The organism is Aeromonas veronii (assembly GCF_040215105.1).
GTDB lineage: Bacteria > Pseudomonadota > Gammaproteobacteria > Enterobacterales > Aeromonadaceae > Aeromonas > Aeromonas veronii_G.
In genome coordinates this window covers 155,001-268,031 of record NZ_CP157875.1, presented here as the reverse complement: position 1 = coordinate 268,031, position 113,031 = coordinate 155,001, and the positions used below count along the sequence as shown (strand labels likewise).

Below are 113,031 nucleotides of genomic sequence, written 5' to 3'. Positions count from 1 at the left end.
TCGGTAACGAAAACCGGAACGTGCTGACGACCATTATGGACAGCGATGGTCAAACCGATCATGTTCGGGATGATCATTGAACGACGGGACCAGGTCTTAACCGGCTTTTTATCCCCGCTTTCCACCGCTTTCTCTACCTTCTTCAGCAAGTGCAGGTCAATAAATGGACCCTTCTTGAGAGAACGTGGCATGGTGATTCCTCTATGTTAACAATTACTTGTTACGACGACGTACGATGTACTTGTCGGTACGCTTGTTCTTACGGGTCTTGAAGCCCTTAGCCTTCTGGCCCCATGGGGACACAGGCTGCATGCCCTTGTTACGACCCTCACCACCACCGTGCGGGTGATCAACCGGGTTCATCGCCATACCGCGAACGGTCGGACGAATACCACGCCAGCGGTTTGCACCGGCTTTACCCAGTTGACGCAGCATGTGCTCGGAGTTACCGACTTCACCGATGGTAGCGCGGCACTCGGCCAGAACTTTACGTACTTCGCCGGAACGCAGACGCAGAGTTACATAGTTACCTTCACGAGCCAGGATCTGGATGAAAGTACCAGCGGAACGAGCCAGCTGGGCACCTTTACCAGGCTTCATCTCTACGGCGTGAACGGTAGAACCGACCGGGATGTTACGCATCGGCAGGGTGTTACCTACCTTGATCGCAGCATCAGCACCAGAAGCGATAGCATCACCTGCTTTCAGGCCTTTCGGAGCCAGGATGTAACGACGCTCACCATCTGCATACAGCACCAGGGCGATGTTTGCGGTACGGTTAGGATCGTATTCCAGACGCTCTACTTTGGCCGGAATGCCGTCTTTGTCGCGCTTGAAGTCGACCAGACGGTAGTGTTGCTTGTGACCACCACCGATGTGACGAGTGGTGATGCGGCCGTTGTTGTTACGACCACCGGACTTGCTTTTGCTGTCCAGCAGAGCGGCGAAGGGCTTGCCCTTGTACAGCTCTTGGTTGACGATCTTGACGACGTGGCGGCGGCCCGGAGAAGTAGGCTTGCACTTAACGATTGCCATTTTTGAGAACTCCTCTTACTCGGCTGCGCCCATGAAGTCGATGTCCTGACCCGCTTTCAGGGTGACATAAGCCTTCTTCCAATCGGAACGACGGCCTACGCGTGCACCTGCGCGCTTGGTCTTACCCTTCATGTTCAGGGTACGGACGGTCTCAACTTCGACCTCGAACAGTTTCGCAACTGCAGCTTTGACTTCCGCCTTGGTGGCATCAACAGCAACTTTGAACACGATAGTGTTCTGCTTTTCTGCAACCATGGTGCTCTTTTCAGAGATGTGCGGAGCCTTCAGAACTTTCAACAGACGTTCTTCGCGGATCATGCCAGCATCTCCTCGATTTGCTTCACTGCATCAGCAGTCATCAGAACCTTGTCGAAGGCGATCAGGCTGACCGGGTCGATACCGGCAACGTCACGCACGTCAACTTTGTACAGGTTGCGAGCAGCCAGGAACAGGTTCTCATCGACTTCAGCGGTCACGATCAGAACGTCAGTCAGTTCCATCTCTTTCAGCTTGGCGATCAGTTCTTTGGTCTTCGGAGCTTCGATGCCGAATTTCTCAACAACGATCAGACGCTCTTGACGTACCAGCTCGGACAGGATGCTACGGATAGCGCCGCGGTACATCTTCTTGTTTACTTTTTGGCTGTGATCTTGCGGCTTAGCAGCAAAGGTCACACCACCGGAACGCCAGATGGGCGAACGGATGGAGCCAGCACGGGCACGACCAGTACCCTTCTGACGCCACGGCTTTTTGCCGCCACCAGACACTTCAGAGCGAGTCAGCTGCGCACGAGTACCCTGACGGGCACCAGCGGCATAAGCAACGACAACCTGGTGAACCAGGGCTTCGTTGAATTCGCGCCCGAAGGTAGTCTCGGAAACTTCAAGAGCGCTCTTGGCGTCTTTCATTACCAATTCCATTACTATCTCCTCAGACGTTACGCTTTGACGGCAGGTTTAACGATCACGTTGCCGTTGGTTGCACCCGGTACTGCGCCTTTGATGAGCAGCAGGTTGCGTTCAGCGTCAACACGAACCAGTTCCAGGTTCTGAGTCGTTACACGCTCAGCACCCATGTGACCAGCCATCTTTTTGCCCTTGAATACACGGCCCGGGGTCTGGTTTTGACCGATGGAGCCAGGTACACGGTGGGACAGAGAGTTACCGTGGGTCATATCCTGGGTACGGAAGTTCCAGCGCTTAACAGTACCGGCAAAACCTTTACCCTTGGATGTGCCGGTAACGTCTACCAGCTTAACGTCAGCGAGAAGATCTACTTTCAGCTCGCTACCAACAGTGAAAGTTTCACCGTTGTTCAGGCGGAATTCCCACAGACCGCGACCGGCTTCTACACCAGCTTTGGCAAAGTGGCCAGCTTCCGGCTTGGTTACACGGCTGGCTTTCTTGGCGCCAGTGGTAACCTGAATAGCGTTGTAGCCGTCGGTTTCTACAGATTTGACCTGAGTTACACGGTTAGCTTCAACTTCGATAACAGTCACCGGGATAGAAACGCCATCTTCGGTGAAGATGCGAGTCATACCCACTTTGCGACCTACAAGACCGATTGTCATTGTTATCAACCTCTTTCCGTAATTAACCCAGGCTGATCTGGACGTCTACACCAGCTGCCAGATCCAGACGCATCAGCGCGTCTACGGTCTTGTCAGTCGGTTCAACGATGTCTACCAGACGCTTGTGAGTGCGGATCTCGTACTGATCACGCGCGTCTTTGTTGACGTGCGGGGAGATCAGAACGGTGAAGCGCTCTTTGCGAGTCGGCAGCGGAATAGGACCGCGAACCTGCGCGCCGGTGCGCTTTGCAGTTTCAACGATTTCCGCAGTGGATTGATCGATCAGGCGATGATCAAAAGCCTTCAGGCGGATACGGATTCTTTGGTTCTGCATTGACAGAGCTCCAATAGATAAAAGAACATAAATCAACACCGCCCGACCGGGATTACTCCCGCCAGAGGTGTGATTTTTCACGTTTCCCCCCATATCGGGAGGACTGTATGGCTGGCCCGCGTAAACGAGAAGCTCAGCATGCAGACATATCGTCTGGCTTACCTCATGGGTAAGCGGAGGGGATTATACGGATTTTTTCAATTCATGCAAGAGAAGGCGAACAGATTGTGCACAATCATCCGTCGCGGACGGATCTCGCCCAGGCGGCCTCGCCTGACCTCGATACCATGATGACGACAAGGTGCCGAGCGGACTGCTAGACTGCGCCCCTGCCTCTGTCAACGGAACGACCGCGATGCTCAAAGATCAGAAGAAAGCCTACCAGTATGGACTTTGCGCCGTGGCGCTCTGGTCGACAGTCGCCACCGCCTTCAAGATATCCCTCACCTATTTCGAGCCCGTGCAGTTGCTGCTCGTCGCCGCCTTCACCTCGACCCTGACCCTCACCGCCATCGTCGCCAAGCAGGGCAAGCTGCCCCTGTTGCTGAACTACATCCGGGCTCGCCCTCTCTATTATCTGGCCCTGGGGGTACTGAACCCCTTTCTCTATTACCTGCTGCTGTTCAAGGCCTATGATCTGCTACCCGCCCAGCAGGCTCAAACCCTCAACTACACCTGGGCCATCACCCTCAGCCTGCTGGCGGTTCCCTTCCTCGGCCAGAAGCTGCGCCGCCGGGACGGGGTCGCCATCGTGCTGGGCTACTTCGGCGCCCTGGTCATCGCCACCAAGGGAGACGTGTTCGGCCTGCAGTTCGACAGCCCCCTCGGCGTGACCCTGGCGCTGGTATCGACCCTCATCTGGGCCGGCTACTGGATCCTCAACACCCGCAATCAAGGGGATCCCATCGTCAACCTGCTGCTCGGCTTCCTCATCAGCCTGCCTTTCATCGTCGTGGCGACCTGGCTGATAGCGGGCTTCGCCATGACCGCCTGGCAAGGCTGGGCCGGCGCCATCTATGTGGGGCTGTTCGAGATGGGCTTCGGCTTCGTGCTCTGGCTGATGGCCCTGCGTCACGCCACCAACACGGCCCCCATCAGCAACCTCATCTTCATCTCCCCCTTCGCCTCGCTGGTACTGCTGAATCTGCTCATCGGCGAGACCATACACCCGGCCACCCCCATCGGATTGGCGCTGATCGTGGCGGCCCTGCTCACCCAGCAACTCAAATACGGCAAGCGCTACCGCAACAAGGTCGGCTCCGAAGGCTGAAAACACAGAGGGCGCATCCTCCGATGCGCCCTCTGTCTCAATCTACCCACTCCAGCGGCTGCTGCTTGGGCAGCCGTATCTCCACCAGCAGGCCCCCGAGTGCCGAGCCACCGAGCCGTATGGTGCCGTGATGCAGAGAGACTATCTTGGCGACGATGGCCAGCCCCAGGCCACTGCCGCCGACGGTACGTGCCACATTGCCCTGGGTGAAGGGCTTGAGCACCCGCTGATAATCCTGCTCCGCGATACCGGGGCCATTGTCAGAGAGCCGTAGTCGTACCCAGTGGCCATCATCCTTGAGCTCGGCCTGCAAGCGGCTCGCCCCGTAGCGCAGTGAGTTGCCCGACAGATTGTTGAGGATGCGCCTCAGGCTAACGGGGTTGCAGGCCACCCGCACCGCCTGCTCCGGCAACAGCAGCTCCACCTCCAGGCCCTGATCGGTCTGCATCAGCAGGGCATCGTGGATCAGCTGGGTCAGGTCGATCTGCTGGATGTCCAGCCCCTCGTCCGGCCGGATGTAGTCGATGAACTGATCGATGATGGCATTGGACTCGTCGATGTCCGCGTTGATGCTCTCCTTGAGGTACTCATCCCCGGAAGACATCATCTCGGTCGCCAGCCGGATGCGGGTCAGGGGGGTTCGTAAGTCATGGGAGACCCCCGCCATCATCAGGTTGCGCTCTTCTATCAGACTCTTGATGGAGCTCGACATGTGGTTGAAGGTGCGGGTCAGACGGCGTACCTCCCGGGAGCCCTGCTCACTCAGCGCATCGGGGAAGTTGCCGCGGGCCACCGCCACGGCCCCCGCCTCCAGATCCTCCAGCGGGCGCACCAGCTGGCGGGCGAATCGCCAGGCCGCGAACAGGGTCACCACCAGCAGCACGCTCATATAGAGCAGCAGCGGCTCAATATCGTCATCCTCAATCTCGGTCAGCGGGATCCGCACCCACATCTGGCTGGCCTGGGGCGGCTGGATCCAGATGATGTAGTGATCCTGGATCTCGACCCTGACCTTGGTCTTGCCCTTCAGCTCGTTGCTGATGTTCTCTTCCAGGTAGGGATAGGGCTTGGAGTCGTTGAGTCCGTGCTGCTCCGCCTCGCTCTGGGTATAGATGTCGCTGCCGGTCGCCACATAGACCAGAGCCTCGGCGTCTTCGCTCAGGGCTAGCTGATTGCTATCGACGGGGAAGATGAGTTTGACCTGGTTGGCCAACAGATGGCTGATCTGATTGACCGCCGGCGACAGCAGATAGTTGTAGAAGGTGACATAGGAGACAAACTGATAGACCACCAGCACGGCGGCTAGAAACCAGAGCATGCGGGAAAACATGCTGCTCACTCGTTTCATGCGCCATCACCGTCCGGTACGAACACATAGCCCAGACCCCAGACGGTCTGCAGATAGCGCGGCTGGGCAGGATCCTGCTCCAGCAACCGACGCAGGCGGGAAACCTGCACGTCGATGCTGCGCTCGGTGGCGGTGTACTCCCTCCCCCGGGCCAGATTCATCAGCTTGTCGCGGGAGAGCGGCTCGCGCGGGTGGCTCACCAGCACCTTGAGCACGGCGAACTCGCCGCTGGTCAGGGCGACCGGTTCTCCATCCCGGCTCAGCTCCCGGGTCGCCAGGTTGAGTTGATAGGCACCGAAGGTCACCATCTTCTCGGCGGCGGAGGGGGCACCGGGCAGCTCGACGGTATGGCGGCGCAACACGGCGCGGATCCGGGCCAGCAGCTCGCGGGGATTGAACGGCTTGGGCAGATAGTCATCGGCCCCCATCTCGAGACCGACGATGCGATCCACCTCGTCCCCCTTGGCGGTGAGCATGAGCACCGGGATCTGGTTGCCCGCTTCCCGCAGGCGGCGGCAGATGGATAGGCCATCTTCCCCCGGCAGCATCAGATCCAGCACCATCAGGCTGAAGTTCTCACGCGTCAACAGCCGGTCAGCCTGCTCGCCGTTGGCGACCCCCCGTACCATGAACCCCTGCTCGGTAAGATAACGCTCCAGCAGGAAACGCAGTTTCAGGTCATCGTCGACCACCAGGACCTTGTATTGCTGACTCATGCTTGCCACTCCTCTCTCGCTGCCCCCAATACTAGGGCTCCCCCTCCCAACGGCAAAGCATAAATATGTTACCGGTTATTACCCCGGACGCGGCTAAAACTCCGGGCTATGGTCAGAGCCCGGGCCTCTCTGATACCTTTGCCCCCACAGCCGGGGCGCCATCACCAAGACTCCGGACAGAACAACCTCCCTTATCAGGTCGTAACAGGGGCTGATTACGCCATGAAAACCAAACTCATCACGCGAGAAGGCTACAACAGGCTGCGACAAGAGCACGACATGCTGTGGCGAGAGGAACGGCCCGAGGTCACCAAAAAGGTGGCCTGGGCGGCCAGCCTCGGCGATCGCAGCGAGAATGCCGACTACCAGTACAACAAGAAGCGGCTGCGGGAGATCGACCGCCGGGTGCGCTACCTGCGCAAGTGTCTGGAGGAGCTCACCATCGTCGACTACGCCCCCTCCCAGGAGGGCAAGGTGTTCTTCGGCGCCTGGGTCGAGGTGGAGAGCGAGGAAGGGGAGACCAAGCGCTTTCGCATCGTCGGCTATGACGAAATCTTCGGTCGCAAGGATTACATCTCCATCGACTCCCCCATGGCCCGCGCCCTGCTGAAGAAAGAGGTGGGTGACGAGGCCATCGTGCGTACGCCAGTGGGTGACGCCTGCTGGTATGTGAACGAGATAAGCTACCCCCGTTGAACCGCCGAGGGAGCCCCACTCCCTGCCCCCATGCAGGTTGACCAGTCCGCCATGCCCCCGGCCAGGCTGGCATCCACCGTCCCTAGCCCCTATAGTGCTTCCACCCGGCGCCCAGGGCGCAAACCGGCCGGGTGGTGCCCTTGCTGAGCCAGGGCGTCACCTCAGGCCAGTTGGATAGAACCGACCATTAGAGACCCCCGATGCAGAGCCAACTCATAGAGAGACAGATCGCCACCGAGCTGAATGCTCGTCCCGATCAGGTGCAGGCCGCCGTGCGCCTGCTGGACGAGGGGGCGACCGTCCCCTTCATCGCCCGTTACCGCAAGGAGGTGACCGGCGGGCTGGACGACAGCCAGCTGCGTACCCTGGAGAGCCGCCTCGGCTACCTGCGGGAACTCGAAGATCGCCGCCAGGTGATCATCCGCTCCATCGAGGAGCAGGGCAAACTCACCCCAGAACTCGCCCGCGACCTGCGCGAGGCGGACAGCAAGACCCGGCTGGAAGATCTCTATCTGCCCTACAAACCCAAGCGCCGCACCAAGGGGCAGATGGCCATCGAGGCCGGACTCGAGCCCCTGGCGGATCGGCTGCTCGCCGATCCCATGCGTGACCCCGAGCAGGAGGCCAGCGCCTTCCTCAACGCTGAACAGGGCATCACCGATACCAAGGCCGCCCTCGACGGCGCCCGCTACATATTGATGGAACGCTTCGCCGAGCAGGCCGACCTGCTGGAGAAGCTGCGGGACTACCTGTGGCACAACGCCACCCTGCGCGCCCGGGTAGTGGCGGGCAAGGAGCAGGAAGGGGCCAAGTTCAAGGATTACTTCGAACACGACGAACCCCTGCACAAGGCCCCCTCCCACCGGGTGCTGGCCATGCTGCGCGGCCGTAACGAGGGGGTGCTCAACCTGGCGCTGGTGACCGGCGAGGATGAGAGCGCCAGCCCCTGCGAGGGGATCATCGCCCATCACCTCAAACTGAACCTGCAGAACCGTCCGGCGGACAAGTGGCTGCAGGGGGTGGTGAGCTGGACCTGGAAGATCAAGCTTTCGCTCCAGATGGAAACCGAGCTGGTCGGCCGCATCCGCGAGAGTGCCGAAGAGGAGGCGATCCAGGTGTTTGCCATGAACCTCAAGGATCTGCTGATGGCGGCACCGGCCGGCATGCGCTGCACCATGGGGCTGGATCCCGGCATCCGTACCGGCGTCAAGGTCGCCGTGGTGGATGCCACCGGCAAGCTGGTCGATCACGCTACCATCTATCCGTTCGAGCCGAAAAAACAGGTGGATCAGAGCCTGCGCACCCTGAGCGAGCTGTGCCAGAAGCACAAGGTCGAGCTCATCAGCATCGGCAACGGCACCGCTTCCCGGGAAACCGACCGCCTGGTGAGCGATCTGTTCGAACGCTACCCGACGGCCAAAGCCCAGAAGATTGTCGTGAGTGAAGCCGGTGCCTCCGTCTACTCCGCCTCCGAGCTCGCCTCCCAGGAGTTCCCGGATCTCGACGTCTCCATCCGCGGCGCCGTCTCCATCGCCCGCCGGTTGCAGGATCCCCTGGCCGAGCTGGTCAAGATCGATCCCAAGAGCATCGGGGTCGGTCAGTACCAGCACGATGTGGGCCAGAGCCAGCTGGCCCGCAGGCTCGATGCCGTGGTCGAGGATTGCGTGAACGCGGTCGGGGTGGATGTGAACACCGCCTCGGTCGCCCTGCTCAACCGGGTCTCCGGCCTCTCCCAGACCCTGGCCCAGAACATCGTCGCCTACCGGGACGACAACGGCGCCTTCCACAATCGCCAGCAACTGCTCAAGGTGAGCCGGCTCGGCCCCAAGGCATTCGAGCAGTGCGCCGGCTTCCTGCGCATTCGCGGCGGCAGCAACCCGCTGGATGGCTCGGCGGTTCACCCGGAGTCCTACCCCGTGGTGGAGCGGATCCTGGCACGGCTCCAGCAGCAGGTGGAGAGCCTGCTCGGCAACGCCACCCTGCTCAAGAGCCTGAAACCCGCCGACTACACGGATGAGCGCTTCGGCGTGCCCACCGTCACCGACATCATCGGCGAGCTGGACAAGCCGGGCCGCGACCCGCGCCCCGAGTTCAAGACCGCCACCTTCAAGGAAGGGGTCGAGAAAATCAGCGACCTGGTGCCCGAAATGGTGCTGGAGGGGGTGGTCACCAACGTCACCAACTTCGGTGCCTTCGTCGACATCGGGGTCCATCAGGACGGCCTGGTGCACATCAGCTCCCTGACCGATCGCTTCGTGAAAGATCCCCGCGAGGTGGTCAAGGCGGGTGACATAGTGCGGGTCAAGGTGCTGGAGGTGGACGCCCCCCGCAAGCGCATCAGCCTGACCATGCGTTTGCAAGAGAAGGCCGGCGAGAAGAGTGGGCCAGGGCGCAAGCCGGCGGAGCCACGCCAGGGCAACGCCGGTCGGGACAAGCCTCGAAGCGAATCCCGCCAGAGCGCGCCCCAGACCGGCATGGGGGGCGCCATGGGCAACGCCTTCGCCGCCGCCCTCTCCAAGGCCAAGAAGTAAGAGAGCAAAATGCAAAAAGCCCCGCGAGGGGCTTTTTGCTGGGTATGCAGATTAAATTCCTTGCCAGCGGCGCGGCGGATGTGGGCTCCACTGACCCGGCCGTTCAGATATCCTGGCTGAAATAGTGGCGGGGGGCGGGACGGCTTGCCTGCTGATAATGCTGCGCAATCACCTGGTTGCGTCTGTCCATATAGGCCCCGAGCGGGCTGGGCGACGTCTCGGCATCGGCGGCCATCAGCGCCTTGCGGGCCTGCGCCTCCTTGACCGCGGCGCTGCGGGCCACACTCAGATCCTGAGAAGAGGGTTCGACCGGCGCCAGGGCGGCCGCCCGCACCTGCTGCATCTTAACCAGGGTAGCGGCCGGATCTCCGTGGATGACGCCGACATCGATGGCGACCTCCCCCCCACTGGCATAGCGTCTGCCATCCGGCCCCTGGGCATACTCATAGGTCGGGCTGCCCGCGCGCTCGCCACCGGCCGTCTGGTGAGCCTGCTCATGCTTGCGTACCTCGAGATCCCGCTCCGCTAGCGCCTCTATCTGCCGCCGCTGCCTCTGTTGTTCCTGCTGGCCGGACTCCTGCTGCCTGCGCTTGCCCTCCTCATCCGTGGCCTCCACGAAACGATGGGGCAGGGTTGCCGGATGGCCGGTCTGGGCACTCTCTCTGCTGGACTGGGACTGTGGATTGGCATTGCCGGGGGCCGATCGGGATCGATCTTTTTGGGAGGCGACACCGGATTCGGCATTGGCGGCCTCCCCTTGCCGCAACAGGGGCACCAGCTCGGCACGGCGATTGTCAGTCTGCGCTGCTTCCGTCTGCGGATGCAGCTGGTTCGGCACCATGGTTGGCAGACTGATGTTGATGTTCATCTCAGACCCGAATATCGATCAGGGTACCCATCATGTTGCTGGCGGTCTGGATCACCTTGGCGGAGGCACCGGCCTGCAACTCGGCGACCTTGAGGTTGACCAGCTCATCCGGCAACTGGACCTGATCACCCGCCGGGGTGTTGAGGCGGGCTATCTGGCTGGAGGCCTGGGCGGCCTGCTGCTCCGCTCGCTGGAAACCCTGCACCCCCGTGGTCATGGCTGAATCGATACGCATGGCTTCTCTCCTCTGTCGTTGGCCAATTATCAACCAGAACGGGGCGTTATTGAAGCCTTGAGCGCATTATTCGACCAATGGGCTCAGCCGACAAACTCCCGCACCAGGGCGATGAACTGATCAGGATGAGAGATGAAGGGGGCATGGGAGGCCTTGTCCAGCACCCGGCTCTGGCTATGGGGATAACGCTCGTCCAGCAGTCCAATGCTGGCCTTGGGCACCAGGGAGTCAAGCCGACCATAGATGCGCAGCCAGGGCAGGCTCAGCGTCGTCAGCTCGTCGCGCAGATCGATCTCCGCCAGCAAGCCGAGACCGGCTTCCAGCGCAGCGAGCTGGGGGGCCGGGCGTTCTGCCAGCCAGTGGCGCAGCTGACGGATATCGTCGCGGGCGTGTTCACTGCCCATGGCCTGGATCGCGAGGAAGCGCTCTATGGTCTGCTTGAAATCCCCCGCCAGCATCTGGTTGAAACCGGCCAGCACCTTGGGTGCTATGCCCGGCCAGTCATCCCGCGCCATGAAGCAGGGGGAGCTCGCCACCGTGATCAGGGATTGCACCCGTTCAGGCTGCATCAGGGCCAGCTGGCTCGCCACCAGGCCACCGAGGGACCAGCCGAGCAGATGACAACGTGCGGGCATGACGGCGGCAACCTGCTCGGCCAGCCAGGGCAAGGAGTAATCACTGCCTGCAGGCAGGGGACTATTGCCAAACCCCGGCAGATCGACCAGGTGCAGACGATAATGCTGCGCCAGAGTCGGCATCACGCCGTGCCAGACGGCCCCGTTCATCCCCCAGCCATGCAACAACACCAGATCCGGCCCCTGGCCAAACCGTTCAACCGATATGCTCATCTAGACTCAAGATCCTGTTTCTCTGCGTGGATGAGCGCATGTTAAAGCGGCTGCTCGCCAAAGCAAGTCCGATCCTCGGCGACCCCGGTGACTGGTTGGGGTTGTGCCAGCTCTGCCGCCAACCCTGCGATGAGCATCCCCTGCTGTGTCACTGGTGCCAGGCGGCACTGTACCAGCCCCAATGCCGTTGCCGACTCTGCGCCGCCCCGCTGTCAGAACATATAAAGGAAGAGGAGCAGATCTGTGGCCGCTGCCAGCGCCGGCCGCCCCCCTGGCAGCGGTTGCAGGTGATCGGGGACTATCTGCCTCCCTACCCTCTGCTGATCCCAGGCTTGAAATACGCGGGCCAGATCCTGCTGGCGCCACCGCTTGCCCGGGTGCTGGCGGATCACCTGGATCTGACCCAGCCCCCCGAGGTCATACTGCCGGTGCCGCTGCACTGGTGGCGCCAGTGGTGGCGCGGCTTCAATCAGGCGGAGGAGATAGGGCGGGCGCTTGGCGAGATCACCGGCATCCCCTGCGATGGCAGACTGCTGCGCAGAGCCAAAGCCACGGCGCAGCAGACCCACCTCAGCGCGGGTCAGCGACGGCGCAACCTGCGTGGCGCCTTCCAGATTGCCCCTCACGCATATCGTCATGTGGCCCTGCTCGATGATGTGGTCACCACGGGCGCCACCGCGGGACAACTCAGCCGGCTGCTCCATCAGAGCGGCGTCGAGCGGGTGGAGGTATGGGCACTCTGTCGAACCCTGAGACACATCAAATAGGAAGGGACAGGCGATGTCGGCGAGATCCAGCGTCACGGCCGGGAACCCCGGCGTCGATCAGCCACTGCGCATCACAAGTGGCCGCCGTCATGCTACCCAAGCCCTGCCAAGAGAGTTATCATGAATACCTTAGTCGTACACTCAGGTTTATGAGGATAGTGATGATCAGCATTTCCGACACCGCCCAGGCCCACTTCCGCAAGTTGCTGGAAAAGCAGCCTGATGGCACCAACATCCGGGTGTTTGTGGTCAATCCGGGAACCCAGAATGCCGAGTGCGGCGTATCATATTGCCCACCCGACGCGGTCGATCCGGAAGATCAACACCTGCCCTTCAGCGGCTTCGACTGCCTGGTCGACCCCCTGAGCGCCCCCTTCCTGGTGGACGCCACCATCGACTTCGTCACCGATCAGATGGGCTCCCAGCTCACCCTGAAGGCGCCGAACGCCAAGATGCGCAAGGTCGCCGACGATGCTCCCCTGGCCGATCGCATCGAATACGTGCTGATGTCCGAGGTGAACCCCATGCTGGCCAGTCACGGTGGCAAGGTGACCCTGATTGACATCACCGACGACAAGCTGGCGATTTTGCAGTTTGGCGGCGGTTGCAACGGCTGCTCACAGGTGGATTACACCCTGAAAGAGGGGATCGAGAAGCAGCTGCTGGAGAAATTCCCGGGCGAGCTCAACGGCGTGAAAGACGCCACCGAGCACCAGCGTGGCGATCACTCCTACTATTGATTGCCTGCCGCCCATGAAAAAGGCCCTGCCAGAATCTGGCAGGGCCTTTTGCTATCCGGCGCACCGCGCACCATGACGACTATTCGTCTTTCTTGTCTCGCGACAGCAGGGCGATGGCAGCCTCTTTCGGGTTCTTGCCCTCGTAGAGCACCTTGAAGATCTGCTCGCAGATAGGCATCTCGACGCCACAACGGGCGGCCAGCAGATGCACTTCCTTGGTGTTGCGATAGCCTTCCACCACCTGGCCTATCTCGGTCATGGCGGTGTCCACGTCCTTGCCGGCACCGAGCGCCAGACCGAAACGGCGGTTGCGTGACTGGTTGTCGGTACAGGTCAGCACCAGATCCCCGAGCCCCGCCATCCCCATGAAGGTCTTGGCATCGGCACCCAAGGCGGCGCCGAGACGCTGCATCTCTACCAGACCCCGGGTGATGAGCGCGGTTCTGGCGTTGGCGCCAAAACCCAGCCCGTCGGAGAGCCCGGCACCGATGGCGATGACGTTCTTGACCGCGCCACCGAGTTGCAGGCCGGTGAAGTCCGGATTGGTGTAAACCCGGAACGAGCGGCCGCAATGGAGCAGCAGGGAGAGATCGTCGGCAAAGTCGTCGTGGGTCGAGGCGACCGAGATGGCGGTCGGCAAGCCGGCAGCCAATTCGCGGGCGAAGGTCGGGCCTGAGATCACCGCCAGCGGTATCTCGTCACCCAGCACCTCGCGCGCCACATCCTGCAACAGCCGACCGCTGTCCGGTTCCAGCCCCTTGGTGGCCCAGGCGATACGGGTATCCGGGCGCAGGAAGGGCTTGACCCGGGCCAGCACCTGGCCGAACACATGGCTCGGCACGACCAGCAGCAGTACGGGGGCGGCTTGCACCGCCGCCTGCAGATCCGAGGTCAGTTGCAAGTCGGCCGGGAAGGGCACGTCCGGCAGGAAGGCCTTGTTGCAGCGATCCTGTTCCAGCTCGGCGACATGGGCGGGGTCGTGACCCCACAGCAGGGTCGGATGACCGTTGCGCGCCAGAGAAATGGCAAGGGCGGAGCCGTAAGACCCCGCCCCCAGGACCGAGATAGCGATCTGGTCGGCCATTATCAGGCTTCCGCAGCCGCCTGCTGGGCCTGTGCTTGCGCCATGTGCTGGGCAAACAGGGCATCGAAGTTGACCGGTGCCAGGTTCAGCTGCGGGAAGGAACCCTTGCTCACCAGATTAGCCACTGCTTCACGGGCATACGGGAACAGAATGTTCGGGCAGAAGGCCGCCAGGCAGTGAGCCAGCTGGGGTTCCGGCAGGTTGCCGATGGTGAAGATACCGGCCTGCTGCACTTCGCACAGGAAGGCGGTCTCGGTTTCCAGCTTGCAGGTCACGGTCAGGGTCAACACCACTTCGTACACGCCGTCGGCCAGGACGTTGGTCTTGGTGTCCATGTCCAGCTTGACGTCCGGTTGCCACTCTTTCTGGAAGATGTGCGGGGTGTTCGGTGCTTCGAAAGAGACATCCTTGGTGTAGACACGCTGGATGTGGAATTCCGGTTGTACTTCCTGGTTGTTGATTTCGTCAGCCATTTCGTTTGATTCCTTTTATGAAAATGAGTGGGCGCGGGCCCTTAAATCAGCGCTTTTTGGTCACCGGCAGATTCTCTGCCCGCCATTGGGCCATGCCGCCGCTGAGGGTATAAACCTGCTTGAAGCCGGCCTTGCTCAGTTGACGACCCGCACCACCAGCGGTCATCCCCGACTCGCACACCACTATGATGGGGGCGTCTTTGTGCTTTTCAACCGGGCCCAGATTGTTGGCCTGGATCTGGGTGAGGGGCAGGTGGTGAGCACCGGCCAGATGACCCTTGGCGAACTCATCCTGACTGCGAATATCCACGACGGTGGCATTCTCACGGTTGATCAGCAGGGTGGCCGCGTGGTTGTTCACCGACTTCACCGGAGACAAACGAGCACGCACCGTGGTGTAAACCAGAGTGCCTGCCAGACCCAACCAGGCTGCGGTCAGCAGCGGGTTGCGGGTCGCAAAATCCAAATACTCTTGCATCTTCTACTATCCAGGGACCAAGACAAGTGCCCGAGTATACATGGGGCCCTTGATAAGATCAGCCACCTTGGCGGTAAAGCGGGAGCAAGCTCCCATCAGGGATTGGCCGTCGTTTGCAGGGCGGAAAGGGTGGCCGTCAGGCCATGAAAATAACGAAGAAAATCCCGCGACGGGACGAAAAAACCGAGGGACGGACAAGCCGGCAACATGCCCAATACAGCGGGGCAACAGTTAAAAAACCAGGTGGCAGAGGGACTTGGCTATCAGGTGACTATTTCGGCAGATGTAGTAATATTACGCTAGTTTCAGTTCCCGCAATTCATTCCTATCCGAGAGGACATAGCCTTATGTCAACAGCTAAGAAACCGTTGGTTCTGGTCATCATGGACGGTTGGGGCTACAGCACCAAGCAAGAGTACAACGCCGTCGCTGCCGCCAAGACCCCCAACCTCGACCGCCTCGCCCGTGACTACACCAGCACCCTGATCTCCGGCTCCGGCCTGGACGTGGGTCTGCCCGATGGCCAGATGGGCAACTCCGAAGTGGGTCACGTCAACATCGGCGCCGGTCGCATCGTCTACCAGGAACTGACCCGCATCTCCAAGGAGATCCAGGACGGCGACTTCTTCCAGAATGTCGAGCTGGCCAAGGCTGTTGACGGCGCCGTGACCAAGGGCAAGGCCGTGCACATCATGGGCCTGATGTCCCCGGGTGGCGTCCACAGCCACGAAGAGCACATCATGGGCATGATCGAGATGGCCGCCAAGCGTGGCGCCGAGCAGATCTACTTCCACGCCTTCCTGGATGGCCGTGACGTGCCGCCGCGCTCCGCCCAGTCCTCCATCGAGCTGTTCGACGCCCTGTTCGCCAAGCTCGGCAAGGGTCGCTTCGCCTCCATGATCGGTCGTTACTACTCCATGGACCGTGACAACCGCTGGGATCGCGTGCAGCAAGCCTATGACCTGATGACCCAGGGCAAGGCCGAGTTCACCGCCGACAGCGCCACCGAAGCCCTGGCCAACGCCTATGCCCGCGACGAGAACGACGAGTTCGTCAAGGCCACCCGCATCGGTGCCGCCGCGCCCATGCAGGATGGCGATGCACTGATCTTCATGAACTTCCGTGCCGACCGCGCCCGCGAGATCACCCGCGCCTTCGTCGACAGCGACTTCACCGGCTTCGCCCGCGCCGCAACGCCTGCCCTGAACTTCGTGATGCTGACCGAGTACGCGGCCGACATCAAGACCGCCTGCGCCTACCCGCCCACCGCCCTGGTCAACACCCTGGGTGAATGGCTGGCCAAGCAGGGCAAGACCCAGCTGCGTATCTCCGAAACCGAGAAGTACGCCCACGTCACCTTCTTCTTCAACGGTGGCGAAGAGGATTGCTTCACCGGTGAAGATCGCGAGATCGTCGCCAGTCCGAAAGTGGCCACCTACGATCTGCAGCCGGAGATGAGCTCGGGCGAGCTGACCGACAAGCTGGTCGGCGCCATCAAGAGCGGCAAGTACGACGTCATCATCTGCAACTACCCGAACGGCGACATGGTCGGCCATACCGGTGTGTTCGATGCGGCCGTCAAGGCCTGTGAAGCGGTCGACCACTGCATCGGTCGCGTCACCGAGGCCCTGGCCGAAGTGGGTGGCGAATGCCTCATCACCGCCGACCACGGCAACGCCGAGAAGATGATGGACGAAGAGACTGGTCAGGCCCACACAGCCCACACCAATCTGCCGGTTCCCCTCATCTACTTCGGTCGCAAAGCCGAGGTGGTCGAAGGCGGCAAACTGTCCGATCTGGCCCCCACCATGCTGACCCTCATGGGTCTGCCGGTGCCGCCGGAAATGACTGGCAAGCCCCTGATGATTCTGAAATAATCCTTCCCCATGCGGGGATGCGAAGTTATTTCAACCAAAACCAGTCGCGTCGGCCTGTTGGCCGGCGCGCTGTTTTTTTGCCTGCTCGGCGGCGCCGGCAAGGCGCAGGCTGCCAACCAGCAGCTCGGCGCCATGCAGACCGAAATCAAGGCGCAGCAGAAGACCATCCGGCTGAGCAAGCAGGAGCTGGCCAAACTCAATACCCAGCTCAAGGCGGATGAACAGGCCATCTCGACGGCCGCCGCCAAACTCGATCAGACCAAGCTGCAGCTGAAACAGAACCAGCAGAAGCTGGTGAAGCTGCAACAGGACAAACTGGAACTGGAGCGCCAGGCCAGCCACCAGAAGCAATTGCTGGCCAGACAGGCGGAGAGCGCCTTTCAGGCGGGCAACCACGACTACCTCAAGCTGCTGCTCAATCAGCAGGATCCGGCCAAACTGAGCCGCGCCCTCGACTATTTCGACTACCTCAACAAGGCCCGTATCGAGGCCATCGAAGCCCTGCGTGCGACCCGCACCAAGCTGGCCCACAACCAGCAGGCCACCCAGGAGACCGAGAGCAAGCTGCAGAGCCTGCTCACCGAGCAGCAAGCCACCCACCAGAGCCTGCTGGCCAGCCAGCAGAGCCGCGCCACCGTACGTAACCAGTTGCAGCAATCAGTGCAGGATGACGAGCAGAAGCTGAGCAAGCTGGTGAAGGCGGAGAAGGCCCTCAAGGCGCGACTGGAAGAGCTGCGCCGCCAACAGGAAGAGAAAGAGCGACGCGAGCGGGCGGAGCGGGAACGCCTCGCCAAGTTGAAGGCGGAGCAGGAGCGCCAGCGCAAGCTGGAGGCACAACGCCTGGCCGCCGAGCAGAAGCGGATCGCCGAGCAACAGCGTCTCGCGGCCCAGCAGCAGAAGGTGGGGGAGCAGCAGCGACTCGCCGCCGAGCAGCGCCGGGTCAGCGCACAGCAGGATCGGGTGGCGCAGCAGCAAGCCGCCGCCCGCAACAGCGCCAAGGCAAGCAATGGCTACAGCGGCCTCAAGACCAACGGCAGCCTGCGCTGGCCGGTGCAGGGCCCCATCCTCATCTCCTACGGCTCGCCGCGCACCGCCGAACTGAAATGGAAGGGCACCCTGATCGGCGCCAGTGAAGGTACCCAGGTCAAGGCGGTCGCCCCGGGTCAGGTGGTCTACGCAGACTGGCTGGACGGCTTCGGCATGCTGCTGGTGATCGATCACGGCCGCGGCTACATGAGCCTCTACGGTCACAATCAGTCGCTGCTGCGCCAGGTCGGCCAGAATGTGGAACAGGGGGAGCCCGTGGCCCTAGTGGGTGACAGCGGTGGTCAGGACAGGCCCGGCCTCTACTTCGAGATCCGCTATCAGGGTGAGGCCATCAACCCCACCAAGTGGCTCGCCAGACGCTAACCTGACCTTCACGAAAGCCTGCATGATGCAGGCTTTCTGGTGTTGGCGGGTGGCCAGGATGATGAAAACTTACCGACTATTCTGCCCATCCGGCCGGCTCATCAAGCCGTTCGCCCTCCCCATCTCTCACATCATCCAGTCATTTAGGGGAAGACGATCAGGCCTATCTGCTCCAGCAAGCCCTGCTGCTGCTCCTCGCTGATCTTTACCCCCTCCAGATTGACCCGCCGCAGATCCAGACCCGGCAGATCGCACTGGCGCAGATCGCAGCCCTGCAGGTTGAAGCTGGTCCAGTCTATCTGTCCGAAGGCTGAGCCGCCGAGATCGGATCCCGCGAGGGAGGCCCCCAGCAGATTGGCCCCCTGCCAGCGGTTGCCACCGAGTTCGCACTGCTCCAGCAGGCAGCCCTCGAAGTTGCCGTAGCTGAAGTTGTTGCCGGTCAGGTGCGCCTCGCAGAAGTAGCTCTTCCGGGTGATCTGGTTGGCAAAGCTGGCGTTGGCGAAGTTGATGCCCATGGCCTGGCAATCTCGCATCTCCAGCCCCAGACACTGGCTGCGGCTCAGGTCGGCCAGGGTGAGGTCACAGCGCAGGAAGCTGGCTTCCCGCAGATCGCAGCCCTGCAGCTGACAACCCTGTTCGTGCTCCCTGTCGTAGAAACTGCAGTCGACGAAGCGGCTCTCGCTCAGATCCAGCCAGGAGAAGTTGCAGTCGATGAAGCGGCAATCGCTGAAATCTTCATCGTCCACCTCCTGCTGTTCGAACCGTTTCCCGTTGAAGCTCTTGCCCTTTATCAATTGAAACCTCCCAGCGGCAGCACCATCGGCTGACTTTGCTACCCAAAACCGTTAATGTTACCTGTAACATTCTCGCCGGACCCCCAGATGAACGATACCCGCAAGCGCCGCCCTACCCTGCAAGACATCGCCGATCTGACCGGGGTGACCAAGATGACCGTCAGCCGCTATCTGAGGGATCCCCAGGCCGTGGCCGAGGGCACTCGCGAGCGGGTCGCCGCCGCGGTGGAGACCCTGGGCTACATCCCGAACCGGGCACCAGAGATCCTCTCCAACGCCACCAGCAAGGCCATCGGCATCCTGATCCCCTCCCTCTCCAACCAGGTCTTCTCCGCCGTGGTGCACGGCATCGAATCGGTGACCCGTCCCGCCGGCTACCAGACCCTGCTGGCCCACTACGGCTACAGCCCGCTGCGAGAAGAAGAGCAGGTCGCCTCCCTGCTCTCCTACAACGTGGATGGCCTGATCCTCTCGGACAGCCAGCACACCGAGCGCACCCGCAAGATGATCGCCACCGCCGGCATCCCGGTGGTGGAGACCATGGACCTGCCCCAGGATCCCATCGACATGGTGGTCGGCATGGATCACCGGGCGGCCGCCCGGGCCATGGTAACAGAGATGCTGCGCCGGGGGCGGCGCAAGGTGGTCTATCTGGGGGCGCGGCTCGATGTGCGTACCCAGTTGCGGATGGAAGGCTATTACCAGGCGATGAATGAGGCTGGCCTCGAGGGGCGCCACCTGCTGACCGAGCAATCCTCCACCTTCACCCTGGGAGGCCAGTTGCTGGACCAGGCGTTGGTGCGCTATCCGGATCTGGACGGCCTGTTCTGCACCAACGATGACCTGGCGGTGGGGGCCCTGCTGCAGTGCCAGGCCAAGTGGATCCCCGTGCCTCAGCAGGTCGCCATCGCCGGCAGCAACGCCCTCGACATCGGCCATGCCATGACCCCCAAGCTCGCCAGCATCGTCACCCCGCGCCAGGAGATAGGCCGCGAGGCGGCCGCCATGCTGCTGGCCCGGCTGAGCGGCCAGCCCCACCCCGAGAACCGCCGGGACATGGGTTTCTCCCTCTATGAAGGGGAGAGCCTGGGTTAAACGGCGCCCGGCCTGACCCTCGGGAGGCGGCGGGCGGGACAAAAACATCCCGCTTCCCCTGCTTTGCACGAAAAACGACAGGCCACCCTGGGGTGGCCTGTTTAGTTTTGCTAAACGATAAAGACTTAGCGTTTAACCAATTCAACCGCTTCACGGGACAGGCGGGTCACCTCATCCCAGTTGCCGGCCTTGACGGCCTCTGCCGGCAGCATCCAGGAGCCGCCAACGGTGGCGACACATTTCAGAGCCAGATAGTCGGCCACGTTTTTCGGGCCGATGCCGCCGGTCGGGCAGAACTTGACCTGGGGCAGGGGGGCGGCGATGGCGGACAGCGCCTTGGTGCCGCCGTTGGCCTCGGCCGGGAAGAACTTCAGGTGATCGTACCCGGCTTCCAGCGCCTGCATCACCTCGGACGGGGTGGCTACCCCGGGGATCAGCGGCGCCGTGCTCTTGGCCGCATGGGCCAGCAGGGCCGGGGTCATGCCCGGGGAGATGACGAAGCGGGCACCGGCGGCCACGGCGGCATCGAACTGGGCGCTGTTGAGCACAGTCCCCGCCCCCACCATGGCTTCCGGCATCTCACGGGCGATGAGGGCGATGGCATCCAGCGCCACCGGGGTACGCAGGGTGATCTCGAAGACCGAGATGCCACCGGCCAGCAGGGCCTTGGCCATGGGCAGGGCCTGATCCAGCTCATTGATGACCATCACGGGCACCAGCGGGGAGGCGGCAAACACCTCGGCGGGAGTCACTTTCCAGTTTTGCATTGCTCTTCCTCAGTCAAAGATGGTGGCGCCACACTCGGCGCTCGATACCGCGCGACGCATCACGCTGAACAGTTCACGACCCCAGCCCTCTTGCTCCAGGGTCAGGTCAATCTCGGCCTGGCTGCGACCACTCAGGTCGGTCAGGCAATCCAGAGTACCGGTTTCGGCATCCACCCGCAGCAGGTCGCCATCACGCAGCAGGCCGATGGCCCCGCCATGCAGCGCCTCCGGAGTGACGTGGATGGCGGCCGGGATCTTGCCGGAAGCCCCGGACAGGCGGCCATCGGTGACCAGCGCCACCTTGTGACCCGCCTTTTGCAGGTTGCCGAGCACCGGCATCAGCTTGTGCAGCTCCGGCATGCCGTTGGCGGCCGGGCCGTTGTGGCGCACCACGATGACCGCATCCTGATTGAGCCCGCCAGCCTTGTAGGCCGCTTCCACCGCGTGCTGGGAGGAGAAGACCCGGGCCGGGGCCTCGATGACGCGATATTCCGGCGCCACCGCAGAGACCTTGACCACGGCGCGGCCCAGGTTACCCGCCAGCAGCTTGGTGCCACCGGTGACCTGGAACACTGAGCCGGAAGGAGAGAGGACACTCGGATCCGTACTCTCGCCCACCGGTTGCCACACCAGCTTGCCATCCACCAGCTGCGGGCGACTGAGATAGTCCTGCATCTCGCCGAAGGTCGGGGTGGCATCCAGGTGGATCAGGTTGTCTTGCGCCAACCGGCGCATCAGTCCCGGCACGGCGCCGGCCTGCTCGAAGGCGTTCACGTCCGCCGGGCCGTTCGGGTACATGCGTACCAGCAGCGGCACCACGTCGGAGAGATCGCTGAGATCGTCCCAGGTCAGTTCCAGCCCCGCGGCGCGGGCCAGCGCCACCATGTGGATACTGTGGTTGGTGCTGCCACCGGAGGCGAGCAGGGCCACCAGGCCGTTCACCAGGGCGCGCTCGTCAATCACCTCGATCAGGGGGCGATAGGCCGGGGAGCCCGGGATCATGGCGCTGATGCGGCGGGCCGCCTCGGCGGTCAGGGCACGGCGCAGCGCGCTGTGGGGATGCACGAAGGCGGAGCCCGGCAGCATCAGGCCCATGGCCTCGAACACCAGCTGGTTGGTGTTGGCGGTGCCGTAGAAGGTACAAGTACCGGCCGAGTGGTAGGCGCCGCACTCCATCTGCAGCAGGGCATCACGGCCCACTTCGCCGGCGGCGTACTGCTGGCGCACCTTGACCTTCTCGTCGTTGCTGATGCCGCTGGCCATGGGGCCGGCGGGGACGAAGGCGGTGGGCAGGTGGGCGTGGGAGAGCGCCCCCATGATCTGGCCCGGGGCTATCTTGTCGCAGATGCCGAGCAGCAGGGTCGCATCGAAGGTGTTGTGAGAGAGGGACAGTGCCGTCGCCTGGGCGATGAGATCCCGGGAGAACAGGGACATGTCCATTCCCGGCTGGCCCTGGGTGACGCCATCGCACATGGCAGGCACGCCGCCGGCCACCTGGGCGCTGTGGCCGAGCTCGGCCAGCACCGCCTTGATCTGATCCGGATAGCCCTGATAGGGCTGATGGGCGCTCAGCATGTCGTTGTAGGCGGTGACGATGCCGACATTGGCCCGGGTCATGTCGAGGATGCGGCCCTTCTCGTCGCAGCTGGACGCCGCCACGGCATGGGCAAGGTTGCCGCAGGCCAGGGCGGCACGGGTCTTGCCCTGCTCGGCCTGGCGTTGGATGCGGGCCTGGAAGGCGGCGCGGCGGGTACGGCTGCGCTCGCGGATACGGTCGGTGACCGCCTGGATCACGGGATGGATCATGACGCTTGCTCCGGTGAAATCATGGGTCGGCGGTCGGCAACCGCCGGGATCAGGGGGCGGCTCACAGGGCCTGCTCCAGTGCCGTGACGGCCCGATCGACCACCAGATCGAAGGTCCCGTCTATATCGATGTGGAATACCCCGGCCTCGCCATCTGGGCGCTCCAGAGTATCAAACTGGCTTTGTACCATGCTCTCTCGCATGAAGTGGCCCTTGCGGGCACGCATCCGTTCCAGGATCAGGGGCTGGTCGCCGTCGAGGAACAGGAAGTGCACAGATTCGTTGCCGTCGCGGATCTGATCCCGGTACTGGCGCTTGAGGGCGGAGCAGACGATCACGCCCACCTCGTTCTTCTGCTCCAGGCTGTAGGCCGCATCACGGATCCGCTCAAGCCAGGGGGCGCGGTCCTCGTCGTTGAGGGGATTGCCCCCCGCCATCTTCTGGATATTGGCGCGGGGGTGCAGGTCATCACCGTCGATGAACTTGGCACCGAGGATTTCAGCCACCCGAAGGCCGACGCTGGATTTGCCGCTACCACACACACCCATCACGATAATGCTCTTGCCCGCCATTGTTTGACCTCTATCTCATTTTTCAAAAAACGTGTCGTTGATGGGTTTTAACTTACCACGTTACCGGTAACATGTTACCGGTAACAACGAAAAATGTGAAGTCTGCCACAGACTGAACAGTCTCGGCGCCCGGCCAGTGGCATGGGGCAGAGATAAAACAATAAATATAAACAAATCATGTAGATATGCTTGGATAACGCGCGCCAGGCTATCGCAATCGAACTTGGAATAAGGAACGCATAACAATGTCAGACCTCTCCCTGATCATGACGGCCGCCGGCTCCATCGTGCTGCTGCTCTTTCTGGTGATGAAGGCCCGCCTGCACGCCGTCGTCTCCCTCATCTTGGTCTCCATGGTCGCCGGCCTCGCCGCCGGCATGAACCCGGCCGAGATCGCCACCACCATCCAGAAAGGGATGGGGGGCACTCTCGGCTTCGTTGCCGTGGTCGTGGCCCTTGGCGCCATGTTCGGCAAGGTGATGGAAGTGACCGGTGCCCTCGACCGGGTTGCCCACACCCTGCTCGGCACCTTCGGCGTCAAGCGCGCCAGCTGGGCCATGACCCTCACCGGCTTTGTCTGCGCCCTGCCCCTGTTCTTCGACGTGGCCGTGGTGCTGCTGATCGGCGTCGCCTTCGCCATCGTCCGCCGTGGCGGCGGCAGCGTGGTGAAGATCGGCATCGCCCTGCTGGCGGGCATCGCCACCTGCCAGGCCTTCCTGATCCCGGCGCCCGGCCCCATCCTGGTGGCCTCCCAGCTGGGTGCCGACTTCGGTTACATGATCCTGTTCGGCCTCATCGCCGCCATTCCGGCCATGATCCTGGCGGGCCCGCTGTTTGGCCAGCTGATCAGCAAGGTGGTGGATGTCCCCCTCCCCGCCGATGCCCAGAACAGCGTGCACGACGACAGCAAGACCCTGCCCTCCTTCGGGCTGGCCATGGGCCTCATCGGCCTGCCGCTGCTGTTGATCGGCCTCAAGACCATCGTCAGCCGCTTCGTGGAGGCAGGTTCCACCTTGCACGACTGGCTGGAGTTCATCGGCCACCCCTTCACCGCCATCATGGTCGCCTGTCTGGCCGCCTTCTATCTGCTGGGGGTGCGTCGCGGCATGTCCCGTGACGAGGTGATGAACATCTGCAACAGCGCCATCCAGCCTGCCGGCGTCATCATCCTGGTGACCGGTGCCGGTGGCGTCTTCAAGCAGGTACTGGTGGACTCCGGTGTCGGCGCCGCCCTCGGCAATACCCTGGCGGACTCCGGCCTGCCCATAGTCGCGCTGGCCTTCATCCTGGCCGCCGCGGTGCGGGTCATCCAGGGCTCGGCCACCGTCGCCATGCTGACCGCCTGCGGCCTGGTGCTGCCGATGCTGGAACCCCTCGGCCTGAGCGGTGCCCAGCTGGCCACCATCACCATCGCCATCGGTGGCGGCGCCATCGTGCTGTCCCACGTCAACGACTCCGGCTTCTGGCTGGCCAACCGCTACCTCGGCCTCAGCGAGAAGCAGACCCTGCAAACCTGGACCGTGATGGAAACCATCATTGGGACCACGGGCGGGATCGTGGCGATGATCATCTACAGTTTCCTGTAAGGCGATCTCCCCTCGAAAAGGCCTCCGTTGTGAGGCCTTTTTCAGCTTCTTGATGATTCTTTTACTTTGGCTGAGGGAGTGAGGTTGTTAGAATCGCCTATTCATTGCCCCGAGTGGAACGCTTAACCCCGTGATATCAGGTTTCTCTATGCATTCATCGGCACATTATCGACAGTCGCTGACACGTTTGCCCCAGATCGCGGTCTCCGCCGATCAGTTTCAGGTACTCAGCAGCGCCAAGGAATTCAAGAGCCGGATCCTCTCCCTCATCGCCGGTGCGACCCAGCGTATCTATCTGATCGCCCTCTACCTGCAAGACGATGAGGCAGGACGGGAGATCCTCTCCGCCCTCTACGCCGCCAAGCAACGCAACCCGGCCCTCGATGTCAAAGTCTTCGTCGACTTCCACCGCGCCCAGCGCGGGCTCATCGGTAAGGGCAAGCAGGGTGGCAACCATCTGCTGTATCAGGAGATGGCCGCGCGCCACGAGCACCCCATCGAAATTTACGGAGTGCCGGTAAAGGGGCGCGAGCTGCTCGGGGTGCTGCACCTCAAGGGCTTCATCTTCGACGATGTGCTGCTCTACTCGGGCGCCAGCCTGAACGACATCTACCTGCACCAGCAGGATCGCTACCGTTTCGATCGCTATCACCAGATCCGCAGCCAGGCGCTGACCCGCAGCATGGTCAACTATGTGGATGACGTCTTCCTGCGCAGCGACGCCGTCCAGCGGCTGGATCGCACCGGCATTCCCGGCGCCAAGCAGCTGAAAGGGCAGATCCGTCGCTTCAAACAGGCACTGCGTACCAGCCAGTACCGCTTCGAAACCATACTGCCCAACAGCCAGGAGATCGCCATCACCCCCATGGCGGGCCTGGGCAAGCGCGGCAACCAGCTCAACCGGATGATCCGCAACCTGGTACGGGCCACGGAGCGGGAGATCTTCATCTGCACCCCCTACTTCAACCCACCCAAGGAGTTGAACAAGGATGTGGAGGCACTGCTCCAGCGCGGTTGCAAGGTGACCATAGTCGTGGGTGACAAGACGGCCAACGACTTCTTCATCCCGCCGGAGGAGAAGTTCTCCACCATCGGTGGGTTGCCCTACCTGTACGAGACCAACCTGCGCAAGTTTGCCGAGCGCAACCAGCGTCACATTGACAGCGGCCGCCTCAACCTGATGCTCTGGTGCTGCGAGAAGAACTCCTATCACCTCAAGGGGATCTTCGTGGACGAGGAGTGGGCGTTGCTCACCGGCAACAACCTCAATCCCCGCGCCTGGGCACTGGATCTGGAGAACGGCCTGCTGGTGCATGATCAGCACCACCATCTGCGTGCGCGCTTCGCCGAGGAGCGGGACAACATCCTGACCCATGCCCGTCGCATCAGCCGCTTCGACCAGATTGAGCAGATCCAGGATTACCCGGATCAGGTGCGCAAACTGCTGGCCCGGATCCACAGGGTCAAGGCACACCTGTTGCTCAAGCGCATCATCTAACGTCTGTGAAGCCTGCATCCCAGGCGCACAGCCATGCACCCAAAGGCCTGCCGATTTCGGCGGGCCTTTGTCATTCATGGCCTGCCGCCATCGCCCCCTGCCGGCATCTCTGCGACAGCAACGCGGCTTGCATCGCAACATCAATAACCCCTATCATCTGGACATATTTACAGTGTTTTCGGGCATCTAATTGATGAAATTGGATAAAATCTCCCTCGATAGCCTCAAGGGCGTCGGCAGCAAGATGCTGGAGAAACTCGAACGGCTGGGACTCGCCACCGTGCAGGACCTGCTGTTCCACCTCCCCTTGCGTTACGAGGATCGCACCCAGGTGTGGCCCATCGGCGATCTGCCGCCGGGTCTGCACGGCGCGGTCGAGGGTGAAATCCAGGATACCCAGCTGGTCATGGGTCGTCGCCGCATGCTGGTATGCCGCATCAGCGATGGCACCGGCACCCTGACCCTGCGCTTCTTCAACTTCACCGCCGCCCAGAAGAACAGCCTGGGCCAGGGCAGGTTGATCCGCTGCTTTGGCGAAGTGAGACCCGGCAAATACGGGCTGGAGATGGCCCACCCCGAGTACAAGCTGCTCGGCGAGGAGCAGGCCGGCCAGACCGAGGATGCCCTCACCCCCGTCTATCCCACCACGGAAGGCTTGCGCCAGCTGACCCTGCGCAGCCTCACCGATCAGGCCCTGGCCCAGCTCGACCTCTACGGGGTAGACGAACTGCTGCCTGCCGGCCTCTATCCCCATCAGATCGAACTCGCCGCCGCCCTGCGTCTGCTGCATCGCCCACCTCCCTCGGTGGTGCTGGCGTTGCTGGAGAGCGGCCAGCATCCGGCCCAGCAGCGGCTGGTGCTGGAAGAGCTGCTGGCCCACAACCTCTCGGTATTGAAGGTACGTGCCCAATCCCAGACCCAGCTCGCCCGCGCCCTCAAGCCCGCTCCCACCCTGATCAGGCAACTGCTCGGCGCCCTGCCGTTCAAACCGACCGGGGCCCAGAACCGGGTGGTGGCGGAGATAAGCCAGGACTTGCAGCGCCCCTACCCCATGATGCGGTTGGTGCAGGGAGACGTGGGCTCCGGCAAGACGCTGGTCGCGGCGCTCGCCGCCCTGCAGGCCATCGGCAACGGCTGCCAGGTGGGGCTGATGGCCCCGACCGAGCTGCTGGCGGAGCAGCATGCCATCAACTTCGCCAACTGGCTGGCACCGCTCGGCATCAAGGTCGGCTGGCTGGCTGGCAAGCAGAAGGGCAAGGCGCGGGAAGAGGCGCTCGCCGCCATTGCCGACGGCAGCGTCAAGATGGTGGTGGGCACCCACGCCATCTTCCAGGAGCAGGTGGTGTTCCAGCGACTGGCTCTGGTCATCATCGACGAACAGCACAGATTCGGGGTGCACCAGCGCCTCGCCCTGCGGGAGAAAGGGGAACGGGAGGGGGTACACCCCCATCAGCTGATCATGACCGCCACCCCCATCCCCCGCACTCTGGCGATGACCGCCTATGCGGATCTCGATACCTCCATCATCGATGAGCTGCCGCCGGGCCGCACCCCCATCACCACGGTCGCCCTGCCGGACAGCCGCCGGGACGATGTGATAGAACGGGTCAGGCTGGCCTGCGAGGAGGGCAAGCAGGCTTACTGGGTCTGCACCCTGATCGAGGAGTCCGAGGCGCTGGAATGCCAGGCCGCCGAGGATACCGCCACCGAACTGCAAACCCGATTGCCCGGTCTGCATATCGGCCTGGTACATGGCCGCATGCGTCCCGTCGAGAAGCAGCGGGTGATGGAGGAGTTCAAGGCAGGCATCCTGCAACTGCTGGTCGCCACCACCGTCATCGAGGTGGGGGTGGATGTGCCGAACGCCAGCCTGATGATCATCGAGAACCCGGAGCGACTCGGGCTGGCCCAGTTGCACCAGCTGCGCGGCCGTGTCGGGCGGGGATCGGTGGCCTCCCACTGCGTGCTGCTCTATCACGCCCCGCTCTCCAAGACGGCCCAGAGCCGGCTCGGGGTGCTGCGCGAGACCAACGACGGTTTCCTCATCGCCCAGCGGGATCTGGAGCTGCGCGGGCCGGGAGAACTGCTCGGCACTCGCCAGACCGGGCTGGCGGATCTCAAGATTGCCGACCTGGTGCGGGACCAGCCGCTGATCCCCCAGGTGCAGAAGATGGCTCGCTTCCTGATGGACAAGCACCCGAGCCATGTCGAACCCTTGATCCGGCGCTGGCTCGGCTTGCGGGATCACTATTCCAATGCCTGATCCGTCACCGGTTTGACCTGCAGGCTCACTATGCCAACGCCTGACCGGCCCATAGAAACAGGAGAAAAGCACCGATGAATTCCTGGCTACGCGCCCTGCTCTATCTCTTTGCCTTCCTGTTGCTCTTCGTCTGGATGGGGCTTGGCCTGTTCGATGCCGATCGTGCCAAGGGCCCCATCGCCGACTGGCTGAGCCAGCAGACCGGGGTGCCGGTCAGCATAGGCCGGCTGGTGTTCAATCCGCTCCATCCCTACACCCTGCTGGCGGAGCAGGTGCACTACGGAGATGCGGTGCAGCTCGACAAGATCTATCTGGAGATAGACAACATCGACTGGCTGAACCGGGACGTGCGCATCGCCCACCTGGATCTCATCCGCCCCGTCATCAAGCTGCCGCTCCCCAACCAGCTGCCCACCCTGCCGGTGCGCACCCTCACCATCAGCGACAGCACCGTCGACAATCTCAGCTTGCTGAGTCCGGAGCTGACCCTGCGTGGCCTGAGCGCCACTCTGAGCGACTGGGAACTGATCGATCCTAAACGCCAGCCCCAGGCCAATCTGACCCTAGCCATCAATCAGCTGGAAGTGCCCCAGTTCACCCTGGCTCGCCTCAACCTGACGGGGCGACTGGAAGCCCAGGTGCTCAGCACCGACAAGCTCACCGCCAGCCTGTTCGACGGCGGGCTTGCAACCGGCATGGTGCTCGACTGGCCTGCTCGCAGCCTGCAACTGCACGCTCTCAAGGCGCGCGCCATGCGAGTCGAGCTCGGCGATATCCCGCAAGGCAGCTTCCCCTTGCGCAAGATAAGCCTGGACAAGGGCCAGTTCGAGCAGCTCAGCGTCAATGCCATCAACCAGGAGCTCGCCTTCAACAACTTCAACGGCCAGCTGACCGCCTTCGACTGGCAGGCCGGCCATCGTCCCAGCGGCTACCTCACCGGCACCCTGGCGGACTTCGGCCGCGGCCTGTTCCAGCTGGAGGCGATCAAGGGACGGCTCGCCTTCTCGCCCCAGCAATACGATGCCGAATTGCAGGGCAAGGCTTATGAAGGGGAGTTCAATCTGGAGCTGGCGCTGGACCCGGATCTGCAGCGGCTCACCCTCAAGGAGATGAGCCTGAACGCCATGGACATCAGCCTGCCAGACGGTTGGTGGCAGGACTGGCAAGGCTGGCGCCCCCAGCAGATCGACGTGCGCAAGCTCACCTTCGACAAGCTGAAGGTGCTCTCCTTCGACGATGCGCTGCCACTCTCCCTGACCGGCTGGCAGTTTTACCTGACCGATCTCAGCCTGCGGGGCAATCAGCCGGGCCCCCTGCTTGGCCGCACCCGGGTGGAGAGCAAATGGTTCGAACTGGTGTGGGACGGCCTCAGTGCCCGCAACGGCGAGCTGGATGGGGAGCTGACCCCCAGCTCCTGGCAACTCAACCGCCTCTCGACCACCCTGCCTGACGAGGGCTCCCTCACCCTGAGCGGCCAATGGGGCAAGGAGCCGGGCCAGAGCAGCCGACTGCAACTGCAGGGCAAGCAGCTGGATATGGAGCAGTGGAACAGCTTGCTACATCCGGACAAGCCCTCCCCCCTCTCGGTGGCGGGCAAGCTGGACATCAGCGCCGATCTGCAGGCCGTGACAGGGGAGACTCCGGACAGCTGGCGCAACACCCTGCAGGGCAGCCTCAGCCTGGATGCCAAGGATCCCTTCTGGGACAAGGTAGGGATAGATCCCCTGCTGGATGAGTGGTTCAAGGAACCCCAGGCACCCACCATGACGCCAGAGGCGCTGTGGCAGGCGCTGCAAAGAGGGGATACCCCCTTCTACCACATCACACTGCAGGCCAGGGCCGAGCAGGGCAAGGTGACAGTCGAACAGGCCGGCGCCTCCACCATCACCCACCTGCTCGCCCTGCAGGGCGGGCTGGATCTTGCCAAGAGCGAGTGGCAGCTGGATCTCGGGGTGCTGAACAAGCAACGCTGCGCCGAGCTGCTGGCCCAGTGGCGCGGCCCCCTCGATGCCCCGACTCTGGAGTGGCGCTTCCCCACCGGGCAGAACGCCTGCGGCTGGGAGCCCGGGGTTCGCTACCCTGCACAGGGCAACAGCAGCCCGCTCTGGCGCCCGGCCCAGCCCAAACCAGCGCCCCAACCAACGCCATAAACGAACAAGGCCTCATCATGAGGCCTTGTCGTCAGCAGGTCGGCAAGATCAATCTACTGGCCAGCCCGCTTGATGGGTTGCACCACATACTGACCGGAAAACTCCACCGCCAGCTTGCGGCCGCTGAACAGCTGCACCCTCAGGCTGAACTTGGCGGACTCCTTGTTCTTGAGGGGATCCAGCACCGCGGGCATCCCCTCTCGGGCCACCCTGGCTTCCGGCTCCTCGCTCACCGGACGGTAATATTTGATGTTCCCCTCCGCCAGCACTATGTCACCGCCCAGTCCGGCCTCCTTGAGCTGCAACCAGATGAGGCCCCACCCCGCCAGCACGCACTGGCTATAAATGCTGCCGGCGAACATGGTGTCGTGCACATTGAGGTTGGCCGCCAGGTTGGCCTTGAGGTGGAAGGTCTGCCCGTCGTAATGGGTGATGTGGACTCCCATCTTCTCACTGATGGGGATGCCCCGCGACCAGCGGGTGGTGAGATCCTGACACCACTCCGATCGGTACTGGATGGTCTGCAAAGGACTCAGGGACTTGATCATCTGCCGATGGGGGATGCGGCCGAAGGAGACGGGGCCTTCCCCCACCTCCAGAAAACCGCAGCGACGGTAGAACTCCACCGCCTCCTGGCGGGCGTTCATCACCAGCCGCTTCACCTTCTCGTCCCGGGCGAGCTGTTCGAGGTCTTCCACCATGCGGGCCCCGAGTCCCTGGCCCCGGTACTCGGGGCGCAATGCCATGAAGCGGATCTGGGCCTCGTCCCCCCCGACGAACAGGCGACCGACGGCGATGGGGGTATCGTCTTCCGCCAGCATCAGACGGTGGATGGCGACGGTGTCATATTCGTCCCGCTCGGAGCCGATGGGCAAATTGAAGGGCTTGCGCAGTAGCTCCCAGCGCAGTTGGTAGTAAGCATCCAGCTCGGCTGCCGTTTGGGGGGTGACTACCCGGTACATAAAGCGATCCTTGAGTTAGCGCCGCAGGGCAGAATGAAAGGCTTACGCACCAATGCCTCCCAACGCCACTGGTAGTAAGCATCCAGCTCGGCTGCCGTTTGGGGGGTGACCACCCGGTACATAGATACATCCTTGAGTTACACTGGTCGAAAACCATCTTGCCGTGCAAATTCATGGACTTCAATCTGCAAGCGTACCAAGCCGATCACTTATTGCACCTCAGTGTCAAACCCGAGCGCCGCCTCAGCATCCTGGAAAATGGTCAGCATCGCTGGCTGGAAATGGACGGCGTGGTGCAGTCAGCCATGAGCCTCGCCCAGCCTGACCGCCTCTGCCTGCCCCATCAACGCAGCATTGCCGTACACCTGCCCGAACGGGCGAACCGGATCCTGGAACTGGGCCTCGGCGGCGGCGATCTCACCCGCCATCTGGCGGCCCGCTGGCCCGAGGCCGCGCACGATTGCGTGGATCTGGACGCCGAGATCCTCACCCTGTTCCAGCAGTTCTTTCAACCCTCGGCCCTGCGAACCCCCCGGCTGCACCAGGCCGATGCACTCCACTTCCTGCTCCAGCATCAGGAGCGCTACGATCTGGTGCTGTTGGATCTGTTCAGCCAGGACGGCAATCCCCTGCTGCTGTTCCAGGCGCCTCTCTACCAGGCCCTGGCCCAGCGCCTCGCGGGCACCCTCATCATCAACCTGCTGCCACGCACCCAGCTCGAACAAGCGCAGGCCCTGCGACTGGCGAGGGAGTGGGTCGGTCCCACCGAACTGCATGCCGTGCCCGGCTACCGCAATGTCATCCTGCACACTACCCGCGAGCCCCATCACGGCTCATAGTGGCTGAAAACGTACCGACACACCGGGATCGCACTCTGGCAGGCAGTGGTTATGTATTGCACAGCGAATTTCTGCCATACAAAACGCCATAAAAACAGCCTTTGGCAGCATGAAAGGTAGCAGTTAGACCTGCAGCCAGAAGGTCACGGGACCGTCATTGAGCAGCCGCACCTTCATGTCGGCGGCGAAACGGCCGCTCTCGGTTGGCAGACCGCTCTCCCGCGCCTTGTCCACGAAATAGTCATAGAGGCGCTCCGCCTCCACCGGGTGCGCGCCGCCGGAGAAGCTCGGCCGCATCCCCTTGCCGGTATCCGCCGCCAGGGTGAACTGGGAGACCACCAGCAGGCTGCCGCCGGCCTGACCGACGTTGAGGTTCATCTTGCCGTTCTCGTCGGAGAAGATGCGATAGCCGCTCACCTTGTGCAGCAGCTTGTCGGCCTTGGCCTCATCATCCCCCTGCTCGACCCCGAGCAGTACCAGCAGCCCCCCCTCGATGGTGCCCACCACCTCGCCGTCCACCGTCACGCTGGCCTCGGCAACCCGTTGGATCAATGCAATCACCCGCAACTCCTTCATCTGTGGGAAAGAAACGACCGCCAGCTGGCGGTCGTTGATGGTAACAATAAGCGATGGGCGCAGGCCAATGTCACATCAGCCTTGCGCATCTCCTCCCGCGGGATGGCCCCTGACGCAGCTCAACCCAGCTCCTCGGCCCCCGGCTTCTCATATTCGCCGAGGCAGGCGGTGGTCTCGGCGCCAAGCAGTATCACCAGCCAGCTCAGATAGACCCAGACGAACAGGATAGGAATGGTCGCCAGCGCCCCGTAGATGGCCTGATAGGAGGGGAAGTTGGTGATATAGATGGCGAAACCACGCTTGGCCAGCTCGAACAGGGTGGCCGCCACCAGGGCGCCGATGAAGGCATGGGTCAACCGCACCTTGCAGTTCGGCACCACCGTATAGATCAGCAGGAAGGTGAGCACGGAGAACAGGAACGGCAGGCTGCGCAGCAGCAGGAAACCGATGCCGAACAGGCTGTCACCGGAGAACAGCTTGAGGGACAGGATATAAGAGGAGATGGCGAGGCTGGCACCGATGAGCACCGGGCCCAGGGTCAGGATCATCCAGTACATGGCGAAGGCCTGGGCCAGGGGCCGGTTCTGGGTCGAGCGCCAGATGTAGTTGAGGTTCTTGTCGATGGCCGAGATCAGCATCAGGGCCACCACGATCAGGGCGCCAATCCCCACTGCCGTAGTATTGGTGGCATTGGCCACGAAGCCGTCGATGTACTCCTTGAGCATTTCGCCGGCGGTGGGCACGAAGTTGTGATAGACGAACTGCTCTATCCCCTGCTTCAGGCTCTGGAATACCGGAAAGGCGGACATCATGCCAAACACCACGGCGATCATGGGCACCAGGGAGAGCAGAGTGACATAGGCCAGGTAGCCCGCGGTGACGGTCAACCTGTCCTGCTGGAAACGGCCCCAGACAAACTGGGCGAAGTGGCCACCATCGTGGCGCAAGAAGGAAACGGCATGGCCCAGACGGCCACGGATTTTCTGCAACATCGCAATTCTCGAACAATTCATCATGCCGATATTGTGTCAGATAGGGTGGCCATTTGGCCACCTGCGTGCAGCCCAGACCCGTCAGCGTGGCTCGCACCCGGGCAAGCGCCCATAAAAAAAGAGGCCATAAGGCCTCTCTTTGGTCTGTCGATGAACAGCTATCAAGCACGACCGGCGCGCTTGCGATCCATCTCGGTCAGCAGCTTCTTGCGGATACGGATCGCCTTGGGGGTGATCTCGACCAGCTCGTCGTTGTCGATGAACTCGAGGGCCTGTTCCAGGGTCATGCGGATCGGCGGAGTCAGCACCTGGGCTTCGTCGGTACCGGAGGCACGCATGTTGGTCAGCTGTTTGCCCTTCAGGCAGTTGACGGTCAGGTCGTTGGAGCGGGAGTGGATCCCGATCACCTGGCCTTCGTACACCTCGGTCGCGTGACCGATGAACAGACGACCACGATCTTGCAGGCCGAACAGGGCGAAGGTCAGAGCCTTGCCGGTGGCGTTGGAGATCAGCACGCCGTTCTGACGCTCACCGATGCTGCCACCCTTGTGCGGACCGTAGTGGTCGAAGGTGTGGTACAGCAGGCCGGTACCTGAGGTCATGGTCAGGAACTCGGTCTGGAAGCCGATCAGGCCACGGCTCGGGATCATGAAGTCCAGACGGACACGGCCCTTGCCATCCGGGGTCATGTTGGTCATCTCGCCCTTACGCAGACCGAGTTGCTCCATCACGGAACCCTGGTGGATCTCTTCCACGTCGACAGTCACGGTTTCGAACGGCTCTTGCAGAACGCCGTCAACGGTGCGCAGGATAACTTCCGGACGGGATACGGCCAGCTCGTAACCTTCGCGACGCATGTTTTCGATCAGGATGGACAGGTGCAGTTCACCACGGCCGGAGACGCGGAACTTGTCCGGATCTTCGGTCTCTTCCACGCGCAGGGCCACGTTGTGGACCAGCTCCTGGTTCAGACGCTCCAGGATGTTGCGGGAAGTCACGAACTTGCCTTCTTTACCGGCGAACGGGGAGGTGTTCACCTGGAAGGTCATGTTCACGGTCGGCTCGTCAACGGAGAGCGGCGGCAGGGCTTCGACGGCGTTGTTGTCACAGACGGTGTCGGAGATCTTCAGCTCGCCCAGACCGGTGATGGCGATGATGTCGCCCGCTTGCGCGTCGGCCACTTCGGTACGGGACAGACCCAGGTAACCCAGCACCTGACCGACCTTGCCGGTACGGCTCTTGCCGTTGGCACCGACGATGGTGACCTGTTGGTTGGTCTTGACGCGACCACGGGTGATACGGCCGATACCGATGACACCGACGTAGGAGTTGTAGTCCAGCTGGGAGATCTGCATCTGGAAACCACCGTCTGCGTCAGCCTTGGGGGCTTCCACGTTGTCGACGATGGCCTGGAACAGGGGTTCCATGTTCTCGGACGGCACGTCCTGATCCATGGTGGCCCAGCCGTTCAGTGCAGAGGCGTAAACAACCTTGAAGTCCAGCTGCTCATCGGTGGCACCCAGGTTGTCAAACAGGTCGAATACCTGATCCATTACCCAGTCAGGACGAGCACCCGGACGGTCGATCTTGTTGATGACCACGATCGGCTTCAGGCCCTGGGCGAACGCCTTCTGGGTCACGAAACGGGTTTGCGGCATCGGGCCGTCGACGGCGTCGACCAGCAGCAGCACGGAGTCAACCATGGACAGTACGCGCTCAACTTCACCACCGAAGTCGGCGTGACCCGGGGTATCAACGATGTTGATGCGGTAGTCGTTCCAGCGGATCGCAGTGTTCTTGGCGAGAATGGTGATGCCACGTTCCCGTTCCAGATCATTGGAGTCCATGATCCGTTCCTGACCTTCGCTGGTGCGATCCAGAGTGCCGGATTGCTGCAGCAGCTTATCAACCAGAGTCGTTTTGCCGTGGTCAACGTGCGCAATAATCGCAATATTGCGTAAATTCTCTAACATTCTCGCCTCAAATCACCGGGTAAAATTGGGCGCTAATTGTACTCTCGCCTTTGTGATCTGCCTAGCAGAATTGCAGACCATTCGTGCACGACAGGGGATCAGGATCATAGACCCCGTTTGAAAAGCCTGCTTAGATGGGGGTTGGAACGCTGGCGCACCATATTGGTGCACCAAAAGGATCCAAGGTTGCACCACTATGAGGCGCAACACTGCACGAGAGCGGGTGACCCGACAGCCTGAAACGGTGCAAATGCCCTGAAATCAAGCTGTCACAAACTTGGCACGATACTGGCTTATGTGAATATGACGACGCATTCACCCAAAGAGTTTTAACACCGGAGGTTACTTAGCATGTCAGCCCAGAACGTTTTGGCCCTGATCCAGGAACACGAAGTCAAGTTTGTTGATCTGCGCTTTACCGACACCAAGGGTAAAGAACAGCACGTATCCATTCCTTCCCATCAGGTCGATGAAGACTTCTTCGAAGATGGCAAGATGTTCGATGGTTCCTCCATCGGCGGCTGGAAGGGCATCAATGAGTCTGACATGGTGCTGATGCCGGACCCGGCCTCCGCCAAGCTGGATCCCTTCACTGAAGAGACCACCCTGAACATCGTCTGTGACGTGCTCGAGCCCGCCACCATGCAAGGCTACGACCGCGATCCGCGCTCCATCGCCAAGCGCGCCGAAGATTTCCTGAAGTCCAGCGGCATCGCTGACACCGTGCTGTTCGGGCCGGAGCCGGAATTCTTCATGTTCGACAACATCACCTTCTCCAACACCATGGGCCACAGCTTCGTGAAGATCGAATCCGAAGAAGCTGCCTGGAACTCCGGTACCGACTACGAGCACGGCAACAAGGGTCACCGTCCCTTCGTCAAGGGTGGTTACTTCCCGGTTGCACCGGTTGACTCCTCCCAGGATATCCGTGCCGCCATGTGTCTGGTGCTGGAAGAGATGGGCCAGGTGGTCGAAGCGCACCACCATGAAGTGGCGACCGCCGGTCAGAACGAGATCGCGACCCGCTTCAACACTCTGACTCTGAAAGCGGACGAAGTGCAGGTGCTGAAGTACGTGATCCACAACGTGGCCCACGCCTACAACAAGACCGTTACCTTCATGCCCAAACCCATGTTCGGTGACAACGGCTCCGGCATGCACTGCCACCAGTCCCTGGCCAAGAACGGCGTCAACCTGTTCGCCGGCGACCTGTACGGCGGTCTGTCCGAGATGGCGCTGCACTACATCGGCGGCATCATCAAGCACGCCAAGGCCATCAACGCCTTCGCCAACCCGACCACCAACTCCTACAAGCGTCTGGTACCAGGCTACGAAGCCCCGGTCATGCTGGCCTACTCCGCCCGCAACCGCTCTGCCTCCATCCGTATTCCGGTGGTGCCGAGCCCGAAAGCCCGTCGCATCGAGGTTCGCTTCCCGGATCCGGCAGCCAACCCCTACCTGGCCTTCGCCGCCCAGCTGATGGCCGGCCTGGACGGTATCATCAACAAGATCCATCCGGGCGATGCCATGGACAAGAACTTGTATGACCTGCCGCCGGAAGAAGCCGCCGAAGTGCCGACCGTTGCCGGCTCTCTGGACGAAGCCCTGTCTGCCCTGGACGCAGACCGCGAGTTCCTGACCCGTGGTGGCGTGTTCAGCGATGACTTCATCAACTCCTACCTGGAGCTGAAGCAGCAGGACGTGGATCGCGTACGCATGACCCCGCACCCGCTGGAGTTTGAGCTGTACTACTCCGTCTAATCGGTGTCCTTGCGTCATCAACATGAAAACCCGCCAGCTGGCGGGTTTTTTTATGGTGGGCCGGCAGCCCGCACACGCGCCATTCACGGAAGAAACCGCCAGCCCATCGATCGATATCCGCCCCATATTTCCGACAATCGGTCTGGCCGTTTTTTCTCTGATAGGATTAAGCTGAACCCCGTCAAGGAGAGATGGATGAACACAGTGCCATGGATGCTGAGCCTCTTGCTGATGCTGCCTTTCGCCGCCCAGGCTGCCAGGGTCTACTCCTGGGTCGATGCCAACGGCGTGACCCACTACACCGATGCTCCCCCTCCCGGCAAGAGTGCCAAGGAGCTGGATCTTCGGGTCTCCCCCCTCATCGGCACCGCCCCCCACTCGGTGCAGGTAGACAACTTCAATCATCTGACCGGGGTTGATGACAAGAAGGCACAGGCGGCCGCCACGCTGTCTGTCGAGCTGCTCTCCCCCGAGCCAGGCAGTACCCTGCGTGACAACACGGGCAACATCGTCTTCCAGGCCGAGGTCAATCCCCAGGCACCGGTACAGTTCGATCTGCGCCTGCTGCTCAACGGCAAGGCCGTCCCCCTGGTCCATAACAGCCTGGCAATCCGGGTGGAGAACCTCGATCGCGGCGCCCATCAGGCGCAGCTCGAGCTGCTCGCCAAAGACGGTACGATCCTTGCTAAATCCAAGCCAACCACCTTTTACCTGCACAGAACCACGGTGGATCCGGCTCCCAAGGCCACCCCCAAAGCGGATTAGGGGTGATGTGATGCACCGATGCGGGTAAACTCAATGCACCATATCGGTGCATAATCGGTGAGCAGCACCGTTTTAGGGAGAAACCAGTGCCAACCCGCTCGGACAACGCCAAGACACTCTTGGACAACCTGCTGACCGCCGTCATCCTGATGGACGAGCGGCTCTGCATTCAATTCGTCAACCCGGCGGCAGAGCAGCTGCTCTCCCTCAGCGAGCGGCGCCTGATCGGCATAGAGCTGCCCTATCTGCTCGAACACATCTCCCTCGATCTGCAGCGATTCAAACAGTGCCTCATTTCGGGGCAAGGCTTCACCGACAGCGAAGTGACCCTGGTGGTGGAAGGGGAACCCAGGCTGGTGGAGATCAGCGTCAGCCCCATGGCCGACACCCAGGGCAGCGGTGAACAGCGGCTGATGGTGGTGGAGCTGCGCAAGATCGATCAGCAGAAGAAGATAAGCCAGGAGCTGCAGCAACATGCCCAGCAGCAGGCGGCCAAGGAGCTGGTGCGCGGTCTGGCCCACGAGATCAAGAATCCCCTCGGTGGCTTGCGCGGCGCCGCCCAGTTGCTGCAAAAGGAGCTGCCGGATCCCGCCTTGCGGGAATATACCGGCATCATCATCGAGCAGGCCGACCGGCTGCGGGCCTTGGTCGATCGCCTGCTCGGCCCCCAGCGGCCCGGCCGCCACCAGATGCACAATGTGCACTCGGTGCTGGAACAGGTGCGCCGCCTGGTGGATCTGGAGCTGCCTCCCCAGATCCGGATCGAGCGGGACTACGATCCCAGCATTCCGGAATTCGAGATGGAGGCGGATCAGCTGCAGCAGGCCTTCCTCAACATAGTGCGCAACGCCGCCGAGGCGCTGGGGGAGCAGACCGGGCTCATCCGCATCAAGACTCGCACCGCCTTCCAGATCACCATCCACGGCCAGCGCTACCGGCTGGCGGCGGAGATCAAGATCATCGACAACGGCCCCGGCATTCCCGATGCCATCCGCGACACCCTCTTCTACCCCATGATCACCGGCAAGGAGGGAGGGACGGGGCTTGGCCTCTCCATCGCCCAGAACCTGATCGATCAGCACAAGGGGCGCATCGACTGCATCAGCTGGCCCGGCCATACCGAATTCACCATCTATCTACCGCTTCGCAAATAAGGGAACCTCATGACAGCAAAAGTGTGGATCGTCGATGACGACAGCTCCATCCGGTGGGTCCTGGAGCGCACCCTGGGCAGCGAAGGCTTCGATTGCGAGAGTTTTGCCGATGGTGAAGCCCTGCTGAGCTCCCTGGAGATGCGCTCGCCCGACGTCATCCTCTCCGACATTCGCATGCCCGGCATCGATGGTCTCAGCCTGCTGGAGCAGATCCATCGCCGTCAGGCGGATCTGCCCATCATCATCATGACCGCCCACTCGGACTTGGACAGTGCGGTCAACGCCTACCAGCGCGGCGCCTTCGAGTACCTGCCCAAGCCCTTCGACATCGACGAGGCCGTCAGCCTGGTACGCCGCGCCGAGAATCACCTCAAGGAGCAGCGTACCAAACGCAAGGGTCGTCAGCAGGAGCCCGGCAACAGCCCGGAGATCATCGGCGAGGCCCCCGCCATGCAGGAGGTGTTTCGCGCCATCGGCCGACTGTCACGCTCCAGCATCTCGGTGCTCATCAACGGTCAAAGTGGTACCGGCAAGGAGCTGGTCGCCCATGCCCTGCACAAGCACAGCCCCCGCTCCCACAAGAACTTCATCGCACTCAACATGGCGGCCATCCCCAAAGATCTCATCGAATCCGAGCTGTTCGGCCATGAGAAGGGGGCCTTCACCGGTGCCAACAACATCCGTCACGGCCGCTTCGAGCAGGCCGATGGCGGCACCCTGTTTCTCGACGAGATAGGGGACATGCCCCTCGAGGTACAGACCCGGCTGCTGCGGGTACTGGCGGATGGGCAGTTCTACCGGGTCGGCGGTCACCAGCCGGTGCAGGTGGACGTGCGGATCATCGCCGCCACCCACCAAAATCTGGAGAAGCGGGTGGCCGACGGCGAGTTTCGGGAGGATTTGTTCCATCGCCTCAACGTCATTCGCATTCACATCCCGGCCCTCAAGGAGCGGCGCGAAGACATTCCCCAACTCGCCCAGCACTTCCTGTTGCGAGCGGCCAAGGAGCTGAACGTGGAGGCCAAGAGCCTGCATCCGGACACCCAGGCCTATGTCAGCCGCCTGCCCTGGCCGGGCAACGTGCGCCAGCTGGAGAACGTCTGCCGCTGGCTGACCGTGATGGCCTCGGGTCAGGAGGTGCTGGTGAGCGATCTCCCTCCCGAACTGCTGACCCCGGTCACCAGCACGGCAGAGCCGGGGCAACCCGCCCTCGCCGGTGGCTGGCAGCAACAGTTGCAGGATTGGGTGGCTGGCAAGTTGGCGCTGGGGGAGACCGACATCCTGGCCGACGCCCTGCCCCAGTTCGAGCGGATCATGCTGGAGACGGCACTGGAACACACTCGCGGTCACAAGCAGGAGGCAGCCCGCCTGCTCGGCTGGGGTCGCAACACCCTGACCCGCAAGCTCAAGGAGCTCGATATTCCCTGAGCCTCAGGGGAAAACGATTCCCATCACGCCTTGATGAATATATGCCCGCCCAGTACCCCGTTTGCCTGCAAACGGGGTATCTTTTTCAGGAGTCCTGCCTAGAATGGCAGGCTTTCCAACCCGACTCGCAGAAGGCGCCACCATGATTGACAGATCCCTCCCCCTGACCGACCTGCACCGCCATCTGGACGGCAACATTCGCCCACAGACCATTCTCGAGCTGGGTAGACAGCACAACATTCAGCTGCCCGCCACCGAGCTGGAGGCGCTGCGCCCCCACGTGCAGATCGTCGAGAACGAACCGAGCCTGGTCGCCTTCCTGAAAAAGCTGGACTGGGGCGTGGCCGTGCTGGCCGACTACGATGCCTGCCGTCGGGTGGCCTACGAGAACGTGGAAGATCTGCTGCGCGCCGGCATCGACTATGCCGAGCTGCGTTTCAGCCCGGCCTACATGGCCATGGCCCACAAGCTGCACCCCCAGGGCGTGGTGGAGGCCGTCATCGATGGCGTGGCCGCCGGCAGCCGCGATTTTGGCATCAAGACCAACCTCATCGGCATCATGAGTCGCACCTTCGGCACCGAGCAGTGCCGAGTCGAACTGGAAGCCTGCCTGGCCCACCGGGATCAGCTGGTCGCCGTCGATCTGGCGGGGGATGAGCTGGGCTTCCCTGGCAACCTGTTCACCGACCACTTCCGCAAGGTGCGGGATGCGGGCATGCGGGTTACCGTGCACGCCGGTGAAGCCGCAGGCCCCGAGAGCATGTGGCAGGCCATCCGGGAGCTCGGCGCCGAGCGCATCGGCCACGGCGTCAAGGCGATCCAGGATCCGGCCCTGATGGCCTACCTGGCGGAGCACCGCATCGGCATCGAATCCTGCCTCACCTCCAACCTGCAGACCACCACGGTGGCGAGCCTCGGCGATCACCCGATCCGCCAGTTCCTGGCCGCCGGCGTACTGGCCTGTCTCAACACCGACGATCCTGCTGTTGAAGGCATAGATCTGCCCTACGAATACGAGGTCGCAGCCCCTACCGCCGGCATGAGTGCGGAAGAAATTCGCACCGCGCAGCGCAATGGTCTGACACTGGCCTTCCTGAGCGACGCCGAGAAGGCCGAACTGAGCGCCCGGGCTGCCCGCCGCCAAGGCTAGTCGGCATCCCGACCCAATAAAGAAACCGCCTCTCGGCGGTTTTTTTATTGTCCGGCAATCGAACGATTCAGATCACCCGGGAGAACTGCTGCTGACGCGCCTTGCTGCGCAGGTAGACGTCGAAACACATGCAGATGTTGCGAATGAGCAGCTGACCGGTGGAGACCACCTCCAGCCCCTCGGCCGTCATGCGCACCAGGCCATCGTCGATGAAGGTCTGCAGCAGCTTGAGATCCTCGGCGAAATACTCCTTGAACACCAGGCCGTGGGCCTGCTCGACGGCAGCGAAGTTCAGGGAGAAGTCACAGATGAGGCGCTTGATCACCTCCCGGCGGATCAGGTCATCCTGATTGAGGGAGCACCCCTTCCACTGGGCATGACCCAGCTCGTCCACCTGGGCGTAGTAGGCCTTGAGATCCTTCTGGTTCTGGGAGTAGGCGTCGCCGATCATGCTGATGGAGGAGACCCCCAGACCCAGCAGGTCGCAATCCCCCTGGGTGGTGTACCCCTGGAAGTTGCGGTGCAGCTTGCCTTCCCGCTGGGCCACCGCCAGTTCGTCGTCCGGCTTGGCGAAGTGATCCATGCCGATGAACTGGTAACCCTGGCCGGTGAGGAAGGCGATGGTGTCCTGCAGCATGGCCAGCTTCTCGCGAGGAGCCGGCATGTCCGCCTCTTTCAACTTGTGCTGGGCGGCGAAGCGGCTCGGCAGATGGGCATAGTTGAAGATGGAGAGACGGGCCGGATCGGTTTTGAGCACCTCTTCCAGGGTGTGATGGAAGCTGTCCCGGTTCTGGTGGGGAAGGCCATAAATCAGATCGAGGTTGGTGGAGCGGAAGCCCAACGCACGGGCGCGCTCCAGCATGGCGCGGATGAAGTCGTTGTCCTGCTCCCGATTGACCGCGATCTGGACCTGCTTGTTGAAGTCCTGCACGCCGAGGCTGATGCGGTTGAAGCCCACCTCTCGCAGCACATCCAGCATGGAGAGTTCGATCTCCCGCGGATCCACTTCGATGCTGATCTCCCCTTCGCCTGCAAACTGGAAGTGTTCCCGCAGCATGGCCATCAGGCGCCGGGTCTGGGCTTCGTTCAGATAGGTCGGGGTGCCGCCGCCCCAATGCAGCTGGGTCACCAGCCGGTGCTTGAACAGCGGGGCCTGGGCCTTGATCTCCTGCTCGAGGAAGTCGAGATACTGATCGGCCTTGTGCTGATGACGGGTGATCACCTTGTTGCAGCCGCAGTAGTAACAGAGCTTGTGGCAGAAGGGGATGTGCACGTAGAGCGACAAATTGCGGGTCGGGTACTGGCCGGCGGCGTGGACGAAATCCGGATAACCGAACCCTTCGTTGAACTCCAGCGCAGTGGGATAGGAGGTATAACGCGGGCCACTGTAGTTGTATTTCTCGATCAGGGCCTGGTCCCACACAATCTGTTCTACTTGCACGCTTGCTTCCTCTTTCTTTTATATCAACGGCTTAACTGGAAGTCCTTCAACAGGGCGACGTCCTTGAGGATCTGCGCCTCCAGCTCGGCTTCATAGCCGCTGCGCTCGAGATCCATCCTCATCACTTCATTGCGCTTGAGCGCCCGTCTCGCCTCGTGAGTCGGCATCTCTTTCACCTTCTCATAGAGACCATAGAGACCGGGGAACTCCTCGGTGAAGGCGCGTCCGCCCTTAATCTGCAGGGCATCCAGCAGATTGGTCAGGCGAATGGCCCCCTCCGAGTAGTCGCACTGACCGTCCCGCACCGCATGGGCGATCACCCTGACGCTCTCGAGGATACGCTCATTGCGGGCCGCGATGGCCTGTTGCTGCATCTCGTGCTGACGCTTGAGACGAGCCAGCAGGGTACCGGCGTAGACCGCCAGCCCCAGCAAGACAAGGCCACCCAGCAGGGCGGCCAGCATCCATCCACTCATCACTTTTTCTTCGGCTCAGGCTTGGGTTCAGGCTGATAGTCAACCTGGGTGAAGCGCTCCCACAGCTCCTCTTCGGAGGCAGGCTGGCTCGGCTCGTCGAAGTCGGCGTCATCGAAGTCGTCGTCTTCATCGGTATCGATGATCCCGAGCTCGTCCATCAGCTCCTGGTAGCGGTCGACCCGCTGATCGACCCAGATTTGCTCGTCCGCGGCCAGGGTCTCGCCATTGTCCAGGCGATCCAGCAGATCGTTCAGACGATCATCGTTCTCGATGGACGCGAGTTCCTGCTCGGGGGTCATCACCAGCTTCTTCTCTTTCAGCGGCTTGGAAACGACCGGCTTGCTCTTCTTCTCTTCCACGACCAGCACGACCGGCTTGCGGGAACCGATGCGCGGATCCTTGGCTTGCTTGCCGCTGCCGCGCTTCTGCTCTTCCCCTGCCTGTTGGCGGGAGCCTGCTTTCAAACCCTTGCGCTTGGCGGCGCGCTTGCGCTCACGACCTTCCTGGGCACTGGCATCTGATTCTTTGCGCTTGCCGGTAGGCTTGCGGGTGGGTTGTTTGGCCGACATGAATGACTCCGACAAATATCTGGATTGAAGCCCGATCCCGTGATGGATTCGTGCGGGAAGGATGCTGAGGCGGGAACAGTAAATCTGGAACAAGAAGGGGATCCTGCACCAATTCGGCCATATTGACCGCTGAACACCGCAGGATCGGCATCCTCTGGGCATGTTGCTGCTATTTTGACACAGAATGCCTGAGCGGGTTAATCACCCAATGGAAAAAAGGCAGCCGAAGCTGCCTTTTTATATTTATGCGAGTCCCATTCCCTGGTTGCAAAACGCCTGTCCCTGGGCGTACATCTGCGCATCGTGTTGTGGGGTCTTCCTGACCCTTATTGGTCGTTCCTGAATGTGCGTGTGCTTGCCTGACCCATCTCGATGACATCCTGCCATCCATCCGGGGTGGTTGCCTCCCGCAGCCTCGCCCATCCCGAGCGATCACCATCCTGGTCTTGCTATCCCGTGCCCATCACCTGTGCATGCTGAGCAGACTTCCTGTCCGACCCGATGGGACAATCGCCCTCGCGTCACTCCATGCCCCCACTGTAACAACTTGGCAGAATGGCTCAATCCACTCAAGATCTCTTCAAATGAAGACAAAACTGCCTATTCATGCCTAAGTATTTGAAAGTTATGGTTTCGAAAATGAAAGCTGAGGGTCGTTTCAGCCGGGGCCGAACCAGAAAATAGGAGATCTCTTACAACAACCCAGGCCATTTATGGCCAATGGTGTTAAAGGCGAAAAAGAAACGGGGAACAATTGAGTTCCCCGTACTTTTCAACAAGATAGGTTTCAGCTGTTATCAGTGCAAGCCAGCCACATACCTGGACAGCGACTCTATGTCTTCATCCGTCAGCTTCTTGGCCACGTCCCGCATCATGCCGTTGGGATCATTTTCGCGGGTTGCGCTGCGGAAGGCGATCAGCTGGGCCTTGATATAGGCAGGATGCTGCCCGGACAGGCTAGGATACTTGGCCTGCTCGACACCGGATCCCCGCGGCCCATGGCAGGCGGTGCATGCCGCCAGACCCCGGCTCATGTCGCCCCCCATGTAGAGTGCCTTGCCGGCGGCCACGACCTCATCCGGCACGGCCAGGGGCGTCACCTTCTGGCTGGAGAAGTAAGCTGCCAGGTCATCCATGTCCTGATCGGACAGGGGCAAGGCCATGGGCCCCATGATGGGGGCAACCCGGCCAGTTTGGCCAGAAGCGGCAGCCTTCAGTTCAACTAATTGTTTTTTGATATATGATGCGTGCTGACCAGCAATCTTGGGATACATGTCGACTGGGCTGTTGCCGTCCGGTCCATGGCAAGCTGCACAGATAGCAGCCTTGGTTTGTCCCGCTGTGGCATCGCCCTTGGCTTGTGCCATCCCAATTACGCCAACCATCAGAGCAAGTGTAATGACTAGGTTCTTCATGGCGTTCCAACTTTCTCGTTATTAGGCTTCCAGATCCCATGCCGCCGAAGGCATGTTAAAATAAACGCGTATAAGCGACGCTATTTTACACGATTTTACAATAAAGTAACTCATAACCCTCTCTCTCTATAGGGAATTTACGTTGGATACACAAACTCTGAATTTCAATAAGGTGCATTTTGTGACCAGCGCACCCGATATCCGCCACCTGCCGAATGACGGGGGTGTCGAGATTGCGTTCGCCGGTCGCTCCAACGCCGGCAAGTCGTCAGCATTGAATACCCTGACCAAGCACAAGAACCTGGCCCGCACCAGTAAGACCCCAGGCCGCACCCAGCTGATCAACCTGTTCGAGCTGGAACCGGGCAAGCGTCTGGTGGATCTGCCGGGCTACGGTTATGCCCAGGTCCCGCTGGAAATGAAGCTGAAGTGGCAAAAGTCGCTGGCAGAATATCTCCAGCGCCGTGAGTCCTTGAAAGGGCTGGTGATCCTGATGGACATCCGCCACCCGCTCAAAGAGACCGACATGAATATGCTGGAGTGGAGCGCCCACCGCGAACTGCCCGTCATGCTGCTGCTCACCAAGGCAGACAAGCTGAGCCCGGGCCCTCGCAACAATCAGGTCATCAAGGTTCGCCAGGCGGTGGCGGAGCTGGGTCCGCAGATCCAGGTGGAAGCCTTCTCTTCCCTCACCAATATCGGTGTCGAGAAGCTGGCCCAGACCCTGACCGGCTGGTATCTGTCCGGAGCCGACAACGAGCCGGCAGACAGTGATGAAGAGGATCAGATCGAGGAGTAAGCACTCCCCACCTCGGTGCAATGAGCGGAGTTGGTTCTCCGCTGATTGAAAGACTTTCAGTTTCTCTCCCGCCTATCTCCCCCGTATCTCGACACGCAATGACGCCCCCTCTCAGGGTATGGAATCATTGATAATCAATGTGATAGCCGCTTTAAATGTAGCAATAATTAACTTATTGCCGCTCTGGTAGCGTTTTCAGAATTCTTGTCGTACAGAGCCTTTTTGAGGCCAAACAAGAACAAAACTGAAATTTTATTACAACACAACGAAGGGATGGGCGGGGAGAGGACAAAAATGAGGCCAGTGCTGCGATCCGCAAGACTGGCCCTAAGCAATCAATTCAAAAAATTGGGAAAAAGCTAATTCTCGAGAACAAAGACGATTGGTTTTCCTCAAGAAAGGCCCTCATTCTAGCAAAAAACTGGGTGAATTAAAGCATTTACTCTAAACAACTAGCATAAAAAAACGCCCCGACGATGACTCATCGGGGCTGCTATTCAGCCACATTCAATTACGTGAAATAAAAGGTCTGAAAGATAGAACATCTTACCTCTGTACCCTACGCAGAGAACTGTACAGCAAAGCAGCAGAAAGTGAAAGTAATTTATGTAATTTAGTTTCACGAAAAATAGATTACATAAATTCTCTTAATTTTCATGTAGATAAAAAAATCCCCAGTACGATGACCGGGGCGTTATAAAAGGTGACTAGCTAGCACTTCCTCAACTATCTAGTTAGTCAGCCATTTCCCTCTCAAGTTCCGCTGCATCAGAAAAAAACTTGAAGAATCTATAAACAGATGGCGCCATCTTCACCAAACGATTGTTCTTCAATGAGTTTTTCAGTCATTTCCTCGATGTCAAAGCGCAGGGCCTCAAAAGCTTTGAGGATCTCCTCCTCCCGGGCTAGGCTCAGACCTGCCAGTTTCTCCAGTCTCCGCCGACTGATGTAGCAGTCGATCCTTGCCACTGGGCCGGGAAATGGACTCGCTGCGCCTGTTCTTCCCAACTCATCAGATCGGGAAAGAGTATGCCTTGATTCACAGGATCCCCAGATTGCGTTTCAGTTCTCTCAATACCTGTTTAGTTCCGGGACGCAGACCGCGCCACACGGTAAAGGCCTCCGCCGCCTGCTCCACCAGCATGCCGAGCCCATCCATGGTGAGCCGTGCTCCGTGGGACTTGGCCCAGGCGATGAAGGGGGTATCGGTGGCTCCATACATCATGTCGTAGATGGCAATATCACCGTGGATCAGAGCAGGGGAGAGAGGAGGAAGATCCCCCTGCAGGCTGGCGGAGGTGGAGTTGATGACGAGATCGAAGGGCCCCTGCAATGCCTCATAAGCCACGGCCTGAATAGCCCCCAGATCCTGAAACTCCTCGGCGAGTCGGGCCGCCTTGGCCTGGGTACGGTTGGCGATCACCAGCTCGCTCGGCCTCTCGGCCAGCAGAGGGGCCAGACAGCCCCTGGCGGCACCACCGGCGCCGAGCAGCAGGATACGGCTTCCTGTCAGGGCCACCCCGTGAGACTTGAGATCCGCCACCAGCCCGGCCCCATCCGTGTTGTCCCCCAGCAGCACGCCGTCATCGGTCAGCTTGATGGTATTGACGGCCCCCGCTCGCCTGGCTCTTGGACTCAACCTGTCCACCAGGGCGAAGGCCTGCTCCTTGAAGGGGACCGTCACGTTGCAGCCCTTGCCCCCCTCGGCGAAGAAAGCGCGCAGGCTGGTCTCAAACTCAGCAGGGGCGGGCTCGGCCAGGCCATACTCCAGCGCTTGCTGAGTCTGGCGGGCAAACAGGGTATGGATGAAGGGGGACTTGCTGTGGCGCACCGGGTGGCCAAAAACCAGATAACGATCCATCGGGGAATTCCATCAGAAGGGTATGCCCCGATTTAACGGGTTTTCCTGCCCTGGAACAAGCCAAAAATCGGCAACGAAAAGGGGCCTGCCGGCCCCTTGCGTCACACCCATTCCCTTGGCGTGAGGTAATCACGATAGAGCGCGGCTTCGGGGCTTCCCGGCTCTGGTTGCCAGTCATACTCCCAACGAGCCAGCGGGGGCATGGACATCAGAATGGATTCGGTGCGACCGCCGGTCTGCAGGCCGAACAGGGTGCCCCTGTCGTAGACCAGGTTGAACTCCACATAACGACCACGGCGGTAGAGCTGGAACTCACGCTCACGTTCGCCAAAGGGTTGTGCCTTGCGTCGCTCGACGATGGGCAGGTAGGCCGCAAGATAGCCCTCACCCACCGCCCGCATGAAGGCGAAACAGTCATCGAACGGCCAGCGGTTCAGATCATCGAAGAAGAGGCCGCCGACGCCACGGGTCTCTCCCCGATGCTTGAGGAAGAAGTAACGATCGCACCAAGACTTGAACTCGGAGTAAACCCCTTCACCAAAGGGCTGACACAGGTCACGGGAGACCTGATGCCAGTGCCGCACATCTTCGTCGACAGGATAGAAGGGTGTCAGATCGAAGCCACCGCCAAACCACCAGATGGGATCTTCACCCTCCTTCTCGGCGATGAAGAAACGTACGTTGGCGTGACTGGTCGGCACATGGGGATTGTGCGGATGGATCACCAGGGAGACCCCCATCGCCTCGAAACGACGACCCGCCAGCTCGGGGCGGTGGGCGGTCGCCGAGGCGGGCATGGCATCCCCATGGACGTGGGAGAAATTGACGCCCCCTTGCTCGATCACGGCGCCGTGGCGCAGCACCCGGGTGCGGCCACCACCACCGCCCTCTCGGGTCCAGGCATCTTCGACGAAGTGCCCTGCCCCATCGGCCTGCTCGAGGCCGTGACAGATCTGATCCTGCAACTGCAGCAGGAAGGCCTTGATCCCGGCCACGTCCGGTTTGCTCATCTTGTCTCCAGTCAGGCGGGATCGCGTCCCGCCCGTTTTATTATGATGCCCTGGCCAGGGCCAGCCCGCCGGAGCGGGAAGGTTCCGCCCTCAGGAGGGACGGATGATGGCGCCGGTTCTGGCGTCCTTGATCTCGGATGGATTGGCCTGTCCACCGACGCTCCCCGGCAATACATAAGCCAGCATGTCTGCCAGCGGGGCACCGATCTCGGCGGTGCTGCGGGCGGGCTCCTCACCGGTCAGGTTGGCACTGGTGGAAACCAGGGGCTTGCCATAGGTGCGACACAGGGCCTGCACCTGGGGATGGCCACTCACGCGCACCGCCAGGGTATCGAAACGGCCGGTCAGCCAAGCAGGGGTAGTGGGGCGGGCCGGCATGATCCAGGTGAAGGGGCCAGGCCAGCTCGCCTCAACCCGTGCCAGCTGCTCGGTGCTGAGCTGGCTGAGATCGACGTACGCCTGCAACTGCGCCAGATCGGCGGCGATCAGGATCAGTCCCTTCTCCACCGGCCGCTGCTTGATGGTCAGCAGGCGCTGTACGGCCTGCTCGGAGTCTGGATCACATCCCAGGCCGAACACGGCCTCGGTCGCATAGGCAATCACCCCGTCCGCACGCAGAGCGGCAACCGCTTGTTCAAATTCGTTTTGCATAGGAAATGCGGCAGTCTGGCTGCCACCTCGTCACAGGTTCAGGTTGAGCCGACATCAGACAGGGGAATGGCACGGCAGACAGGGGATCCCCCATGGGGCAACCCTGATACCGCCAGGCGCTGGTACCCATGATGTTTCAATTTGGTTACGGCGGCGGGATTATACCCGCTCGCTCTGATGGCCGCATTTCTTTTGCGGACAGATCCAGCTCAGCGTCCCCCGCACTTTTTTCTCCACCATGATGCCCCAGCCACACTGGGGGCAGGGCATGGGGATCGGCTTGTCGTTCACCACATATTTGCAGTGGGGGTAGCCGTCGCAGGAGTAGAACTGTTTGCCATAACGGGAGGTGCGACTCACCAGGTGACCCTTGCCGCACTCGGGGCAGAGGATCTGGGTATCGTCACTCTCCTGCAGGGATTCGATATGCTGACAGGCCGGGTACTGGGTGCAGCCGACGAAGAGGCCGTAGCGCCCCTTCTTGATGGCAAGGGGCTGACCGCAATCCGGGCAGGCCGACCCCTCCAGCACCTTCTCGATATCGCGGCCAGACGGAGTGAGGGAGCGGATATGGTCGCAGGCGGGATAGGCGGAACAGCCCAGGAAGGGGCCATGCTTGCCCTGGCGGATCACCAGCTCGGCACCACACTGCGGGCACGGCTCTCGCTCGAACGCAGGCTCGTGGGCTGAAAACAGGTGGTGATCGATCTTTGACATGGGCCGCGCCTCGAAATCCAGATGGCCTGAATTCTACCAGCGCGGCGCCGGACTGTCAGTGAATGACGCCGTCTGACTCATCAAACACCAGCTCTTCCATCTGCTGGTAGGCGTTTTCACTGCCTGGCACGTTGAAAAGAACCATCATGACTACCCACTTGAGATCATCCAGCTCGATATCCGGTTTATCCAGTTCGAGCAGGCGTTCAATACAGATCTCGCGGGTTTCGGCATTGAGCACCTGGGCCTGTTCCAGGAACAGCAGGAAACCACGGCACTCGGTGCTGAGGCGGACCAGCTCTTGCGGGGCATAGATCCGCATCGAGCCTTGCGCGCTGGCGGTCACATAGACCTCCCGCTCGCTGTCGTGCAGATTGGCCAGCCGTTCCAGCCAGTTGAGCGCCTTCTCGATTTCGTCCTGATTGAAACCGGCCCGGCTCAGTTCGTCGGTGAGTTCATCCTGCTCGACCATCACATCTGCATCGCTGTGGATGTAGGTCTCGAAAAGGTACATCAATACATCAAACATGATTCGCCCTCCTCGTTCTGACGTATCCACCGGCTACCGCCATCACTGCACCGGCCAGCTCCAGCTCTACCAACCTGCCGAGAACCTGCTCGACAGGAAGCCGGGACCGCTCGGCAACGGTATCCACGCTCGTGGCTTCATAATCTACGTTATCCAACAAATCGGCATAAGGCAATTCGCTATTATGCGAAGCCTCGGGGACGGGGCGGGTGGCCCCCACTGCGGCTGCCAGCATCGGCAGCTCCTCCAGAATATCGGCCGCTGCCAGCACCAGCTTGGCCCCTTGCTGAATGAGCCGATTGCAACCCGCCGCCTGGGCGTTCTGCGGGGCGCCGGGTACGGCGAACACCTCGCGCCCCTGTTCCAGGGCATAGCGGGCCGTGATGAGAGAGCCGCTCTGTTCCGCCGCTTCCACCACCAGGGTACCCAGCGACAAGCCACTGATGATGCGGTTGCGACGTGGGAAGTGTTCGGCCAAGGGCCCCTTGTCCGGCGCCAGCTCGGAGATGAGCAGGCCACCTTGCGCCAGGATCTGTTCCGCCAGTCCCTGATGGCGCTTGGGATAGAGGCAGTCGAGCCCAGAGCCCAGCACCGCCAGCGTCGCTCCTCCTGCCGCTAGTGCCTGTTGATGACAGACACCGTCGATGCCGAGGGCCAGCCCGGAGGTGATGGCCAAGCCGCACGCTACCAACTCCGCACACAGGCGGGCGGCGTTGTCCTTGCCCGCATAGGTGGGGTGACGGGTGCCCACCATGGCCAACTGCGGCAATGCCAGCGCAGACAGATCCCCGCGGCAATAGAGCAGCAAGGGGGCAGCCGGGATCTGTTTCAACAGGGAAGGGTAAAGCGGAGAATCGAGGCAGATGAGATGATGAGCGGGCTGACTGGCCCAGCGCAGCCCCTGTTCCACCTCGGGGCCCGGCCACCTGAGTTGCCGAAGCTGATGCTCATCGAGCCCCATGGCTCGCAACTGACCATCGTCGCCCTCGAACAGGGCCGCAATGTCATCATGGCAGCGGCCCAGCAGGCGGGCGGCGGTCACCGGCCCTATGCCACTCACCGCATTCAGGGTCAACCACAGGGCGAGGCGATCGAGAGGCGCCGACACGTCAGAAGTTGCTGACCTGGTAACCCGAGCTCACCAGCTCGCGGCTCTGCAGGATGAGGCCATAGCTCAGCTTGTCATACACCTTGAACAGCATGACCCTGGCCACGGATTCTGACGGCAGGGAAGACTTGCCGGCAGAATAGAACGCCTTGTCATAGACGGAGGCGTATTCGCGGTAAGAGACCTTGCCATTCTTGTCCACCATCTCGGCGCCGGGGCGCTGGATGTCCAGCACATCGCCGGGAGAGACGCTGTCTCTGAGCCCCTTGTTGATGAGCACCACGTCAAACTTGCCACCTCCGCGAGCCTTGCTCGGCAGCTCGATCACGTAGCCCGGGCTGATCACGGGCGCCTCCTTGGGCATGAAGACGGCGGTGAGGGCCTCCTGGGGCGGCAGCGGCATCACCTTGTCCCCCTGATAGACTTCCCGCCGACTCTGGGCCAGGGTCACTCTGGTGGTGTTGTCGGGCAACTGCTCCTCGGCCCGCACCACACCGACGAAGACCGCCTCCTGCCCAAGCGACTCCCCGGTCTGCTTGTCCTTGTAGACTGTTCCGGGATGATAGACACCGTAGTGCTGACCCGGGATCAGCGTCCCCCGCACATAGAGGGTATCCCCTTCCAGCATGCCGATGTGCTTCTCGTTGTTGCCAAGCACATAGGGCATCTCTTTCGCCTGCTGATTGTTGGCCAGGATGTGATCCGTCTGCAGGAAGGGGCCTATCTCGCTGAGCGGCAAGGTCGGCACCGGATTGGCCTTGTTCTCATAGCGGTTCTTGGGAGAGAGATGGATGACCTGCTTGCCCCCCTGACTGGCCTTGCCGAGACGAGGCTCCCCATTGACCCAACTCAGTTGCAGCACATCGCCCGGATAGATCCAGTGGGGATTGGCAATCTGGGGATTGATGTTCCAGAGCCGTGGCCATAGCCAGGGTTCGGCCAGAAACTGGCCCGAGATGTCCCAAAGGGTGTCGCCCTTTTGCACCACATAGTTGTCGGGATGACCGGCTTTCAAGGCCAGTGGCGCCGCCAGAGCGCCGCTCGTCAGGGCTGCCGTCAGGCACGCGAGGATGGTTTGCTTCAGATACATAACACTCCCTGTTATTTCTGCTCGCAAAGTGTTGCTGTTTTTTGTCGGCGTAAATGACTAGAATTACGTCAATATTGACTGCATTTATACGAAACCAAAGAAAAAATTATGGCCATTCTAGATGTATTGCGTTTCCCCGATGAGCGTCTGCGTACCATCGCAGCCCCTGTCGAGACCATTACACCCGAGTTACAACAGATTGTAGATGATATGTTCGAAACCATGTACGCGGAGGAAGGCATCGGCCTGGCCGCGACTCAGGTGGACATTCATCAGCGCATCATAGTGATCGACGTCTCCGAAGACCGCGAGGATCAGCTGGTGCTGATCAACCCCGAGATCCTGGAACAGTCCGGCAGCACCGGCATCGAAGAGGGTTGCCTCTCCGTTCCCGGCAGCCGTGCCCTGGTGCCGCGCGCCGAGTGGGTCAAGGTGCGTGCGCTGGATCGCAACGGCCAGCCGTTCGAGCTGGAAGCGGACGATCTGCTCGCCATCTGCATTCAGCATGAGATGGATCATCTGGTCGGCAAGCTGTTTGTGGATTACTTGTCCCCGCTCAAACGCCAGCGCATTCGCCAGAAGCTGGAAAAGATGGCACGTGAAGATCGCAAAGTCCTCTAAGGATCTGCCCCATTGAATAAATTGAAACTGATTTTTGCCGGTACTCCCGACTTCGCCGCCCGTCACCTGGCGGCGTTGTTGTCTTCCGACCACGAGGTCGTCGCCGTCTACACCCAGCCCGACAAACCGGCGGGTCGCGGCCAGAAGCTCACCGCCAGCCCGGTCAAGGAGCTGGCCCTCGCCCACCAGCTGCCGGTCTACCAACCCGCCTCCTTGCGCAATGAAGAGGCTCAGGCCGAGCTGGCGTCCCTCGGTGCCGACCTCATGGTGGTAGTGGCCTATGGCCTGATCCTGCCCAAGGTCGTGCTCGATACCCCGCGTCTTGGCTGCATCAATGTGCACGGCTCCCTGCTGCCGCGCTGGCGCGGTGCCGCCCCCATCCAGCGTTCCATCTGGGCTGGCGATGCCGAGACCGGCGTCACCATCATGCAGATGGATGTGGGACTGGATACCGGTGCCATGATCCGCAAGGTGAGCTGCCCCATTGCGGCCGACGAGACCTCCACCAGCCTCTATGACAAGCTGGCCGAGCTCGGCCCCCAGGCACTGGTCGATACCCTGAATGCCATGGCCGCCGGCGACACCCGGGCCGAGGAGCAGGACGACGCCCTGGCCAACTACGCCCAGAAGCTCTCCAAGGAGGAGGCGCGCATCAACTGGTCCATGGAGGCCGTCGCCATCGAGCGCTGCATCCGCGCCTTCAACCCCTGGCCCATCAGCTGGTTCGAGGTGGCTGAGCAGACCATCAAGGTGTGGCAGGCCGAGGTCATCGATCAGGAGCACGGTCAGGCGGCCGGCACCCTGCTCAAGGCCGACAAGCAGGGGATCGACATCGCCACCGGCAAGGGCGTGCTGCGCCTGCTGGCCCTGCAACCTCCCGGCAAGAAGGCCATGTCGGTTGCGGATCTGCTCAACTCCCGCCGCGACTGGTTTGCCCCCGGCACGCAATTGAATTGAAACAAGCGGGGCCCGGGCCCCGACTTGCGCATTTAAGGTAACGCTATGAAAACACGTGCACAGGCCGCTCTCGTTATTCAACAGGTGCTGGATCAGGGTCAATCCCTCTCCGCCGTTCTGCCTGCTGCCCAGGAGAAGGTGGCCCCTCGCGATCGCGCCCTCCTGCAAGAACTCTGCTATGGCACCCTGCGCTGGCTGCCCCGCCTCGACGCGGCGGTGGGCGAGATGATGGACAAGCCCCTCAAGAACAAGAGCCGCATCTTCCATTACCTGATCCTGGTGGGTCTCTATCAGCTGATTTACACCCGCATTCCGGCCCACGCCGCGGTAGCCGAGACGGTCAACGCCGTCAAGCTGCTCAAGGGCAGCTCATTGCGCGGCCTCATCAACGGCGTGCTGCGCAACTTCCAGCGCAGCGCCGAGGTCATCCTGCTGCGCATCGATCGCGTCCCCAGCGTCCGCCTCGGCCACCCCGAGTGGCTGACCAAGCGCCTGCGCCAGGCCTATCCCGACGACTGGGAATTCATCATGGAGGCGAACAACCAGCGCCCCCCCATGTGGATCCGCAACAACAGTCAGCGCCAGAGCCGTGAGCAGATGCTGGCGCGCATGGCGGAAGCCGGCATCAACGCAACGGCCGGTGAAGAGGGCGAGGATTGCATCCTGCTTGAGCGCCCCTGCGACGTGACCAAGCTGCCGGGCTTCGAGCAGGGCGACTGCTCGGTGCAGGATGGCGCCGCCCAACAGGCTGCCCGATTGCTCGACCCGCAGCCGGGCGAGTGGGTGCTGGATGCCTGCGCCGCCCCCGGCGGCAAGACGGCTCACCTGCTGGAACGCCAACCCGCGCTCGCCGGGGTGGTTGCCGTCGATGCGGACGAGCACCGCCTCAAGCGGGTGCAGGAGAACCTGGATCGCATCAGCCTCGTGGCCAAGGTGATCCACGGGGATGCCAGCACCCCAGAGCTGTGGTGGCCAGAAGGCCAGTTCGATCGCATCCTGCTGGACGCCCCCTGTTCCGCCACCGGCGTCATCCGTCGTCACCCGGACATCAAGTGGTTGCGCCGGGATCAGGACATCCGCGAGCTGGCCGAGTTGCAACGCCGCATCCTGAACGCCCTCTGGGCCAAGCTGAAGCAGGGTGGCACCCTGCTCTACGCCACCTGCTCGGTGCTGCCCGAGGAGAACCGGGAGCAGATCCGCGCCTTCCTGGCCGCCACCCCGGATGCGCGCCTGGTGCCCCTGCACGAACAGGACAACCCGGACAACCCGGGCCGCCAGTTCCTGCCGGGGGAAGCCGAGATGGATGGCTTCTACTACGCCAGGCTGATCAAACAGTAAGCTGCAGATGAAGGGCAGGGGCGCCTGCGGGCGCCTTCGTTTCGAAGCAACCTTGAGCAAGATTTCTCTATGAAAATCATCATTCTTGGCGCAGGCCAAGTCGGTGGCACCCTGGCGGAGAACCTCGCCGGCGAGAACAACGACATCACCATAGTCGACACCGACAGCGAGCGGTTGCGGGAGCTGCAGGACAAGTTCGATCTGCGGGTGGTGAACGGCCACGGCGCCCACCCCAGGGTGCTGCGCGAAGCCGGTGCCCAGGATGCAGACATGCTGGTTGCGGTCACCAACAGCGACGAAACCAACATGGTCGCCTGCCAGGTGGCCTACTCATTGTTCAACACCCCGAACAAGGTGGCGCGGATCCGCTCCCCGGCCTATCTGGTGGAACGGGATCGCCTGTTCCTGCCGGAATCCGTGCCGGTGGATCACCTGATCGCCCCCGAGCAGCTGGTGACCGACTACGTGCGTCGTCTCATCGAGTACCCGGGTGCCCTGCAAGTCGTGGACTTCGCCGGTGGCAAGGTGGGTCTGGTGGCGGTCAAGGCCTACTACGGCGGCCCCCTGGTGGGCAATGCCCTCTCCACCCTGCGGGACCACATGCCGAACATCGAGACCCGGGTCGCCGCCATCTTCCGTCAGGGGCGCTCCATCCGTCCCCAGGGCACCACCATCATAGAGGCGGATGACGAGGTGTTCTTCGTCGCCGCCGCCGGCCACATCCGCGCCGTGATGTCGGAGCTGCAGCGCCTCGAGAGCCCCTATAGACGCATCATGATCGTCGGCGGTGGCAACATAGGCGCGGGTCTCGCCCGCCAGCTGGAGAAGCGCTACAGCGTCAAGCTCATCGAGCGCAACCAGAAGCGGGCCGAGCAGCTCTCCGAGGTGCTGGAGAACACCATCGTCTTCTGCGGTGACGCGGCGGATCAGGAGCTCCTGGCGGAGGAGCACATCGATCAGATCGACGTCTTCATCGCGGTCACCAACGAGGACGAGGCCAACATCATGTCGGCCCTGCTCGCCAAGAAGATGGGTGCCAAGAAGACCATGGTGCTGATCCAGCGCGGCGCCTACGTGGATCTGGTGCAAGGTGGCTCCATCGACATCGCCATCTCCCCCCAGCAGGCCACCATCTCGGCCCTGCTGACCCATGTGCGCCGGGCCGACATCGCCAACGTCTACAGCCTGCGCCGGGGGGCCGCCGAGGCCATAGAGGCCATCGCCCACGGGGACGAGAACACCTCCAAGGTGGTCGGCAAGACGGTGGGTGAGCTCAAACTGCCGCCGGGTACCACGATCGGCGCGGTAGTCCGGGGGGATGAGGTGCTGATCGCTCACGATCGTACCCAGATCCAGCAGGATGACCACGTGGTCATGTTCCTGGTGGACAAGAAGTACATCCCGGAAGTGGAGCGTCTGTTCCAGCCAAGTCCTTTCTTCCTCTGATCTGCCATGCAACAGGCAACGACAACCAGACCCGGACACTTTTGCAGAGAATTGTCCGGGTTTTTTGTTAATCAACGACCAGGTTATCCTGCATGATCAAGCTGCGTCCCATCGTCTTCACCCTCGGCCTGGTGCTCTCCAAGCTGGCTCTCTTCATGTGGCTGCCCACCCTGCTGGCCCTGTTCACCGGCTCGGAGGGGTTCGTCGAGTTTCTCAAGTCCGTGCTCATCACCCACGGCGCCGCCCTGCTCTGCCTGCACTATGGCCGCAAGGCGGAGTTCCACCTCGGCGTGCGGGAGATGTTCCTGCTCACCACCTCGGTCTGGGTGGTGGCCTGCATCTTCGGGGCCCTGCCCTTCGTCTTCATCAACCACATCAACTTCGCCGACGCCTACTTCGAGACCATGTCCGGGGTCACCACCACCGGCTCCACCGTGCTGTCGGGGCTCGACGGCATGGCGCACAGCATCCTGTTGTGGCGCTCCATCCTGCAGTGGCTCGGCGGGGTGGGCTTCATCGTGATGGCGGTGGCGGTGCTGCCCTACCTCAACGTGGGGGGCATGAAGCTGTTCCAGACCGAGAGCTCGGATTGGTCCGACAAGAGCGCTCCGCGCGCCAAGACGGTGGCCAACAACATAGTGCTGGTCTATCTGGTGCTCTCCATGCTCTGCTTCCTCGCCTACTGGGTGAGCGGCATGAACCTGTTCGAGGCGGTCAACCACGCCATGACCACCCTCAGCACCGGCGGCTACTCCACCTCGGACCAATCCATGTCCCACTTCTCCCACTCGGCGCACTGGATTGGCACCCTCTTCATGTTCCTCGGCGGTCTGCCCTTCCTGCTCTACGTGCAGGCCCTCGCCCGCCGTGACAACAGCCTGCTGCGAGATGCCCAGGTGCAGGGCTTCTTCTGGCTGGTGGTCTGGGTGACTGTGGTGGTCACCTTCTATCTGTGGGTACGGGACATCTATGGCTTCATGGATGCGCTGCGGGTCAGCAGCTTCAATATCGTCTCGGTGCTGACCACCACGGGTTTCGGCCTGGGTGACTTCGGTGCCTGGGGGCCGCTCACCAGCATCATCTTCATCATTTTGCTGGCGCTGGGAGCCTGCTCCGGCTCCACCGCGGGGGGGCTCAAGATCTTCCGGGTGCAGGTGGCCTTCGCCCTGTTCAAGAAGCAGATGCGCCAGCTGATGCACCCCTCCGCCGTGTTCCCGCAAAAATACAACGGCCGGCCGGTCAACGACGCCATCATCCGCTCCCTCATCTCCTTCGTGCTGGCCTATTTCGCCATCATCTTGCTGATCGCCGCCCTGCTCGCCGCCATCGGGCTGGATCCCCTGACCGCCATCTCGGGCTCCATCACCGCCGTAGCCAACGTGGGCCCGGGCATGGGTCCGGTCATCGGCCCCAGCACCAACTTCGCCAGCCTGCCGGACTCGGCCAAATGGATACTGTCGTTCGGCATGCTGCTGGGACGCCTCGAGATCCTGACGGTGGCGGTGCTCTTCTTCCCCTCCTTCTGGAAGCAATAAGGCGCGAGACCCCTGTGTCGGACAAAAACGAGAAGGGCAGCCACGGCTGCCCTTCTTCATGGGATGAACGACTCACGGCGCGCTAGTCGGCGGAATCTTCCCGCTCAAGGGCGTGATTGATCAGGGGCTCCGGCAGGGGCTTGGTAACTTCCACCCCCAGCTCGCGGAAGCGCTCGGCCTGGGCGATCAGGTTGCCGCGACCGTTCACCAGCCGCCCCATGGCCTTGTCGTAACTCTCCTGCGCCTTGTGCAGGCTGCCCCCCATCTGCTGCATCTCCTCCACGAACAGCCGCAGCTTCTCGTAGAGACGCCCGGCCCGCTCCGCTATCTGGCGCGAGTTCTGGTTCTGGCGCTCATAGCGCCACAGGTTCTCGATGGTGCGCAGGGCCACCATCAGGTTGGTGGGGCTCACCAGCAGGATGTTGTGATCCAGCCCGTAACGCACCAGGGAGGGATCCGCCTCCACCGCGGTCAGAAACGCCGGCTCCACCGCCACGAACATCAGCACATAGTCCAGGGTGCGTACCCCGGGCAGCTGCTGGTAATCCTTGCGGCCCAGCTCGCGGATGTGATTGCGCACCGAGGCGACGTGCTCCTTGAGCGCCACCGCCTTCTCCAGCTCGTCATCGCTGTTATACCAGCGCTCGTAGGCGGTCAGGGAAACCTTGGCATCGATGATGATGTCCTTGTCCTGAGGCAGATGGACGATCACGTCCGGCTGGTAGCGCTTGTTCTTCTCCACCTCGATGTTGACCTGGGTGTGGTACTCATGGCCCTCCCGCAGGCCGCACTCGGAGAGGATCCGGGCCAGCACCACCTCCCCCCAGTTGCCCTGCTGCTTGCTGTCCCCCTTGAGGGCGCGGGTCAGGGCCGCCGCCTCTTCGGTCATGCGAGCATTGAGTTCGGCCAGACGCTCCAGCTCGAACTTGAGGCTGTGGCGCTGGGCCGTCTCCTGGGCGTGGGTCTCCCCCACCTGGCGGCGAAAGCCCTCCAACTGCTCTTTCAGCGGGGTCAGCAGCAGATCCAGGCTGTTCTGGTTCAATTCGCGGAAGTTGCCGGAGTTTTGCTCGAAGATACGGTTGGCGAGGTTTTCGAACTGCTGGCTGAGGCGAGCCTCCGCCTGCTGTTGCAGTTGCAGCTTCTCGGCGCTGGCCAGACGCTCGCTGCGCAGGGTCGCCTCGGCGTCCTTGAGGCGGGCGGTGAGCTTGAGCAGCAGGGTCTGCTGCTGTTCCAGCTTCTGCTGGCCCAGCATCTTCTCGTCCTGCAACTCGTCGAATCTGTCCTGCAGCACCTGGTAGCGTTCCTCGGTGAGCAGGCTCTGCTCACGGGCGCCACGCCGCCCCACCAGCCAGCCGAGCCCGAGGGCGAGCCCCCCCGCCAGCAGGACAGGCAACCAGAGCGCCGCCGGTATCATCGACGGCCCCGCTGGCGCAGGAGGAGTTCGAGATAGCGGTTAAGCAGCAGCCAGAGCAGGACATAGATGAGATAGGCGGCCAACACCACCCACTTGTGGCTGTTGACCCCGGTATCGAGCTCGGTGAACTCGATGCCCTTGATGTGACAATAGGCCCACATCAGCAGCGGGAAGACATAGAGCAGGGAGGCACGCCAGAGAAATAACCACATGTGTATGTTCAACCACGTAAAAAGACTCGCCTAGCTTACACAAGGGCAACCCGGCTTGCGATCCTGGGCCGCGTGATTCTCTGGCTTGTCGCCAGATAACTGGCTAAAATTAACCCCTATTAGGTATTCGGGGTGGGCATGACGCATTTTTTCTGCCGTTGGTTAAGACAAGCGCTGGGAGACACCGCCAAACCGGCCGTGGTCTGCCTGGAGGCGCGCCCGCCCTGGGCCATCGAAGAGTCGCAGTTCCTCTCCCTGTGCAGCCGTTGTGGCGACTGCTTCGAAGCCTGCCCGAACGGCCTGCTCAAACCCGCCGATCGTCCCGAGTATGACGGCAGCCCGGTCGCCGGCACCCCGGTACTGGATCTCGCCTGCGGCCAGTGCAGCTACTGCGGCAGCTGCGCCAGGGCCTGTCCCACCGGGGCGCTGGACCTGCGGCTCGGCCGCCAGGTACAGACCCGGGTCCGGATCGAGGCGAGCTGCCAGGCCCACCAGGGCTTCTACTGTCTGCTGTGCGAGGATGCCTGCCCCCAGCAAGCGATCAAGGCCAGCTGCGACGGCATCAGCGTCAACATGGCGGCCTGCGACGGCTGCGGCGCCTGCGGTCTCGCCTGCCTGCACGGCGCCATCACCCTGATCCCCCAGCTCTGACGACGTCGGCGGCGCGCCCACGATGCGCCTTCCCGGCCAGCTCCCCTCAGCTCGGCCCCCGACATCGCTCCCGGGCAGCAAAAAGGGCCCCGAGGGGCCCTTTCTCCGCCATGACCCTCAGGCCATCGTCAGGATATTTTCCTGCTCTATGCCAAGAAGGTGGCATAAACGGGTGGGGTCGCGCACCGCATCCGCCAATGTGTACTCCCCCAACACTTCCAGGAAGGCGTTCATGGCGCGGCGCAAGATGCCCTGGATGCGGCAGCCGCCGGAGAGGCGGCAATTCTCGCGCTTGCAGTCCACCGGGCAGAGCACGTGTTCCATGTCCATCACCACGTCTCGCAGGTTGATGGAGACGGCGGAGCGTCCGAGCCGGATCCCGCCGTGCTTGCCACGCACCGTCTCGATGTAACCCTTGATACCGAGCTGGTGCACTATCTTGACCACGTGATTGCGGGAGATGGCGAAGGTGTCGGCCACCTCTGTGATGGTCGACAGGCGATCACCGGGCTGGATCGCCAGAAACGTCAGGGTACGCAGGGCGTAGTCGGTAAATCGTGTCAGTTGCATGGTCGCACTTGCCTCTTACTACAAGCCAGAAATCAGGACGACAACCGGGGGCCAGGAGGGGAGATCACAGGTGCAACCGCACAGGTTCCGCTTCTTCGGCCGAGTCGTGGAATGACAAGGTTAAGAGCAGCCCGGACGGGTGTCGACGAAGATGTACATAAATCGACACTTTCTTTGATTGATCGCAAACTTGCAGGCTGAACCCGGGGTTTCGGCCCTTTCTGGTGGAGAAGTCACGCCATCAGGTCTGAAGGGCAACACCATGATCGGGCTGCCATCCGCTCGTCAGTGAGGTTGTTTCAGCCAGTTTTTCAGCGCCTGGGAGGGGATGGAACTCTCGGAGGCGACCGCGAAGGCCCCCCAGTCCACCGCGCACTGCAGGGCATCCTTGATGGCCATCCCCCGTGCCAGCCCGTGAATGAGGCCACCGGCGAAGGCATCCCCCGCCCCTGTGGTATCCACGACGGAAACGGGCCGCGCCGCCACCCGGATCTGCTCCTCACCGTGCAGGGCCAGAGCCCCCGCCTTGCCTTCGGTCAACACCAGCCACTCCAACTGATCACCGGCAAGCTGACGGGCGTGTTGCCAGGGGTCGCTCACCTCGGCGAGGTCGGAGCGGGAGGCCACCAGCACGTGGCAGGGGCGGCGGGCCTGCCCCCCCTTGGGATACTGGGCCACCACGAAGCTCTTGCCGAGCATCTGGCGCATGTAACCGATGATGGCGGTGCCGGGGTAGTTGACGTAGAGGCAGTCCACCCCCTCGGTCGGCAGGTCGCCGGGCAGATCCGGGCGACGGGGGCGCCGCAGTATGGTGCGCTCCCCGGTGGAGTCCACCAGCACCAGCAGCTCCCCGGTCTCGCCACCGAAGCGCTCCACATGGGCGCAATCCAGCCCGTGGCTCGCCGCCTGTTCCAGCAGCCAGTCCCCGGTCTCGTCCAACCCGACCCGGGAGGCGATGCGCACCTCGTGCCCCGCCCACACCAGACCGATGCCGGTATTGGCGGCGCCGCCACCCAGCCTGCGCCCCTGATCCACATACTGCAGCCGCGCCCCCGCCACCAGGGGGTCAGCCAGGGAGAGCACGTGATCACAATTGAGATTGGCGAGCAGCAGGATGCGGGACATGGGGACCTCGAAGAGACAAAGGGCCCCACCGGGGCCCGAACAGAGACATCAACACGGGGGCTGAAGGCCGGCTGATTCAATAGACGGGCAGTTCCACCCCGGCCAGCAACTCGTCGATGCGCGCCTGGGTCGGCTGCTGCATGACGTTCTGGATCACCTCCTTGGTGAGGTGGGGAGAGAAGGAACTGATGAAGTCATACATGTAGTTCTGCAGCAGAATGCTCTTGCTGAAGCAGATCTGGGCCGGACAGGGGGCGAACAGGTGCTCCAGATTGATGGCCACGAGACCAGGGGCATCGGTGTCGTTGGCCACCAGGGAGGAGATGATGCCGATGCCAAAGCCGAGCTCCACGTAGCGCTTGATCACCCCGGCGTCCATCACCGTCATGTAGTAGTTGGGGGTCAGTCCCGCCGCCTGGAACACCGCATCCTGCGCCTGACGTCCGGTGGCACCGCTCTCGTAGCTGAGGATGGGGTACTGGCAGAGCTGCTCCAGGGTCGGCTTCTTCACCTTGGCCAGCGGGTGATCCAGAGGCACCACCAGGGAGAGGGTCCAGAGGTAGGCGGGCAGCGCGATCAGCTCCTTGTCGAAGCCTATCTCGTGGGCAACGATGGAGAAATCCGAGTAGCCCTTGCTGATCTGTTCCTTGGTGGCCGACATCACGGGATGCAGGTGGAACGAGATCTTGGGGTACTTCTTGGTGAAATAGGTGACGCTTTTGGGCAGCAGATGCCGCGCTATGGTGTGGGTGGTGTGGATGTTGAGAGTCCCCACGGTCGGATCCAGGTACTCCCGGGAGATCGCCTTGATCTTGCTCTCGATGTTGAGCATGGCCTCGGCGCACTTGATGATCTCCTCCCCCACCGGGGTGATGCGATGCAGGTGCTTGCCACGGCGCTCGAAGATGCGCACCCCCAGCTCGCTCTCCAGCAGGCCGATCTGTTTGCTCACCCCGGGCTGGCTGGTATAGAGCGCATCGGACGCGACGGAGACGTTGAGGTTGTGGTCCCGCACCGCGATCAGATACTTCAACTGCTGTAGTTTCAAGATTGCACCCTCACAGGCTGGCGCGGCTGCCAACATCGGAAAACAAGGCCGCCACAAATGGCGGCCAGTGTATCATCCGAACTTGGCATATCGCCGCTTGATCCTTCATTTTGCTACAAAATCTAGCATCAGCAGGGGGGATATGACAAACCGGCGGCGGCGTCAGGCGGACTCGACCGGCAAGATGCCAAGAAACTGCAGCAGCCACTGCATCATGGTGGCGGAGTCCACCTCCCCCTCGAGGGAAGAGAGGCTGCGCTGGTAGTAGGCATCCGGCAACCTGTCCCGGCGCCGCTCGATCAGCGCCCGGTTGTACTCCACCGAAAACTCGGGATGCCCCTGGATGGCCACGATGTTGTCCCCTTGCAGGAACATGAAGTTGGGGCAGAAATCATTGCCCGCCAGCCGGGTCGCGCCCGGCGGCAACTGCTCCACCTGATCCTGGTGGCTGGCCAGGATCCGGATGGTCTCTAGCCCCGGCTGCATCCAGGGTTCGGACTCCAGCATGGGATGGACGGAGACGCCGAGCCCCCAGCCCTTGGTGGACTTCATCACCTCGCCCCCCAGTGCCTGGGCGATCACCTGATGACCGAAACAGACCCCGGCCAGCTTGACGTTGGCGTCGTGGGCGCGGCGGATCCACTCCCGCAACGCCAGGATCCAGGGCAGATCGCTGTAGGCGTCGTGACGGGATCCCGTGATGAGCCAGGCATCGCACTCGGTCAGATCCCCCGGCAACTCGCCGTCGAGAGCCGACCAGACCCGATATTCCAGCGCCGGGGCCAGCGCCCGGAAACCCTTGATAAACATCTCAGAGTAAACGGGGCCAAAATCACCCACCAAGTCGGGGTCAAGCCGGTCACAATCGAGAATTCCCAGTCGCATCTGTCACTCCTTCACAGGGATAGCGGGACAAGCCGGCGGATCCCTTCCGCCGGGCCATGCCAGGGCTAGCTGCTGCATGTTGTCATTTCATGGTCGGCATGGAGAACTCGGCGCCGGCGCGCAGGCTCTGGGGCCAGCGGGCAGTCACCGTCTTCATCCGGGTGTAGAAACGCACCCCATCCGGCCCGTGCATGTTGAGCGGCCCGAAGATGGATCGCTTCCAGCCACCGAAGCTGTGAAACGCCATGGGCACGGGAATGGGGACGTTCACCCCTACCATACCGACCTGCACCCTCGTGGTGAAGTCCCTTGCGGTGTCACCGTCACAGGTAAAGATGGCGGTGCCGTTGCCGTACTCATGTTCGTTGATGAGTCGCAGGGCCGTCTCGTAGTCCGGCGCCCGCACGATGGCGAGCACGGGGCCGAAGATCTCCTCCCGGTAGATGCGCATCTCAGGGCTCACCTTGTCGAACAGGCTGCCACCGATAAAGTAGCCCTCGCCACCGTTGTGGGAGCGGCCATCCACCACCAGCTCGGCTCCCTCGGCCACCCCCTGATCCACGTAGCCGCGCACCTTGGCCAGGTGTTCCCGGCTGATGAGGGGCCCCATCTCGTTCTCCGGGGTCTGACCCAGGCCCGGGCCGACCCGCAGGGCCGCCACCAGGGGTGAGAGCCGGGCCACCAGGGCATCGGCAGTCTCGTCGCCGACCACCAGGGCCACCGAGATAGCCATGCAGCGCTCACCGGCGGCGCCATAGGCCGCCCCCATCAGGGCGGCGACAGCCTGATCGAGATCCGCATCCGGCATCACCAGCATGTGGTTCTTGGCGCCGCCCAGCGCCTGCACCCGCTTGCCGTGGGCCGAGGCGGTGGCATAGATGTACTGGGCGATGGGAGTGGAGCCGACGAAGGAGACCGCCGCCACCCGCGGGTCGGTCAGCAGCACGTCCACCACCTCCTTGTCGCCGTTGACCACGTTCAGCACCCCGTCCGGCAGGCCCGCCTGCTTGAGCAACTCGGCCATGCGCAGGGAGAGGGAGGGATCTTTTTCCGACGGTTTGAGGATGAAGCTGTTGCCGCACGCCAGCGCCACCGGGAACATCCAGAGCGGCACCATGGCCGGGAAGTTGAACGGCGTGATGCCGGCGCAGACTCCCACCGGCTGCATCATGGAGTGGCTGTCGACCCCGCGGCCCACGTTGAGGGAGTGTTCCCCCTTGAGCAGATGGGGGATGCCGCAGGCAAATTCCACCACCTCCAGCCCCCGGGTCAACTCCCCCAGGGCGTCGGAGAACACCTTGCCGTGCTCGCGGCTGATGAGCCGGGCCAGCTCGTCCCTGTGCTGCTCCATCAGCTCCTTGAAGCGGAACATCACCCGGGCCCGCACCAGGGGCGGGGTCTGGGACCAGTCGGCGAAGGCGCGCTCGGCGCTGGCGATGGCCTGCCGGCACTCATCGGCGCTGCTCAGCACCACTTGGCCCTGCTGCTGGCCGGTGGCGGGATTGAAGATGGCACCGACGCGCTCGCTGCGACTCTCCGTGGTCTCACCGTCGATGAAGTTGTTGATCCTGTAAGCCATAAATCCTCCGTGAAATGGGGTATACCTGTGCGGCCATGGTCCGGGCGCAAGGAGGGGCACCCGACCGGGTGCCCCGAAAATGGGAATGGGTGATCAATCCTGGGCTTGCAGCGCGTCCTGCAGCAGAGTGAAGAGATCGTCGATCTCGCTGCGCTCGATGATGAGGGGAGGCGACAGGGCGATGATGTCGCCGGTGACCCGGATCAGGGCCCCCTTCTCGAAGCAGCGCACGAATACCTCGTAGGCTCGCTTGCCCGGCGCATCGGGGATGGACTCCAGCTCGATGCCCGCCACCAGACCGTAGTTGCGCACATCCTTGACATGCTTGCAGCCCTTGAGGGAATGAGCCGCCTCCTCCCAGTAGCCCGCCAGGGAGGCGGCGCGGCTGAGCAGGTTCTCGCTGCGGTAAATCTCCAGGGTCGCCAGGCCCGCGGCCGCCGCCACCGGGTGACCGGAGTAGGTGTAGCCGTGGAACAGCTCGATGGCGCCCTTGCCCGCGGCCATCATGTCGTCATAGATGCCATCGCTCACCAGCACGGCCCCCATGGGGATGGCCCCGTTGGTGAGGCCCTTGGCGCAGGTGATCATGTCGGGGATGACGTCGAACTCCTGGGCGGCGAAGGGGGAGCCGAGGCGGCCGAAGCCGGTGATCACCTCGTCGAAGATCAGCAGGATGCCGTGCTTGGTGCAGATCTCCCTCAGCCGCTTGAGGTAGCCCTTGGGCGGCATGATGACCCCGGTGCTGCCGGCGATGGGTTCGACGATGACGGCGGCGATGTTGCTGGCATCGTGCAGGAACACGATCTTCTCCAATTCATCGGCTTGAGTGAGATCTTCTGCTGGCAACCCCTTGGTGAACGCATTTTTCCCTATGTTGAGGGTATGAGGCAGATGATCCACCCCCCCCAGCAGGGTGCCGAACCATTTGCGGTTGCCGGGGATGCCGCCCACCGAGATGCCGCCAAAACCCACGCCGTGGTAGCCGCGCTCGCGGCCGATGAGCCGGGTGCGCGTCCCCTGACCCCGGGCCCGTTGCCAGGCCAGGGCGATTTTCAGCGCCGTATCCACGGATTCCGAACCCGAGTTGGTATAGAAGACGTGGCCCAGCCCCTTGGGGGCGATCTCCACCAGCCGGTTGGCCAGCTCGAACGGCAACGGGTGCCCCATCTGGAACGTGGGGGCGAAGTCGAGGTGGGAAATCTGCTGGGAGACGGCCTCGGCTATCTCCCGCCGACCATGACCCACGTTGCAACACCAGAGGCCGGCGGTGCCATCCAGTATCTTGCGGCCATCCTCTGAGTGATAATACATCCCCTCTGCCGACTTCAGGATGCGCGGCGCCGCCTTGAACTGCTGGTTGGCGGTGAAGGGCATCCAGAAGGCGGACATGTCGGGGGTATTGATGTCGCTGACAGGTTTCATGGTCACCTCATCCTTAAGGCGTTTAGTAACACTTGGCCTATGCCTATTAAATTAAACACCTAGATCCGTAAAAAGGGGCCGTCTATCGCCCCGCTTGGTGTCACCCCGGCTAGATGATAGCAGCGAGGTGGTATAAGATATTTAACACAATTTTAATAATAGTAAACAGTCAAGGAGTGTCTATCGATGGATATCGGTCACCGCCTCAAGGCGGTTCGCACCAAGGCGGCCCTCTCCCAGCGCGAGCTGGCCAAGCGCTCCGGTGTGACCAACGGCTTTATCTCCCAGATCGAGAAAAATCAGGTGAGCCCCTCGGTGGCCTCGCTGCGCAAGGTGCTGGAGGGCATTCCCATGTCGCTCGCCAGCTTCTTCACCGATGAGACGGAGATGGATTCCGAGGTGATCTTCCGCGCGGACGACATGCCGGATCTCGGCACCCACCCCATCAGCTACCGACTGGTGGGCCACAGCCGCGCCAACCGCGCCATCGGCATGATGCAGGAGATCCTGCCGCCCGGTGCCGATACCGGTGACGACATGCTGAGCCACGAAGGGGAAGAGTGCGGCATCGTCATCCAGGGCCAGGTCGAGGTCACCGTCGGCGAGCAGATCCATCTGCTGGCACCGGGGGATGGCTACTACTTCGACAGCCGCACCCCCCACCGTTTTCGCAACGTCGGCGAGCAGGAGTGCGTGCTGATCTCCGCCAACACCCCCGCCAGCTTCTGACCACAAACAGAGGCTGCCGCATCACGCCAGCCCGGCTGGCGACGCCCGATCCTCCCGTCAGCCCCTGACCGCTCGCCACGGCGGTCAGGCCTGCGACACAGGCCCGATCCCGGCCTGCGCCCTCGTCAATCCCCCGGACTGATGAGGTCGAATGTTTAATAAAATGTTACAGGATGGATTTACAAGCGGCGGCATGTTTAGCATATTGATACGCAGAGTCCATCTTTGCCGGTTCAAGGAGTGAACATGAGTGATCTGACCCTGGCCCAGTGGCAACACAAGGCCGCCCACCTGACCCTGCCCTCCCAAGCCTTTATCGACGGCAGCTACCGGGACGCCGTAAACGGCGCCACCTTCGACTGCATCAACCCGGCCAACGGCCAGTTGCTGACCAAGGTCGCCGCCTGCGACGCCGCCGACGCCGAGCTGGCGGTGCAGGCCGCCCGCGCGGCCTTCGATGACAAACGCTGGGCCGGTCTGGCCCCCAAGCAGCGCAAACTCATCATGCAGCGCTTCGCCGAGCTGATGCGCCTGAACCAGGTGGAGCTGGCTCTGCTGGAGTCCCTGGACATGGGCAAACCCATCGGCGATGCCATGGGCTATGACGCCCCCGCCGCCGCCAACTGCATCGCCTGGAACGCCGAGGCCATCGACAAGATCTACGATCAGGTCGCCCCGGTGGAAGAGTCAGCCTTGGCGCTGGTGACCCGGGAGGCGCTCGGGGTCGTGGCCGCCATCGTCCCCTGGAACTTCCCTCTGGTGATGGCCTGCTGGAAGCTGGGCCCGGCGCTCGCCACCGGCAATTCGGTGATCCTCAAACCCTCCGAAAAATCCCCCCTCACCGCCCTGCGCATCGCCGGCATCGCGAAAGAGGCGGGCATCCCGGACGGCGTGTTCAACGTGCTGCCGGGCTTTGGCCACACCGTGGGCGAGGCGCTGGCCATGCACATGGACGTGGACTGCATCACCTTCACCGGCTCCACCCGCATCGGCAAACATCTGGTGCAGTGCTCCGGGAAATCCAATCTGAAACGCGCCTTTATGGAGTGCGGCGGCAAGAGCCCGAACATAGTGCTGGCGGACGCGCCGGATCTGGACGCCGCCGCCAGGAGCGCGGTGGGCGCCATCTTCTACAACCAGGGGGAAGTGTGCACCGCCGCCTCCCGCCTGCTGGTGCAAAACAGCATCAAGCCCCAGTTCATGGAGCGGCTGCTGGCCCATGCCCGGGAGTGGATCGCCGCCAACCCGCTGGATCCCGGCACCCGCATCGGCGCCATGGTGGACGGCATCCAGATGGATCAGGTGCTCAACTACATCGAGGTCGGCAAACAGGAGGGGGCCAGGCTGCTGCTGGGGGGCCAGCGCACCCATGCGGAAAGCGGCGGCTTCTATATCGAGCCCACCATCTTCGATGAGGTGACGCCCCGGATGCGCATCTTCCGGGAAGAGATCTTCGGCCCCGTGCTGGCAGTGACCGGCTTCGACACCCTGGAAGAGGCCATCGCCCTTGGCAACGACACCGACTACGGCCTGGCCGCCGCCATCTGGACGGCGGACTTGAACAAGGCGGTGAAGGGTTCCCGCGCCCTGCGCGCCGGTACCGTCTTCGTCAACAACTGGGATGGCGGCGACATGACCATGCCGTTTGGCGGTTTCAAGCAGTCCGGCAACGGCCGCGACAAGTCCCTGCACGCCCTGGAAAAGTATACCGAGCTGAAAAGCACCTGGATCCAGCTCGATTAACATCGAATATGACGAGATCAGGCAACAAAGGGGGAGAAATCCCCCTTTTTCATTTTTATCCTTTCATCAGGAACGCCAATCGATATAATCATCAAATAGCAAGCCGTTAAATTTAAAGATAAAAATGCTGTTTTTCCTGGGAAGTGTCCTGTTTCTGGTAGTGGGATTGCCGCTGTTGTTCTTCGTGATGGGTCAGGGTGAAGCCTATGTGACCTGGGGCCCCTGGATCTCCGCCATCGTACTCATGCTGTGGCTGTTGCGGGATGTGGAGAAGATCCGCCGCGGGGGCCGACGCTGACCCCGGTCATGCTGTAAAAATCGCCTCCGACCAATTTATTAACTTCTTTCCCCCCAAAAGGATCGTTACACTGACTTTTTGCGATGTTGTCCAACATCCGCTCTCCAGTGAAGGTTATCCGCATGCAGCAACACATCCAGCGCCAGGGCGTCATCTATGCCCTGTGCGCCTATTTCCTTTGGGGTCTGGCCCCCATCTACTTCAAGACCATCGCCGCCGTACCGGCCGCCGAGATCCTGACCCACCGCATGATCTGGTCCTGCGCCCTGCTGCTGGTGCTGACCCTGCTCGCCCGCCAGTGGCACAAGGTACAGGCGGTGCTGCGTCAGCCCAAGGTGCTGCTCACCCTGGCCTTCACCTCGGTCACGGTCGGTGGCAACTGGCTGCTGTTCATCTGGGCCATCAACAACGGCCACATGCTGGATGCCAGTCTCGGCTACTACATCAACCCCCTGTTCAACGTGCTGCTCGGCATGGTGTTTCTGAACGAGCGGCTGCGCCGCCTGCAGTGGTGGGCAGTGGGGCTCGCCGTCATCGGGGTCGCCATCCAGCTCATCGCCTTCGGCTCCCTGCCCTGGATAGCCCTGGTGCTGGCCTCAAGCTTCGCCATCTATGGCCTCATCCGTAAAAAGCTGGCGCTGGATGCCCTGACCGGCCTGCTGATCGAGACCATGATCATGCTGCCCCCCGCCGCCATCTACCTGTGGGGAATCGCCGACAGCCCCACCAGCCATCTGACCCAGAACGACTGGCACCTGAACCTGCTTCTCATCGCCGCCGGCGCCGTGACCACGGCCCCCCTGCTCTGCTTCACCGCCGCCGCGACCCGGCTCAAGCTCTCCACCCTCGGCTTCTTCCAGTACATAGGCCCCAGCCTGATGTTCATCCTGGCGGTGACCCTGTACGGGGAGGCGCTGGCGCTGGACAAGATGATCACCTTCGCCTTCATCTGGAGTGCTCTGGTGCTGTTCACCCTGGACGGACTGCGCAACGGCAGGCAGAAGCCAGCGGCCTCCTGAGGGGTCGCAATAATCTACAAGCCTGTGAGCGGGATTTGGGGTATCAATAACTCATGAACGCGCCCCAATCCCGCATCCACTACTGGCAATCCCGGCTGCTGCCGGGGGTCGAGCTCTCCCACTCCCATCACAGGGAGTTCAGCTATGGCCGCCACGTCCACCTGGACTATCACATCGGTCTGGTGCAGCGGGGTGGCCAGAAGTTCATCCACAAGGGCAGCAGCCACAATCTGGTGCGCGGCGAGCTCTCCACCGTCAACCCGGACGAGATGCACGACGGCCTGAGCCTGCTGCCGGAAGGCTACGAGGTGCGGGTATTCGCCATCGCCCCCGAGCAGCTGGCCCGCTGGCTACCTGACAGCCCTGAGCCCTTCTTCGACAAGGGGCTGCAGAGCCGACCCGACCTCTATCAGGGCTTCGCCCGCCTGCACATGTATCTGGACAATCCCGAGCCGGACGGCCTGCGGGCGGAGAGCGAGCTGCTCGGTCTGCTCGGCGAGCTGCTGCATCTCTCCCCCGAGCGCCACGCCCTGGCAGATCCCCAGCTCAGGTATCTGCGGGACTATCTGCTGAGCCAGCTGGACGGCCACCACAGCCTGGAGGATCTGGCCGCCCAGTTCGGGCTGGATCGCTTCGCCTTCCTGCGCCAGTTCAAGAAGAAGACCGGCATGACCCCCTACGCCTGGCTCAAGCGGCTGCGCCTCGAACAGGGCAAGCGTCTGCTCGGCAGTGGCCTGCCGGTGAGCGAGGTGGCGCTCGCCGTCGGTTTCTTCGATCAGAGCCACTTCCACCACGGCTTTCGCCAGGCGTTCGGGCTCACCCCGGCGGATTACCGCCAGCAGATGCAATCGGTTAGCCGCTAACCCGCTCGACCCCTGCCAAGCAGGCAGTGCATCGAACTAAAATCAATCAATTCCAAAAAACAAAACCCCATCTAAAACACATAACCAGCATCTTTCACTGCCATCCTGACGCGACGGCGAGGCTCCCGCCCGCCACCCGCCGCGACCGTGCAATCTTTTACAAGCCAGCCCCGCGGCTCATGCCCCATGCTCTGCCCTCTGTTGTCGTCGAGGTATGCCATGTTTACCAGCCTGTTCCTGACCATAGGTCTTATCCATCTCGTCGCCCTGGCGAGCCCGGGCCCGGATTTCGCCCTGATCCTGCGCACCAGCCTGCATAGACCCACCGCCCTCGGGGCGGCGCTCGGCATCGCGATCGCCATCCTGTTGCACGCCACCTTGAGCCTCACCGGCATCAGCCTGCTGATCGCGAGCCACCCCTGGCTGTTTCTGGCGGTGAAAGTGGTGGGGGCCCTCTACCTCGGCTGGCTCGGTTATGGGGCACTCAAGGGCGCCTGGCAGGGCGCGGCCGGGCAGGCGTTCAAGGCGGGCGGGGATCGTCAGGGCTGGCGCAAGGGCATCAAGAGCGGCCTTGCCACCAACCTGCTCAACCCCAAGGCGCTCTTGTTCTTCATGGGATTGCTGGCAGCCATGGTGACCCCGCAAGTGGATGGCCTGACCCGGGGCCTGCTGATCCTGGAGCTGTTCCTGCTCTCCCTGGCCTGGTTCGGCCTGCTGGCCTGGAGCCTCTCCACCGCCCGGGCCCAGGGGCTGCTTGGCCGCATCCAGCGTCCGCTCAACCTGGTGACCGGCCTGCTGTTTTGCGCCGTCAGCCTCTCCATCCTGGCCGAGCTGGTCGTCGAGGCCGGCGCTTATGTCTGAGGCGTAGAACGTATGGAAACAGCCCGGTTCCACCGAGCAGGCTGGCATTGGACTCATTGCGGGATTAGGATGCACGCCTTTACCACAACAATGTGAAGGACATATCGGCATGACTCGACAATGGTCGCTCCCCATCGTGATTCTCGCGGGGGGAGCGTTGTACTATCTGAGCGCTCAGTTCGGCATGAAATGGGCCCTGATGGCCCTCATCGGTTTCGGATTCGGCTTTACCCTCTCCTTCAGCCGCTTCGGTATCGTGTTCGGCTGGCGCGAGATGCTGACCCGACGCAACAGCTACTATGTGCGCATTCACCTGCTGACCATCGCCATCGAGATCCTGCTGTTCACCAGCTTCCTCTTCTTCAGCCATGCCCTGTTCGGGGATGCCATGGTGGGCAACATCATGGCCATCGGCGTTCCCTTCATCGTCGGCGCCTTCCTGTTCGGTATCGGCATGCAGCTGGCGGGGGTCTGTGCCACCGGTACCCTCTATTGCTGTGGCGAGGGGCAACCCCGCTTCTGGCTGGTGCTGGTCTGCTACGGCATCGGCACCCTGATCAGCAGCCAGTTCCGCCCGGCGCTGGACGCCACCTTCACCAGCCAGACGGTGCTGTTCAAGGACCTGACCGGCAACCACTGGAGCGGCATGGTGCTGAACCTGGCGCTGGTCGGTGCCCTGTTCTGGCTGTTTCGCAAGAGTGAGCGGCATCGCACCGGCGAGATCCAGCCCATCTTCGGCGGCGGCAACCCCTTCTGGCGGGATGGGCGCTTCACCGTGCTGACCGGCGGCATCCTCATCGCCCTGCTCAACTCCGCCGTGGTCGCCCTGCACGGCTCGGCCTGGACCATCACCGGCGCCGTACACGAGATGGCCCTGCGCGGCGCCGCTGTGTTCGGCCTCTATCAAGACAGCCCCAAGCTGGCTCAGCCCTTCTTCCAGAACCCCATGGTGGGCATGTTCTGGCTCGGGATCCTGGGGGCGGCCCTGGCCCGCTGCCTGAGCGGCGGCGCCAGCTTCGCACCCGCGCGCCTCGGCAACACGCTGGCGGCGGTATTGGGGGGGTTATTGATGGGAATGGGGGCCATGTACAGTGCCTGCAACCTCGGCGGCTACTTCGACGGCACGGCCTCCGGCAGCCTGCACGGCTGGGTCTGGATGTTGATGGCGCTGGGCGGCAGTCTCATCGGCATTCGCCTGCGTCCCCTGTTCGGGCTGGCACGCTGACGACCCTCACCCGCCATGAATGGACGGGGTGCCCTGCATCCCGTCACTCTCCCCGCTGTTTCACCCGCCGCAGATAGACATAGCCTTCACCCGGGCTGCCCCAGCGCTGGTGCGCCTCGTTGTCGTAGGCTCTGTCCAGCAGCCTGATGCTGTCGGGGCCAATCCAGAGGTACTGCACCAGGGTGCTGGCGCCGCCGAAGTTGGTGGAACAGCTGCCCACCTTGCTGCTCCCCTTGTACTCTCCCGTGGGTTGGCGGCTCAGCCAGATCTCGCAGCCCTGACGCAGGGAGAGTTGTTGCGGGGTGAGGGTATCGAGCAGCTCGGGCCTGCGCCAGGCGCCGGCGAAGTCGGTGGCCCTCGGCATGGTGAATTCGGCCATCAGGATGCGGCCATCCGGTACCGGCGAGAAGCGGTAGATGCGCTGGCGAAACGGGCGCACCGCCCGCTCGGTGAGAAACTGCTCGGCATAGACCCAGCGAAAGCCCCGATAACCGGGCCAGATCTCCACCAGTCGCAGCTCGGCGCTGGTGAAGCGCTTGTCATAGCTGGCCTGCTCCCGACTGGAGAACTCGCCGGAAAACCAGGAGAGCAGGGGTTCCATGCTGACCTGATTCAGGTGTGGTGTGGCCGGCGGCGTCACAAAGGGAGCGGGGGCCGCCCATACCAGGCAGGTATAAAACAGCCCGAACAGGGCCGTCATCAGCTTTATCATCGAATCCTTCCGAGTCGCTTGCATGGCGGCGATTATATGAGCGAACGCCCGCAATAACCTCTACCTTGATCAACTCCTTCAAAATCCGATGAAAAATCACGGTGTTAGCGAACAACTGCGACGCAGCCCGCGCCTGTGCCCCGTCAGATCAGCATCCGAATCGCACAGTAGACCAGCAGGGCCGCCAGGGTCAGGTTCAGAATGCGGCCGTGACGCTGGAACAGAGGCTGCAGTAGATGACCCGCCAGGGCCCAGCAGAGGTTCCCCAGCGAGCCGATCAGCGCCAACAACAGGCTGACGGCCAGCACCCAGACAAGTTCTGTGGTGTGGGGCAGTACGAAGGTGGAGAGCGCCGTGATGCCGTAGAGAATGATCTTCACGTTCACGAACTGCAGCCAGAAGCTGGTCCAGAAGCCGGGCAAGGCCCCATCGGCGCTAGACAGATTGGAGCCGCTGGTCGCGATGCGCCAGGCCAGCCAGAGCACATAGGCCGCCCCGGCCCAGCTGAGCCAGCCAACCAGCGCGGGGGAGAGGTTGATGAGGGTGAAGGTGAACAGGGCACACAGCAGCATGATCAGCAGGAAGCCCGCATTCATGCCCGCCAGCACCCGGCCACTGCGACGCAAACCATGCTGATTGGCGGCGCTCAGGGCCAGGAAATTGTTCGGTCCCGGCGTCATGGCCGTGATCAGGGTGTAGGTCAAAAATGCGCTGACAAGGGTCGAGGTCATGGTGTTTCTCCGAATGGGAGTGATACCTTAACGCGGCCACTGGCATCAAAAAATCGAATGTTTTAGCATTCTCAATTCAATCATTTCGATGAATTGGAGTCCCCATGGATCTGCGACGTCTCATTACCCTCAAGACGGTGATCGAGGAGGGCTCCTTCGTGAAGGCATCCCGCAAGCTCTGCTGCACCCAGTCGACGATAACCTTCCATATCCAGCAGCTGGAACAGGAGCTTTCGCTGCAATTCTTCGAAAAAATAGGCCGCCGCATGTGCCTGACCAAGGCCGGGCAGAATATCATGCCGCATGTGCACGAGATGATCCGGGTAATGGCCGGTCTGCGCCAGGCGGCACAGCAGGACGCAGAGCCGAGCGGCGAGCTCAGGGTTGCCATCGGCGAAACCCTGCTGGCCTACAAGATGCCGGCGGTGCTCGAGCGCTTCAAGCGGCTGGCTCCCGGGGTGCGCCTGTCGCTCCAGTCCCTGAACTGCTACGTCATTCGCGATGCGTTGCTGGCGGATGAGGCCGATCTCGGCATCTTCTACCGGGTCGGCAACGATGCCGCCCTGCAGATGGAGAGCTTTGGCGAGCAACCCCTGGTGCTGGTAGCCTCCCCCGCCCTCAGCGGTATCGACTTCACCCGCCCGGATCAACACCTGCCGGTCAGCTTCATCATCAACGAGCCCCAGTGCATCTTCCGCCAGCTGTTCGAGAGCACCCTTCGCCAGCGTGGCATCACCCTGGACGGCACCATAGAGCTGTGGAGCATAGAGAGCATCAAGCGCTGCGTGGCCAGCAACCTCGGCGTCTCCTTCCTGCCCCGCTTCACCGTCGAGCGGGAGCTGAGTTCGGGGGAACTGCAGGAGCTGCCCTTCTCCCCCACGCCCCTCGTCATCACGGCCCTGTGCGCCCACCACGCCGGCAAGTTTGTCAGCCCCGCCATGCGGGTATTTATGGCGTGCGTGCAGGCGTGCCTGACAGAGGAGGAGCCGCCAGCGGCAAATGCGGCCACTCATGGCGAGCAGGACGCGCGCCGCCTGACGACAAGCTGACCCCTTCATGGGGCGCCACGACTCCCGACCGCCGGTTGTCCTTCCCCCGAGCGGCTATCCTTGCTCCGACACCACAGAGAGGGAATCCATCATGAGCACAGGCACAGTGACACTGCATCGCGTCCTCAAGGCACCGCCGGATCGGGTCTATCGCGCCTTCATCGAAGGGGCGGCGCTGGCCAAGTGGCTGCCGCCACACGGCTTCACCTGCAAGGTGGAGCACCTGGAGGCCCGGGTCGGCGGCCGCTTTCGCATGGCATTCACCAATTTCGGCACAGGCCACTCCCACGCCTTCGGCGGCGAGTATCAGGAGCTGGAGCCGGGCAAGCGCATCCGCTACACCGACCGTTTTGACGATCCCAACCTGCCGGGGGAGATGCGGGTCACTATCAGACTGACCCAGGTGCTGTGCGGCACCGAGCTCGCCATCGAACAAGCGGGGATCCCGGCACTTATCCCGGTGGAGATGTGCTACCTCGGCTGGCAGGAATCCCTGACCCAGCTGGCCGCACTGGTGGAGCCGGAGATACCGAACGAATAATCGTTAAAACAGGGAAAAGGCAGACAACACACTGCCCATCCCCGAAAACAGCCAGCCCAAAAGCAAGAGAGCCTGCCAAACTGGCAGGCTCTCTTCATTTCGACAGACCACAACTGACAACCTGTCCCAATGGGCGTCATTGTCGACGGCAGTCTGGACACAGCCAGCGCGCAGAAACCGGAGCGTACATGAGCACGTGAGGATGTCGCGCACGGCCTGGGTTCAACATGGCGAGTTAAACAGCTTGGTGGGATGAGTGCTTATTGCAGGTTCAGGCCACCCAGATAATCCCCCTTGCCGAGGTTGACCCCCGCCTTGCGCAGCAGGGCATAGGCCATGGTCAGGTGGAAGTAGAAGTTCGGAATGCCGTACTCATGAACGCAGGTATGACCGTCCATGCCCTTGCCACCGGCCCAGTAAGGGAAGTATTTCGCACTCGCATACTGACTGAAATCGGCCTCCAGCTTGCTTTGCAGCAGGGCGACCGTGCTCTGGATATGGTGCCGCAGATCCGCCAGCGTCTTGGGATCATCTTCCATCACCGGCAACGCGCTGTGACTGGCGGTGGCCACCACGGCGCGGGCCGTGTCGCAGCAGATCAGCACCTGCTTGGAGAAGGGCAGCATATCGGTGATGAGACGCTCGCCGACGAAGTTGTCCGCGTTGAACTTCTTCCCGTCGGCGTGGGCTTCGGCCTTGGCCAGGCACTGGTCGAGGTTGGTCAGCATCTTGATGAACTGGGCTGCAATATCACGATTCATAATGGATTCCCGGTTGGTTGAAGGCAGTGAAACGAGCGGCATCCACTATAGCGCATCCCCTCCCCGGTTCGAGCCCTGGCGGGTAAAAAGCACAAGGAAACGGCACGAGGCGACAAGGGATGACAAGCCCGGCGAGCGTCATGCTGCCGACGCTCCGGAGCCCGACGCGGCGATGAGTTCCTCTTCGCCTCTTTTTTGATCTGTGACATACGTCACCCTTTTGCGGGGGCGTAGTCTGGATCTGCTCCTTGGGCACAAGCCCTCACACAGACAAGGAGGATGCAATGAAGATCTATGACCGAAACCGCAATGTGCTGACCCTGGGCCAGCGCGTGATGATCGCCGCCACCGGCGCCGTCGATACCCTGAAAGAGGCCCACACCGACAATATGACCCCCTATCAGGCCGAGCATGAGAAATGCGTGCTGCTGGCCAACACCCGAGAGCGTTACGCGCCCATCGAGTTGATTAGACTAGGCTGATACCCGGCATTAGCTGTCACCCTACTCTTTACAATTCACCCGGCCGCCGTGCCCCGTCTGCGGTCGGGTTTCTGATTCCCCCTCCCCCGCGTTTCTCCCCGTTTATGCCCATGCCCCCTTGGATTGGCCCTCATAGAACCGTGCGGATCAGGCCCTGACCACGCCTTGTTTCCCCACTCTGGCTATGGCTTGCCTGAAACTATGACCACCCCTGACTGGGTTTCTGGCGCCGGCGCCAGCAGCAGCCTGCCGAGATAACGGATCAGCAGCAGAGGGGGCAGCAGGGTAAGAAGCAGCCAGTGGGTGTGGGGTAGGATGAAGGTCCAGATGATCTCGTGGGGCAGCCAGGTTGAGGCGGTCGCCGTCATAAAGGCGATATCATAGGTCTGCCACAACCAGAGCCCGGCAAAGAGCGCTGGTAGCAGTGAACGCGGTGTCAGCAAAAACAGCAGCCAGAAGAAAGCTCCCAACAAGGCACCAAACTCCAGCATCGGTAGGGCTAGTTCGGTAAAGGTGCGCCCTGAAGAGAAACCGCTCCATTCGAGAAAGGAATCGACCTCCAGCGCCGGCCACCAGGATGCGTATTGAAACAGGGTGAACGAGAGCACAAACAGCAGGCTGGTCAGCAGCGCCAGCACCGTTTTTCGCAACAACCACCGCCCCAGCCGGCGCAGTGTCGGCATCCATGTAGACATCAATGACTCCCATCTGGTGACGGGGCAGTATGCCGCGGTTTGCTGCACCGTCAAAGTGCCACGCCATGCCAGTTAATTGTTGAAATATTGAATCCCGTCACATCGGTACCAGTCTGAGCGGTTGCGTGTCCACAAGGCCCCATACGAACCTTTATTTGCCTTTCTTCCAACCAAAACAGGGGGCGCCGGGTAGCCGTACCTCTTACAAATCGGAGAACGATTCCACCCAGACCCTCAGTGCCGAGGCGGGCAAGCAAGGGGTGATGGAGAGCAAGCTGGTCAGTGATAAAAGGAAAGAAAAGGCGTAACCATATCATCTATAGCTAAGTCTAATTGGTTGGTTGGTTGGTTGGTTGGTTGGTTGGTTGGTTGGTTGGTTGGTTGGTTGGTTGGTTGGTTGGTTGGTTGGTTGGTTGGTTGGTTGGTTGGTTGGTTGGTTGGTTGGTTGGTTGGTTGGTTGGTTGGTTGGTTGGTTGGTTGGTTGCTAGGATTTTGTCATCATAAACGTAGTGTGAATGGTGACTCGAAAGAGGACTTACATCAAGAAATCAGAGCATTAATATTTCTTGAAAAAAGAAAATAGGTTACTCTTTAAGTTAATATATATATTGGTAGAGTTAACATGCAATTTTTGTTAAAAGAGGCGTCAAGATTATTTACTAGCAAGGGGCTTTCCCAGCTTGCTGATGGTGATATGTCGCTTATTCAAAAGATCTCTACTGAATTACTCGGAGGGGATGTTTGTAGCTCCCTTTATGACACATACAATAAGATATATTGCATTATTGACAAAAAATATAAAACTGAATATTTTTTTAAAAATGCAATAGTGAATCGGCATCTTTTGGGAAAGCACTCTTTAAATACGGCAACTATGCTGTCAGAATTTAGGGTGGGCTCAAGTAAAGCCGACTGCGTTATTATAAATGGTTCGTCCGTATGCTATGAAATAAAAACAGAATATGACAGCTTATATAGGCTTGATGAGCAATTAAAAGATTACTGCGCTTTCTTTGATGAAGTGTACGTAGTTTGTGCTCCGCTTAATTTTAAATCTGTATATGAGGCCACCCCTGACAGTGTTGGCATTATGGTGCTAACCGCTGATAATTATTTAAGTGTAAAGAAATTGGCTAAAAAAAGAACTACGCCTCTTTGTCCTGTCACTGTGATAAAGTCCTTGCGAAAGGATGAGTATATTCTTTTGGCAGAATTAATTTCTGGTGAAAAAATCACATGCTCCAATAGCGATGTGTTTTCAGTATGTCTTGATAAATTTTATCAAGCTGAACCTGATGCACTTGCTGAACAGTTAAGAATGATTTTAAAGCTTAGTAGGAAAAACAACAAAGAGTTTATTTGTTCATTACCTTACTCGCTTAAAAACGCGGCTATCAGCTATAGTTTTAACAAAAAACAAATAGATAGTCTAATTATAAGATTCAATAGTTAATGATGAGGGATAAATCATGTACCTACCCTACTTACGAGGGAAGCAATTTGAATTAGCAGCATTAAGAGAGTGTGCGGATATTTCCTCGGCAAGGCATCTAAAACCGATTATAGAGCCTGTCAGAGAGAATATGAATGCATTAGTTAATACGATAGAGTATTTAAATAAACACAATATAATTCCTATCGTCGTGATCAACCCATCTGTTGGCGAGTTAAGTGGTCAACCTAGTGATCGGATCACTAGGATGCTTGATGAGTATGATTATACTCCGTGTATATTGCTTGCCGGATCTTCTGATGAAATTGCTATTCATCTTGCGGAAAGCATGACGCGCGAGTTTGTTATATATTTAACTGAGGGTGTCGATAATACAATTATTAAACTCTGTAACACAGCAGAATTTACTATTATAAATCCTAAAATATCCCCAACACTGCTCACAAAGTTTTCTAAAGTAGCATTCATCGATGATAACTTTAAAAAGAAACCGAGAAACGCGGATTATGGTTCAGAGTCTGCATTTTCACATTGGCACGTAACATTTCGCGATACACCAAACGCCGTGGGGTTTGGTGATTATACGATTATGGGGACTGATTTTTCCGAGAGTGGTGGTCCTGCATATGTAGTTACAATACATTTGTCTTATATCAATAAAGAACAATATGATGAAATGTATGTAAAGCATTATTCATCATATGATGATAACACTCCCACCAACCCTGGTGGTAAGTTCATCGATGCACTTAGTTCAGCTGTTAAAGATATAATTAAGCATCCCTCTATATTCTATGAAACTCTAGCCACTAGAGAATTTATAAGTCTCTATGAAAATCGTCATTACCCAGGTTTAGGTCAGATTAAAAAACTATCTATTATGCACCATATAGAAACATTGTGTGATTATTTGGAAGGATGATTAAAAATGTCCAAATGTTGCATAAATTGTTTCAATGATAGTGCGCTAATAGAGAAAATACAGCGGATGGGGAAAATATCTCGCTGTTCATTTTGCTCAAGCAAAGATGTATTGTGCGTTGAGCCGTCCATCTTAAGTGATGTGTCTGACGGTATTGAATTTTGCATTGATGAAGATATTCATGGTAAGGCGTTGCACGAAATCCTTACCCATGATCTAAATATATTAAGCTCCACCGTCAATAAGCCTGCCGAGCTTGTAAAAGAATTAGCTTTGGGGGTTGATGACTCAAAAAAATGGAAGGTTAAATATAGCCCTCAAAAAAATTCATTGTTATGGTTGGAATTCAAAAAAGAGTTGATCCATAAAAATCGTTTTTTCCCCACGGGAAATATCTACGGAAAAATGTTTTCCTCGTTTCAGAATGAGACAAATAGCATTGAAAAGAACACATTTATTCAGTTGATTGATGAGTTATGTGAGGTCAGGGAGCAGACGGATTGTTTTTATCGAGCTAGGATTTCGGACTCTGCATTGTTAAAAGAGCATATGGGTTCACCTCCGCCAGAAAAAGCATCTGCTGGACGTGCAAATCCGGCTGGTATTGTATATCTATATGTGGCTGAAAATGAAGACACTTGTATTAGAGAAGTTCGCCCAAGCATTGGGTCAACCGTTTACATTTCTACCTGTGTTGCAAAAAGAAGCTTAAAGCTAATTAATTTGACAAATCCCAAAAAACGAATTTCTTTACTGAAATATGCGGGGGATGAAATGGAACTTATAATTAACCACTTAGCTTTGATTGAGTTGTTTTCAAAAGAATTAGCTCAGCCAGTAATCCCTGAAAGGGCAACGTTAGATTATATACCAACACAATTCCTTTGTGAGTTCATTAAAAGTATCAGCGACTACGATGGAATTACCTTTACAAGCTCTTTTGGCACAGGAGAAAATATAGTTCTTTTCTATCCTGATACAGTGAAAATAAATAATCCAATTACTAAAAATGTCACGTCTGTATCAGTGTGTGCAGAATGAGCTTCTAAAAATATAGCTCAGCTCTGTCAGTTCTTACTAGAGATACAAAAACCAACCCGGCCTAAGCCGGGTTGGTCACATCAAAAGGCGGGAAAAATCAGAGCGCTTCCAGCCTGGCATAGGCCGTCACCAGCCACTTGGCACCGACGTCGTCGAACTGGATCTGCACCCGGCTCTGCTGGCCGACCCCTTCGAAGTTCAAGACGATCCCTTCCCCGAATTTCGGGTGCAGCACGCGCTGGCCGAGCTTGATGCCGCTGGCGTCGAAGCTCTGCTGCACCTCGTTCTGGCTAAAGCGCCCATATTGCGTGGGTCTGCTCACCTGGGTGCGCAGCCGGATCTCTTCCAGGCACTCGGCGGGCATCTCGCGGATGAAGCGGCTCGGCTTGTGGAACATCTCGCGGCCGTAGATGCGGCGGCTCTCCGCATAACAGATGTAGAGCTTCTCCATGGCGCGGGTCATGCCGACGTAACAGAGGCGGCGCTCCTCCTCGAGACGGCCCGACTCCTCGGTGGATTGCTGGCTGGGGAACATGCCCTCCTCCACCCCCACCAGCAGCACCAGCGGGAACTCCAAGCCCTTGGCGCTGTGCAGGGTCATCAGTTGCACCGCGTCGGCGTATTCGTCCGCCTGATTTTCGCCGGACTCCAGCGCCGCGTGGGCGAGGAAGGCGGAGAGATCGCTCATGTCTTCCAGCTCGTCCGGACGCTGGTACTGACGGCAGGCGGTCACCAGCTCGTCCAGGTTCTCCACCCGCGCCTGGGACTTCTCCCCCTTCTCCGCCAGATACATGGCCTTGAGGCCGGAATTTTGGATGGTGATGTCCGCCTGCTGGTGCAGGGGCAGCAGGGAGACCTGCTCCTCCAGCGCGTCGATGAGATCCACGAAGCCGCGCACCGCGTTGCCGGCGCGGCCGGTCAGTACCTTGTCGTTGAGCAAGGTCTTGGCGGACTGCCACAGGTTCTGGCCCTGATCCCGGGCGTTGCCCCGCAGGATCTCCAGGGTGCGATCGCCGATGCCACGGGTCGGGGTGTTGACGACCCGCTCGAAGCTGGCGTCGTCGCCGCGGTTGTTGATGAGGCGCAGGTAGGCCATCGCATCCTTGATCTCCTGACGCTCGAAGAAGCGCAGGCCGCCGTAGATGCGGTACGGCATGGCGTCCTGCATCAGCGCCTCTTCCAGCACCCGGGACTGGGCGTTGGAGCGATAGAGGATGGCGCAGTCGGTGAGCAGGCCGCCCTTCTCCTTCCAGTCCTTGAGGCGACCGACCACGAAGCGGGCCTCGTCCACCTCGTTGAAGGCGGCGTACAGGGAAATCGGCTCGCCCTCGGCCCCTTCGGTCCACAGCTCCTTGCCGAGCCGCTCCGCGTTGTTGGCGATGACGCTGTTGGCCGCTTTCAGGATATTGGCGGTGGAGCGGTAGTTCTGCTCGAGGCGGATGGTCTCGGCGCCCTGATAGTCGGTCAGGAAGCGCTGGATGTTCTCTATCTTGGCGCCGCGCCAGCCGTAGATGGACTGATCGTCGTCGCCAACAATCATCACCCGGCCGCTGTCGCCCGCCAGCATCCGCAGCCAGGCGTACTGGATGCCGTTGGTGTCCTGGAACTCGTCCACCAATATGTTCTGGAAGCGATCCCGATAGTGCTCGAGGATGTGCGGCCGGTTCAGCCACAGCTCGTGAGCGCGCAGCAGGAGTTCTGCAAAATCCACCAGCCCTGAGCGATCGCAGGTCTCCTGATAGGTCTTGTAGATCTGCTGGTAGGTGCGGGTGACGGGGTCGCCGTAGAGATCGATGTCGCCGGGGCGCAGCCCCTCGTCCTTCTTGCCGTTGATGTAGCCCATCACGGCGCGGGGGGCCCAGTGCTTCTCGTCCAGGTTCAGCGCCTTGAGCACCCGGCGGATGAGGCGGTACTGATCGTCGGAGTCGAGGATCTGGAAGTCCTGGGGCAGGCCCGCATCCAGATGGTGGGCCCGCAACAGGCGGTGGGCGATGCCGTGGAAGGTGCCGATCCACATGCCGCGCACGCCGTCGCCTATCACCTTCTCGACCCGGCCGCGCATCTCGGCGGCGGCCTTGTTGGTGAAGGTCACGGCGATGATGGAGAAGGGTGAACAGCGTTCCACCTGCATCAGCCAGGCGATGCGGTGCACCAGTACCCGGGTCTTGCCCGAGCCGGCGCCCGCCAGCACCAGCAGGTTGCAACGGGGGGCCGCCACCGCGTCTCTTTGCTTGTCGTTGAGCCCGTCGAGCAGGGTTGAAACGTCCATCACCACTCCTGTTTATTTATACAGGCGGCGATTATACGGCCTGAGCGGCCAGAGACCAAATCCGCGTGACATAGGGTCGTGGCCGTTCGCAGCAGGAGAAGATGCTGTTTCCATGCCACAAAATAGCGTCAATGGAAGCCGCCTTTTTCATCAAGAAACGAAAACGCTTGCGCATAACTCGATGAATACAAACAAAAATGTCATTTGAACCCTATTAATCGCAGCATTTAGTTCTAAAAACAAGGTTAAAAACAAACACTTATAAAGCAATTTGCTTATATTTCAAACCGTTAACGCAAACGTTTTTCCTTTATGATCTCCTTGACCCACAAGTTGGCTCACTTACAGTTAGCCAGCGTGCTTTATAGCCTGCTGCTACGGCGGGTTGTGGACCCTCAACATAACAATCAAGGATACGATCGTGACTAAAGTGCTCAAGCTGGCCACCGTGGCCGCCCTCACCCTCGCTGCCCTGTCTGCCCAGGCGGCCTCCGAGCCCGCCGTCATCTATGACACTGCCGGCAAATTCGACAAGTCCTTCAACGAAGCCGTGTTCCGCAACGGCGTCGAAGTCTACAACAAGGACAAAGGCGTCAAGGTCAAGGAGTTCGAACCCCAGAACGAAGCCCAGCGTGAGCAGGGCCTGCGTCGTCTGGCCAGCCGTGGCAACGGTCCCATCGTCGCCGTCGGCTTCAACATGGGCTCAGCAGTAGAGAAGGTCGCCACCGAGTTCCCGAAAACCCAGTTCACCATCATCGACATGGTGGTCGACAAGCCGAACGTCCAGTCCCTCATCTTCAAGGAGCATGAAGGTTCCTTCCTGGTGGGCGCCCTGGCGGCCATCGCCTCCAAGACCGGCAAGGTCGGCTTCGTGGGCGGCATGGATATCCCGCTGATCCGCAAATTCCAGTGTGGCTACGAGCAGGGCGCCAAGTACATCAATCCGAAGATCGACGTCTACCAGAACATGACCGGCTCCACCCCGGCGGCCTTTGCTGACCCGGCCAAGGGTGCAGAGCTGGCCAAGTCCCAGTTCGCCAAGGGCGCCGACGTGGTCTATGCCGCCGCCGGCGGTACCGGCATCGGTGTCTATCAGGCCGCCAAGGACGAAGGCAAGCTGGCCATCGGCGTGGATTCCAACCAGAACCACCTGCAGCCGGGCACCATGCTGACCTCCATGGTCAAGTCCGTCGGCCTGGCCGCTTACAAGAGCTGGGATGACGCCGCCAAGGGCGAGTGGAAGCCTGGCATCCAGTCCCTGGGTCTGGCGGAAGGCGGTGTGGATTGGGCACTGGACGAGAACAATGCCAAGCTGATCACACCGGAGATGAAGGCCAAGGTCGACGCCATCAAGGCCGACATCATCGCCGGCAAGATCAAGGTGCACGACTACATGAGCGACAACTCCTGTAAGTACTGAGTCTCTGCTACGACTCTCAACCTATGATGACCGGCCCGCACGGGCCGGTTTTTAGTCTCTACTTCATGACCCGCAAGGACTGCATCATGGACCAGACAGATCGCTATGCCATCGAATTAAGAGGTATCGATAAGCGCTTTGGCGAAGTTTACGCCAACAAGCAGATCGACCTTCAGGTTCGTAAAGGCAGCATTCACGGCATCGTCGGCGAAAATGGCGCCGGCAAGTCGACCCTGATGAGCATCATCTACGGTTTCTACCACGCCGATAAGGGCGAGATGCTGATCGACGGTAAACCCTTCAAACCCCATGGCTCACAAGACGCGATCACCGCGGGCGTGGGCATGGTGCACCAGCATTTTATGCTGGTTAACAATTTCACAGTGTTAGAAAACGTGATCCTCGGCGCGGAAAACGGCTGGCACCTGGGCAAGAGCCTGGCGGCGGCCGAGAAACTGCTCGGCGAGCTGGCCCGGGACTATGGTCTCGAGGTGCCGCTGCACGAGAAGGTCGAGGATCTGCCGGTGGGCCTGCAACAGCGGGTCGAGATCCTCAAGGCGCTCTATCGCGGCGCCCGCATCCTGATCCTGGACGAGCCGACCGGGGTACTGACCCCGCAAGAGGCGGATCACCTGTTCGAGGTGCTGAAAAAGCTGCGGGATCAGGGGGCGACCATCATCCTCATCACCCACAAGCTGCGGGAGATCCTGGCCATCACGGATCAGGTCTCCATCATGCGCCGGGGGGAGATGGTGGCCCACGTCGCCACCAAGGATACCGATAAAGAACAGCTCGCCGAGCTGATGGTGGGCCGCAAGGTGCGCCTCAAGGTCGACAAGGGCGCCGCCCAGCCGGGCGAGGCCAAGCTCAAGGTCGAGGGGCTCAGCTACTTCGATGACGCCAAGGTGGAGCGGGTCAAATCCGTCAGCTTCGAGGTACGCGCCGGGGAAGTGGTCGGCATCGCCGGCGTCTCCGGCAACGGCCAGTCCGAGCTGCTCAGCCTGCTCGGCGGCATCCTCAAGCCGAGCAAGGGCAGCTTCACCATCAAGGGCAGCAGCGCCGTGCATCAGGTGAACCATGACCAGCCCGCCAACCCCGAGATGGTGCGCAACTTCGGTCTCGGCCACATCCCGGAAGACAGGCACAAGATGGGGCTCATCAATCGCTTCGAGGCGAAAGAGGCCTTCATCCTCGGCTATCACAGGCGTGCCCAGTACAACAAAGGGATGCTGCAGGACAAGGCGGCGATCCTGAAGGACTGCCAGGAGAAGATGGACAAGTGGGACGTGCGCCCGCCCCATCCCGAGCACAAGACCGCTAACTTCTCCGGCGGCAACCAGCAGAAACTGGTGATCGCCCGGGAAGTGGAGCAGGACCCGGATGTGCTGCTGGTCGGCCAGCCGACCCGTGGGGTCGACATCGGCGCCATCGAGTACATCCACCAGCAGATCATCGCCATGCGCGACAAGGGCAAGGCGGTGTTGCTGGTCTCCGTGGAGCTGGACGAGATCATGAGTCTGTCTGACCGCATCCTGGTCATTGCCGATGGTCGCATCGTCGGTGAACTGGATGGCGCCAAGGCGGATGAGCGCACCATAGGGCTGATGATGGCGAATATCGTTCCCGACGAGGTGGCGGCAAGCCAACCCGAAGGAGCCACCTCATGAGACTCGTACCATCCTGCGAAACAATGGCCTTGATGATGGTCAACGCACCCGTTCCCGCCAAGATCCCCGACGCGATTGCCAAGGAGGCTCGCCCATGAGCCAAGCCCGTATCCCTGCCTGGATCTCCGTGGGCGTGCTGCCCGCGATCAATATCCTGCTGGCCTTCCTGGTGTCGGCCATTCTGTTCTATTACCTCGACATCAACCCGATCGATGCCGCCGAGATCATGTGGTACGGCGCCTTCGGCACCGGCGAGGGCATAGGTTTCACCCTCTACTACGCCACCGGTTTCATCTTCACCGGTCTGGCGGTGGCGGTGGCCTTCCACGCCGGCCTGTTCAACATCGGCGGTGAGGGGCAGGCCTACATCGGCGGCCTCGGCGTCGGCCTGGTCTGTCTGCTGCTCGGCGATGTGCTGCCGTTCGCCCTGCTGCTGCCGCTGGCCATCATCGCCGGCGGTCTGTTTGGCGCGGCCTGGGCCTTCATCCCGGCCTGGCTGCAAGCCAAGCGGGGCAGCCACATCGTCATCACCACCATCATGTTCAACTTCATCGCCGCCTCCCTGATGGCCTACCTGCTGGTCGATGTCTTCAAGCCGCCAGGATCCATGGCCACCGAGAGCAAGGTGTTCGCCGTGGCGAGCTGGCTGCCGAAGATGAGCGAGCTGGCGGCCGGTTTCGGCCTGGAGATGCCGAGCAGCCCGCTCAACATCAGCTTCTTCTGGGCGCTGATCTGCGCGCTGCTGGTGTGGGTCTTCATCTGGCATACCCGCTGGGGTTACGAGATCCGCTCGGTGGGTGCCAGCCAGAGCGCCTCCGCCTATGCGGGCATCTCCTATCCCAAGGTGGTGATCCTGGCCATGGTAATCTCCGGCATGCTGGCGGGCTTCTTCGCCCTCAACGTGCTGCAGGGTGAGCTGCACCAGATCAAGCTGAACTTCGTGGAAGGCTTCGGCTTCACCGGCATCGCGGTGGCCCTGATGGGGCGCAACCACCCGGTCGGCGTCATCATCGCCAGCCTGCTGTTCGGCTTCCTCTATCAAGGTGGCGCCGAGCTCAGCTTCGAGTTCGGGGTGGATCGCAACATCGTCGTGGTGCTGCAGGGTCTGGTGATCCTGTTCTGTGGCGCGCTGGAGCACATGCTGCGTCCGCGCATCGAGCAGTGCTATCTGGCCTTTGCCAACCGTTCAGCCGCGCAAGTCAAAGGAGCCTGATCATGTTCGAAACCCTGATCTTGATGCTGGATGCCACTATCCGCACCGCGCCGCCGCTGATCCTGGCGGCCATGGCCGGGATGTTCTGTGAGCGCTCCGGGGTGGTCAACATCGCCCTGGAAGGCAAGCTGCTGGCGGCGGCCTTCGCCAGTGCGGCGGCGGCGGCCGTCACCGGCTCGGCCTGGATTGGGCTGGGTGCCGGGGTAGGCGTCTCCATCCTGTTCGCCCTGCTGCATGGCTTTGCCACCATCACCCACCGGGGTGATCAGGTGGTGAGCGGCATGGCCATCAACATACTGGCCGCCGGCCTGACCGTCACCCTCGGCCGTTACTGGTTCGATCAGGGCGGCCAGACCCCGGCGCTGTCCGGTGCCGCCCGCTTCGCCCCCATCGACCTGCCCTATGCCAAGGAGCTGTATGACGTGCCGGTTATCGGCCAGCTCTACAGCGAGCTGCTGAGCGGTCACTCCCTGCTGGAGTACGTGGCCTTCGCCGCCGTGCCGCTCGCCTGGTGGGTGCTGTTCCGCACCCGCTTCGGGCTGCGTCTGCGCGCCGTGGGCGAGGCGCCGGCTGCGGTCGATACCGCGGGCATCTCCGTGGTACGCATGCGCTACACCGCCCTCATCATCGGCGGCCTGCTTGCCGGTATCGGTGGCACCTACCTCGCCGTGGCCCAGACCGCCCAGTTCATCCCGAACATGAGTGCGGGCAAGGGCTTCATGGCGCTGGCGGCGCTGGTGTTCGGCAAGTGGAAACCCTGGAGCGCCATGGCGGCCTGCCTGCTGTTCGGCTTCCTCGATGCGGTCGCCATCCGGCTGCAAGGGGTCAGCATCGGCGACTTCCCGATCCCGGTGCAGGCCATCGAGGCGCTGCCTTACATCCTGACGGTGTTCCTGCTGGCCGGTTTCATCGGCAAGGCGGTGGCCCCCAAGGCCCTCGGCACCCCCTACGTCAAGGAACGGGAATAATTTCCTGTCCGAGCAACCATGCAAAAGGCCCACGAGAGTGGGCCTTTTTTATGCGAGGTTCATCGCCCTCGGCCTCAGTGTATCTTGCCCATCTCGACGGCGAAGCTGGTCGCCAGCTGGGCAAACTTGAGGGCATGGGCGGCCGAGGGATCCGAGTTCTGCAAGGTGTCCTGGGCGGTGTGGATGTGGGGGTTGTAGTCGTTGAAGCGCGATTCGAACGGCATGGCGGCCGGGTAGCCCTGACTGTGCCAGGAGGCATGATCCGAGCAGCCGTAACCACAGCTGTCGTAGCCATAGCGGATCTGGGGCAGATAGGCGTCGAGCAGCTGGGCCAGATAGCCGGTCAGCCCCTTGTCGGTGTAGTCGGTCATGAAGACGATGTCTTCCGCCGATCCCTGGTAGTTGGTCATGTCCAGTTGCAACGCCGCCAGCACCTTGGTGTTGGCAACCTTGTAGCGGGTGGCTATGTCCTTGGAGCCGCGCAGCCCCACCTCTTCCGCCGCATAGCCGATGAACTGCAGAGTGCGTTCCGGCTGGCGACCCTGTTCGGCGATGACCCTCAGCACCTCGGTCAGGGTGGCGATGCCGGAGGCATCGTCGTCGGCGCCCGGCGCCAGAGTACGGCTGTTGGGGGCGGAACCCGCGGTGGAGTCGAGGTGGCCGCCGAGCACCACCACTTCGTCCGGGTAGCGACTGCCCTTGAGGGTCAGCACTACGGATTGCTGCGGGTAGCCGCTGTGCTTGACCCGGCTGACGCTGGCCCAAGGCAGGCCGCTACTCAGACTCTGCCACTGCGCAGCCACCCAGTCCGCCGACTGCACCCCTGTGGTGGAGGTGTAGTAGCGGTTGCGCCAACTGGCGAGCTGGCTGATGGTGCCGACTATGTTGCCCTGATCCAGATAGGGCAGCAGCCGATTGACGCTAGCCCCCTGGGTCAGTGGCGGGGCACTGAACAGGTTCTGGCTGATGGGCTGGGCCATGCTCTGCAGCGCATCGGCCAGGGTGCTGTGCACCACGTAGCCACCGCAGCGCTGATGACCTTCGTGCATCAGGTGGGAGAGGGTGCCGAGTTCGCTTGCCTCGAGGCAAGCTGGATGGGGGCGCCGCTGGCGCTGAACAAGGGAGCCAGCTTGGCCTTGACCTGTTTGAGTTCGACGCCGCTGTCGGCACCGACCGTGATCCAGACGGGGTCGGCGGCTTGTGCGGCGAAGGGCAACAGGGGGAGCAAGAGGGCGGTCAACAAGGGTTTCATATCGGGTCCTTCCAGATAGGGTTGCAGGCAACTGTGCCAAATGGGTGTCATAAGACGACTGGCCCAGTCTAGCCAAGGGTGGATTCGTGTGAATTTGTCCATCTGGTGCGGTCATCCCCCCGGACGGTGGGGGCCGCTGCAGGATCTGCTGTCTACTGTGCCGGTTCGAGGGGAGCGGGCGGAGCTTTGTGCTGGCGGGACGGTGCCACACAGCGAGCCTGCCGGAGAGGACGACGGCAGCCCAGGCTGGGGGGCTGACAAAGGGAGTCAAACTGTGCCATGTGCGGATAGCCTGGGGATGTTGAAGGGCTGGGGGTATCCATGGCATCGGCTGTAATGACCGACAACACGACTGGCCTTTCAACACGCAATTGGGACAGTGCCTTTTGATGGGGCTCGCGTCAGCCGATGGGCCGCACCAACGCGGGCTGATCGGGCGCCCCGAGCCGTTCGGCCAGATAGTCCACCAGCAGCCGCACCTTGGGGGAGAGGTGGCGGTTGTGGGGATAGAGGGCCCAGATCCCCTCCTCCGGCGCTCTCAGCTCCGGCAGCAGCTCGATAAGCTCGCCTTTGGCCAGATGGTCGCTCACGTAGTAATCCGGCAGCTGGATGATGCCGATCCCCTTCAATGCCGCATCCAGCAGGGCATGGCCGCTGTTGCACTGCAAGATGCCGCGCACCCGCACGCTGTGGGGACGACCGGCCAGATTGAAGTGCCACTCGTCACCATTGCCCACCAGACAGGTATGGCGGGAGAGCTCCGAGAGGCTGTTGGGCATGCCGTGGCGGGCGGTATAGGCGGGAGAGGCGCACACATAGGGCACCCGACTCGCCAGCCTGCGGGCCACCAGGGTCGAATCCTTGAGGTGACCGAGCCGGATGGCGAGATCGAACCCCTCGTGCACCAGATCCAGCAGCTGGTTGGTGAGGTTGAGGGTCACCTCCAGCTGGGGGAAGCGCACCATGAAGTCGTTCACCAAGGGGGCGATGCGGCTCTCGCCGTAGGAGACCGGGGCCGTGATGCGCAGCAGCCCTTGCGGCTCGGCCTGGTGCTGACCGAGGGCCAGCTCCGCTTCGTAGAGGTTGTCCAGCAGCTGGCGGCAGTGGCGATAGTAGATCTCGCCGAGCTCAGTGAGCCGCACCTGGCGGGTGGTACGCAGCAACAGCTTGGCCTGCAGCCGGTCTTCCAGCTGCGCTACCTGGCGGCTGACCTGAGCCACCGACACTCCCAGCTTGCGCGCCGCCGGGGTGAATCCCCCCTGCTCTGCCACGCTGACGAACTCACAGATCCCTTCCCAGCCGAACATTATTACCTATCTGTAAAAGTGATTTGATATTTCGCCTTATTATCACCAAATCGGCGGGAAACTACACTGGATCTCCGAACCCATTTCCGTTCAATCATTCAACAAGAGGATGTCATCCATGGCACAGGTTCAAAGCATCAAGTGTAAGGCCGCCATCGCCTGGGGCCCGGGCCAGCCCCTCTCCATCGAGGAGGTGGAGGTCATGCCACCCCAGGCTGGCGAGGTCCGTGTACGGATCGTCGCCACCGGTGTCTGCCACACCGATGCCTTCACCCTGTCCGGTGAAGATCCGGAAGGGGTCTTCCCCTGCATCCTGGGCCACGAGGGTGGCGGCATCGTCGAATCCATCGGCGAAGGGGTCACCAGCGTCAAGGTCGGCGATCACGTGATCCCCCTCTATACCCCGGAGTGCCGCGAGTGCAAGTTCTGCAAGTCCGGCAAGACCAACCTGTGCCAGAAGATCCGCGCCACCCAGGGCAAGGGGCTGATGCCGGACGGCACCACCCGCTTCTCCAAGGACGGTCAGCCCATCTATCACTACATGGGCACCTCCACCTTCAGCGAATACACGGTGCTGCCGGAGATCTCCATCGCCAAGGTCGACCCGGCCGCCCCGCTGGAAGAGGTCTGCCTGCTGGGTTGCGGCGTCACCACCGGCATCGGCGCCGTGATGAACACCGCCAAGGTGAAAGAGGGTGAGAGCGTCGCCATCTTCGGGCTCGGCGGCATCGGTCTCTCCGCCATCATTGGCGCACGCCTGGCCAAGGCCGGCCGCATCATCGCCATCGACATCAACGAGAGCAAGTTCGAACTGGCCCGCAAGCTCGGCGCCACCGACTGCATCAACCCGAACGATTTCGACAAGCCCATCCAGGAGGTGATCGTCGAGATGACCGACGGCGGCGTCGACTTCTCCTTCGAGTGCATCGGCAACGTCAAGGTGATGCGCGCGGCGCTCGAGTGCTGCCACAAGGGCTGGGGCGAGTCGGTCATCATCGGAGTGGCCGGCGCCGGTCAGGAGATCAGTACCCGTCCGTTCCAGCTGGTCACCGGCCGGGTCTGGCGCGGCAGCGCCTTCGGCGGGGTGCGCGGTCGCAGCGAGCTGCCGAGCTATGTGCAGCGCTACATGCAGGGCGAGTTCCGTCTCGATGACTTCATCACCCACACCATGGGCCTCGAGCAGATCAACGAGGCGTTCGAGCTGATGCACGAAGGCAAGAGCATCCGCAGCGTCATCCACTACTGATACCATGAGGGCCCCGCCCGCAGGCGGGGCCCGGGAGTTTGTCGATGAATCTGGACATCATCAGCAGCAACAAGAGCTTCGGTGGTTGGCACAAGCAGTATCGCCACGCTTCCACCGCGCTCGGGTGCGAGATGCGCTTCGCCATCTACCTGCCCCCCCAGGCCCTCACCGGCCAGAAAGTGCCCGTGCTCTACTGGCTATCCGGCCTCACCTGCACCGATGAAAACTTCATGCAAAAAGCCGGGGCCCAGCGCATCGCCGCCGAACTCGGCATCGCCCTGGTGGCGCCCGACACCAGCCCGCGCGGGGAAGGGGTGGCGGATGACCCCGGTTACGATCTCGGCATGGGGGCGGGGTTCTACGTCAACGCGACCCAGAGCCCCTGGCGGGATCACTACCAGATGTATGACTACGTCACCCGGGAGCTGCCCGAGCTCATCGAGACCCATTTCCCGGTTTCGACCCGGCGCGCCATCAGCGGTCACTCCATGGGGGGCCACGGGGCGCTGATCGCCGCCCTGCGCGAACCCGGGCGCTACCACTCCGTCTCCGCCTTCAGCCCCATCAGCCACCCGAGCCGCTGCCCCTGGGGTCAGAAGGCGCTGGGGGCCTACCTCGGCAATAACCCCCTGCTGTGGCAGGAGTGGGATGCCTGCCAGCTGTTGCGCCATCACGACAGCCCGCCCCTGCCGACCCTGGTGGACGTGGGGCTGGACGATCCCTTCCTCGCCGAGCAGCTCGGCATCGATACCCTGGCCGAGGTCGCCGCGGCCAAGTCCTGGCCGCTGGAGCTCAATCGCCACCCCGGTTACGATCACAGCTACTACTTCGTGGCGAGCTTCATCGAGGCGCACCTGCGCTTCCACGCGCGTCATCTCGGCGACTAACCCATGACCGCTCCGGCCCCATCTTGGTCGGAGCGGCACCTATCGCGGGATCGCCGCAACCGGTGGCGACCCGCCTCACCCAAGGAACGGGAGACAAGGATGCATCTCTTGACCAGCCTGCAGGCCATGCCGGATCGGTTCGAACAACTGCTGGCCCAGGTGCCTGCCGACTATCTGAACTGGGAGCCCGCCAACTGGGCCGGCATCCCCTCCGAGCGCTTCAGCGCCCAGGGTCACCTCTGCCACCTGCTGGACATAGAGGTGCTGGGGTATCAGGTCCGCTTTCAGCGCACGCTGTCGGAGAGCCTGCCGGAGCTCGCCTCCCTCGATGGCTACCAGCTGGCGCTGGACAACGACTATCGCCAGCAGGATCCCGCCACTCAACTGGCCCGTTTTCGCGCCGCCCGCAGCGAGACGATCGCCTGGCTCAGGGAACAGCCGACCTCCGTCTGGGCGCGGCGAGCCCGCTATGGCAACTATGGGGAGGTTACGCTGGACGGTCTCGTGCGCCTGCTGGTGAGCCACGACCACCAGCACCTGGCCGGCATGCAATGGCTGCTGATGCGGCTGAACGCGGATCTGCGTCTCGCCCTGCCCCTCGCCTGAGACAAAACCTCGCGACAACAGAAAACAAAACAGGCCCAGCAGGGCCTGTTTGTTGATCAGGAGCGAACCGGATACTCAGCTTCCGACCCGGGAGATGGCCCCGGATCCGGCGATCTCGCTCTCCAGCCTGGGGTTGCCGAGATAGCTCACCGAACCGGAGCCGGCAATCCCCACCTTCAGCCGCTCGCTGGCATTCACAGTCACGTCGCCGCTGCCCGCGATATTGACCTCGACCGCCTCTCCCTTGAACTCAGCCCCCGACACGCCGCCGGCACCGGCAAGGTTCAGCTCCACTTCCCTGGCCGAGCCGGTTCCCAGATCCAGGCTGCCCGCCCCGGCGATGTTGCCCTCCAGCCGGTTCAGGGTCAGCTGGCTGGCAACGATGTCCCCCAGCCCCGCCACCGACAGCACCAGCGCATCCCCCGAAAAACCGCTCAGATCGCCGCGCGCCAGACCCGCCAGCGCCAGCTCTTCCACCTTGGGCAGGGTGATGGTGATGTCGATGGGGTCGAACTGCTCAAACCGATAGCCATCCTTGACCTTCAGCTCCAGCTTGTCGTCTCGCTCGGTCAACGCCAGATAAGGCAGCAGATTCTCCTGTCCCCGGATCACTATGCTTCTCGCTTCCCCCATCACCAGGTGAATGTTGGCGGGCACCCCGGCCAGCACCCGGGTCACCGGCTCGCCCAGCGGGCGGTGCTGCTCGATGACGGGACCATCACCCTGCACCAGGGTCTCATCCAGCTTGCTGCAGCCACCGAGCCCAAGGGCCAGCATCACTCCCAGCATCCATTTCATGTCTCTCTCCTTGTTGATGGCCCGCTCGGCCTGTTTGTACTCATCCGGGAATCAAGATGGCAATCCGCATGCCATAAACTCAATCGCATGATTTTTATCGGTTTTACTGCTTTTATTGCCTCTGTCATCAGGTTGTAAGGCGACATTCTGACTATATAGTGGTGAAACTGACCATGCCCAAATGGGAATGCTTCTGCCCGGCGGGCGACCGCCATCACGACGAGCGTTGACAGTTTTTTGTTGTCGCGCCGGTCTGTTGAGCCAATAGTGATACTTCGTGCATCTGCTGCACCCGTCCGTCTTCACTGCCCACAAGGAGTCAGAGCGTGACCCAAGCCCATCATCCCTTCGCCGCACTCGGCGGACTGCCCGCCCCGACCCGCACTCCGCTGCTGGACGGCGAGGATCCCGAGCAGAAGCGCCGCGAGCTGCTCGCCTACTTCTGCCAGACCTTCGATCTCTACGACGCCCTGTTCGACTGCCTGGCGGACGAGCGCGCCTGGTTCAACAAGGCGATCTCCCTGCGCCATCCCCTCATCTTCTACTACGGCCACACCGCCGCCTTCTTCGTCAACAAGCTGCTGGCGGCCCGCCTCATCGAGGCGCGCCTCGATCCCCGCATCGAGGCCATGGTCGCCATCGGCGTGGACGAGATGAGCTGGGACGATCTGGACGAGACCCACTACGACTGGCCCGCTATCGCCGAGCTGCGCGACTACCGCAGCCGGGTGCGCACCCTGGTGGTGGACTTCATCGAGCGCATGCCGATCACCCTGCCCATCGACTGGCAGAGCCCGGCCTGGGTCATCCTGATGGGGATAGAGCACGAGCGCATCCACCTCGAGACCTCCAGCGTGCTGATCCGCCAGCTGCCTCTGGCGTGGGTGCGACCCCAGCGTCACTGGCCCGCCTGCGAGGTGCGCTGCTACCAGCCAGATGCCGTGCCCGCCAACGATCTGCTGCCGGTGGCGGGTGGCCGGGTGCGTCTTGGCAAGCAGGACGCCACCTACGGCTGGGACAACGAATACGGCGAGCGCCACATCGAGCTGGCCCCCTTCCAGGCGAGCCGCATGCTGGTGAGCAACGCCGAGTACCTGGCCTTCGTGCAGGCCGGCGGCTACCGGCAGCAAGCCTGGTGGGACGACGAGGGGTGGGGCTGGCGCCAGTTTGCCGGGGCGCGGATGCCGAGTTTCTGGGTCGGCAACCCAGAGGATCCCGATCAGTCGCAACTGCGGCTGATGACGGAGCAGGTCGACATGCCCTGGGACTGGCCCGCCGAGGTGAATCAGCTGGAGGCCGCCGCCTTCTGCCGCTGGAAGTCGGCGCAGACCGGGCTCTCCATCCAGTTGCCGAGCGAGGCCGAATGGCTGCTGCTGCGGGAACAGCTGGCAGGGGATCAACCGGACTGGATGGAGGCCCCCGGCAACATCAACCTGGCCCGCTTCGCCTCCCCCTGCCCGGTCAACGCCTGCCCCCAGGCCGGTTTCTTCGATCTGGTGGGCAACGTCTGGCAGTGGACCAGCACCGCCATCGACGGCTTCGAGGGCTTCAAGGTGCATCCCCTCTACGATGATTTCTCCACCCCCACCTTCGACGGCAAGCACAGCCTCATCAAGGGGGGCAGCTGGGCAAGCACCGGCAACGAGGCGCTCAAATCCTCCCGCTATGCCTTCCGTCGCCACTTCTTCCAGCATGCGGGCTTCCGCTATCTGGTCTCCCGTTATCAGGAACCCGTTACCGTGAATCCTTATGAAACCGACACGCTCGTCGCCCAGTATCTCGACTTCCAGTACGGTCCGACCCACTTCGGAGTTCCGAACTACGCCAAGACGCTCGCGGATCTTGCTGGCGAGCTGTGCGGCCATCACCAGCGGGCGCTGGATATCGGCTGCGCCACCGGCCGCGCCAGTTTCGAGCTGGCCCGCCACTTCCAGCACGTAGACGCCGTGGACTACTCGGCCCGCTTCATCGACGTAGCCCTGGCCCTGGCGGCTCAGGACAGCTTCCGCTACGCCATGCCGGTGGAGGGAGATCTGGTGGAGTATTGCGAGGCCAGGCTGTCGAGCCAGGATCTCGGCCCCGCGCAGGCGGCGCGTATCCACTTCAGCCAGGGGGATGCCTGCAACCTCAAGCCCAAGTACGCGGACTACGATCTGGTGCTCGCCTCCAACCTCATCGACCGGCTGCGCGAACCCGCCCGCTTCCTCCGCGACATCGCCCCGCGCCTGCGCAGCGGCGGCCTGCTGGTGCTCACCAGCCCCTACACCTGGCTGACGGACTACACCCCCAAGGCGAACTGGCTCGGCGGCATCCGCGAAAACGGCGAGGCGCTCTCCACCTATCAGGCACTGCAGCGGCTGCTGGCGGCGGAGTTCGAGGAGCATATGCCAGCGCGGGACGTCCCCTTCGTCATCCGCGAGACCGCCCGCAAGTACCAGCACACCCTGGCCCAGCTCACGGTCTGGCGCAAACGCTGAGGCGAATGCCACAAAGCAGAGAGGGAGGCTCAGGCCTCCCTCTCTTTTATCCGCGAGTCACGCTCCTCGCGCAGGGCCGTGCGGGCCCTCACCCCTCCTGGGTGGCAAGTCCGGCGTTTCGCTCACGGTAGCGGCGTGCCAGCACGGCGCACACCATCAGCTGGATCTGGTGGAAGATCATCAGCGGCAGCACCATGACCCCGACGCTGGCGGCGGGGAACATGACGTTCGCCATGGGTACGCCGTTGGCGAGGCTCTTCTTGGAGCCGCAGAAGACGATGGTGATCTCGTCCGCCTTGTCGAAGCCGAGTCGGCGGCTGATCCAGACGTTCCAGCCCAGCACCAGCGCCAGCAGCACGCAGCTCAGCACCACTATGCTGGCCAGGTCATACCAACCCACCTGGTGCCAGATCCCCTGCACCACCGCCTCGCTGAAGGCCACATAGACCACCAGCAGGATGGAGCTCTGATCCAGCTTGCCGATGAGGGGGCGATGGGCGTCGACCCAGCGGCCGATCAGCGGCCGGGAGAGATGCCCCACCACGAAGGGCAGCATCAACTGCACCAGGATGGACTGGATGGAGTGCCAGGTATCGATGCCCTCCCCCTGTACCTGGATCATCATGCCCACCAGCACCGGGGAGAGGAAGATGCCGAGAATACTGGAGGCCGAGGCGCTGCACACCGCCGCCGACACATTGCCGCCGGCCAGCGAGGTGAAGGCGATGGCCGACTGCACGGTGGCGGGCAGGGCGCAGAGATAAAGGAAGCCGAGGTAGATGGCCGGGCTCAGCCACTGGGGCACGAAGGGGGTGAGCAAGAGCCCGAGCAGCGGGAACAGCACGAAGGTGCTGAGCATCACCACCAGGTGCAGCCGCCAGTGGCCGAGCCCCGCCAGCAGATTCTGGCGCGACAGCTTGGCGCCGTGCATGAAGAACAGCAGGGCCACCGCCAGCTTGGTGAGCCAGCCGAACCAGACGGCGACCTCTCCCTCACAGGGGAAGAGGGAAGCCAGGGCCACCACCAGCAACAAGACACAGGTAAAAGGATCCAGACGCACGGAGAGTCTCCATCGAAGGCGCATCCCGCCTGGCCGAGGGTTCGGACACGGGACGACAGGAAAGACAACAGGAGCTGTTTGACAGCTCCCGTTGCAACGAGGCTCCAGCTTACCCCGAGAATCCGATGGTGCAAAGTTGAGCGATGCGCCCACGTGTTTAATAAAATTAAACGCTTTCACATCATCAGCATGTGAAATTGAACAACCAGCACGTCCAGCGGGGTGAAAAAGCATAAAAAACGGGTGGCCCGGGCCACCCGTTTTACAACGTGCCGCGATGTCGTCAGCTCTGTTTGGCCAGCGTGCTCCCCTTGCCCGGCTGCTTGCCGCCCGCGGCCAGTTTGGCGGCCTGGCGCTTCTCGAAGCGGGAGATCCACCAGTAGGCGATGGCCGAGAACACCGCCGTCATGAAGACGTTGATGAAGAAGGCGCGCACCAGATCCACCCCGGCCGGGAAGGCGGAGGCGCTCATGCTGACCACGAAGATGAGGATCAGCACCGACACCACGGCCATGCCGAAGGAGCGCGAGCCCATGCGAAAGTCCCGCGGGGTGTCGTCGTGTTTCCAGCGGAACACGAAGTAGGCCACCATGATGAAGATCGGCGGCAGCATGGCGGTACCGGCGGTGAGGTTGATGGCGGTGTTCATCATCTGCTGCACCGACTCCGAGCCAAAACCGTTCACCACCAGCATCACGAACACGAAGACGAACTGCCACCAGGCGGCGCGCACCGGCACCCCGTGCTCGTTGAGCTCTGTGGTCTTCTCGCCATAGACCCCCTTGGGGATCTCGGAGAAGTGGATCTTCACCGGCGCTGCCGTCCACATCATCATGGAGCCGAACATGGCAATGAACAGCACCACGCCGACGAAGCGGCCCACCAGCGCCTCGGACACCTGGAAGTACTGGGCCATGCCGGTGAAGATCTCCACCATGCCGCCGGCGTAGGTGAGGCTCTCGCGGGGCACGAACACGTTCACCAGCAGGGAACCGAGCGCATACATGGCGCCGATGACGATACCGGCGGTGATGATCACCCGGATGAAGGACTTCTGACCGCCCTTGACGTCATTGAGGTAAGCCGCCGCCGTCTCGGCGCCCCCCGCCGCCTGGAAGATCCAGCACATGATGCCGAGCGTCGCCCAGTTGATGGTCGGCGTCATGGCTTCCAAGGTGATGGGCTGGGCCGGCACATGGTCGCCGCCGAGGGCCATCAGGGCCCCCAGCACATAGATAGCGAACAGGGCGAACACTCCGTAGGCCACCAGCTCCGCGATCTTGCCGAGCCAGCTTGCCCCCTTGGTGGAGATGTGGGTCGCTGCCGCGAACAGCACGATGGAGATGAGGGAGGTCACCATGGGGGAGAAGCTGTATTCGTACCCCAGCATGGCGTAGGAGGCGTAGGCGATGACGTTCGGCAGCAGGGAGACGAACCAGAACAGGTTCACGAACCAGTAGAGGAAGGAGCCGAGGTAGGCCATGCGGGTGCCGAGGGGCTTTTTAAGCCAGTCATACATGCCCGATTCCGACTGCCTGTTGGCGGAGACGAACTCGGAAATGATGAACACGAAGGGGATGAAGTAAACGAGGGTCGCCAGCAGGAAGATGGGGGCCGAGCTCAGCCCCAGCTCGATGTTGTTGTTGACGATATTGCGCACGTTGAACACGGCGGCAAAGGTCATCGACAGCAGGGCAAACTTGCCTATGGTGCCGCGTATTGAATCCGACATATTGTCCTCCAGTGGACTCGCGCTCCCTGCGGGTAACGCTGTGACTCTGTGATGTGTTCGGCAAGGGTCTGTCGGCCCCGCACTCTGCTCTCTTGTTATGATCGGGCCGCCTGGGCGGCCTCGTTGGTGAACCGGTGCAGCCGCGCCGCACCGGCTCACAATACCTTTCAGACGATGGGCGTGCCCGGCGCCATGGGCACCCGGGGTTGCAGCAGCACGCTCTGACTCTCGTCCGGCGTCTCGGCGCACAGCAACATGCACTCGGAGCGCTCGCCGCGCATCCTGGTGGGTTTGAGGTTGGTGAGCACCACCACCTGACTGCCCAACAGTTCCGCCTCGCTGTAGTGAGGCACCAGACTGGTGACCGTCTGCAGCGGCCGCTCGCCTCCCACGTCGATCTGGACGATGTAGAGCTTGTCGGCGCCAGGGTGGCGCACCACCTCCAGCACCTTGCCCACCTTCATCTCGACCCGTTTGAATTCGGCAAACTCGATCACCTCGCGCATTCCATTCTCCTCGCTCTCTGTTGTGCAACCGGTCACGGGTGGCCGCAGCCACCCGGTTTTATTCGGGGTAAAAAGGGACTCATGACGCCTGGACGGGAACCTGGGCGGCAGGCTGCGCCTCTATGGCGCGGGCCTCGGTACTGAGGGAGGCTTCGTATCGGTTGTATTTCCACCAGGCGAAGCCGAGGAAGATGACGATCCCGCTCACGTTGTAGAAGACGATGGTCATGATGTCGGCACCGGTCGGGAAGGTGGAGGCCAGGAAGCCCACCGAGAAGATGGCGATCAGTACCGAGACCACGGCGATGCCGGTGGTGCGCGAACCCATCCTGAACTCCCGTGGCAGGTGGTCGAGCTTCAGGCGCAGGTTCAGGTAGGCCAGCATGATGAACAGCGGGGGCAGCATGGAGGCGGCCGCCGTCATGTTGATCACGGTGTTCATCAGATCCTGGGCGGTGTTGGAGCCGAGCGTCGGGATCACCATCAGGGGCAGCACGATCAGGTACTGGATCCAGGCCGCCCGGGCGGGCACGCCGTGCTCGTTCAGCTCCACCGTCTTCTTGCCGAAGATGCCCGCCGGGATCTCGGAGAAGAAGATCTTCACCGGGGTGGCGGTCCACATCAGCAGGGAGCCGAACATGGCGGTGAAGGAGACCAGCCCCACGAAGCGGTTCATCAGGATCTCCGGCAGGCCGAAATGGGCCGCCAGCCCTTCGAACACCTGCACCGAGCCGCCGGTGAATTTCAGGGTGTCGCTGGGGGCAAACACGTTGATCAGCAGGGAGGCGACGGAGTAGAGCACGCCGATGAAGAGGCCGGCGACGATGATCACCTTGACGAAAGACTTGGATCCGCCCTTGACGTCATTGACGTAGACGGCGACGGATTCCGCGCCGCCGGCCGCCATAAAGATCCAGGTGGTGATCCCGAGGAAGGCCCAGCTGAAATCGGGGATCATGGCCTCCACCGTGATGGGATCCGCCGGCTGCACGCCACCCACCAGGGCCGCGCCCGCCAGCAGTATGTAGGAGAGGGTCAGCAGCAGCATCAGGGACGAGGTCACCGAGGTGATGGGGCCCAGCATCTTGGCGCCGTTGGTGGAGACATAGGTCGCGAAGGCGAACAGCACCATGCTCAAGGCCGTGGTGGCCAGCGGGGTGAGTATGTATTCGTAGCCGAGGAAGGCATAGGAGGCGTAGGCGATGACCCGCGGCAACAAGGAGGTGAAGAAGAACAGGTTCACGAACCAGTAGGTGTAGGCGGAGATGAAGGCCCAGCGCCCGCCGAGGGAACTCTTGACCCAGGCGTAGACCCCCGCCTCGGAGTTCTTATTCAGAGACACAAATTCCGCGATGATGAGGCAGAACGGGATGAAGTAAAAAATAGTGGCCAGGAAGAACATGGGGGCCGAGGCCAGGCCAATCTCGATATTGTTGTTGATGACGTTGTTGAAGCTGAATACGGCGGCAAAGGTGAGCGACAGCAATCCAAACTTGCCTATCGTGTTGCGTTTGGTATCAGACATTTCCATCTCCAGACCTGTATTTATTGTCGGCGCAAGGGCGGGGCATTGGCTGTAGGGTGAGCCCCACCCTTGCGGCTGTTGTCAGTACGAAAGCGGCGGCGGATTATTTGTTTTTGAAGTAGCCGCCTTCCACCGTGACCTTGATGATGAGCTTGCGCACCTCGCCATCCCCGACGAAACGGTAGGCCTCGTGGTTCTCGAAGATCACCAGCTGACCATTGCCGACCTGCTGGCGCCCTCGCACCTCGCCGGCCAGCCACTCGCGGTCCGTGGTGTCGTCGTAGGCCTGCTCGGTTTGCAGCTCCCGTTTCTCGGCCCACTCCACCGTCTCTTCCCCTTCCAGGTAGTAGTGGATGTCGAAGTAGCGGCGCTGCCCCTCGAACAATGAGGTGGCCGGGCTGGCCCCCTCCTGCAAGCGGTAGGTGAGGGAGTCACCGATGGAGTGGCAGATGCCGGGCTTGAGGTTCGGCAAATTGTCGATGGCCTCCACGCAGCGCCCCCACTTCTTGCCCTCCCGGTAGATGTTCTTGAACAGGGTCAGGTTATCCAGGGTGATCATGCGAGGTTCCTCCCGCCGTTGATGGTGAGGTCGAGCCCGGCCAATGCCGCCGGATTGAGGTTGCCACGGGCGATGGGCAGCAGGGTCAGGCCGAAGCGGAACGGTTCGAAACGCACCCGCCAGGAGTCCAGCACCTCGGAGCCCCAGGAGTTGGAACCCAGTCCCAGCACCTGGTGATCCAAATTCAGGGTGAGGTAACCGCAGGGCTCCAGCTCGTTGATGTGCTGAGCAGCGTGGATCTGCTCCCAGCTATGGGGCCAGACGCTCAGGTTGATGGGGGCATCCGGGCGCACGTAGAGCCCTTCGCCGTGACGGTTGGTCAGGGTCGCCCAGCGCACCTGCTGACGGTTGCCGTTGTCCTGCGGGAAGGGGTAGTGCTCCCACATCTCGGTGACCGTGCTCTGGAAGCGGTCGATCCAGTTGCTCTGGCGGCTGTCCTGATAGTTCTCCCCCGGACCCATGCCGAAGTAGTGCACCCGATCCAGATCCTGGCGGATACCCAGCTCGAAACCGACCTTGGGGATGATGTCGTCATAGCCGCCATAGGGCTGGCCGCACAGCTGGACGTGTAACTGGCCGTTCGGGCTCAGGGTGTAGACGTAGCAGCAGCGCATGCCGAAATCGAACACCGGCGGCGCAATCAGGCTCTCCACCGTGACCTCGACCGCCTCCCCCAGCTGACGCCAGCTCAGAGTGCGGAAGTGCTCCTGCATGATCTGCAGGTGGTTCGGGTGCCAGAGGCTCTCGTACTCCTGCTTGTGGTTGTCGATCATCGGCTTGAAGAAGTTGAGGCGCGGTGAACGTTCGATCAGCTCCTTGCCATCCTGCTGCCAGCTCACCAGCTTGCCGTCCAGACGCGAGAAGCGCAGGGCGAAGCCGTTGCCGGTCAGGGTCAACGCGAGCCGCTCGTCGGCAATCTGCAGCGCAGTGGCGTTGGGGCTGGCGAAGGGGCGCAACTGACGGGTCGATGCCTTGAGCTGGAACTGATACTGGCCGAGCTCGTGAGCCGCCGGGCTATAGGGGGTGGCGCTGGCCTTGATGACCCGGATCTGGACGAAGGCTTCCCGCTCATCGAGTGCAGGCAGTTCGAGCTGCAGCGGGCTGATGGCGCCGGGGACAATGCCCGCCAGCCGGATCTGCTGGCTGGCAAGCAGCTCCCCTTCCGCCTTCACCTCGGCCAGCAGACGGATGTCATCCAGGGTCGAGAACCAATAACGGTTCTCCACGTCCAGCTTACCGCTGGCCGCGTCGAGGGCACGGATCTTGACCGGACAGATCACCTGCTTGTATTCACGCAGGCCCGGCCCCGGAGTCTGATCCGGGTAGATGAGGCCATCCATGCAGAAGTTGTAGTTGTTGGGGTAGTCGCCGTAGTCGCCACCGTACTTGTAGACCGGGCGGCCCTGCTCGTCGTGCGCCAGGATGCCGTGATCGCACCACTCCCAGATGTAGTGACCCTGGATATGGGGATGACGGTCGAACACCTGCTGGTATTCGTGCAGGCCGCCGGGGCCATTGCCCATGGCGTGGGCGTATTCGCAGAGGATGCGCGGCTTGTCCATGGGGAACTCGCCGAAGCAGTTCATCTGGGAGACCCGGGAATACATGGTGCTCACCACGTCCACCACCTCGGCGTTGCGATCCTCTTCGTAGTGTACCAGCCGGGTCGGATCGATCTGCTTGCAGCGCCGGTACATGGCCCTGATGTTGCAACCGTAGCCGGACTCGTTGCCCAGCGACCAGATGATGATGGAGGGGTGGTTCTTCTGGGCGTGGACGTGGCGCTCGATGCGATCGACGAACACCGGCTCCCAGCTGGGATCGTCCGTGATGCGGCTGAGATCGCCGACGTTGGCAAAGCCGTGGGTCTCCACGTCCGTCTCCGCCATCACGAACAGGCCGTACTGGTCGCACAGCTCGTAGAAGCGCGGGTCATTCGGATAGTGGGCGGTACGCACCGAGTTGAGATTGTGCTGCTTCATCAGCACGATATCCCGCTCCACCCGATCCATGCCGACGGCGCGGCCCTTCAAGTGGTCGTTGTCGTGACGGTTCACCCCGTGCAGCTTGAGATACTGGCCATTGACGTAGAAGAGACCGTCTTTGACCTTGATTTCGCGCACCCCGACCCGCTGCGGGATCACCTCCAGCAACTCGCCACTGTCGTCATAGAGAGAGAGTTGCAGCTGATAGAGATAGGGGTCTTCGGCATTCCACAGATGAGGGGACGCCATGTCCAGGCTGAAGCCACAGGTCAGCTCGCCGTCGATGGCAAGATTATCGAGAGAGCCGCTGGCTACCTCACTACCCTGATCCAGCAGGGACCAACTCAGCCGATGAGCCCGGGCAAGCTGCCCCAGGTTCTCCAGCTGGATATCGCAACTCAGGGTGGCGCTCTGGTTGTCGTCGGCCAGGGTGGTCTGAATGAAGAAGTCCTGCACATGGACGGGCGCCTTGCCCACCAGATAGACGTCTCGGAAGATCCCCGCCATCCACCACATGTCCTGATCTTCGATATAGGTGGAATCCGCCCACTGCATCACCCGCACCGACAGCAGGTTCTCGCCGATCTGGGCATAGGCGCTGATGTCGAACTCGGCGGTGAGGCGGCTGCCCTTGCTGAAGCCCACATAGTGGCCGTTCACATAGACCTCGAAGTAGGTCTCCACCCCGTCGAACTTGATGATCACCTGCTCCCCGTCCCATACCGGGCTCAGCGTGAAGTTGCGCTGATAGGCACCGGTCGGATTGTTGCTCGGCACGAATGGCACGTCGATGGGGAAGGGGAAACCTTCGTCCGTGTATTGCAGCTTGCCGTGACCTTCCATCTGCCACATGTTCGGCACGGCTATCTGACCCCAGTCACTCATGGGGCTGTGATAGAAGGCCTCAGGCACCGCCAGGGGATGCTCGAAGTAGTGGAACTGCCACTGCCCGCTGAGGGAGAGGAAGCGACGGCTCAGCTCCCGCTGCATGGACGAGGCAGCATGGGCATCCGCATAAGAGAAGAAATAGGCACGGGGTGCCAGCCGGTTTTCACCGACGAGTTGAACGTTTTCCCAGTTATTCACATGTCCTCCCGGAACAAGACATCCTAGACTGGGTAAACCATAGATAAATATTTACTAAATATCAGCTCTGCATTGGTAAAGTTTTAACCGGATCACAGCTCATCGCCTAAACTGTGAGCGTGATCAGAACTACAAGATAAAAGAGGGCATGTGCTGACTGAATGGCATAAATGTTGAAAATCAGAAGCTACAGATAACAAAATCTTTTAATAACAGTATGTTATTTTCAATCATGGAGGAAGGGAGATACACAGCGGGAGAAGGAAGCAACCATGCCCTGTGAGAGGGCATGGTTAAAAAAAATATTCTTTTACTAAATCTAGCGTGTCGTACCACGCAATGTCAGTCGGCTGGGCACCAGTACTCGCAGGGGCACGTCTCGCTCGTCCCGCAGCCGCTCAACCAGGAGATTGACCCCCTGGGAACCCATCAACTCGGAGTGGATGCGCACGGTGGAGAGCGGCGGGAAGGTGAACTTGGCGGTCGGGATGTCGTTCACGCTGATGAGCTCGAGCTGCTGGGGGATCGCCAGCCCTTTCTCGTGAATGGCCCTCAGCACGCCGATGGCGATGGAGTCGGAGGCAACGAAGAGCGCGGCCGGCCAGTCACCGGCCAGCATCTCCTTCGCCAGTCGATAGCCGGAGGCGCTGGAGAAGTCCCCGCGATAGAGATCTCCCTGCTGCACGACCCCCAGCCGCTGGCCATAATCGAGGAAGGCGAGCTCCCGCAGATCCGGCAGCTCGTCCTGGCCGCCAATGTAACCGATGCGGTTGTGGCCACGGGCGATGAAGAAGTCCACCACCTGCTGGCTGATGAGCGCGAGATCCACATCCACCGAGTCATACTCCCCCTCGGAGCGGCAATCGATGAACACCAGCTGGGCGGAGAGAGAGTAGAGCGCAGCCAGGCGCTCACCAGGCAGATGACCGATAACCAGGATGCCGTCGACACTCGTCAGATCCCGCCCCTCGGCCCCGTTGTAGAAGTGTGTCAACTCGATGTTCAGGCGGGCGCACTGGGTCTCTATGCCATAGCGGATGGCGAGATAATAGGGGTCGTTGACCTCGGTGCTCTGGGGATAGGCGTAGACCGCCAGGAAATGCAGCCTGTGCTTGTGCAGCCCCTTGCGGGCACTGCTGGTCTTGTACTCCAGCCGTTCGGCGATCTCGAAGATCTTCTGCTTGGTCTCTTCCTTGACGCTCAGCGTCGGATCCTCATTGAGCACCCGCGACACCGTCGCCTGAGAGACCCCCGCCTCCTGTGCAATTTCCTTCAACGTGGCCATTCATACTCCTCTGGCGATGACACCCGGCCCATGCCCCCAGAGTAACGGGCAAGTCGCTGACAGCCCAGCATTTTTACTAAAAGAAACAGTGACGGTGGCGAAATTCCAAAGCAAAAAGGCCTCCCGGATGGGAGGCCTCTTCTGAATGGGTGCCTGACAGTGTCCTACTCTCGCATGGCGAATGCCACACTACCATCGGCGCTACCGCGTTTCACTTCTGAGTTCGGCATGGGATCAGGTGGTTCCACGGCGCTATTGCCGTCAGGCAAAAGCTGTTACTGCTTTGAAAATGGTGCTGATACCCAGAATCGAACTGGGGACCTCATCCTTACCAAGGATGCGCTCTACCGACTGAGCCATATCAGCACACTAACCGGTAAAGACCACGCTCATCGCGCAATCTTGAAATGGGTGCCTGGCAGTGTCCTACTCTCGCATGGCGAATGCCACACTACCATCGGCGCTACCGCGTTTCACTTCTGAGTTCGGCATGGGATCAGGTGGTTCCACGGCGCTATGGCCGCCAGGCAAATTCTTAATCTAGAAAGCTGACGTGAATAACGACTTAGCTACTGTGCTCTGTCGCTATCACTGAATTTGAGTAGTTCATGCACTTGCTACAAGGCCCAGAACACTTCTTGGGTGTTGTATGGTTAAGCCTCACGGGTAATTAGTATGGGTTAGCTCAACACGTCACCGCGCTTACACACCCCACCTATCAACGTTGTGGTCTCCAACGGCCCTTTAGGACCCTCAAGGGGTCAGGGATGACTCATCTCAGGGCTCGCTTCCCGCTTAGATGCTTTCAGCGGTTATCGATTCCGAACTTAGCTACCGGGCAGTGCCACTGGCGTGACAACCCGAACACCAGAGGTTCGTTCACTCCGGTCCTCTCGTACTAGGAGCAACTCCCTTCAATCATCCAACGCCCACGGCAGATAGGGACCGAACTGTCTCACGACGTTCTGAACCCAGCTCGCGTACCACTTTAAATGGCGAACAGCCATACCCTTGGGACCGACTTCAGCCCCAGGATGTGATGAGCCGACATCGAGGTGCCAAACACCGCCGTCGATATGAACTCTTGGGCGGTATCAGCCTGTTATCCCCGGAGTACCTTTTATCCGTTGAGCGATGGCCCTTCCATTCAGAACCACCGGATCACTATGACCTACTTTCGTACCTGCTCGACCTGTCCGTCTCGCAGTTAAGCTGGCTTATGCCATTGCACTAACCTCCTGATGTCCGACCAGGATTAGCCAACCTTCGTGCTCCTCCGTTACTCTTTGGGAGGAGACCGCCCCAGTCAAACTACCCACCAGGCACTGTCCGCGAGCCCGATTCAGGGCCCTGCGTTAGAACATCAAACATACAAGGGTGGTATTTCAAGGACGGCTCCACGACAACTGGCGTCATCGCTTCAAAGCCTCCCACCTATCCTACACATGTAGGTTCAATGTTCAGTGCCAAGCTGTAGTAAAGGTTCACGGGGTCTTTCCGTCTAGCCGCGGGTACACCGCATCTTCACGGCGAATTCGATTTCACTGAGTCTCGGGTGGAGACAGCATGGCCATGGTTACACCATTCGTGCAGGTCGGAACTTACCCGACAAGGAATTTCGCTACCTTAGGACCGTTATAGTTACGGCCGCCGTTTACCGGGGCTTCGATCAAGAGCTTCGCTTGCGCTAACCCCATCAATTAACCTTCCGGCACCGGGCAGGTGTCACACCCTATACGTCCACTTTCGTGTTTGCAGAGTGCTGTGTTTTTGATAAACAGTCCCAGCCATCTGGTCACTGCGACTCCCGACAGCTCCATCCGCAAGGGACTTCACCATCAAGAGCGAACCTTCTCCCGAAGTTACGGTTCTATTTTGCCTAGTTCCTTCACCCGAGTTCTCTCAAGCGCCTTGGTATTCTCTACCCGACCACCTGTGTCGGTTTGGGGTACGATGACTTGTAATCTGAAGCTTAGAGGCTTTTCCTGGAAGCAGGGCATCAATGGCTTCCGCACCGTAGTGCGTTCGTCTCGTGTCTCAGTGTTGTGTCTCCGGATTTGCCTAGAAACACCACCTACGCACTTTCACCAGGACAACCGTCGCCTGGCCCACCTAGCCTTCTCCGTCCCCCCATCGCAATTACAAGTCGTGCAGGAATATTAACCTGCTTCCCATCGATTACGCCTTTCGGCCTCACCTTAGGGGTCGACTCACCCTGCCCCGATTAACGTTGGACAGGAACCCTTGGTCTTCCGGCGAGGAGGCTTTTCACCCCCTTTATCGTTACTTACGTCAGCATTCGCACTTCTGATATCTCCAGCATACCTCTCGATACACCTTCGCAGACTTACAGAACGCTCCCCTACCACTCACGCTTAGCGTGAATCCGCGGCTTCGGTGCCTGGTTTGAGCCCCGTTACATCTTCCGCGCAGGCCGACTCGACTAGTGAGCTATTACGCTTTCTTTAAATGATGGCTGCTTCTAAGCCAACATCCTAGCTGTCTGAGCCTTCCCACATCGTTTCCCACTTAACCAGAACTTTGGGACCTTAGCCGGCGGTCTGGGTTGTTTCCCTCTTCACGACGGACGTTAGCACCCGCCGTGTGTCTCCCGGATATTACTTACTGGTATTCGGAGTTTGCATGGGGTTGGTAAGTCGGGATGACCCCCTAGCCCAAACAGTGCTCTACCCCCAGTAGTATTCGTCCGAGGCGCTACCTAAATAGCTTTCGGGGAGAACCAGCTATCTCCGAGTTTGATTGGCCTTTCACCCCCAGCCACAGGTCATCCCCTAACTTTGCAACGTTAGTGGGTTCGGTCCTCCAGTTGATGTTACTCAACCTTCAACCTGCCCATGGCTAGATCACCCGGTTTCGGGTCTACACCTTGCAACTAGACGCCCAGTTAAGACTCGGTTTCCCTACGGCTCCCCTATACGGTTAACCTCGCTACAAAATGTAAGTCGCTGACCCATTATACAAAAGGTACGCAGTCACCCCGAAGGGCTCCCACTGCTTGTACGTACACGGTTTCAGGTTCTATTTCACTCCCCTCACAGGGGTTCTTTTCGCCTTTCCCTCACGGTACTGGTTCACTATCGGTCAGTCAGGAGTATTTAGCCTTGGAGGATGGTCCCCCCATGTTCAGACAGGATGTCACGTGTCCCGCCCTACTCGAT

Annotated in this window: 102 protein-coding genes, 1 tRNA gene, 3 rRNA genes and 2 pseudogenes (2 of these 108 running past the window's edge); 47 read left to right on the top strand and 61 right to left on the bottom strand. The window is 61.3% G+C overall.

The annotated features are described in order from the left end of the window. The 6 genes in view from rpsS to rpsJ are tightly spaced (at most 22 nt apart) and all read right to left on the bottom strand, a layout consistent with a single transcriptional unit that may run on beyond the window. Positions 1-191, bottom strand: the 5' portion of a protein-coding gene (rpsS, locus tag ABNP46_RS01260; RefSeq protein WP_005307960.1) for a 30S ribosomal protein S19. 88 nt of this gene lie to the left of the window's left edge; the window shows 191 of its 279 coding nt (coding positions 1-191); it begins with the start codon at positions 189-191; its stop codon lies off the left edge, out of view. 22 nt (positions 192-213) lie between these two features. Further along, positions 214-1,035, bottom strand: a complete 822-nt coding sequence (gene rplB / locus ABNP46_RS01255; protein WP_100292730.1) for a 50S ribosomal protein L2 — start codon at positions 1,033-1,035, stop codon at positions 214-216. Positions 1,036-1,050: 15 nt separating this feature from the next. Beyond that, positions 1,051-1,353 carry a 50S ribosomal protein L23 gene (gene rplW / locus ABNP46_RS01250; RefSeq protein WP_005307955.1) on the bottom strand — a complete coding sequence of 101 codons (303 nt, stop codon included), beginning with the start codon at positions 1,351-1,353 and terminating at the stop codon, positions 1,051-1,053. Continuing rightward, positions 1,350-1,955, bottom strand: coding sequence for a 50S ribosomal protein L4 (rplD, locus tag ABNP46_RS01245; protein WP_005340616.1), 606 nt, complete (start codon positions 1,953-1,955; stop codon positions 1,350-1,352). Before rplD ends, rplW begins: the two co-directional genes overlap by 4 nt. A gap of 17 nt (positions 1,956-1,972) precedes the next feature. Next, positions 1,973-2,605 (bottom strand): 50S ribosomal protein L3, encoded by a 633-nt coding sequence (gene rplC / locus ABNP46_RS01240; protein ID WP_010672559.1) that lies wholly within the window; start codon positions 2,603-2,605, stop codon positions 1,973-1,975. Positions 2,606-2,627: 22 nt separating this feature from the next. Beyond that, entirely contained in the window at positions 2,628-2,939 is a 312-nt protein-coding gene (rpsJ, locus tag ABNP46_RS01235) for a 30S ribosomal protein S10 (protein WP_005307944.1), read from the bottom strand. 355 nt (positions 2,940-3,294) lie between these two features. Between rpsJ and ABNP46_RS01230 the strand changes: the two genes are divergently transcribed. Next, positions 3,295-4,209 (top strand): DMT family transporter, encoded by a 915-nt coding sequence (locus ABNP46_RS01230; protein ID WP_349920651.1) that lies wholly within the window; start codon positions 3,295-3,297, stop codon positions 4,207-4,209. Positions 4,210-4,246: 37 nt separating this feature from the next. Here the strand turns inward: ABNP46_RS01230 and envZ are convergent, their stop codons facing one another. Both envZ and ompR read right to left on the bottom strand, forming a co-directional pair. Next, the gene (envZ, locus tag ABNP46_RS01225) at positions 4,247-5,557 is read right to left on the bottom strand and encodes a two-component system sensor histidine kinase EnvZ (protein ID WP_349920650.1); all 1,311 of its coding nucleotides are present in this window, start codon (positions 5,555-5,557) and stop codon (positions 4,247-4,249) included. Further along, positions 5,554-6,273, bottom strand: a complete 720-nt coding sequence (ompR, locus tag ABNP46_RS01220; RefSeq protein ID WP_349920649.1) for an osmolarity response regulator transcription factor OmpR — start codon at positions 6,271-6,273, stop codon at positions 5,554-5,556. The genes envZ and ompR overlap by 4 nt, the downstream gene beginning before the upstream one ends. Positions 6,274-6,495: 222 nt before the next feature. On the opposite strand from ompR, the gene greB reads away from it, so the two are divergent. Further along, positions 6,496-6,969: a transcription elongation factor GreB gene (greB, locus tag ABNP46_RS01215; RefSeq protein ID WP_100860708.1), complete on the top strand. Its 474-nt coding sequence runs from the start codon at positions 6,496-6,498 to the stop codon at positions 6,967-6,969. A gap of 200 nt (positions 6,970-7,169) precedes the next feature. Then, entirely contained in the window at positions 7,170-9,500 is a 2,331-nt protein-coding gene (locus ABNP46_RS01210) for a Tex family protein (protein WP_349920648.1), read from the top strand. Positions 9,501-9,603: 103 nt separating this feature from the next. Here the strand turns inward: ABNP46_RS01210 and ABNP46_RS01205 are convergent, their stop codons facing one another. From ABNP46_RS01205 to bioH, 3 genes are all read right to left on the bottom strand, one after another. Then, positions 9,604-10,368, bottom strand: coding sequence for a putative metalloprotease CJM1_0395 family protein (locus tag ABNP46_RS01205; protein WP_349920647.1), 765 nt, complete (start codon positions 10,366-10,368; stop codon positions 9,604-9,606). Position 10,369: 1 nt separating this feature from the next. Further along, the gene (locus ABNP46_RS01200; RefSeq protein WP_349920646.1) at positions 10,370-10,603 is read right to left on the bottom strand and encodes a flagellar biosynthesis protein FlgE; all 234 of its coding nucleotides are present in this window, start codon (positions 10,601-10,603) and stop codon (positions 10,370-10,372) included. Between the two features lie 83 nt (positions 10,604-10,686). Then, positions 10,687-11,451, bottom strand: coding sequence for a pimeloyl-ACP methyl ester esterase BioH (gene bioH, locus ABNP46_RS01195; RefSeq protein WP_349920645.1), 765 nt, complete (start codon positions 11,449-11,451; stop codon positions 10,687-10,689). A 38-nt stretch (positions 11,452-11,489) separates the two neighbouring features. On the opposite strand from bioH, the gene ABNP46_RS01190 reads away from it, so the two are divergent. Beyond that, the gene (locus ABNP46_RS01190) at positions 11,490-12,218 is read left to right on the top strand and encodes a ComF family protein (RefSeq protein ID WP_349920644.1); all 729 of its coding nucleotides are present in this window, start codon (positions 11,490-11,492) and stop codon (positions 12,216-12,218) included. Between the two features lie 161 nt (positions 12,219-12,379). Then, positions 12,380-12,958, top strand: coding sequence for a Fe-S biogenesis protein NfuA (gene nfuA, locus ABNP46_RS01185; RefSeq protein ID WP_349920643.1), 579 nt, complete (start codon positions 12,380-12,382; stop codon positions 12,956-12,958). A 79-nt stretch (positions 12,959-13,037) separates the two neighbouring features. Here nfuA and gpsA read toward each other — a convergent pair whose 3' ends face one another. Genes gpsA through ABNP46_RS01170 form a run of 3 tightly spaced genes read right to left on the bottom strand, consistent with a single transcriptional unit; the run spans position 13,038 to position 14,993 of the window. Beyond that, positions 13,038-14,042, bottom strand: a complete 1,005-nt coding sequence (gene gpsA, locus ABNP46_RS01180; protein ID WP_349920642.1) for an NAD(P)H-dependent glycerol-3-phosphate dehydrogenase — start codon at positions 14,040-14,042, stop codon at positions 13,038-13,040. Between the two features lie 2 nt (positions 14,043-14,044). After that, positions 14,045-14,515: a protein-export chaperone SecB gene (secB, locus tag ABNP46_RS01175; RefSeq protein WP_349920641.1), complete on the bottom strand. Its 471-nt coding sequence runs from the start codon at positions 14,513-14,515 to the stop codon at positions 14,045-14,047. Between the two features lie 46 nt (positions 14,516-14,561). Continuing rightward, positions 14,562-14,993 carry a rhodanese-like domain-containing protein gene (locus ABNP46_RS01170; RefSeq protein WP_349920640.1) on the bottom strand — a complete coding sequence of 144 codons (432 nt, stop codon included), beginning with the start codon at positions 14,991-14,993 and terminating at the stop codon, positions 14,562-14,564. A 347-nt stretch (positions 14,994-15,340) separates the two neighbouring features. On the opposite strand from ABNP46_RS01170, the gene gpmM reads away from it, so the two are divergent. Continuing rightward, positions 15,341-16,870: a 2,3-bisphosphoglycerate-independent phosphoglycerate mutase gene (gpmM, locus tag ABNP46_RS01165; RefSeq protein WP_349920639.1), complete on the top strand. Its 1,530-nt coding sequence runs from the start codon at positions 15,341-15,343 to the stop codon at positions 16,868-16,870. A 9-nt stretch (positions 16,871-16,879) separates the two neighbouring features. Then, positions 16,880-18,280: a peptidoglycan DD-metalloendopeptidase family protein gene (locus ABNP46_RS01160; protein ID WP_349920638.1), complete on the top strand. Its 1,401-nt coding sequence runs from the start codon at positions 16,880-16,882 to the stop codon at positions 18,278-18,280. A 143-nt stretch (positions 18,281-18,423) separates the two neighbouring features. Here ABNP46_RS01160 and ABNP46_RS01155 read toward each other — a convergent pair whose 3' ends face one another. After that, positions 18,424-19,074 carry a Qnr family pentapeptide repeat protein gene (locus ABNP46_RS01155; RefSeq protein WP_349920637.1) on the bottom strand — a complete coding sequence of 217 codons (651 nt, stop codon included), beginning with the start codon at positions 19,072-19,074 and terminating at the stop codon, positions 18,424-18,426. Between the two features lie 87 nt (positions 19,075-19,161). On the opposite strand from ABNP46_RS01155, the gene ABNP46_RS01150 reads away from it, so the two are divergent. Then, a complete protein-coding gene (locus ABNP46_RS01150; RefSeq protein WP_349920636.1) occupies positions 19,162-20,169 on the top strand; it encodes a substrate-binding domain-containing protein in 1,008 nt (335 codons plus the stop codon). Between the two features lie 125 nt (positions 20,170-20,294). Here the strand turns inward: ABNP46_RS01150 and ABNP46_RS01145 are convergent, their stop codons facing one another. From ABNP46_RS01145 to ABNP46_RS01135, 3 genes are all read right to left on the bottom strand, one after another. After that, entirely contained in the window at positions 20,295-20,936 is a 642-nt protein-coding gene (locus ABNP46_RS01145; RefSeq protein ID WP_349920635.1) for a bifunctional 4-hydroxy-2-oxoglutarate aldolase/2-dehydro-3-deoxy-phosphogluconate aldolase, read from the bottom strand. A 9-nt stretch (positions 20,937-20,945) separates the two neighbouring features. Then, a complete protein-coding gene (edd, locus tag ABNP46_RS01140; protein ID WP_349920634.1) occupies positions 20,946-22,742 on the bottom strand; it encodes a phosphogluconate dehydratase in 1,797 nt (598 codons plus the stop codon). Between the two features lie 61 nt (positions 22,743-22,803). Then, the gene (locus ABNP46_RS01135; RefSeq protein ID WP_349920633.1) at positions 22,804-23,313 is read right to left on the bottom strand and encodes a gluconokinase; all 510 of its coding nucleotides are present in this window, start codon (positions 23,311-23,313) and stop codon (positions 22,804-22,806) included. A gap of 245 nt (positions 23,314-23,558) precedes the next feature. Here ABNP46_RS01135 and gntU point away from each other — a divergent pair, with 245 nt between their 5' ends. The 4 genes from gntU to ABNP46_RS01115 all read left to right on the top strand — a co-directional run bounded on the left by gntU (position 23,559) and on the right by ABNP46_RS01115 (position 30,810). Continuing rightward, positions 23,559-24,899 carry a gluconate transporter gene (gene gntU, locus ABNP46_RS01130; protein ID WP_349920632.1) on the top strand — a complete coding sequence of 447 codons (1,341 nt, stop codon included), beginning with the start codon at positions 23,559-23,561 and terminating at the stop codon, positions 24,897-24,899. Between the two features lie 148 nt (positions 24,900-25,047). After that, the gene (gene pssA / locus ABNP46_RS01125; RefSeq protein WP_349920631.1) at positions 25,048-26,397 is read left to right on the top strand and encodes a CDP-diacylglycerol--serine O-phosphatidyltransferase; all 1,350 of its coding nucleotides are present in this window, start codon (positions 25,048-25,050) and stop codon (positions 26,395-26,397) included. Between the two features lie 193 nt (positions 26,398-26,590). Then, complete coding sequence (gene recG, locus ABNP46_RS01120) at positions 26,591-28,660, top strand: ATP-dependent DNA helicase RecG (RefSeq protein ID WP_349920630.1); 2,070 nt, start codon at positions 26,591-26,593, stop codon at positions 28,658-28,660. A gap of 74 nt (positions 28,661-28,734) precedes the next feature. Beyond that, positions 28,735-30,810 carry an AsmA-like C-terminal region-containing protein gene (locus ABNP46_RS01115; RefSeq protein ID WP_349920629.1) on the top strand — a complete coding sequence of 692 codons (2,076 nt, stop codon included), beginning with the start codon at positions 28,735-28,737 and terminating at the stop codon, positions 30,808-30,810. Between the two features lie 53 nt (positions 30,811-30,863). Here ABNP46_RS01115 and ABNP46_RS01110 read toward each other — a convergent pair whose 3' ends face one another. Continuing rightward, entirely contained in the window at positions 30,864-31,772 is a 909-nt protein-coding gene (locus ABNP46_RS01110) for a bifunctional GNAT family N-acetyltransferase/hotdog fold thioesterase (RefSeq protein ID WP_349920628.1), read from the bottom strand. A gap of 173 nt (positions 31,773-31,945) precedes the next feature. Between ABNP46_RS01110 and ABNP46_RS01100 the strand changes: the two genes are divergently transcribed. Further along, entirely contained in the window at positions 31,946-32,611 is a 666-nt protein-coding gene (locus ABNP46_RS01100) for a spermidine synthase (protein WP_349920627.1), read from the top strand. Positions 32,612-32,734: 123 nt separating this feature from the next. Here ABNP46_RS01100 and dtd read toward each other — a convergent pair whose 3' ends face one another. The 3 genes from dtd to typA all read right to left on the bottom strand — a co-directional run bounded on the left by dtd (position 32,735) and on the right by typA (position 36,152). Beyond that, positions 32,735-33,172, bottom strand: a complete 438-nt coding sequence (dtd, locus tag ABNP46_RS01095; protein WP_349920626.1) for a D-aminoacyl-tRNA deacylase — start codon at positions 33,170-33,172, stop codon at positions 32,735-32,737. 134 nt (positions 33,173-33,306) lie between these two features. After that, on the bottom strand, positions 33,307-34,179 hold the full coding sequence (locus ABNP46_RS01090; protein WP_349920625.1) for a virulence factor BrkB family protein: 873 nt from the start codon (positions 34,177-34,179) through the stop codon (positions 33,307-33,309). 161 nt (positions 34,180-34,340) lie between these two features. Further along, positions 34,341-36,152 (bottom strand): translational GTPase TypA, encoded by a 1,812-nt coding sequence (gene typA / locus ABNP46_RS01085; protein ID WP_349920624.1) that lies wholly within the window; start codon positions 36,150-36,152, stop codon positions 34,341-34,343. A 351-nt stretch (positions 36,153-36,503) separates the two neighbouring features. Here typA and glnA point away from each other — a divergent pair, with 351 nt between their 5' ends. The 5 genes from glnA (at position 36,504) to add (ending at position 42,410) form a co-directional block, all read left to right on the top strand. Beyond that, positions 36,504-37,913, top strand: a complete 1,410-nt coding sequence (gene glnA / locus ABNP46_RS01080) for a glutamate--ammonia ligase (RefSeq protein WP_349920623.1) — start codon at positions 36,504-36,506, stop codon at positions 37,911-37,913. A 195-nt stretch (positions 37,914-38,108) separates the two neighbouring features. After that, positions 38,109-38,678, top strand: a complete 570-nt coding sequence (locus ABNP46_RS01075) for a DUF4124 domain-containing protein (protein ID WP_349920622.1) — start codon at positions 38,109-38,111, stop codon at positions 38,676-38,678. A gap of 86 nt (positions 38,679-38,764) precedes the next feature. Further along, positions 38,765-39,832: a nitrogen regulation protein NR(II) gene (gene glnL, locus ABNP46_RS01070; protein ID WP_349920621.1), complete on the top strand. Its 1,068-nt coding sequence runs from the start codon at positions 38,765-38,767 to the stop codon at positions 39,830-39,832. A 9-nt stretch (positions 39,833-39,841) separates the two neighbouring features. Next, positions 39,842-41,260 carry a nitrogen regulation protein NR(I) gene (glnG, locus tag ABNP46_RS01065; RefSeq protein ID WP_349920620.1) on the top strand — a complete coding sequence of 473 codons (1,419 nt, stop codon included), beginning with the start codon at positions 39,842-39,844 and terminating at the stop codon, positions 41,258-41,260. 142 nt (positions 41,261-41,402) lie between these two features. Further along, entirely contained in the window at positions 41,403-42,410 is a 1,008-nt protein-coding gene (gene add / locus ABNP46_RS01060; protein ID WP_349920619.1) for an adenosine deaminase, read from the top strand. A gap of 67 nt (positions 42,411-42,477) precedes the next feature. Here the strand turns inward: add and hemN are convergent, their stop codons facing one another. The 4 genes from hemN to ABNP46_RS01040 all read right to left on the bottom strand — a co-directional run bounded on the left by hemN (position 42,478) and on the right by ABNP46_RS01040 (position 46,311). After that, positions 42,478-43,851, bottom strand: coding sequence for an oxygen-independent coproporphyrinogen III oxidase (gene hemN / locus ABNP46_RS01055; RefSeq protein ID WP_349920618.1), 1,374 nt, complete (start codon positions 43,849-43,851; stop codon positions 42,478-42,480). 23 nt (positions 43,852-43,874) lie between these two features. After that, positions 43,875-44,315: a DUF2489 domain-containing protein gene (locus tag ABNP46_RS01050; protein ID WP_349922333.1), complete on the bottom strand. Its 441-nt coding sequence runs from the start codon at positions 44,313-44,315 to the stop codon at positions 43,875-43,877. Positions 44,316-44,326: 11 nt separating this feature from the next. After that, entirely contained in the window at positions 44,327-44,896 is a 570-nt protein-coding gene (gene yihI, locus ABNP46_RS01045) for a Der GTPase-activating protein YihI (protein ID WP_349920617.1), read from the bottom strand. A gap of 797 nt (positions 44,897-45,693) precedes the next feature. Further along, the gene (locus ABNP46_RS01040; protein WP_349920616.1) at positions 45,694-46,311 is read right to left on the bottom strand and encodes a c-type cytochrome; all 618 of its coding nucleotides are present in this window, start codon (positions 46,309-46,311) and stop codon (positions 45,694-45,696) included. 142 nt (positions 46,312-46,453) lie between these two features. Here ABNP46_RS01040 and yihA point away from each other — a divergent pair, with 142 nt between their 5' ends. Then, positions 46,454-47,110, top strand: a complete 657-nt coding sequence (gene yihA / locus ABNP46_RS01035; protein ID WP_349920615.1) for a ribosome biogenesis GTP-binding protein YihA/YsxC — start codon at positions 46,454-46,456, stop codon at positions 47,108-47,110. 789 nt (positions 47,111-47,899) lie between these two features. Here the strand turns inward: yihA and ABNP46_RS01030 are convergent. The 8 genes and pseudogenes from ABNP46_RS01030 to ABNP46_RS00995 all read right to left on the bottom strand — a co-directional run bounded on the left by ABNP46_RS01030 (position 47,900) and on the right by ABNP46_RS00995 (position 54,076). Beyond that, a pseudogene (locus ABNP46_RS01030) lies at positions 47,900-48,153 on the bottom strand (DUF1488 domain-containing protein). After that, positions 48,150-48,971, bottom strand: a complete 822-nt coding sequence (gene aroE, locus ABNP46_RS01025) for a shikimate dehydrogenase (protein ID WP_349920614.1) — start codon at positions 48,969-48,971, stop codon at positions 48,150-48,152. Before aroE ends, ABNP46_RS01030 begins: the two are co-directional and overlap by 4 nt. 101 nt (positions 48,972-49,072) lie before the next feature. Continuing rightward, positions 49,073-49,981 (bottom strand): oxygen-dependent coproporphyrinogen oxidase, encoded by a 909-nt coding sequence (gene hemF, locus ABNP46_RS01020; RefSeq protein ID WP_349920613.1) that lies wholly within the window; start codon positions 49,979-49,981, stop codon positions 49,073-49,075. A 90-nt stretch (positions 49,982-50,071) separates the two neighbouring features. Continuing rightward, a complete protein-coding gene (locus tag ABNP46_RS01015) occupies positions 50,072-50,632 on the bottom strand; it encodes a Sua5/YciO/YrdC/YwlC family protein (RefSeq protein WP_349920612.1) in 561 nt (186 codons plus the stop codon). Positions 50,633-50,791: 159 nt separating this feature from the next. Beyond that, positions 50,792-51,349 (bottom strand): DNA topoisomerase family protein, encoded by a 558-nt coding sequence (locus tag ABNP46_RS01010; protein ID WP_349920611.1) that lies wholly within the window; start codon positions 51,347-51,349, stop codon positions 50,792-50,794. A gap of 55 nt (positions 51,350-51,404) precedes the next feature. Then, positions 51,405-51,878 (bottom strand): DUF494 family protein, encoded by a 474-nt coding sequence (locus tag ABNP46_RS01005; protein WP_043763422.1) that lies wholly within the window; start codon positions 51,876-51,878, stop codon positions 51,405-51,407. After that, complete coding sequence (dprA, locus tag ABNP46_RS01000) at positions 51,871-52,986, bottom strand: DNA-processing protein DprA (protein WP_349920610.1); 1,116 nt, start codon at positions 52,984-52,986, stop codon at positions 51,871-51,873. The genes ABNP46_RS01005 and dprA overlap by 8 nt, the downstream gene beginning before the upstream one ends. 1 nt (position 52,987) lies before the next feature. Further along, the gene (locus ABNP46_RS00995) at positions 52,988-54,076 is read right to left on the bottom strand and encodes a LysM peptidoglycan-binding domain-containing protein (protein WP_349920609.1); all 1,089 of its coding nucleotides are present in this window, start codon (positions 54,074-54,076) and stop codon (positions 52,988-52,990) included. A gap of 108 nt (positions 54,077-54,184) precedes the next feature. Here ABNP46_RS00995 and def point away from each other — a divergent pair, with 108 nt between their 5' ends. The 5 genes from def to ABNP46_RS00970 all read left to right on the top strand — a co-directional run bounded on the left by def (position 54,185) and on the right by ABNP46_RS00970 (position 59,973). Further along, complete coding sequence (def, locus tag ABNP46_RS00990; protein ID WP_349920608.1) at positions 54,185-54,697, top strand: peptide deformylase; 513 nt, start codon at positions 54,185-54,187, stop codon at positions 54,695-54,697. Positions 54,698-54,709: 12 nt separating this feature from the next. Next, entirely contained in the window at positions 54,710-55,654 is a 945-nt protein-coding gene (fmt, locus tag ABNP46_RS00985; protein ID WP_349920607.1) for a methionyl-tRNA formyltransferase, read from the top strand. A gap of 45 nt (positions 55,655-55,699) precedes the next feature. Then, entirely contained in the window at positions 55,700-56,992 is a 1,293-nt protein-coding gene (rsmB, locus tag ABNP46_RS00980) for a 16S rRNA (cytosine(967)-C(5))-methyltransferase RsmB (RefSeq protein WP_349920606.1), read from the top strand. Positions 56,993-57,061: 69 nt separating this feature from the next. Next, the gene (gene trkA, locus ABNP46_RS00975; RefSeq protein WP_349920605.1) at positions 57,062-58,438 is read left to right on the top strand and encodes a Trk system potassium transporter TrkA; all 1,377 of its coding nucleotides are present in this window, start codon (positions 57,062-57,064) and stop codon (positions 58,436-58,438) included. Between the two features lie 92 nt (positions 58,439-58,530). Next, the gene (locus ABNP46_RS00970; protein ID WP_349920604.1) at positions 58,531-59,973 is read left to right on the top strand and encodes a TrkH family potassium uptake protein; all 1,443 of its coding nucleotides are present in this window, start codon (positions 58,531-58,533) and stop codon (positions 59,971-59,973) included. Between the two features lie 82 nt (positions 59,974-60,055). Here ABNP46_RS00970 and rmuC read toward each other — a convergent pair whose 3' ends face one another. Together rmuC and ABNP46_RS00960 are read right to left on the bottom strand one after the other, a co-directional pair. Continuing rightward, complete coding sequence (gene rmuC, locus ABNP46_RS00965) at positions 60,056-61,387, bottom strand: DNA recombination protein RmuC (protein WP_349920603.1); 1,332 nt, start codon at positions 61,385-61,387, stop codon at positions 60,056-60,058. Further along, on the bottom strand, positions 61,384-61,599 hold the full coding sequence (locus tag ABNP46_RS00960) for a hypothetical protein (protein ID WP_349920602.1): 216 nt from the start codon (positions 61,597-61,599) through the stop codon (positions 61,384-61,386). The genes rmuC and ABNP46_RS00960 overlap by 4 nt, the downstream gene beginning before the upstream one ends. Positions 61,600-61,737: 138 nt before the next feature. Between ABNP46_RS00960 and ABNP46_RS00955 the strand changes: the two genes are divergently transcribed. Next, a complete protein-coding gene (locus ABNP46_RS00955) occupies positions 61,738-62,250 on the top strand; it encodes a ferredoxin-type protein NapF (protein WP_349920601.1) in 513 nt (170 codons plus the stop codon). Positions 62,251-62,367: 117 nt separating this feature from the next. On the opposite strand, the gene ABNP46_RS00950 is transcribed toward ABNP46_RS00955, so the two are convergent. The 6 genes from ABNP46_RS00950 to ABNP46_RS00925 all read right to left on the bottom strand — a co-directional run bounded on the left by ABNP46_RS00950 (position 62,368) and on the right by ABNP46_RS00925 (position 68,879). Next, the gene (locus ABNP46_RS00950) at positions 62,368-62,820 is read right to left on the bottom strand and encodes an Rrf2 family transcriptional regulator (RefSeq protein ID WP_219143309.1); all 453 of its coding nucleotides are present in this window, start codon (positions 62,818-62,820) and stop codon (positions 62,368-62,370) included. Positions 62,821-63,105: 285 nt separating this feature from the next. Further along, entirely contained in the window at positions 63,106-63,945 is an 840-nt protein-coding gene (locus ABNP46_RS00945) for a PfkB family carbohydrate kinase (RefSeq protein WP_349920600.1), read from the bottom strand. Between the two features lie 76 nt (positions 63,946-64,021). After that, positions 64,022-64,993 (bottom strand): LysR substrate-binding domain-containing protein, encoded by a 972-nt coding sequence (locus tag ABNP46_RS00940; protein ID WP_349920599.1) that lies wholly within the window; start codon positions 64,991-64,993, stop codon positions 64,022-64,024. 162 nt (positions 64,994-65,155) lie between these two features. Further along, on the bottom strand, positions 65,156-65,878 hold the full coding sequence (locus ABNP46_RS00935) for a glutamine amidotransferase-related protein (RefSeq protein WP_349920598.1): 723 nt from the start codon (positions 65,876-65,878) through the stop codon (positions 65,156-65,158). A gap of 82 nt (positions 65,879-65,960) precedes the next feature. Next, entirely contained in the window at positions 65,961-67,457 is a 1,497-nt protein-coding gene (locus ABNP46_RS00930; protein ID WP_349920597.1) for a CoA-acylating methylmalonate-semialdehyde dehydrogenase, read from the bottom strand. A 93-nt stretch (positions 67,458-67,550) separates the two neighbouring features. Next, on the bottom strand, positions 67,551-68,879 hold the full coding sequence (locus tag ABNP46_RS00925; RefSeq protein WP_349920596.1) for an aspartate aminotransferase family protein: 1,329 nt from the start codon (positions 68,877-68,879) through the stop codon (positions 67,551-67,553). 186 nt (positions 68,880-69,065) lie between these two features. Here ABNP46_RS00925 and ABNP46_RS00920 point away from each other — a divergent pair, with 186 nt between their 5' ends. The 7 genes from ABNP46_RS00920 to ABNP46_RS00890 all read left to right on the top strand — a co-directional run bounded on the left by ABNP46_RS00920 (position 69,066) and on the right by ABNP46_RS00890 (position 75,617). Further along, entirely contained in the window at positions 69,066-69,608 is a 543-nt protein-coding gene (locus ABNP46_RS00920) for a cupin domain-containing protein (protein WP_042652930.1), read from the top strand. A 246-nt stretch (positions 69,609-69,854) separates the two neighbouring features. Then, positions 69,855-71,351, top strand: a complete 1,497-nt coding sequence (locus ABNP46_RS00915; protein WP_349920595.1) for an aldehyde dehydrogenase — start codon at positions 69,855-69,857, stop codon at positions 71,349-71,351. A gap of 124 nt (positions 71,352-71,475) precedes the next feature. After that, entirely contained in the window at positions 71,476-71,649 is a 174-nt protein-coding gene (locus ABNP46_RS00910; protein WP_349920594.1) for a hypothetical protein, read from the top strand. A 122-nt stretch (positions 71,650-71,771) separates the two neighbouring features. Continuing rightward, positions 71,772-72,668: an EamA family transporter RarD gene (gene rarD, locus ABNP46_RS00905; RefSeq protein WP_349920593.1), complete on the top strand. Its 897-nt coding sequence runs from the start codon at positions 71,772-71,774 to the stop codon at positions 72,666-72,668. Between the two features lie 53 nt (positions 72,669-72,721). Beyond that, positions 72,722-73,531, top strand: a complete 810-nt coding sequence (locus tag ABNP46_RS00900) for an AraC family transcriptional regulator (protein WP_349920592.1) — start codon at positions 72,722-72,724, stop codon at positions 73,529-73,531. Positions 73,532-73,750: 219 nt separating this feature from the next. Then, positions 73,751-74,392: a LysE family translocator gene (locus tag ABNP46_RS00895; protein ID WP_349920591.1), complete on the top strand. Its 642-nt coding sequence runs from the start codon at positions 73,751-73,753 to the stop codon at positions 74,390-74,392. 109 nt (positions 74,393-74,501) lie between these two features. Continuing rightward, a complete protein-coding gene (locus tag ABNP46_RS00890) occupies positions 74,502-75,617 on the top strand; it encodes a YeeE/YedE family protein (protein WP_349920590.1) in 1,116 nt (371 codons plus the stop codon). 43 nt (positions 75,618-75,660) lie between these two features. Here ABNP46_RS00890 and ABNP46_RS00885 read toward each other — a convergent pair whose 3' ends face one another. Continuing rightward, positions 75,661-76,329, bottom strand: coding sequence for a chromophore lyase CpcT/CpeT (locus tag ABNP46_RS00885; protein ID WP_349920589.1), 669 nt, complete (start codon positions 76,327-76,329; stop codon positions 75,661-75,663). 143 nt (positions 76,330-76,472) lie between these two features. Beyond that, positions 76,473-77,060, bottom strand: a complete 588-nt coding sequence (gene eamB, locus ABNP46_RS00880; protein ID WP_349920588.1) for a cysteine/O-acetylserine transporter — start codon at positions 77,058-77,060, stop codon at positions 76,473-76,475. Between the two features lie 104 nt (positions 77,061-77,164). On the opposite strand from eamB, the gene ABNP46_RS00875 reads away from it, so the two are divergent. Next, on the top strand, positions 77,165-78,109 hold the full coding sequence (locus tag ABNP46_RS00875; RefSeq protein WP_349920587.1) for a LysR family transcriptional regulator: 945 nt from the start codon (positions 77,165-77,167) through the stop codon (positions 78,107-78,109). Between the two features lie 91 nt (positions 78,110-78,200). Then, entirely contained in the window at positions 78,201-78,650 is a 450-nt protein-coding gene (locus ABNP46_RS00870; protein WP_349920586.1) for an SRPBCC family protein, read from the top strand. A 260-nt stretch (positions 78,651-78,910) separates the two neighbouring features. On the opposite strand, the gene ABNP46_RS00865 is transcribed toward ABNP46_RS00870, so the two are convergent. After that, on the bottom strand, positions 78,911-79,411 hold the full coding sequence (locus tag ABNP46_RS00865) for a DUF1993 domain-containing protein (RefSeq protein WP_349920585.1): 501 nt from the start codon (positions 79,409-79,411) through the stop codon (positions 78,911-78,913). Positions 79,412-79,695: 284 nt separating this feature from the next. Between ABNP46_RS00865 and ydfZ the strand changes: the two genes are divergently transcribed. Next, positions 79,696-79,893 (top strand): putative selenium delivery protein YdfZ, encoded by a 198-nt coding sequence (gene ydfZ, locus ABNP46_RS00860; RefSeq protein WP_332503353.1) that lies wholly within the window; start codon positions 79,696-79,698, stop codon positions 79,891-79,893. Between the two features lie 182 nt (positions 79,894-80,075). Here ydfZ and ABNP46_RS00855 read toward each other — a convergent pair whose 3' ends face one another. Beyond that, positions 80,076-80,588: a hypothetical protein gene (locus ABNP46_RS00855; RefSeq protein ID WP_349920584.1), complete on the bottom strand. Its 513-nt coding sequence runs from the start codon at positions 80,586-80,588 to the stop codon at positions 80,076-80,078. Between the two features lie 349 nt (positions 80,589-80,937). Between ABNP46_RS00855 and ABNP46_RS21165 the strand changes: the two genes are divergently transcribed. From ABNP46_RS21165 to ABNP46_RS00830, 4 genes are read left to right on the top strand one after another with little or no spacing between them, the layout of a single operon-like run. Next, a complete protein-coding gene (locus ABNP46_RS21165; protein ID WP_434476168.1) occupies positions 80,938-81,171 on the top strand; it encodes a hypothetical protein in 234 nt (77 codons plus the stop codon). A 39-nt stretch (positions 81,172-81,210) separates the two neighbouring features. After that, positions 81,211-82,041 carry a sce7726 family protein gene (locus ABNP46_RS00840; RefSeq protein ID WP_349920583.1) on the top strand — a complete coding sequence of 277 codons (831 nt, stop codon included), beginning with the start codon at positions 81,211-81,213 and terminating at the stop codon, positions 82,039-82,041. Positions 82,042-82,057: 16 nt separating this feature from the next. Beyond that, a complete protein-coding gene (locus tag ABNP46_RS00835; RefSeq protein WP_349920582.1) occupies positions 82,058-82,963 on the top strand; it encodes a sce7725 family protein in 906 nt (301 codons plus the stop codon). Positions 82,964-82,969: 6 nt separating this feature from the next. Further along, on the top strand, positions 82,970-84,004 hold the full coding sequence (locus ABNP46_RS00830; RefSeq protein ID WP_349920581.1) for an RES family NAD+ phosphorylase: 1,035 nt from the start codon (positions 82,970-82,972) through the stop codon (positions 84,002-84,004). Positions 84,005-84,101: 97 nt separating this feature from the next. Here the strand turns inward: ABNP46_RS00830 and uvrD are convergent, their stop codons facing one another. Continuing rightward, positions 84,102-86,273 carry a DNA helicase II gene (gene uvrD, locus ABNP46_RS00825; protein WP_349920580.1) on the bottom strand — a complete coding sequence of 724 codons (2,172 nt, stop codon included), beginning with the start codon at positions 86,271-86,273 and terminating at the stop codon, positions 84,102-84,104. Positions 86,274-86,694: 421 nt separating this feature from the next. Here uvrD and ABNP46_RS00820 point away from each other — a divergent pair, with 421 nt between their 5' ends. The 4 genes from ABNP46_RS00820 to ABNP46_RS00805 all read left to right on the top strand — a co-directional run bounded on the left by ABNP46_RS00820 (position 86,695) and on the right by ABNP46_RS00805 (position 91,541). Next, a complete protein-coding gene (locus tag ABNP46_RS00820; RefSeq protein WP_349920579.1) occupies positions 86,695-87,693 on the top strand; it encodes a BMP family lipoprotein in 999 nt (332 codons plus the stop codon). A gap of 86 nt (positions 87,694-87,779) precedes the next feature. Beyond that, complete coding sequence (locus ABNP46_RS00815; RefSeq protein ID WP_349920578.1) at positions 87,780-89,360, top strand: ABC transporter ATP-binding protein; 1,581 nt, start codon at positions 87,780-87,782, stop codon at positions 89,358-89,360. 94 nt (positions 89,361-89,454) lie between these two features. Next, positions 89,455-90,573, top strand: a complete 1,119-nt coding sequence (locus tag ABNP46_RS00810) for an ABC transporter permease (protein WP_349920577.1) — start codon at positions 89,455-89,457, stop codon at positions 90,571-90,573. Positions 90,574-90,575: 2 nt separating this feature from the next. Next, the gene (locus ABNP46_RS00805; protein WP_349920576.1) at positions 90,576-91,541 is read left to right on the top strand and encodes an ABC transporter permease; all 966 of its coding nucleotides are present in this window, start codon (positions 90,576-90,578) and stop codon (positions 91,539-91,541) included. 74 nt (positions 91,542-91,615) lie between these two features. Here the strand turns inward: ABNP46_RS00805 and ABNP46_RS00800 are convergent. Together ABNP46_RS00800 and ABNP46_RS00795 are read right to left on the bottom strand one after the other, a co-directional pair. Then, positions 91,616-92,793: pseudogene (locus ABNP46_RS00800) on the bottom strand (M28 family metallopeptidase). A 401-nt stretch (positions 92,794-93,194) separates the two neighbouring features. Beyond that, entirely contained in the window at positions 93,195-94,100 is a 906-nt protein-coding gene (locus ABNP46_RS00795; protein WP_349920575.1) for a LysR substrate-binding domain-containing protein, read from the bottom strand. Between the two features lie 118 nt (positions 94,101-94,218). Here ABNP46_RS00795 and ABNP46_RS00790 point away from each other — a divergent pair, with 118 nt between their 5' ends. From ABNP46_RS00790 to ABNP46_RS00780, 3 genes are all read left to right on the top strand, one after another. Next, complete coding sequence (locus ABNP46_RS00790; RefSeq protein ID WP_349920574.1) at positions 94,219-95,346, top strand: S-(hydroxymethyl)glutathione dehydrogenase/class III alcohol dehydrogenase; 1,128 nt, start codon at positions 94,219-94,221, stop codon at positions 95,344-95,346. 44 nt (positions 95,347-95,390) lie between these two features. After that, the gene (gene fghA / locus ABNP46_RS00785) at positions 95,391-96,233 is read left to right on the top strand and encodes an S-formylglutathione hydrolase (RefSeq protein ID WP_349920573.1); all 843 of its coding nucleotides are present in this window, start codon (positions 95,391-95,393) and stop codon (positions 96,231-96,233) included. Positions 96,234-96,332: 99 nt separating this feature from the next. Continuing rightward, positions 96,333-96,839: a DinB family protein gene (locus ABNP46_RS00780; protein WP_349920572.1), complete on the top strand. Its 507-nt coding sequence runs from the start codon at positions 96,333-96,335 to the stop codon at positions 96,837-96,839. A gap of 75 nt (positions 96,840-96,914) precedes the next feature. On the opposite strand, the gene ABNP46_RS00775 is transcribed toward ABNP46_RS00780, so the two are convergent. Next, a complete protein-coding gene (locus ABNP46_RS00775; protein WP_349920571.1) occupies positions 96,915-97,637 on the bottom strand; it encodes a head GIN domain-containing protein in 723 nt (240 codons plus the stop codon). 326 nt (positions 97,638-97,963) lie between these two features. Between ABNP46_RS00775 and ovoA the strand changes: the two genes are divergently transcribed. Continuing rightward, positions 97,964-100,114, top strand: coding sequence for a 5-histidylcysteine sulfoxide synthase (gene ovoA, locus ABNP46_RS00770; protein ID WP_349920570.1), 2,151 nt, complete (start codon positions 97,964-97,966; stop codon positions 100,112-100,114). Between the two features lie 88 nt (positions 100,115-100,202). Here ovoA and ABNP46_RS00765 read toward each other — a convergent pair whose 3' ends face one another. From ABNP46_RS00765 to ABNP46_RS00715, 11 genes are all read right to left on the bottom strand, one after another. Next, a complete protein-coding gene (locus ABNP46_RS00765) occupies positions 100,203-101,174 on the bottom strand; it encodes a bile acid:sodium symporter family protein (protein ID WP_349920569.1) in 972 nt (323 codons plus the stop codon). A gap of 283 nt (positions 101,175-101,457) precedes the next feature. After that, positions 101,458-102,906 (bottom strand): amino acid permease, encoded by a 1,449-nt coding sequence (locus ABNP46_RS00760; RefSeq protein ID WP_349920568.1) that lies wholly within the window; start codon positions 102,904-102,906, stop codon positions 101,458-101,460. Between the two features lie 167 nt (positions 102,907-103,073). Beyond that, on the bottom strand, positions 103,074-103,412 hold the full coding sequence (locus tag ABNP46_RS00755) for a tRNA-binding protein (protein ID WP_349920567.1): 339 nt from the start codon (positions 103,410-103,412) through the stop codon (positions 103,074-103,076). A 79-nt stretch (positions 103,413-103,491) separates the two neighbouring features. Further along, positions 103,492-104,937: an amino acid permease gene (locus tag ABNP46_RS00750; protein ID WP_349920566.1), complete on the bottom strand. Its 1,446-nt coding sequence runs from the start codon at positions 104,935-104,937 to the stop codon at positions 103,492-103,494. Between the two features lie 103 nt (positions 104,938-105,040). Next, positions 105,041-105,496: a beta-galactosidase subunit beta gene (locus tag ABNP46_RS00745; protein ID WP_349920565.1), complete on the bottom strand. Its 456-nt coding sequence runs from the start codon at positions 105,494-105,496 to the stop codon at positions 105,041-105,043. Beyond that, entirely contained in the window at positions 105,493-108,567 is a 3,075-nt protein-coding gene (gene ebgA / locus ABNP46_RS00740; protein WP_349920564.1) for a beta-galactosidase subunit alpha, read from the bottom strand. The genes ABNP46_RS00745 and ebgA overlap by 4 nt, the downstream gene beginning before the upstream one ends. 319 nt (positions 108,568-108,886) lie before the next feature. Beyond that, positions 108,887-109,852, bottom strand: a complete 966-nt coding sequence (ebgR, locus tag ABNP46_RS00735; protein ID WP_349920563.1) for a transcriptional regulator EbgR — start codon at positions 109,850-109,852, stop codon at positions 108,887-108,889. Between the two features lie 151 nt (positions 109,853-110,003). Next, positions 110,004-110,118, bottom strand: a 5S ribosomal RNA gene (rrf, locus tag ABNP46_RS00730). A 24-nt stretch (positions 110,119-110,142) separates the two neighbouring features. Next, positions 110,143-110,218: transfer RNA gene (locus ABNP46_RS00725), tRNA-Thr, on the bottom strand. A 47-nt stretch (positions 110,219-110,265) separates the two neighbouring features. After that, positions 110,266-110,380 (bottom strand): 5S ribosomal RNA (gene rrf, locus ABNP46_RS00720). Between the two features lie 121 nt (positions 110,381-110,501). After that, positions 110,502-113,031, bottom strand: a 23S ribosomal RNA gene (locus tag ABNP46_RS00715) (it continues 359 nt past the right edge of the window).

Excerpts from the sequence above, each read along its gene's own strand:
- rplB (WP_100292730.1), bottom strand. The coding sequence starts at position 1,035 with ATGGCAATCGTTAAGTGCAAGCCTACTTCTCCGGGCCGCCGCCACGTC.
- rplW (WP_005307955.1), bottom strand. The coding sequence starts at position 1,353 with ATGATCCGCGAAGAACGTCTGTTGAAAGTTCTGAAGGCTCCGCACATC.
- rplD (WP_005340616.1), bottom strand. The coding sequence starts at position 1,955 with ATGGAATTGGTAATGAAAGACGCCAAGAGCGCTCTTGAAGTTTCCGAG.
- rplC (WP_010672559.1), bottom strand. The coding sequence starts at position 2,605 with ATGACAATCGGTCTTGTAGGTCGCAAAGTGGGTATGACTCGCATCTTC.
- rpsJ (WP_005307944.1), bottom strand. The coding sequence starts at position 2,939 with ATGCAGAACCAAAGAATCCGTATCCGCCTGAAGGCTTTTGATCATCGC.
- ABNP46_RS01230 (WP_349920651.1), top strand. The coding sequence starts at position 3,295 with ATGCTCAAAGATCAGAAGAAAGCCTACCAGTATGGACTTTGCGCCGTG.
- envZ (WP_349920650.1), bottom strand. The coding sequence starts at position 5,557 with ATGAAACGAGTGAGCAGCATGTTTTCCCGCATGCTCTGGTTTCTAGCC.
- ompR (WP_349920649.1), bottom strand. The coding sequence starts at position 6,273 with ATGAGTCAGCAATACAAGGTCCTGGTGGTCGACGATGACCTGAAACTG.
- greB (WP_100860708.1), top strand. The coding sequence starts at position 6,496 with ATGAAAACCAAACTCATCACGCGAGAAGGCTACAACAGGCTGCGACAA.
- ABNP46_RS01210 (WP_349920648.1), top strand. The coding sequence starts at position 7,170 with ATGCAGAGCCAACTCATAGAGAGACAGATCGCCACCGAGCTGAATGCT.
- ABNP46_RS01205 (WP_349920647.1), bottom strand. The coding sequence starts at position 10,368 with ATGAACATCAACATCAGTCTGCCAACCATGGTGCCGAACCAGCTGCAT.
- ABNP46_RS01200 (WP_349920646.1), bottom strand. The coding sequence starts at position 10,603 with ATGCGTATCGATTCAGCCATGACCACGGGGGTGCAGGGTTTCCAGCGA.
- bioH (WP_349920645.1), bottom strand. The coding sequence starts at position 11,451 with ATGAGCATATCGGTTGAACGGTTTGGCCAGGGGCCGGATCTGGTGTTG.
- ABNP46_RS01190 (WP_349920644.1), top strand. The coding sequence starts at position 11,490 with ATGTTAAAGCGGCTGCTCGCCAAAGCAAGTCCGATCCTCGGCGACCCC.
- nfuA (WP_349920643.1), top strand. The coding sequence starts at position 12,380 with ATGATCAGCATTTCCGACACCGCCCAGGCCCACTTCCGCAAGTTGCTG.
- gpsA (WP_349920642.1), bottom strand. The coding sequence starts at position 14,042 with ATGGCCGACCAGATCGCTATCTCGGTCCTGGGGGCGGGGTCTTACGGC.
- secB (WP_349920641.1), bottom strand. The coding sequence starts at position 14,515 with ATGGCTGACGAAATCAACAACCAGGAAGTACAACCGGAATTCCACATC.
- ABNP46_RS01170 (WP_349920640.1), bottom strand. The coding sequence starts at position 14,993 with ATGCAAGAGTATTTGGATTTTGCGACCCGCAACCCGCTGCTGACCGCA.
- gpmM (WP_349920639.1), top strand. The coding sequence starts at position 15,341 with ATGTCAACAGCTAAGAAACCGTTGGTTCTGGTCATCATGGACGGTTGG.
- ABNP46_RS01160 (WP_349920638.1), top strand. The coding sequence starts at position 16,880 with ATGCGGGGATGCGAAGTTATTTCAACCAAAACCAGTCGCGTCGGCCTG.
- ABNP46_RS01150 (WP_349920636.1), top strand. The coding sequence starts at position 19,162 with ATGAACGATACCCGCAAGCGCCGCCCTACCCTGCAAGACATCGCCGAT.
- ABNP46_RS01145 (WP_349920635.1), bottom strand. The coding sequence starts at position 20,936 with ATGCAAAACTGGAAAGTGACTCCCGCCGAGGTGTTTGCCGCCTCCCCG.
- edd (WP_349920634.1), bottom strand. The coding sequence starts at position 22,742 with ATGATCCATCCCGTGATCCAGGCGGTCACCGACCGTATCCGCGAGCGC.
- ABNP46_RS01135 (WP_349920633.1), bottom strand. The coding sequence starts at position 23,313 with ATGGCGGGCAAGAGCATTATCGTGATGGGTGTGTGTGGTAGCGGCAAA.
- gntU (WP_349920632.1), top strand. The coding sequence starts at position 23,559 with ATGTCAGACCTCTCCCTGATCATGACGGCCGCCGGCTCCATCGTGCTG.
- pssA (WP_349920631.1), top strand. The coding sequence starts at position 25,048 with ATGCATTCATCGGCACATTATCGACAGTCGCTGACACGTTTGCCCCAG.
- recG (WP_349920630.1), top strand. The coding sequence starts at position 26,591 with ATGAAATTGGATAAAATCTCCCTCGATAGCCTCAAGGGCGTCGGCAGC.
- ABNP46_RS01115 (WP_349920629.1), top strand. The coding sequence starts at position 28,735 with ATGAATTCCTGGCTACGCGCCCTGCTCTATCTCTTTGCCTTCCTGTTG.
- ABNP46_RS01110 (WP_349920628.1), bottom strand. The coding sequence starts at position 31,772 with ATGTACCGGGTAGTCACCCCCCAAACGGCAGCCGAGCTGGATGCTTAC.
- ABNP46_RS01100 (WP_349920627.1), top strand. The coding sequence starts at position 31,946 with ATGGACTTCAATCTGCAAGCGTACCAAGCCGATCACTTATTGCACCTC.
- ABNP46_RS01090 (WP_349920625.1), bottom strand. The coding sequence starts at position 34,179 with ATGTTGCAGAAAATCCGTGGCCGTCTGGGCCATGCCGTTTCCTTCTTG.
- typA (WP_349920624.1), bottom strand. The coding sequence starts at position 36,152 with ATGTTAGAGAATTTACGCAATATTGCGATTATTGCGCACGTTGACCAC.
- glnA (WP_349920623.1), top strand. The coding sequence starts at position 36,504 with ATGTCAGCCCAGAACGTTTTGGCCCTGATCCAGGAACACGAAGTCAAG.
- ABNP46_RS01075 (WP_349920622.1), top strand. The coding sequence starts at position 38,109 with ATGAACACAGTGCCATGGATGCTGAGCCTCTTGCTGATGCTGCCTTTC.
- glnG (WP_349920620.1), top strand. The coding sequence starts at position 39,842 with ATGACAGCAAAAGTGTGGATCGTCGATGACGACAGCTCCATCCGGTGG.
- add (WP_349920619.1), top strand. The coding sequence starts at position 41,403 with ATGATTGACAGATCCCTCCCCCTGACCGACCTGCACCGCCATCTGGAC.
- ABNP46_RS01050 (WP_349922333.1), bottom strand. The coding sequence starts at position 44,315 with ATGCTGGCCGCCCTGCTGGGTGGCCTTGTCTTGCTGGGGCTGGCGGTC.
- yihI (WP_349920617.1), bottom strand. The coding sequence starts at position 44,896 with ATGTCGGCCAAACAACCCACCCGCAAGCCTACCGGCAAGCGCAAAGAA.
- ABNP46_RS01040 (WP_349920616.1), bottom strand. The coding sequence starts at position 46,311 with ATGAAGAACCTAGTCATTACACTTGCTCTGATGGTTGGCGTAATTGGG.
- aroE (WP_349920614.1), bottom strand. The coding sequence starts at position 48,971 with ATGGATCGTTATCTGGTTTTTGGCCACCCGGTGCGCCACAGCAAGTCC.
- hemF (WP_349920613.1), bottom strand. The coding sequence starts at position 49,981 with ATGAGCAAACCGGACGTGGCCGGGATCAAGGCCTTCCTGCTGCAGTTG.
- ABNP46_RS01015 (WP_349920612.1), bottom strand. The coding sequence starts at position 50,632 with ATGCAAAACGAATTTGAACAAGCGGTTGCCGCTCTGCGTGCGGACGGG.
- ABNP46_RS01010 (WP_349920611.1), bottom strand. The coding sequence starts at position 51,349 with ATGTCAAAGATCGATCACCACCTGTTTTCAGCCCACGAGCCTGCGTTC.
- ABNP46_RS01005 (WP_043763422.1), bottom strand. The coding sequence starts at position 51,878 with ATGTTTGATGTATTGATGTACCTTTTCGAGACCTACATCCACAGCGAT.
- ABNP46_RS00995 (WP_349920609.1), bottom strand. The coding sequence starts at position 54,076 with ATGTATCTGAAGCAAACCATCCTCGCGTGCCTGACGGCAGCCCTGACG.
- def (WP_349920608.1), top strand. The coding sequence starts at position 54,185 with ATGGCCATTCTAGATGTATTGCGTTTCCCCGATGAGCGTCTGCGTACC.
- rsmB (WP_349920606.1), top strand. The coding sequence starts at position 55,700 with ATGAAAACACGTGCACAGGCCGCTCTCGTTATTCAACAGGTGCTGGAT.
- trkA (WP_349920605.1), top strand. The coding sequence starts at position 57,062 with ATGAAAATCATCATTCTTGGCGCAGGCCAAGTCGGTGGCACCCTGGCG.
- ABNP46_RS00970 (WP_349920604.1), top strand. The coding sequence starts at position 58,531 with ATGATCAAGCTGCGTCCCATCGTCTTCACCCTCGGCCTGGTGCTCTCC.
- rmuC (WP_349920603.1), bottom strand. The coding sequence starts at position 61,387 with ATGATACCGGCGGCGCTCTGGTTGCCTGTCCTGCTGGCGGGGGGGCTC.
- ABNP46_RS00960 (WP_349920602.1), bottom strand. The coding sequence starts at position 61,599 with ATGTGGTTATTTCTCTGGCGTGCCTCCCTGCTCTATGTCTTCCCGCTG.
- ABNP46_RS00955 (WP_349920601.1), top strand. The coding sequence starts at position 61,738 with ATGACGCATTTTTTCTGCCGTTGGTTAAGACAAGCGCTGGGAGACACC.
- ABNP46_RS00950 (WP_219143309.1), bottom strand. The coding sequence starts at position 62,820 with ATGCAACTGACACGATTTACCGACTACGCCCTGCGTACCCTGACGTTT.
- ABNP46_RS00945 (WP_349920600.1), bottom strand. The coding sequence starts at position 63,945 with ATGTCCCGCATCCTGCTGCTCGCCAATCTCAATTGTGATCACGTGCTC.
- ABNP46_RS00935 (WP_349920598.1), bottom strand. The coding sequence starts at position 65,878 with ATGCGACTGGGAATTCTCGATTGTGACCGGCTTGACCCCGACTTGGTG.
- ABNP46_RS00930 (WP_349920597.1), bottom strand. The coding sequence starts at position 67,457 with ATGGCTTACAGGATCAACAACTTCATCGACGGTGAGACCACGGAGAGT.
- ABNP46_RS00925 (WP_349920596.1), bottom strand. The coding sequence starts at position 68,879 with ATGAAACCTGTCAGCGACATCAATACCCCCGACATGTCCGCCTTCTGG.
- ABNP46_RS00920 (WP_042652930.1), top strand. The coding sequence starts at position 69,066 with ATGGATATCGGTCACCGCCTCAAGGCGGTTCGCACCAAGGCGGCCCTC.
- ABNP46_RS00915 (WP_349920595.1), top strand. The coding sequence starts at position 69,855 with ATGAGTGATCTGACCCTGGCCCAGTGGCAACACAAGGCCGCCCACCTG.
- ABNP46_RS00910 (WP_349920594.1), top strand. The coding sequence starts at position 71,476 with ATGCTGTTTTTCCTGGGAAGTGTCCTGTTTCTGGTAGTGGGATTGCCG.
- rarD (WP_349920593.1), top strand. The coding sequence starts at position 71,772 with ATGCAGCAACACATCCAGCGCCAGGGCGTCATCTATGCCCTGTGCGCC.
- ABNP46_RS00900 (WP_349920592.1), top strand. The coding sequence starts at position 72,722 with ATGAACGCGCCCCAATCCCGCATCCACTACTGGCAATCCCGGCTGCTG.
- ABNP46_RS00895 (WP_349920591.1), top strand. The coding sequence starts at position 73,751 with ATGTTTACCAGCCTGTTCCTGACCATAGGTCTTATCCATCTCGTCGCC.
- ABNP46_RS00890 (WP_349920590.1), top strand. The coding sequence starts at position 74,502 with ATGACTCGACAATGGTCGCTCCCCATCGTGATTCTCGCGGGGGGAGCG.
- ABNP46_RS00885 (WP_349920589.1), bottom strand. The coding sequence starts at position 76,329 with ATGATAAAGCTGATGACGGCCCTGTTCGGGCTGTTTTATACCTGCCTG.
- eamB (WP_349920588.1), bottom strand. The coding sequence starts at position 77,060 with ATGACCTCGACCCTTGTCAGCGCATTTTTGACCTACACCCTGATCACG.
- ABNP46_RS00875 (WP_349920587.1), top strand. The coding sequence starts at position 77,165 with ATGGATCTGCGACGTCTCATTACCCTCAAGACGGTGATCGAGGAGGGC.
- ABNP46_RS00870 (WP_349920586.1), top strand. The coding sequence starts at position 78,201 with ATGAGCACAGGCACAGTGACACTGCATCGCGTCCTCAAGGCACCGCCG.
- ABNP46_RS00865 (WP_349920585.1), bottom strand. The coding sequence starts at position 79,411 with ATGAATCGTGATATTGCAGCCCAGTTCATCAAGATGCTGACCAACCTC.
- ydfZ (WP_332503353.1), top strand. The coding sequence starts at position 79,696 with ATGAAGATCTATGACCGAAACCGCAATGTGCTGACCCTGGGCCAGCGC.
- ABNP46_RS00855 (WP_349920584.1), bottom strand. The coding sequence starts at position 80,588 with ATGTCTACATGGATGCCGACACTGCGCCGGCTGGGGCGGTGGTTGTTG.
- ABNP46_RS00840 (WP_349920583.1), top strand. The coding sequence starts at position 81,211 with ATGCAATTTTTGTTAAAAGAGGCGTCAAGATTATTTACTAGCAAGGGG.
- ABNP46_RS00835 (WP_349920582.1), top strand. The coding sequence starts at position 82,058 with ATGTACCTACCCTACTTACGAGGGAAGCAATTTGAATTAGCAGCATTA.
- ABNP46_RS00830 (WP_349920581.1), top strand. The coding sequence starts at position 82,970 with ATGTCCAAATGTTGCATAAATTGTTTCAATGATAGTGCGCTAATAGAG.
- uvrD (WP_349920580.1), bottom strand. The coding sequence starts at position 86,273 with ATGGACGTTTCAACCCTGCTCGACGGGCTCAACGACAAGCAAAGAGAC.
- ABNP46_RS00815 (WP_349920578.1), top strand. The coding sequence starts at position 87,780 with ATGGACCAGACAGATCGCTATGCCATCGAATTAAGAGGTATCGATAAG.
- ABNP46_RS00810 (WP_349920577.1), top strand. The coding sequence starts at position 89,455 with ATGAGCCAAGCCCGTATCCCTGCCTGGATCTCCGTGGGCGTGCTGCCC.
- ABNP46_RS00805 (WP_349920576.1), top strand. The coding sequence starts at position 90,576 with ATGTTCGAAACCCTGATCTTGATGCTGGATGCCACTATCCGCACCGCG.
- ABNP46_RS00795 (WP_349920575.1), bottom strand. The coding sequence starts at position 94,100 with ATGTTCGGCTGGGAAGGGATCTGTGAGTTCGTCAGCGTGGCAGAGCAG.
- ABNP46_RS00790 (WP_349920574.1), top strand. The coding sequence starts at position 94,219 with ATGGCACAGGTTCAAAGCATCAAGTGTAAGGCCGCCATCGCCTGGGGC.
- fghA (WP_349920573.1), top strand. The coding sequence starts at position 95,391 with ATGAATCTGGACATCATCAGCAGCAACAAGAGCTTCGGTGGTTGGCAC.
- ABNP46_RS00780 (WP_349920572.1), top strand. The coding sequence starts at position 96,333 with ATGCATCTCTTGACCAGCCTGCAGGCCATGCCGGATCGGTTCGAACAA.
- ABNP46_RS00775 (WP_349920571.1), bottom strand. The coding sequence starts at position 97,637 with ATGAAATGGATGCTGGGAGTGATGCTGGCCCTTGGGCTCGGTGGCTGC.
- ABNP46_RS00760 (WP_349920568.1), bottom strand. The coding sequence starts at position 102,906 with ATGTCGGATTCAATACGCGGCACCATAGGCAAGTTTGCCCTGCTGTCG.
- ABNP46_RS00755 (WP_349920567.1), bottom strand. The coding sequence starts at position 103,412 with ATGCGCGAGGTGATCGAGTTTGCCGAATTCAAACGGGTCGAGATGAAG.
- ABNP46_RS00750 (WP_349920566.1), bottom strand. The coding sequence starts at position 104,937 with ATGTCTGATACCAAACGCAACACGATAGGCAAGTTTGGATTGCTGTCG.
- ABNP46_RS00745 (WP_349920565.1), bottom strand. The coding sequence starts at position 105,496 with ATGATCACCCTGGATAACCTGACCCTGTTCAAGAACATCTACCGGGAG.
- ebgR (WP_349920563.1), bottom strand. The coding sequence starts at position 109,852 with ATGGCCACGTTGAAGGAAATTGCACAGGAGGCGGGGGTCTCTCAGGCG.